Source organism: Marivirga tractuosa (assembly GCF_042140215.1).
GTDB lineage: Bacteria > Bacteroidota > Bacteroidia > Cytophagales > Cyclobacteriaceae > Marivirga > Marivirga tractuosa_A.
The window spans coordinates 4297501-4412843 of record NZ_CP159478.1; the positions used below are offsets into that span (position 1 = coordinate 4297501).

At 35.4% G+C, this 115343-nt stretch carries 98 protein-coding genes, 4 pseudogenes and 1 riboswitch (1 of these 103 running past the window's edge); of the genes and pseudogenes, 38 read left to right on the forward strand and 64 right to left on the reverse strand.

The features are described from left to right. Window positions 1-774 precede the first annotated feature (774 nt). The 6 genes from ABWH96_RS19145 to rpmH form a co-directional block, all read right to left on the reverse strand. Window positions 775-1290 carry a DUF2480 family protein gene (locus ABWH96_RS19145; RefSeq protein ID WP_375579103.1) on the reverse strand — a complete coding sequence of 172 codons (516 nt, stop codon included), beginning with the start codon at window positions 1288-1290 and terminating at the stop codon, window positions 775-777. A 30-nt stretch (window positions 1291-1320) separates the two neighbouring features. Beyond that, the gene (gene tsaB, locus ABWH96_RS19150) at window positions 1321-2034 is read right to left on the reverse strand and encodes a tRNA (adenosine(37)-N6)-threonylcarbamoyltransferase complex dimerization subunit type 1 TsaB (protein ID WP_375579104.1); all 714 of its coding nucleotides are present in this window, start codon (window positions 2032-2034) and stop codon (window positions 1321-1323) included. After that, entirely contained in the window at window positions 2031-2843 is an 813-nt protein-coding gene (locus ABWH96_RS19155) for a sulfite exporter TauE/SafE family protein (RefSeq protein ID WP_375579105.1), read from the reverse strand. Before ABWH96_RS19155 ends, tsaB begins: the two co-directional genes overlap by 4 nt. Further along, entirely contained in the window at window positions 2843-4504 is a 1662-nt protein-coding gene (locus tag ABWH96_RS19160; RefSeq protein WP_375579106.1) for a S41 family peptidase, read from the reverse strand. The genes ABWH96_RS19155 and ABWH96_RS19160 overlap by 1 nt, the downstream gene beginning before the upstream one ends. 282 nt (window positions 4505-4786) lie before the next feature. Then, window positions 4787-5188 carry a ribonuclease P protein component gene (gene rnpA / locus ABWH96_RS19165; RefSeq protein ID WP_375579107.1) on the reverse strand — a complete coding sequence of 134 codons (402 nt, stop codon included), beginning with the start codon at window positions 5186-5188 and terminating at the stop codon, window positions 4787-4789. Window positions 5189-5209: 21 nt separating this feature from the next. Continuing rightward, on the reverse strand, window positions 5210-5371 hold the full coding sequence (gene rpmH / locus ABWH96_RS19170) for a 50S ribosomal protein L34 (protein WP_013453813.1): 162 nt from the start codon (window positions 5369-5371) through the stop codon (window positions 5210-5212). A gap of 175 nt (window positions 5372-5546) precedes the next feature. Between rpmH and ABWH96_RS19175 the strand changes: the two genes are divergently transcribed. Further along, window positions 5547-7244, forward strand: a complete 1698-nt coding sequence (locus ABWH96_RS19175; RefSeq protein WP_375579108.1) for a M61 family metallopeptidase — start codon at window positions 5547-5549, stop codon at window positions 7242-7244. Window positions 7245-8070: 826 nt separating this feature from the next. On the opposite strand, the gene ABWH96_RS19180 is transcribed toward ABWH96_RS19175, so the two are convergent. The 15 genes and pseudogenes from ABWH96_RS19180 to ABWH96_RS19250 form a co-directional block, all read right to left on the reverse strand. Further along, window positions 8071-8850, reverse strand: a complete 780-nt coding sequence (locus tag ABWH96_RS19180) for a M48 family metallopeptidase (RefSeq protein ID WP_375579109.1) — start codon at window positions 8848-8850, stop codon at window positions 8071-8073. 1 nt (window position 8851) lies between these two features. Continuing rightward, window positions 8852-9346, reverse strand: coding sequence for a DUF4870 domain-containing protein (locus ABWH96_RS19185; RefSeq protein ID WP_375579110.1), 495 nt, complete (start codon window positions 9344-9346; stop codon window positions 8852-8854). Further along, window positions 9343-9939 carry a DUF4389 domain-containing protein gene (locus ABWH96_RS19190; RefSeq protein ID WP_375579111.1) on the reverse strand — a complete coding sequence of 199 codons (597 nt, stop codon included), beginning with the start codon at window positions 9937-9939 and terminating at the stop codon, window positions 9343-9345. Before ABWH96_RS19190 ends, ABWH96_RS19185 begins: the two co-directional genes overlap by 4 nt. A 171-nt stretch (window positions 9940-10110) precedes the next feature. Beyond that, complete coding sequence (locus tag ABWH96_RS19195; protein ID WP_375579112.1) at window positions 10111-11913, reverse strand: acyl-CoA dehydrogenase family protein; 1803 nt, start codon at window positions 11911-11913, stop codon at window positions 10111-10113. A gap of 84 nt (window positions 11914-11997) precedes the next feature. Further along, window positions 11998-12354: a four helix bundle protein gene (locus ABWH96_RS19200; RefSeq protein WP_375579113.1), complete on the reverse strand. Its 357-nt coding sequence runs from the start codon at window positions 12352-12354 to the stop codon at window positions 11998-12000. Window positions 12355-12456: 102 nt separating this feature from the next. Further along, window positions 12457-13623 (reverse strand): annotated as a pseudogene (locus ABWH96_RS19205) (thiolase family protein). Window positions 13624-13737: 114 nt separating this feature from the next. Next, entirely contained in the window at window positions 13738-14118 is a 381-nt protein-coding gene (locus ABWH96_RS19210; RefSeq protein WP_375579114.1) for a four helix bundle protein, read from the reverse strand. Between the two features lie 29 nt (window positions 14119-14147). Continuing rightward, window positions 14148-16550 (reverse strand): 3-hydroxyacyl-CoA dehydrogenase NAD-binding domain-containing protein, encoded by a 2403-nt coding sequence (locus tag ABWH96_RS19215; RefSeq protein WP_375579115.1) that lies wholly within the window; start codon window positions 16548-16550, stop codon window positions 14148-14150. Between the two features lie 29 nt (window positions 16551-16579). After that, window positions 16580-17035 (reverse strand): MarR family winged helix-turn-helix transcriptional regulator, encoded by a 456-nt coding sequence (locus tag ABWH96_RS19220; protein WP_375579116.1) that lies wholly within the window; start codon window positions 17033-17035, stop codon window positions 16580-16582. A 359-nt stretch (window positions 17036-17394) separates the two neighbouring features. Continuing rightward, the gene (locus ABWH96_RS19225; RefSeq protein WP_375579117.1) at window positions 17395-18036 is read right to left on the reverse strand and encodes a hypothetical protein; all 642 of its coding nucleotides are present in this window, start codon (window positions 18034-18036) and stop codon (window positions 17395-17397) included. A 293-nt stretch (window positions 18037-18329) separates the two neighbouring features. After that, complete coding sequence (locus tag ABWH96_RS19230; RefSeq protein ID WP_375579118.1) at window positions 18330-18989, reverse strand: phosphoadenylyl-sulfate reductase; 660 nt, start codon at window positions 18987-18989, stop codon at window positions 18330-18332. Between the two features lies 1 nt (window position 18990). After that, the gene (locus ABWH96_RS19235; protein ID WP_375579119.1) at window positions 18991-19593 is read right to left on the reverse strand and encodes a bifunctional precorrin-2 dehydrogenase/sirohydrochlorin ferrochelatase; all 603 of its coding nucleotides are present in this window, start codon (window positions 19591-19593) and stop codon (window positions 18991-18993) included. Next, a complete protein-coding gene (gene cobA / locus ABWH96_RS19240) occupies window positions 19577-20335 on the reverse strand; it encodes a uroporphyrinogen-III C-methyltransferase (RefSeq protein ID WP_375579120.1) in 759 nt (252 codons plus the stop codon). Before cobA ends, ABWH96_RS19235 begins: the two co-directional genes overlap by 17 nt. 25 nt (window positions 20336-20360) lie before the next feature. Continuing rightward, on the reverse strand, window positions 20361-22487 hold the full coding sequence (locus ABWH96_RS19245) for a nitrite reductase (RefSeq protein ID WP_375579121.1): 2127 nt from the start codon (window positions 22485-22487) through the stop codon (window positions 20361-20363). 148 nt (window positions 22488-22635) lie between these two features. Beyond that, window positions 22636-23810, reverse strand: a pseudogene (locus ABWH96_RS19250) (trans-sulfuration enzyme family protein). A gap of 286 nt (window positions 23811-24096) precedes the next feature. Then, window positions 24097-24200: riboswitch (SAM riboswitch) on the reverse strand. A 233-nt stretch (window positions 24201-24433) separates the two neighbouring features. On the opposite strand from ABWH96_RS19250, the pseudogene ABWH96_RS19255 reads away from it, so the two are divergent. Together ABWH96_RS19255 and ABWH96_RS19260 are read left to right on the forward strand one after the other, a co-directional pair. Next, window positions 24434-25945: pseudogene (locus ABWH96_RS19255) on the forward strand (IS1182 family transposase); the annotation flags it as partial. 297 nt (window positions 25946-26242) lie between these two features. Further along, window positions 26243-27073 carry an alpha/beta hydrolase gene (locus ABWH96_RS19260; protein ID WP_375579122.1) on the forward strand — a complete coding sequence of 277 codons (831 nt, stop codon included), beginning with the start codon at window positions 26243-26245 and terminating at the stop codon, window positions 27071-27073. A gap of 212 nt (window positions 27074-27285) precedes the next feature. On the opposite strand, the gene ABWH96_RS19265 is transcribed toward ABWH96_RS19260, so the two are convergent. From ABWH96_RS19265 to ABWH96_RS19290, 6 genes are read right to left on the reverse strand one after another with little or no spacing between them, the layout of a single operon-like run. After that, window positions 27286-28113 carry a DMT family transporter gene (locus ABWH96_RS19265; protein WP_375579123.1) on the reverse strand — a complete coding sequence of 276 codons (828 nt, stop codon included), beginning with the start codon at window positions 28111-28113 and terminating at the stop codon, window positions 27286-27288. Window positions 28114-28139: 26 nt separating this feature from the next. Continuing rightward, window positions 28140-28475, reverse strand: coding sequence for a DUF86 domain-containing protein (locus tag ABWH96_RS19270; protein WP_375579124.1), 336 nt, complete (start codon window positions 28473-28475; stop codon window positions 28140-28142). Beyond that, window positions 28453-28758: a nucleotidyltransferase family protein gene (locus tag ABWH96_RS19275; RefSeq protein ID WP_375579125.1), complete on the reverse strand. Its 306-nt coding sequence runs from the start codon at window positions 28756-28758 to the stop codon at window positions 28453-28455. Before ABWH96_RS19275 ends, ABWH96_RS19270 begins: the two co-directional genes overlap by 23 nt. An 8-nt stretch (window positions 28759-28766) precedes the next feature. Next, window positions 28767-28925, reverse strand: coding sequence for a hypothetical protein (locus ABWH96_RS19280; protein ID WP_375579126.1), 159 nt, complete (start codon window positions 28923-28925; stop codon window positions 28767-28769). Window positions 28926-28970: 45 nt separating this feature from the next. Further along, window positions 28971-30218 carry a DUF819 domain-containing protein gene (locus ABWH96_RS19285; protein ID WP_375579127.1) on the reverse strand — a complete coding sequence of 416 codons (1248 nt, stop codon included), beginning with the start codon at window positions 30216-30218 and terminating at the stop codon, window positions 28971-28973. Next, entirely contained in the window at window positions 30218-30847 is a 630-nt protein-coding gene (locus ABWH96_RS19290; RefSeq protein ID WP_375579128.1) for an NUDIX hydrolase, read from the reverse strand. Before ABWH96_RS19290 ends, ABWH96_RS19285 begins: the two co-directional genes overlap by 1 nt. 350 nt (window positions 30848-31197) lie before the next feature. Here ABWH96_RS19290 and ABWH96_RS19295 point away from each other — a divergent pair, with 350 nt between their 5' ends. Together ABWH96_RS19295 and ABWH96_RS19300 are read left to right on the forward strand one after the other, a co-directional pair. Continuing rightward, complete coding sequence (locus tag ABWH96_RS19295; protein ID WP_375579129.1) at window positions 31198-35448, forward strand: BspA family leucine-rich repeat surface protein; 4251 nt, start codon at window positions 31198-31200, stop codon at window positions 35446-35448. Between the two features lie 5 nt (window positions 35449-35453). Continuing rightward, the gene (locus ABWH96_RS19300; protein WP_375579130.1) at window positions 35454-36362 is read left to right on the forward strand and encodes a type IX secretion system membrane protein PorP/SprF; all 909 of its coding nucleotides are present in this window, start codon (window positions 35454-35456) and stop codon (window positions 36360-36362) included. A gap of 60 nt (window positions 36363-36422) precedes the next feature. Here the strand turns inward: ABWH96_RS19300 and ltrA (ABWH96_RS19305) are convergent, their stop codons facing one another. The 5 genes from ltrA (ABWH96_RS19305) to ABWH96_RS19325 all read right to left on the reverse strand — a co-directional run bounded on the left by ltrA (ABWH96_RS19305) (window position 36423) and on the right by ABWH96_RS19325 (window position 41189). Further along, window positions 36423-37703, reverse strand: a complete 1281-nt coding sequence (gene ltrA, locus ABWH96_RS19305; RefSeq protein ID WP_375578447.1) for a group II intron reverse transcriptase/maturase — start codon at window positions 37701-37703, stop codon at window positions 36423-36425. A gap of 565 nt (window positions 37704-38268) precedes the next feature. Next, a complete protein-coding gene (locus tag ABWH96_RS19310; RefSeq protein WP_375579131.1) occupies window positions 38269-38874 on the reverse strand; it encodes a superoxide dismutase in 606 nt (201 codons plus the stop codon). Between the two features lie 38 nt (window positions 38875-38912). Further along, a complete protein-coding gene (locus ABWH96_RS19315) occupies window positions 38913-39371 on the reverse strand; it encodes a nucleoside deaminase (protein WP_375579132.1) in 459 nt (152 codons plus the stop codon). A 7-nt stretch (window positions 39372-39378) separates the two neighbouring features. After that, window positions 39379-39912 carry a hypothetical protein gene (locus ABWH96_RS19320; RefSeq protein WP_375579133.1) on the reverse strand — a complete coding sequence of 178 codons (534 nt, stop codon included), beginning with the start codon at window positions 39910-39912 and terminating at the stop codon, window positions 39379-39381. 29 nt (window positions 39913-39941) lie between these two features. Continuing rightward, on the reverse strand, window positions 39942-41189 hold the full coding sequence (locus ABWH96_RS19325) for an ABC transporter permease (RefSeq protein WP_375579134.1): 1248 nt from the start codon (window positions 41187-41189) through the stop codon (window positions 39942-39944). A 101-nt stretch (window positions 41190-41290) separates the two neighbouring features. Here ABWH96_RS19325 and queA point away from each other — a divergent pair, with 101 nt between their 5' ends. The 8 genes from queA to ABWH96_RS19365 all read left to right on the forward strand — a co-directional run bounded on the left by queA (window position 41291) and on the right by ABWH96_RS19365 (window position 48512). Next, the gene (gene queA / locus ABWH96_RS19330) at window positions 41291-42337 is read left to right on the forward strand and encodes a tRNA preQ1(34) S-adenosylmethionine ribosyltransferase-isomerase QueA (protein ID WP_375579135.1); all 1047 of its coding nucleotides are present in this window, start codon (window positions 41291-41293) and stop codon (window positions 42335-42337) included. A 127-nt stretch (window positions 42338-42464) separates the two neighbouring features. Next, window positions 42465-43187, forward strand: coding sequence for a bifunctional demethylmenaquinone methyltransferase/2-methoxy-6-polyprenyl-1,4-benzoquinol methylase UbiE (ubiE, locus tag ABWH96_RS19335; RefSeq protein ID WP_375579136.1), 723 nt, complete (start codon window positions 42465-42467; stop codon window positions 43185-43187). Then, window positions 43136-43876, forward strand: a complete 741-nt coding sequence (locus ABWH96_RS19340; protein ID WP_375579137.1) for a porin family protein — start codon at window positions 43136-43138, stop codon at window positions 43874-43876. Before ubiE ends, ABWH96_RS19340 begins: the two co-directional genes overlap by 52 nt. 76 nt (window positions 43877-43952) lie before the next feature. Continuing rightward, window positions 43953-44366: a hypothetical protein gene (locus ABWH96_RS19345; RefSeq protein ID WP_375579138.1), complete on the forward strand. Its 414-nt coding sequence runs from the start codon at window positions 43953-43955 to the stop codon at window positions 44364-44366. 710 nt (window positions 44367-45076) lie between these two features. Further along, a complete protein-coding gene (locus tag ABWH96_RS19350; protein WP_375579139.1) occupies window positions 45077-46396 on the forward strand; it encodes a hypothetical protein in 1320 nt (439 codons plus the stop codon). Window positions 46397-46446: 50 nt separating this feature from the next. Then, window positions 46447-47136, forward strand: coding sequence for a hypothetical protein (locus ABWH96_RS19355; RefSeq protein WP_375579140.1), 690 nt, complete (start codon window positions 46447-46449; stop codon window positions 47134-47136). A 6-nt stretch (window positions 47137-47142) separates the two neighbouring features. Continuing rightward, window positions 47143-47817: a hypothetical protein gene (locus tag ABWH96_RS19360; protein ID WP_375579141.1), complete on the forward strand. Its 675-nt coding sequence runs from the start codon at window positions 47143-47145 to the stop codon at window positions 47815-47817. Continuing rightward, window positions 47781-48512, forward strand: a complete 732-nt coding sequence (locus ABWH96_RS19365) for a toxin-antitoxin system YwqK family antitoxin (RefSeq protein WP_375579142.1) — start codon at window positions 47781-47783, stop codon at window positions 48510-48512. The genes ABWH96_RS19360 and ABWH96_RS19365 overlap by 37 nt, the downstream gene beginning before the upstream one ends. An 11-nt stretch (window positions 48513-48523) precedes the next feature. On the opposite strand, the gene ABWH96_RS19370 is transcribed toward ABWH96_RS19365, so the two are convergent. From ABWH96_RS19370 to ABWH96_RS19395, 6 genes are all read right to left on the reverse strand, one after another. Further along, window positions 48524-49186: a helix-turn-helix domain-containing protein gene (locus ABWH96_RS19370; RefSeq protein ID WP_375579143.1), complete on the reverse strand. Its 663-nt coding sequence runs from the start codon at window positions 49184-49186 to the stop codon at window positions 48524-48526. Window positions 49187-49256: 70 nt separating this feature from the next. After that, a complete protein-coding gene (locus ABWH96_RS19375) occupies window positions 49257-49679 on the reverse strand; it encodes a VOC family protein (RefSeq protein WP_375579144.1) in 423 nt (140 codons plus the stop codon). A 90-nt stretch (window positions 49680-49769) separates the two neighbouring features. Next, entirely contained in the window at window positions 49770-50366 is a 597-nt protein-coding gene (locus tag ABWH96_RS19380) for a NifU family protein (RefSeq protein WP_308349628.1), read from the reverse strand. Window positions 50367-50389: 23 nt separating this feature from the next. Next, window positions 50390-51841, reverse strand: coding sequence for a dicarboxylate/amino acid:cation symporter (locus ABWH96_RS19385; RefSeq protein ID WP_375579145.1), 1452 nt, complete (start codon window positions 51839-51841; stop codon window positions 50390-50392). Continuing rightward, window positions 51841-52917: a chorismate synthase gene (gene aroC / locus ABWH96_RS19390; protein WP_375579146.1), complete on the reverse strand. Its 1077-nt coding sequence runs from the start codon at window positions 52915-52917 to the stop codon at window positions 51841-51843. Before aroC ends, ABWH96_RS19385 begins: the two co-directional genes overlap by 1 nt. Before the next feature lie 23 nt (window positions 52918-52940). Continuing rightward, on the reverse strand, window positions 52941-54401 hold the full coding sequence (locus ABWH96_RS19395) for a BatD family protein (protein WP_375579147.1): 1461 nt from the start codon (window positions 54399-54401) through the stop codon (window positions 52941-52943). A gap of 149 nt (window positions 54402-54550) precedes the next feature. Between ABWH96_RS19395 and ABWH96_RS19400 the strand changes: the two genes are divergently transcribed. From ABWH96_RS19400 to ABWH96_RS19415, 4 genes are all read left to right on the forward strand, one after another. Continuing rightward, window positions 54551-54736, forward strand: a complete 186-nt coding sequence (locus ABWH96_RS19400) for a hypothetical protein (protein WP_308349632.1) — start codon at window positions 54551-54553, stop codon at window positions 54734-54736. Between the two features lie 113 nt (window positions 54737-54849). Next, window positions 54850-55887, forward strand: coding sequence for an FAD:protein FMN transferase (locus tag ABWH96_RS19405; protein WP_375579148.1), 1038 nt, complete (start codon window positions 54850-54852; stop codon window positions 55885-55887). A gap of 2 nt (window positions 55888-55889) precedes the next feature. Next, window positions 55890-56630 (forward strand): class I SAM-dependent methyltransferase, encoded by a 741-nt coding sequence (locus tag ABWH96_RS19410; protein WP_375579149.1) that lies wholly within the window; start codon window positions 55890-55892, stop codon window positions 56628-56630. Continuing rightward, window positions 56627-57370, forward strand: coding sequence for a ZIP family metal transporter (locus ABWH96_RS19415; RefSeq protein ID WP_375579150.1), 744 nt, complete (start codon window positions 56627-56629; stop codon window positions 57368-57370). The genes ABWH96_RS19410 and ABWH96_RS19415 overlap by 4 nt, the downstream gene beginning before the upstream one ends. Here ABWH96_RS19415 and ABWH96_RS19420 read toward each other — a convergent pair. The 3 genes from ABWH96_RS19420 to ABWH96_RS19430 form a co-directional block, all read right to left on the reverse strand. Beyond that, a complete protein-coding gene (locus ABWH96_RS19420; RefSeq protein ID WP_375579151.1) occupies window positions 57318-58010 on the reverse strand; it encodes a DUF6962 family protein in 693 nt (230 codons plus the stop codon). The genes ABWH96_RS19415 and ABWH96_RS19420 overlap by 53 nt on opposite strands. 265 nt (window positions 58011-58275) lie before the next feature. Continuing rightward, window positions 58276-60021: an aspartate--tRNA ligase gene (aspS, locus tag ABWH96_RS19425; RefSeq protein ID WP_375579152.1), complete on the reverse strand. Its 1746-nt coding sequence runs from the start codon at window positions 60019-60021 to the stop codon at window positions 58276-58278. A gap of 281 nt (window positions 60022-60302) precedes the next feature. Next, entirely contained in the window at window positions 60303-60548 is a 246-nt protein-coding gene (locus ABWH96_RS19430) for a hypothetical protein (RefSeq protein ID WP_375579153.1), read from the reverse strand. Window positions 60549-60623: 75 nt separating this feature from the next. Between ABWH96_RS19430 and ABWH96_RS19435 the strand changes: the two genes are divergently transcribed. The 3 genes from ABWH96_RS19435 to ABWH96_RS19445 all read left to right on the forward strand — a co-directional run bounded on the left by ABWH96_RS19435 (window position 60624) and on the right by ABWH96_RS19445 (window position 64572). Then, complete coding sequence (locus ABWH96_RS19435; RefSeq protein ID WP_375579154.1) at window positions 60624-60887, forward strand: GIY-YIG nuclease family protein; 264 nt, start codon at window positions 60624-60626, stop codon at window positions 60885-60887. A gap of 199 nt (window positions 60888-61086) precedes the next feature. Continuing rightward, window positions 61087-62202, forward strand: a complete 1116-nt coding sequence (gene xerA / locus ABWH96_RS19440) for a site-specific tyrosine recombinase/integron integrase (RefSeq protein WP_375579155.1) — start codon at window positions 61087-61089, stop codon at window positions 62200-62202. 75 nt (window positions 62203-62277) lie between these two features. Then, complete coding sequence (locus ABWH96_RS19445) at window positions 62278-64572, forward strand: multicopper oxidase domain-containing protein (protein WP_251805215.1); 2295 nt, start codon at window positions 62278-62280, stop codon at window positions 64570-64572. Between the two features lie 94 nt (window positions 64573-64666). Here the strand turns inward: ABWH96_RS19445 and ltrA (ABWH96_RS19450) are convergent, their stop codons facing one another. Beyond that, window positions 64667-65947: a group II intron reverse transcriptase/maturase gene (gene ltrA / locus ABWH96_RS19450; protein WP_375579156.1), complete on the reverse strand. Its 1281-nt coding sequence runs from the start codon at window positions 65945-65947 to the stop codon at window positions 64667-64669. A 673-nt stretch (window positions 65948-66620) separates the two neighbouring features. Here ltrA (ABWH96_RS19450) and ABWH96_RS19455 point away from each other — a divergent pair. The 6 genes from ABWH96_RS19455 (at window position 66621) to ABWH96_RS19480 (ending at window position 71425) form a co-directional block, all read left to right on the forward strand. Beyond that, window positions 66621-67322: a VIT family protein gene (locus ABWH96_RS19455; protein ID WP_139067685.1), complete on the forward strand. Its 702-nt coding sequence runs from the start codon at window positions 66621-66623 to the stop codon at window positions 67320-67322. A 19-nt stretch (window positions 67323-67341) separates the two neighbouring features. Further along, window positions 67342-67833, forward strand: coding sequence for a hypothetical protein (locus tag ABWH96_RS19460; RefSeq protein ID WP_375579157.1), 492 nt, complete (start codon window positions 67342-67344; stop codon window positions 67831-67833). A 671-nt stretch (window positions 67834-68504) separates the two neighbouring features. Beyond that, window positions 68505-69086, forward strand: coding sequence for a Crp/Fnr family transcriptional regulator (locus tag ABWH96_RS19465; RefSeq protein ID WP_375579158.1), 582 nt, complete (start codon window positions 68505-68507; stop codon window positions 69084-69086). A 56-nt stretch (window positions 69087-69142) separates the two neighbouring features. Beyond that, window positions 69143-69466 (forward strand): hypothetical protein, encoded by a 324-nt coding sequence (locus ABWH96_RS19470; protein ID WP_375579159.1) that lies wholly within the window; start codon window positions 69143-69145, stop codon window positions 69464-69466. 4 nt (window positions 69467-69470) lie between these two features. Then, window positions 69471-70049, forward strand: a complete 579-nt coding sequence (locus ABWH96_RS19475; protein WP_375579160.1) for an NAD(P)H-dependent oxidoreductase — start codon at window positions 69471-69473, stop codon at window positions 70047-70049. Window positions 70050-70717: 668 nt separating this feature from the next. Next, window positions 70718-71425, forward strand: a complete 708-nt coding sequence (locus tag ABWH96_RS19480; protein WP_375579161.1) for a hypothetical protein — start codon at window positions 70718-70720, stop codon at window positions 71423-71425. Between the two features lie 181 nt (window positions 71426-71606). On the opposite strand, the gene ABWH96_RS19485 is transcribed toward ABWH96_RS19480, so the two are convergent. Beyond that, window positions 71607-71930, reverse strand: a complete 324-nt coding sequence (locus tag ABWH96_RS19485) for a hypothetical protein (protein WP_375579162.1) — start codon at window positions 71928-71930, stop codon at window positions 71607-71609. 203 nt (window positions 71931-72133) lie between these two features. Here ABWH96_RS19485 and ABWH96_RS19490 point away from each other — a divergent pair, with 203 nt between their 5' ends. Continuing rightward, entirely contained in the window at window positions 72134-73471 is a 1338-nt protein-coding gene (locus tag ABWH96_RS19490) for a transposase (RefSeq protein ID WP_375579163.1), read from the forward strand. 899 nt (window positions 73472-74370) lie between these two features. Here ABWH96_RS19490 and ABWH96_RS19495 read toward each other — a convergent pair. The 5 genes from ABWH96_RS19495 to hemA all read right to left on the reverse strand — a co-directional run bounded on the left by ABWH96_RS19495 (window position 74371) and on the right by hemA (window position 78486). Then, complete coding sequence (locus tag ABWH96_RS19495) at window positions 74371-75021, reverse strand: DsbA family protein (RefSeq protein WP_375579164.1); 651 nt, start codon at window positions 75019-75021, stop codon at window positions 74371-74373. 50 nt (window positions 75022-75071) lie between these two features. Beyond that, window positions 75072-76205: a M23 family metallopeptidase gene (locus ABWH96_RS19500; protein ID WP_375579165.1), complete on the reverse strand. Its 1134-nt coding sequence runs from the start codon at window positions 76203-76205 to the stop codon at window positions 75072-75074. 108 nt (window positions 76206-76313) lie between these two features. After that, window positions 76314-76991, reverse strand: coding sequence for a porin family protein (locus ABWH96_RS19505; RefSeq protein WP_375579166.1), 678 nt, complete (start codon window positions 76989-76991; stop codon window positions 76314-76316). A 29-nt stretch (window positions 76992-77020) separates the two neighbouring features. Beyond that, the gene (locus ABWH96_RS19510) at window positions 77021-77152 is read right to left on the reverse strand and encodes a hypothetical protein (protein WP_013455077.1); all 132 of its coding nucleotides are present in this window, start codon (window positions 77150-77152) and stop codon (window positions 77021-77023) included. A gap of 65 nt (window positions 77153-77217) precedes the next feature. Further along, window positions 77218-78486: a glutamyl-tRNA reductase gene (gene hemA / locus ABWH96_RS19515; protein WP_375579167.1), complete on the reverse strand. Its 1269-nt coding sequence runs from the start codon at window positions 78484-78486 to the stop codon at window positions 77218-77220. Window positions 78487-78677: 191 nt separating this feature from the next. Here hemA and ABWH96_RS19520 point away from each other — a divergent pair. Next, window positions 78678-79630: pseudogene (locus tag ABWH96_RS19520) on the forward strand (NAD-dependent epimerase/dehydratase family protein). Window positions 79631-79708: 78 nt separating this feature from the next. Here ABWH96_RS19520 and ABWH96_RS19525 read toward each other — a convergent pair. Next, complete coding sequence (locus ABWH96_RS19525; protein ID WP_375579168.1) at window positions 79709-82201, reverse strand: M14 family metallopeptidase; 2493 nt, start codon at window positions 82199-82201, stop codon at window positions 79709-79711. Between the two features lie 209 nt (window positions 82202-82410). On the opposite strand from ABWH96_RS19525, the gene ABWH96_RS19530 reads away from it, so the two are divergent. Continuing rightward, window positions 82411-83475, forward strand: a complete 1065-nt coding sequence (locus tag ABWH96_RS19530; protein ID WP_375579169.1) for a VOC family protein — start codon at window positions 82411-82413, stop codon at window positions 83473-83475. 188 nt (window positions 83476-83663) lie between these two features. Here ABWH96_RS19530 and ettA read toward each other — a convergent pair whose 3' ends face one another. After that, the gene (gene ettA, locus ABWH96_RS19535; protein WP_375579170.1) at window positions 83664-85349 is read right to left on the reverse strand and encodes an energy-dependent translational throttle protein EttA; all 1686 of its coding nucleotides are present in this window, start codon (window positions 85347-85349) and stop codon (window positions 83664-83666) included. A gap of 149 nt (window positions 85350-85498) precedes the next feature. Here ettA and ABWH96_RS19540 point away from each other — a divergent pair, with 149 nt between their 5' ends. Further along, window positions 85499-86749, forward strand: coding sequence for a DUF349 domain-containing protein (locus ABWH96_RS19540; RefSeq protein ID WP_375579171.1), 1251 nt, complete (start codon window positions 85499-85501; stop codon window positions 86747-86749). A 110-nt stretch (window positions 86750-86859) separates the two neighbouring features. Then, window positions 86860-87081 (forward strand): DUF2795 domain-containing protein, encoded by a 222-nt coding sequence (locus ABWH96_RS19545; RefSeq protein ID WP_013454973.1) that lies wholly within the window; start codon window positions 86860-86862, stop codon window positions 87079-87081. Between the two features lie 117 nt (window positions 87082-87198). Here ABWH96_RS19545 and ABWH96_RS19550 read toward each other — a convergent pair whose 3' ends face one another. Together ABWH96_RS19550 and ABWH96_RS19555 are read right to left on the reverse strand one after the other, a co-directional pair. Next, window positions 87199-87867 carry a 2-C-methyl-D-erythritol 4-phosphate cytidylyltransferase gene (locus tag ABWH96_RS19550; protein ID WP_375579172.1) on the reverse strand — a complete coding sequence of 223 codons (669 nt, stop codon included), beginning with the start codon at window positions 87865-87867 and terminating at the stop codon, window positions 87199-87201. A gap of 84 nt (window positions 87868-87951) precedes the next feature. Continuing rightward, entirely contained in the window at window positions 87952-90036 is a 2085-nt protein-coding gene (locus tag ABWH96_RS19555; RefSeq protein WP_375579173.1) for an OmpA family protein, read from the reverse strand. 389 nt (window positions 90037-90425) lie between these two features. Between ABWH96_RS19555 and yihA the strand changes: the two genes are divergently transcribed. Further along, entirely contained in the window at window positions 90426-91037 is a 612-nt protein-coding gene (yihA, locus tag ABWH96_RS19560) for a ribosome biogenesis GTP-binding protein YihA/YsxC (RefSeq protein ID WP_375579174.1), read from the forward strand. A 331-nt stretch (window positions 91038-91368) separates the two neighbouring features. Here yihA and fbp read toward each other — a convergent pair whose 3' ends face one another. Continuing rightward, window positions 91369-92349, reverse strand: a complete 981-nt coding sequence (gene fbp, locus ABWH96_RS19565) for a class 1 fructose-bisphosphatase (RefSeq protein ID WP_375579175.1) — start codon at window positions 92347-92349, stop codon at window positions 91369-91371. A gap of 29 nt (window positions 92350-92378) precedes the next feature. Here fbp and ABWH96_RS19570 point away from each other — a divergent pair, with 29 nt between their 5' ends. Further along, window positions 92379-93695, forward strand: coding sequence for an aspartate kinase (locus ABWH96_RS19570; RefSeq protein WP_375579176.1), 1317 nt, complete (start codon window positions 92379-92381; stop codon window positions 93693-93695). A 293-nt stretch (window positions 93696-93988) separates the two neighbouring features. Here ABWH96_RS19570 and ABWH96_RS19575 read toward each other — a convergent pair whose 3' ends face one another. The 3 genes from ABWH96_RS19575 to ABWH96_RS19585 form a co-directional block, all read right to left on the reverse strand. Further along, window positions 93989-95182, reverse strand: a complete 1194-nt coding sequence (locus tag ABWH96_RS19575) for a class I SAM-dependent rRNA methyltransferase (protein WP_375579177.1) — start codon at window positions 95180-95182, stop codon at window positions 93989-93991. A gap of 153 nt (window positions 95183-95335) precedes the next feature. Continuing rightward, on the reverse strand, window positions 95336-95536 hold the full coding sequence (locus tag ABWH96_RS19580) for a hypothetical protein (RefSeq protein ID WP_375579178.1): 201 nt from the start codon (window positions 95534-95536) through the stop codon (window positions 95336-95338). A 100-nt stretch (window positions 95537-95636) separates the two neighbouring features. Then, the gene (locus ABWH96_RS19585; RefSeq protein WP_375579179.1) at window positions 95637-96125 is read right to left on the reverse strand and encodes a VOC family protein; all 489 of its coding nucleotides are present in this window, start codon (window positions 96123-96125) and stop codon (window positions 95637-95639) included. Window positions 96126-96564: 439 nt separating this feature from the next. On the opposite strand from ABWH96_RS19585, the gene ABWH96_RS19590 reads away from it, so the two are divergent. Both ABWH96_RS19590 and ABWH96_RS19595 read left to right on the forward strand, forming a co-directional pair. Further along, window positions 96565-99750: a chemotaxis protein CheB gene (locus ABWH96_RS19590; protein ID WP_375579180.1), complete on the forward strand. Its 3186-nt coding sequence runs from the start codon at window positions 96565-96567 to the stop codon at window positions 99748-99750. A 736-nt stretch (window positions 99751-100486) separates the two neighbouring features. Beyond that, on the forward strand, window positions 100487-101557 hold the full coding sequence (locus tag ABWH96_RS19595) for an IS110 family transposase (protein ID WP_375579181.1): 1071 nt from the start codon (window positions 100487-100489) through the stop codon (window positions 101555-101557). A 113-nt stretch (window positions 101558-101670) separates the two neighbouring features. Here ABWH96_RS19595 and ABWH96_RS19600 read toward each other — a convergent pair whose 3' ends face one another. The 7 genes from ABWH96_RS19600 to ABWH96_RS19630 all read right to left on the reverse strand — a co-directional run bounded on the left by ABWH96_RS19600 (window position 101671) and on the right by ABWH96_RS19630 (window position 111421). Then, window positions 101671-102279, reverse strand: coding sequence for a nitroreductase family protein (locus ABWH96_RS19600; protein WP_375579182.1), 609 nt, complete (start codon window positions 102277-102279; stop codon window positions 101671-101673). Window positions 102280-102477: 198 nt separating this feature from the next. Continuing rightward, window positions 102478-105123: a hypothetical protein gene (locus tag ABWH96_RS19605; RefSeq protein WP_375579183.1), complete on the reverse strand. Its 2646-nt coding sequence runs from the start codon at window positions 105121-105123 to the stop codon at window positions 102478-102480. Beyond that, on the reverse strand, window positions 105117-105836 hold the full coding sequence (locus ABWH96_RS19610) for a GLPGLI family protein (protein ID WP_375579184.1): 720 nt from the start codon (window positions 105834-105836) through the stop codon (window positions 105117-105119). The genes ABWH96_RS19605 and ABWH96_RS19610 overlap by 7 nt, the downstream gene beginning before the upstream one ends. A gap of 63 nt (window positions 105837-105899) precedes the next feature. Then, entirely contained in the window at window positions 105900-106142 is a 243-nt protein-coding gene (locus tag ABWH96_RS19615; RefSeq protein WP_375579185.1) for a hypothetical protein, read from the reverse strand. A gap of 835 nt (window positions 106143-106977) precedes the next feature. Further along, the gene (locus tag ABWH96_RS19620) at window positions 106978-109458 is read right to left on the reverse strand and encodes a ribonucleoside-diphosphate reductase subunit alpha (protein ID WP_375579186.1); all 2481 of its coding nucleotides are present in this window, start codon (window positions 109456-109458) and stop codon (window positions 106978-106980) included. 88 nt (window positions 109459-109546) lie between these two features. Beyond that, window positions 109547-110542, reverse strand: coding sequence for a ribonucleoside-diphosphate reductase small subunit (locus ABWH96_RS19625; RefSeq protein WP_375579187.1), 996 nt, complete (start codon window positions 110540-110542; stop codon window positions 109547-109549). Window positions 110543-110914: 372 nt separating this feature from the next. Further along, on the reverse strand, window positions 110915-111421 hold the full coding sequence (locus ABWH96_RS19630; RefSeq protein WP_375579188.1) for a hypothetical protein: 507 nt from the start codon (window positions 111419-111421) through the stop codon (window positions 110915-110917). Between the two features lie 289 nt (window positions 111422-111710). On the opposite strand from ABWH96_RS19630, the gene rplU reads away from it, so the two are divergent. The 3 genes from rplU to ABWH96_RS19645 all read left to right on the forward strand — a co-directional run bounded on the left by rplU (window position 111711) and on the right by ABWH96_RS19645 (window position 114728). After that, on the forward strand, window positions 111711-112022 hold the full coding sequence (gene rplU / locus ABWH96_RS19635) for a 50S ribosomal protein L21 (RefSeq protein ID WP_013453948.1): 312 nt from the start codon (window positions 111711-111713) through the stop codon (window positions 112020-112022). An 8-nt stretch (window positions 112023-112030) separates the two neighbouring features. After that, window positions 112031-112288 carry a 50S ribosomal protein L27 gene (gene rpmA, locus ABWH96_RS19640; protein WP_308349671.1) on the forward strand — a complete coding sequence of 86 codons (258 nt, stop codon included), beginning with the start codon at window positions 112031-112033 and terminating at the stop codon, window positions 112286-112288. Window positions 112289-112580: 292 nt separating this feature from the next. After that, window positions 112581-114728 carry a tetratricopeptide repeat protein gene (locus tag ABWH96_RS19645; RefSeq protein WP_375579189.1) on the forward strand — a complete coding sequence of 716 codons (2148 nt, stop codon included), beginning with the start codon at window positions 112581-112583 and terminating at the stop codon, window positions 114726-114728. Window positions 114729-114734: 6 nt separating this feature from the next. Here the strand turns inward: ABWH96_RS19645 and ABWH96_RS19650 are convergent, their stop codons facing one another. Beyond that, window positions 114735-115343 carry the end of a DUF5686 and carboxypeptidase regulatory-like domain-containing protein gene (locus tag ABWH96_RS19650; RefSeq protein WP_375579190.1) on the reverse strand. The gene runs 2064 nt beyond the window's last position, so the window shows 609 of its 2673 coding nt (coding positions 2065-2673); its start codon lies off the right edge, out of view — the gene reads right to left on this strand; it ends in the stop codon at window positions 114735-114737.

Here is a 115343-nt window from a genome sequence, read left to right on the forward strand (position 1 = left end):
GCTTCTCTCAAGCTCGCAAAGCTCGCTTCTCTTTCCTAAAATCCACTCGCATCATGTCGTTATTTCCTTTTCCGTCTCGCGCTTTCCGCGATTGGGAGTGCAAAGGTAAAACAAGTTTTTAATTCCGCAAGGCCTTTTTACAAATTAATTTGAAAAAGTTTTTTGAGACTTTTAAACCCGTTAATTGCTCTCTTTCTAAATTCAGCTTCTCAACTCGCTTCCCCCTCACGCTTTCCGTATTGGGAGTGCAAAGGTAAACCCTTTTCCTTTATCCGCAATAGGTATTTGAGAAATAAATTAAAGGAATTCTGGTAGATTATACTAATCTATTTATTGTCAAAGGATTAGGGGAGAAATAAAAAATAAAATTTAATTTGTGATTACATTTCATAGAGCTTAAATAAACATTTGAAACATAAAAGGCTGCTTTTAGTAGAACTTTGGATTGTATCTCATTTAAATTCCAATCTTTCTTTTTGCTACTATTTAATTAACGTCCACAGGCGTCTTTGACGCTTAAAAGATCTCGCAATACCAGTCCCGTACTTTAGTCGTGAGCCGCAATGAAGCAAAGTTTTCGCAAAAAAAATTATTATTATTATCTCTTTCGAGATTTAGTTAAAAGACTGCAAAGACTTAATCATAAAAGAATAACACCATTGACAAACCGATTGTAAAAACCCTCTCTATTCTTCCCAAACTATATTTTGCCATCAATTATATCTTTTTAGGAGGGTTTAGCTTAAGTAATCGAATCCTATATATATAAAGGATTTATTTTTTTGGGGCTTTATAAATCGGTACTGTACTGCAAGGTTCTCCATACATAATGGAGCTCACGTAGGGCATCATCTTATTGGTGATTTGTGTAAAGGCGAATTCAGGATGTGATAATTCACTGCAGCCTTTTATTACAATTTTGGCATTTTGAAACTGACCGTAGTCTATTTCATCTAATTTTAATCTTAAAACCTCCTTTTCTAATTCACTATTATTGCCCTGAACAATCAATTTAGCTTTAGACGAGAGTTTACTAACCAATAGCATATAAGCCCAGTTCGGAATTATTGCATCTGTGCTGCAGGTTAAATTCACATAGCAATCCTCATATTGATCCCAATCATGTTCTTTGACAAACAAGCGAAAGTCCTTTTCTCTTAGCACTAGGCCTTGAAATAAATTCTCTTTCAAATCAATTGTTTTTCTTTCAGTAATTTTATCGACTATCTCTTCTAAGTCAAATGAAACTAAAGGACTTTTCTTTACTCTGTTCTCAATCTGCTCTTCCATCATTAATCTTTTAAAAATATTCTCAGCTTCTCAACGATTCAAATCTAAAAATGATTTCTTTTTTGATTTAGGAGAATAAAATTCTTTCCCATAATTAGGCTCAAAATAAGCCAGGTCTTCAAATTGCTCTTTTTCGAATTTCTCCAAAGCCATTTCACCATAAAATTGAGCTGAGGGATTTACGTTATCAATAAAGATAAAATTTTCTGATTTATGTTTTAATAAATCCCAAGCTTTTTCAGCTCCATTTCCAAAAAGGAAAACACTCTTATATTGATTAAGGTAATCACTAAATGAATCTTCCTCTATAATAAGGTTAGACATTTTCTCCACCTCTATCAGATTTGCATCGGAAACCTTATAGAAAACTTCCATTCTACGCGCATCTAACATTGGGATGTATATTGATTTATCATCTTTATGGAAATTTAAGACCTGGGTTGTCATGCTATCTAAAGAGGAAATAGAAATTAAAGGAATATCCAATGCATAGCATAATCCTTTGGCAGTGCTTAAACCAATTCGCAAACCCGTATAAGAACCAGGGCCAGATGAAACTGCTATTGCATTTAGATCCTTCATCTGGAGATCACAATGATGAAGCAATTGCTCTATGAGGGGCGTTAATGAATTTGAATGAGACTTTTCTAAATATAAGTCTGCATTTGCCATGAGCTTTCCTTCATTATGAATGGCAACCGAACAAATAGCTGTAGAAGTTTCTATGCTTACAATATAGCTCATAACAACTCAATCAATTTTTTAATAATCACCAAAATTATGAAAGCAGAAAATAAGTAACTAACGGTTGAAGCTTTCATTTTCCGACTTAACTTCACCCCCAATCTGGCAGTTAATAATGTGCCTATAATTAATGGCCCGGTTACTTGAAAAAGAATATATCCTGTATGATTGACCTCAATTGTTTTCATGGGTACTTGAAAGAGGTTGAATATCACCATAGCAAATGAAGTTATCGTAATGACTCCTAAAGAAATGGCTTTCGCTTTCTTAACTCCCATTTTAAACCCTTGATTTAAAAAGGGGATGATAATTATTCCTCCACCTAAACCTGTTAGGGAGGCTGTTAAACCAGCTGAAAGACCTGTGAAACTCAATAATCTCTTTGTTCTATTAGTTGTCTCTATAAAGTTGTCTTGTTTCTTTGCATTAAATAAGGTGGAAAATAACATAGCTCCCAATAAAATAATGACTATTACATTAAAAACCTCTTTAGAATAGAATGGAGTATTCACAATAAAGTGTAGCGATAATAACCCAGCCAATATGGAGGATATGCTAATAATTAAGATTTGCTTAAGGTAAAACTCACCATGTTTGAAATGAGTGTAAGTCGCAAAAAGTCCAGCGAAGAATGTCCCAAACAAAGAATTAGCAATGGTAAATTGAGCTATTTCCTCATATGGAATACCTATAAACTGAAATGCAATTGGAAGAATTACGATATATACTATTCCACCTCCAACACCCAACAATCCTGAAACAAGTCCACCAATTAAACCCGCTAAAAATAAAAGAAAATAAAAATCCATTATTTAGCAGCTTGAAGAAGGTTTTTATATTGAACCTCATCATTCAAAAGCTTTATTGCTTCATCCACTTCTTCATCATTTTCAAAGGAGGATTCTATCATGCCTTGTCTTTTATGAAATCTAGAAATGATTTCTTCTTTTAATGCCAGTTTAATTTCAGAACTAAAAATCTTTAAATCTTCTTTTTTATGAGACTTGATTTCAGCTTCTAGTGCTTCAATTTCCTTTTCCAGAAAACTAAAATATTTGTCAGTATCAGCAGTTTCTTTTAGCTCTTTGATGGTTTCTTCTGTAGCAGTTGTATAACTATAATCTTTTCCTGAAACCCAGTTGGTAAATTCAGAATATAGCTCATCAGAAATAGAAAACGCTATAGGATCAGGCTTCATATCTTCATTTTCATAATAATACTTTGTTGCAAAGTCAAAAATGAATCCTTTCTTAATTAATTGAATGGTAATAGGCGCATAACCTTTATTGATTACATCATGATCAGGCGAAACTCCTCCTCCATCATAAACTATTCTACCCGCTCGTGTTTTAAATTCAGTCTTCAAAGAATCAGGGATTTTACCAATACTCCCATCTTCATTTCTATGACTATAATCAATCGCTTGAATACATCTTCCACTTGGAATATAATATTTTGCGGTAGTTATTTTTAATTGACTATTATAACTTAATGGACGGGTGGCTTGAACCAGGCCTTTTCCAAAACTTCTTTGTCCAACTAACACTCCCCTGTCATAATCCTGCATGGCTCCAGCTACGATTTCTGAAGCCGAAGCACTATTATTACTAATCAATACTGCTAATGGAATATTGACATCTACTGGGTTTTTATTAGCCGTATACGTCTTATTCCATTCCTCAATCTTCCCTTTAGTACTTACCACTTCCAATCCTTTTGGAATAAATATATTGGAAACCTCGATGGATTCATTTAATAACCCACCAGGATTTCCTCTTAAATCGAGAATTACTTTTTTAGCCCCTTTTCCTTTTAGTTCAACCAAGGCCGAACGAACAGAAGACCCTGCACCACTTGAGAATTCAGTTAACCTGATGTAAGCAATATTTTCATCTATCATTCCATAAAAAGGGACACTTTCTATATTGATACTTTCTCTATCAATAGAAAACTTAAGAGGTTTTTTTACTGATTTGCGACTTATTTCAATTTCAACAGCTGTTCCAATCTGACCTTTTAAAAGCTTGTTTATTTCGTCTGTTGTATAATCCTCCACTGCATTCTTGTTAATTTTGATTAGCTCGTCTCCTATTTTAAGTCCTGCCTTTTCAGCGGGAGAATCTTCAAAAACCATCATCACAACATGTCTATTCTCAATTTCACCCATAGTGGTTCCAATTCCTGCATATTGACCAGTGGACATAATGCGGTAGTCTTCGATTTTATCCTCAGGAATAAAATTGGTGTATGGATCCAAAGATTCTAGCATAGCTTCAATGCCAGTTTCCATTATATCAGTTGGATTAACCTCATCTACATAGTAGGTATTAAGCTCTTTATATAAGGTGGTAAAAACATCTAGATTTTTGATGATTTCAAAATACCTATCGTTCTTTTTTACTTGAAATGACACTAAGCCTATTAAGCCAATGGCTAATAGTGTGATTATTATTTTATTTGAAAGCTTCATGGACAGTTATTTACTTAATTTTTCACTATAAACATAACAAACCTTTTCTGACACGCATCAAAGATGCGCTACCAAAAATATCTCGCAAAGGCGCTAAGGCGCTAAGACCTCGCAAAGGAAAATATAATATAATTCAGTGCCTTAGAAATCAATATGCATTTCTTTTTAATTACGTTGCGAGGTCTTAGCGTCTTGGCGCCTCTGCGAGAGTGACCTCAAGCCTTTGGCTTGTATAAGTTTTCGTAAAGATAATATAATGTTATCTCTTTTGAATTTCGGTTATTAAACTACGAATTCTTGATGCAAACGCTCTAATGTCTTTTTTAGTTTTTTTGTTAAAACATTAGAAGGCATTTTTTTATCAGAGGTGTAAATATAAGCAATCCTTAAATTTTTATTAAGTTTTTCAGGATCAATGAGATTTTTATGATGGCGGTAGGCTTCTCTGACTTGCCTTTTGATGAAATTTCGGTTTGGAGCTTTTTTAAATTTCCTTTTGGGAACGGAAATCAATAATTGCTGAGGTTTGATTTTAGAATCAAGAGGCTCAGCAATGTAAATGACCTTAAATGGGTATAAATAAAAAGAGGAGCCTTTTTCAAAAAGCTCCTGAATATCATTGCGGTGATGTAAGCGCTCCGTTTTCTTAAAAGAAAAATCGTTATTGTCCGAGATTACAGACATGCGCTTAATTGCATAGAAGAATTATTTTCTATGCTTACCTTTTTCGTCTGAAACAGTTAATTTGTGACGACCTTTCGCTCTTCTTCTCGCCAAAACGTTTCTTCCATTCGCAGATTCCATTCTAGTTCTGAACCCATGTTTGTTTTTTCTTTTCCTTTGAGAAGGCTGAAATGTACGTTTCATATCTTTATATTTTAAATTTTCTCTTGTTCTTTTATAAGGGCTGCAAAGATAAGCAGTTAATTTCTTTTCGCAAAATTGTTTTTCAAAATACTATAAGAATATCTCGTTTTATATCTCCTTATAAATCATCAACTTTACGACACAAATGTAAGTCGATTAATTAAATAAATTGATAATGATTCATTATAGATTATCACAAAAGTTTCCACACGATTCTTTTTTACAAGTAGAAATACTGGTTAAACCATCCAAAGCTGATTTTGAAATGAAACTTCCTGACTGGAGACCAGGTAGATATCAGTTAGGAAACTTTTCTAAATACTTGAGAAACTTCAAAGCATTCAATAAAAAAGGAGAAGCGATTGATTTTCAAAAGACGAATAAAAATACGTGGAAAATTTATTGTGAAGATGAGGATTGTATCATTCAATATGAAATCTACACCTCTACCATAGATGGAGGAAGCACTTTTGTAGATGAAGAGCATTGGTATTTGAATTTTATTAACTGCATGCTGTATCAAACTGATGAAATGCATCAAACTCATGAAGTACAGCTAGATATTCCTAAGGATTGGACTGTAGCTTGTGGATTGAAAAAAGAAGGTGATAATTTAGTAGCAGAGAGTTTTTATGAGTTAGTAGACAGCCCTGTCTTGGCAGGCAAAAAACTACAGCATTTGGAGTACAATGTAGAAGAAACAAATTTCCATTTATGGTTTAGGGGAAATGTAGATTTAAAAAATAAAGATCAGATTTTAGATGACTTCAAAAAATTCACTGTCTTACAAATGGACACTATGAGCGAATTTGAAAGTTCAGACTATCATTTCCTCTTTCAAATTCCTGATGAAAAAGCCTATCATGGAGTGGAGCATTTAAATAGCACTTGCATAGTTTTAGGCCCTGCTAAAGAATTTAATACAGAAACCTTCTATAATAATTTTTTAGGAATTAGCTCACATGAACTATTTCACTACTGGAATATCATTCGAATCAGGCCAGAAGAAATGTATCCTTACAATTTTGAAAGGGAGAATTACTTCACCACAGGATATATAGCTGAGGGTGTTACCACATATTACGGTGATCTATTCCTTATTAGGAGTGGTGTTAAAGATTTAGATTGGTATATGGAAGAAATAAATATACTTTTCAAGCGCCATTTTGAGAATTATGGGAGATTTAACACTTCTGTAGCAGAATCATCCTGGGATTTATGGTTAGATGGTTATGAAGCTGGAATTCCCCATCGCAAGGTTTCCATTTATGTTAAAGGAGCTTTGATCGCTTTAATACTGGATTTGAAAATCATTTTAGAATCGAAAGGAGAAATGAGCCTTGATGATGTTATGAGGAAATTATGGACTGATTTCTACAAAAAAGACAAAGGTTATAGCCAAGAAGATTATTTAAAAACAGCTGAAGAAGTTATTGGTCAAGAATTAACTGAATATTCCAATAAATTCATATCAGGATGTGAACCGGTTGAAAATGGGTTAAAAGATTTATTGAGCCAATTTGGATTTGAAATGGAATTGAAAATAAATGAAAATCCATTAACTCATCATTTCGGCTTAAAAATAAATGAAGGAGCAGTTGTCGGAATTGCTCCTGCTAGTCCAGCTGAAAAAGCTTTTAGAATTGGAGATAAATTAATAAGTATTGATAAGCAGAAATTCGAGGAAATGGAGGATGCAATTCAAATAGGAGGAGATACTTCTTATACTTTTCAATTTTTCAGGAACAATAATTTAATAGAGGTTACCCTTAAAACTGAAAATGGTGGATTTTACAGTCGATATATTCTAAAAGAAAATAATGATATAAAAGAAGCTGAAAAATTGATGAGGAAAAAGTGGTTGAATGTGTGATTGAAATACAAAAGGGTAGGAAAAGCGAAAGGCAGCTATTTTTCTCGGTAACATTAAAAAGTCCAATCTATTGTTTTAAAGGTACTTTTTCATTATTTGATGGTGTTCAAGAAAGCACAATTATACATTAAATTGCTTATTGTTGCATTTTAATTCTAGCTTAATCATTCTTACTTTTTCCATTGATGAAAAAGTAAGCAAAAAATCTAGGTAAAATGATGCTACTTCTCGCAAATGCCAACGCCAGCCCGCCATTTTACCCTCCAACCCGCTTTTTCGCTTTTGGCGAAAGTTGGGGGGGGGGGGGGGGTTAGCTATTAATATAATCAACAAATAAATCCGATCTTATTATTCCTCTATTAAATCAGATTTATCTTGTTTCTAGATACTTTTAAATTATTTGTACTTTGGATAGCTATGGTGTCTTCGCGAGGAAAGTAGGAAAAATATAGTGTTCAATTTTTCTGGATTAATAAATTGCTTCAAACCACAATTAAAACTGAAAAAGGTGGGTTTTACAGCCGATATGTCTTAAAAGATAAGAAAGATAGAAATAATACTGAAAAAATGATGAGAGAAAAGTGGTTGAATGTGTGATTGAAATACAAAAGGGTAGGAAAAGCGAAAGGCAGCTCCCCAGCTGCCTTTCTATTTCAACCAAAACCTTACAAAGTCATTGACTTGTATAAGATGTTGTAAATGTATAATGATTTATTTTAGCAGTCAAGCCCCCAATAGAATTTTTTTTATATTTATTAGAAAATTACTATTTTTAAACTGTATTTCTAATTAAAGTACAAAACTATTATTGTTGATACATCAAATATTACTTTAATGAATATTTAAACTCATCCCAGTTCAATTTAATGGGCACTTCCTTAATTGAATCTCCTGCATTTTCTGTTACAAACTGGATTCTTTCTTTTAAAGCAGGATGAGAAGAAATCCATTCTAATCCTTCTGGTAATTCTTTATTTTTCTGTTTCAGTTTTAAAAAAAACTGTGTTAATCTATTAGGATTAATATTAGCTTCTCGCAAATATTTAATTGCATATTCATCTGCTTCTCTCTCCATCCTTCTACTGAAACCACTACTTACAACCAATTTAGTTATTTCTTGCATCACTACTGGATCACCGCCTGAAATTATAAGTATCAAAGAATTTAATCCTATTTCCTTTACCAGATTTTTGATTACATGCCTGTTTTCAGCATGGGCTAATTCATGAGCTAAGACAGCTGCCAGTTCTTCAGCCGTTTCAGTTTGTTCAATTAAACCTGTAAAAACAAATAACTGACCATTAAAGGCAGTAAAAGCATTTACCTGATCGGATTTCAGAACATAAATATCATATTCATAACTAACAGTATCCATCCCACTTGACAACCTTTCAAATATGACATTCATAATTGAATCAGTCAATTCCACATTAACAGAGTCGAATTCTCTAAAAATTTGACGATTGAAGAATTCTGCTATTTCAGCCTCCTGTTCTAAAGAAACCAAATCCTGTTGTTCTGTAGTGGTAGAAAAATAGGTGAAGCCTGCCCAAATAATCAAGGCTACTATTAATATTATTGCTAAATCCCTGAAATTTCTGTTCATATTACATCTTTGGAGGTTGATTCACCATTGCTTTATGAGCTCCTTCTTCTTTCTTCTTAAAAACGGATTGATAGGAAACCCTACCAAAGAAAAGAAAGTAATACATCTCGCCCTTTCTTGCTTTTACTGCACCGATAATGCTGAAAATAATATAGATTAAATTCGCAATGCCCACTAACCATAAGTAGCCTTTGAACACATCTGTAAATGCGTAGTCAAAAAATATTATTCTGGCTCCCCAAAAAACAGCAACAGCATTCAAAATACTTGTTGGCAGTTGACTTAATAGGGATTGCAAAGAGTGAAAGCGAACAAACAGACTCTTTCCTTTATTGATATAATAATAAATTATAGCTGCAACTAAATTCAAAATAGGCAAAGGAAGCCCTGCCCCTAATGCTGCGAACATCATTAGATAGGCTCCCATTGCATCTTCTTTTTCCCTAATTTCTAGCTCCTCAGGTTGAGGAATTGGTTCATATTGATTTACTTTCATCGTGCTACTGGTTTTCCTGTGAACGGTGGATACTCATCCGTCATATACCACATATAAAGATTAACTCTGGTTTGCCATCTTAAGGTCCCAACAATAAATTCGTGCCAAGAGGCTGGGAATTCTCCTGTAAACAGGACAACCCAAAAAGCCAAAAACACTAATATTAAGACCCATATTATTCTAAAAAACAGAATAAATGCATGAGGAATAATAACATAAATAGGACCTAAGAAAAACCTTAACAATACTAAGCCTCTACTTATTCTTTCAGGATATTTTACATCTACATTAACATACTGATCTGTAGCATCTAACCCAAAAGAAGGATAATCATCTGCTAAATTAAAAAGTCTTGCGTTTAATCTTGTTTGCCAACGAATTAATTGTACTTGAAATTCGAAAAAGCTTTCAGGGTATCGACCAGTAAATAGAATAATGAAAAAAGAAATAAATCTTAATAAAGCGCCCCATAATCCAACAAAAAATAGTAGAAAGGCATGTGGAATCTGGATGTAAAGCCAGCCAAAAATTGCCCTCAATAATAGTTCGCCACGTGAGTAGCGATCCTGATGTTTAATATCAAAAGTTAACATAGTGATTATTGATTTAATGAAGCCCGAAATTGTAAATTATTACGATAAATTACAATTTTTAAAGTATTTAATAACTAGAGTATTATCTACACCACATCTTAAAATGCTTTAAATCAACAAAAAAGGCTCGGAAATTTTCGAGCCTTTTTAATGTTTACTGGAGTTTATTAATTAAAATTCGTAAGCTTGTTTCTCTAAAACATGGCCAGCGATTGATCTTCTTACTTCTTTTAAGTTCATAGGATCAATTTTTGTAAATCTCTTCAATCCTAATAACATCATGCGCTGTTCATCACCTTCAGCAAATGCGAAGATTGCTTCTTTACCTGCTTTATTAGCAATTTCAACTGCACTATGTAGATAAAGTTTAGTCATATTGATTTGTTGTTTGCAAGCTTCCTCTCCTTTGATGCCTACCAACTTTTCGGTTCTTAATAGAGCAGATTCTGCTGCGTAAACCTCAATCAACATATCAGCCAAATTCATTAATATCTCCTGTTCCTCAGAAAGTTTTTGCATATACTTTTGAACTGCAGCACCGGAAATCATCAAGCCTGCCTTTTTCAAATTAGCTAAAACTTTTTTCTCTTTTGCGAAAAGTGAATCATCTTCGTCCGCTCCAAAATCAGGAATTGAGGTCAATTCTTTTTGTACGTTCATAGCAGGCGTCATCAAATCAAGTTTACCTTTCATGGCACGCTTCAACAACATATCAATGGTTAACATACGGTTGATTTCGTTAGTACCTTCAAAGATTCTATTGATACGAGCATCGCGGTAAGCTCTATCCATAGGTGCATCAGCTGAGAAGCCCATACCACCATAAGTTTGAACACCTTCATCTACTACATAATCCAAAGTTTCAGAACCATGCACTTTCAAGATAGCACACTCGATTGCAAATTCTTCTACTGATTTCAATTTAGCCTCAGCTTCTGACATTCCACCTGCTACTAAATCATCATATGCATCGTCAATATTTTGACCTGCTCTGTAAGCAGCTGATTCGGAAGCATAAGTTCTAGCCGCCATTTCAGCTAACTTATGTTTGATAGCACCAAAGCTACCTATAGAAGTTCCAAACTGCTTTCTTTCATTCGCATACTGTGATGCATTTCCTATAATACCTTTGCAAGCACCGATAGTGGAAGCCGCTAATTTAATTCTACCAATATTAAGAATATTCACTGCTATTTTGAATCCATTCTCTCTTTCAGAAAGCATATTCTCAACCGGTACTTTACAATCGTTGAAGAATACTTGGCGAGTAGAAGAACCTTTAATTCCCATTTTAGCTTCCTCTTCATTCATAGTGACTCCACCAAAATCTTTTTCGATAATGAAAGCTGATAGGTTTTTATCATCATCAATTTTGGCAAAAACGATAAAAACATCAGCGAAACCACCATTCGTGATCCACATTTTTTGACCATTGATGATATAATGTTTTTTATCATCAGATAATACTGCTTTAGTTTTTGCCGCATTAGCATCCGACCCAGAATCTGGTTCAGTCAAACAATAAGAAGCCTTCCATTCACCCGTTGCTAATTTTGGTAAATATTTCTTTTTCTGCTCGTCATCGCCATAAAACAAGATAGGTAAAGTACCAATACCTGTATGAGCAGATAATGCAACTGCAAAAGAATGACCGGCTCCGATTACCTCAGCAACTAGCATTGAAGTATTGAAATCCATTCCGAATCCACCGTATTCTTCTGGAACAGAAGTTCCTAAAAGGCCTAATTCACCTGATTTATCCAACAATTGAGGCATTAATTCAGGATTTCCTTTTACATCATCGATTTCATCTAATTTGGGATAAACTTCCTGATCTAAGAAATCTTTACAAGTTTGAGCAATCATTTTTTGCTTTTCCGTCCACTCTTCTGGAGTGAAAACTGCCTGAGCTGGTGTTTCTTCAATTAAAAAAGCACCGCCCTTTGCTGTGAATTTTTTTTCTGTTGTACTCATATTATTAGTATTTAGTATCTGGTATCAAGTATCTAGATTTTCGTTTCAGATATTTGATACTAAATGGTTTTAAGATTATTCTTTTTATTTATTTTCTATACTGTTAATTAGTCCATTTAGCATTTTTTGAATTTCATTCAATTTAGAAACAGTATTTTCAAAAACGTTTTCTTCAATAAAACCTAATTCAAAAGACAATATTAATTGTGTTTCAAACTCGAAAGATGATCCTTGCGCTATGTAAAGAAAATTACAAAAATCCTTTTGGGTTTTTCTACCACAACCTTCTGCAATATTAGAAGGTATTGATATTGCTGATAGTCTAATTTGTGAAGTCAATCCAAACTTTTCCTCGCTTGGATAATTTTTGGTAATTATGTAAACTTCTTTAACCAGCTGTATGGACTTTTTCCAAACATTTAAATCTTTGAAATTATGCATAATTTGAAATTTAGGTTCATTTAATTTTAAGTGATAAAGTTTATCAAGAGCTAGCAACTTTTCAAGATACTAGCCACTTGATACTTGATACTCACTACTGACCTACATCATTTCATAGATTCCGGCAATACCTTGACCACCACCTATACAAGCGGTCACCATACCGTATTTTCCGTTGGTTCTTTTCAATTCATTTAATACCTGAACAGAAAGTTTTGCACCTGAACAACCTAATGGGTGACCCAAGGCGATTGCTCCACCATTTACATTTAATTTACTTTGATCTATATCTAGTTCACGAATTACCGCTAAAGATTGAGCCGCAAAAGCTTCGTTTAATTCGATCAGATCTATGTCATTCAGTTTCAAGCCTGCATTTTTCAAGGCTTTTGGAACTGCCTCTACAGGTCCAATACCCATGATTCTAGGTTCAACTCCAGCCACACCGAAACCTACCATTCTGGCAATCGGCTTTACGTTCAACTCTTTCACCATTCTTTCTGACATCACCATCGTAAATGATGCTCCGTCATTGGTTGGTGAAGAATTACCAGCGGTTACAGAACCTCCTTGAGCAAAAACTGGTCTTAGCCCAGCTAAAGCATCTGTACTGGTTCCGGCTCTTCAGTCATCCTTATCTACAGTGAAATCACGCGTTTTCTTTTTGCCATCTTCCACATAAGTTTCTTTCACATTGATGGGCACGATTTCATCATCGAATTTACCATCTTTCTGTGCCTGAAGGGCTTTCATGTGAGAGTTGTAAGCAAACTCATCCTGATCTTCCCTTGATATTTTCCACTGCTGAGCGATTTGCTCTGCTGTTAATCCCATTGAAGTGTAATAATCAGGAGTTTCGGTAGCGATTTTATAATTAAGGGCTGTTTTATACCCCATAATCGGTACCATAGACATTGATTCCGTACCACCCGCAATGATGATATCTGCAAAACCTGCTTGGATTTTTGAAGCTGCTATATTGATAGCTTCCAATCCAGATCCACAATATCTATTGATGACCATGCCTGGTACTTCTTTACCTAAGGCTAAAAGTGAAATCATTCTACCCATTTGCATTCCTTGCTCTGCTTCCTGCACAGCATTTCCTACAATTAGGTCATCTACCATTTTATTTTCCACACCTTCTACTTGAGAAACAAGGTGTTTGATTACATCGGAAGCTAGATCATCCGGTCGGTAAAATCTAAAGCCTCCTTTTTTGGCTCTTGTTACTGCCGTTCTATATCCTGCTACTATATATGCATCCATTAGTTCTTTGATTTAATGTTTCTAAAATTTTTAACTTTTTTACACTTAACTTACTAGTTGACAATTGACAAACCGATAAATCGGCAGTAGACAATTTGATTGCAATCCAATGTATTATGAGCTTGATTTTCTTCTGTATTTCTCGGGATGTTCAATCATATGATTTAACATTTTGCCAACTTGAATACTTTCATCCATCAATTCATTATACTTACTTTTAATCACATACTTACAACAATAGGCGAAATCTAACCAAGTTTGAGTCTCAGTATTTTCCATATCGCCATCAGAAACTTTATTTACAAAATAAGCTTCATATTGTCTTTTTCTATATGATTCAGCAACTGCCGAAGCAACAGCACGTGAACTTCTTCTTATTTGATCAGTCAAAGAGTACCTTTCTTCTTTTGGGAAACTTTTGGTCAATTCAAAAATTTCCATCGCAAGCTTGAAAGCTTTTTGATATACAGTCAATTTAAGATATCCCCTTTCCATTTTGTCAATTGTTAAATGTCAACTGTCAATTAATTTCTAAGTGGTTTACCTCCTTGCAATACTGCTTGGATTCTCTCTAATGTTTTCTTCTCTCCTAATAGAGACAAGAATGCTTCTCTTTCTAAATCCAGTAAATACTGCTCTGAAACTTCCTGGGGATAAGATAAATCTCCACCACACATCGCATAAGCTAACTTTTCAGCTATCTTTTGATCATGTGCAGAAATGTATTTACCCATCTTCATTCCAGCGATACCCGCTTTGAAAAGTGCGATTCCAGTTTTACCTTGAACTCTTATATCTTCTCTTTGAACTGGCATAGTGTAACCGGCATCTGCTAATCTGATTGCTGCTGCTTTTGCATCTGCAATTTGACGACTTCTGTTAATGCTGATTCCATCGGAAGGTCTTAAAATCCCCATCTCTTTTGCTTCATAAGCAGAAGTAGCTACTTTAGCCATAGCGATATTCATAAATGCATTTTGTAAAGCATTTAATTCTACATCACCTTCTTGGTATCTGTCCGCAACGCGAAGGGCATTTTCTTTTGTACCTCCACCGCCAGGAATTACACCAACCCCAACTTCTACTAATCCTATATAAGTTTCAGCAGATGCTTGAACGTGATCGGCATGCATGGAAAGTTCACAACCTCCACCTAATGCCATATTATGAGGTGCAACTACAACCGGAACGGCTGAGTATCTGGCTCTCATCATGGTTTGCTGGAACTGACGAATCATAAAATCCAATTCATCATAATCTTGCTCGATCGCATACATGAAAACCATTCCAAGGTTTGCTCCTAATGAGAAGTTTGAACCTTCATTAGAAATCACAACACCTCTATATTTTTCTTCGCCTAGCGAAATCCCTTTATTGATGGCTTCTACAACTCCACCACCTAAAGTATTAGACTTAGAACGGAATTCAACGTTAATTACCCCATCGCCTAAATCAATGATTCCAGCTTCGGCATTGCTCCAGATTTCTTTTCCGCTTTCTTTTAAGTTCTCCAAAATAATGAATTCCTCAGTACCTGGGATATTCACATATTTCTTGCTATCAAGATCATAATACTGCTTTTGACCTGCCTCTACTTTGTAAAAAGAGTCCGCTCCGGAATCCATCATATCATAAACCCATTGATTTGGTTTATAACCTGCTTCTTCCATTTTCTCAACCGTCTTTTTAACACCTAAAGTATCCCAAGTCTCAAAAGGACCAATTTCCCAACCAAAACCAGTGCATATAGCCTGATCAATTCTATACAATTCATCAGAAATTTCAGGAATTCTGTTCGAAGCATATTTGAATAAACCATAGAATGAATCTCGGTAGAATTCACCTGCTTTATCTTTTCCTCCCAATAATACAGGGAATCTCTCTTTTAAATTGGAGATTTGCTTAGTGGATTCAAGCGTAGAAAATTTCGGCTTAGTCTTTGGCTTATATTCCATAGAATCCAAATCCAAAGTCAAGATTTCGGTTTTTCCGTCTTTTTTGGTCTTTTTGTAAAAGCCTTGACCAGTTTTATCTCCTAACCATTTGTTTTCTTCTAACTTCCCGATTACATCAGGCAATTTGAAAGTATCTCTAGCCTCATCATTTGGAAGGTTGTCATATAATCCGTTGGCCACTTTAATTAAAGTATCCAATCCTACTACATCAGAAGTTCTGAAAGTGGCAGATTTAGGACGACCAATTACTGGACCTGTTAGTTTGTCCACCTCATCGATGTTCATACCTAACTTCTGCATAGATTCTACAACCTTTAAAATGGCGTAAATCCCAACTCTGTTAGCTATGAAGGCAGGAGTATCTTTACATAAAACTGTGGTTTTACCTAAATATAAATCACCATAGTGCATTAAGAAATCAGTGATTTCCTGATCAGTTTTAGGCGTAGGAATAATTTCCAATAGTTTTAAGTAACGAGGTGGGTTGAAAAAGTGAGTTCCAATAAAATGTTTTTGGAAATCTTCACTTCTATCTTCCAACATCATATGGATAGGGATACCCGAAGTGTTAGAAGAAATGATGGTTCCTTTAGTTCTATGTTTTTCAACATTCTCAAAAACTTGCTTTTTGATATCCAGTCGCTCAACAACGGCTTCCAATACCCAGTCGCAGTCTTTGATTTTGTGCATATCATCATCGAAGTTCCCAAGTGAAATTCTATTAGCAAAATCTTTATGATATAATGAAGCGGGCTTCCCTTTTAAGGTAGATTCAAAAGCCTCGTTCACAATGCGGTTTCTCACTTGTGGATCCTCTTTGGTTAGACCTTTTTCTTTTTCGGCATCCGTAAGTTCGAAAGGCACTATATCAAGTAAAAGCACCTCTACACCAATATTGGCAAAGTGGCAGGCGATTCTTGATCCCATAATCCCCGAACCTAAAACGGCTACTTTTTTAATGTTTCGTTTCATTTAGTCGCTGTGGTTTAAATTTTAAAAAATTAATGAATTGATTCTTTAGTATTGTAAATCTCATTTTTATCGATTATGTCATTCACTTTATGAATAACATCAAAAAAAGCTTCCAATTTTTCAGGTTCAATAGTATTGAACACCTCTTCATTGAAAGCTTTTACCGTTTCCCTTGAAATGGCTTTTTTCTCTACTCCCAAGTCTGTTAAAAAGATTCTAACAGAGCGTTTATCTTCCGGATCAGGCTTTTTATAGATAAGCCCTTTTTCCTCCATGCTTTTTAACATGCGTGTTAGGCTCCTACTTTCCAAGCCCATAAGCGGGGCAATTTTAGTAGCGGGAGTTCCTTCTTTTGTATTGATATTTAATAATACAAAACCTATGGAAGTAGTAATTCCGTATTTGACAGCTTGCTGGTTATACATGCGTGAAATGGCATGCCAGGCTGCTTTTATATTGTAGTCGATGGATTCTTCTCTTTTCATAGAATTCAAATATACAAAAATATAGTATGCATGCATACTATATTTGAAAAAAATATTTTATTTGGTAATAAAACTTATTTAAGAAGAATGAATCTTAGAAAACGTATCTGGAAGTATAAAGATGTGCAAAAGTTGATGTAATGTAATTCTAGCGCACTCTCGAGGAAATTGATGGCTCTGGGAATGAAAAAGTGAATATGCTTCGTAATGTTCACAAGACAAGTCATTTAAAATGGTGGATTATAATATCTTAGTCTACAGCATTTCAGATCAATTAAATTTCCAGACATTAATATATCTGACATTTCCGTAAATCTTGCTTTATAATATAGACAAAATAAGAATAAATTAAAGCCAATTTAATTCGGTGGCTGCTCCACTTTGTCTTTAATTGACTTATCGCTTTGATTGAATCTATGGTTGATACCCACACTAATCGGTATAGTGGTAAAAATACCCGTACTGGTATTATCATTTGGATTTGCAAAAACTGTGCGTCCCATCACATTTATAAACCAGTCTGTATTATCCGTAATTCCTCTTCCAAATTTCATTCCATAATTTAAAGAAAAGTAAGTTTCAGGCAATTCTGGAGAGTCTTCACCCGTAAGGGTACTCGCTCCCATGCCTGCAAATCCGGCCAGTCGCCATTCCGTAACCCCCTTATCCGTAAACAGGTATTCTACGCCTGCTGAGTAATTCCACAACTGACGGTTGTCGGAATATAGTTCAGCTTGATAAAACTCAGCTCCTACATCTCCTCGAATCATCAATCTTTCTCTTAACGAGTATCCAAATCTAGCTCCTATATTAGCGCCTATATCTACTGTTTCAGCAAGGTCACCAGTAGGAACTGCTGCTCCAAGTCGTAATTCAGCATTCCATGGAAAAATAGGATTCTCACCTTGTGCTTTTATTGCCGTGGTTAATGCAAATGGGAGTAAAAAGAATAAAACGATGAATTTTAAAGGCAAACAGGATTTAAAAGAGTTAGTCATCATTAAAGCATTTTATTAAAAAATGGGTCAATAAAAATTACGGGAAGTTATCACAGCTTGTTACATGACCGGCTCTATCAGCGCATTAGGACGGAAAAGTTGCTTTTCGACAATCACTGATTTCTTACATCTTGAAAAGGTTTGGATCAGGAAGTCTCTGTAATTAATTCAACCGTACAAAAACCAAACAAAAGGAAATACAACAGCATTAATATATAACTATTGCAACTGCTGAATCTCTTGCTTTTTTAACATTTCCAAAGTTCAGAACTTTGGAAATGTTGTGCTCATTCTCTTCACAAATGAATCCCACACTCAACCTTAGCATTACCAGCCCATCTTCCTTCCCTGCCATTTCCTTTTGCCGTACAATGCGTACAGCCTATGGAGCTATAGCCTTTTGCCACTAATTTGTGGCTGGGCAGTTCGTGTATGAAAAAATAGGCATGTACCTCCTCTGGGGTCATATCCAATAGCGGATAGACCTTTAAAATATCCTCCTTTTGATCGAAAAAAGTCAGGTTCTTGCGGTTCTCGTTCTGGTATTTGAACAAGCCTGACAACCATATTTTATGTGATTCGCGCAATGCTGCCAAGGGCTCCACCTTATTAATAAAGCAGCATAAATCCTGATTGTGCTGATAAGTATAATTTTCTTCCGTAAAGCGATGCTTATTTTCCGGAGCGCCTATGGTTTTCACATTTAAGCCCAGCTGTGCCTGCAGTTTATCCTTATAGGCTTTGGTTTCCTCAAAATGATAGCCTGTGTTCAAAAAATAAATCGGGTGTTGGGGGCTTATTTTATGAATCAAATGCAAAAGCAAGGCCGATGAACTCCCAAAAGAGGAAGTCATCAGAATCTCATCTTCTGCAAAATGATCGAACACCCAGCGCACCCTTTCTTCTATGGAATAGTTTTCAAAATCAACTTGCGAAAATCCCTTGATACTGTCCATATCAATTTTCCTTTTTATGATGTACAAAAGAGGCGGTGATCTCATTCAGCACCTCCATTTTCTTTTCAAAATCACCTTTTAAGCCTTTTCTGATTGCTGCCAGGTTTTGCAGAATATCATCTGTATGAGCGGGCAGCACTTCTTCCAAAATTGCCCTGAGTCTTTTGGCAAAGGTGGGCGATTTCCCATTGGTGGAAATCCCGATTTTCAGATTGCCTTTCTTGACCGTGCTGCCCAAATAAAAATCACATAGCTCGGGAGTATCGGCCACATTCACCAAAATTCCTTTTGCCTTGGCATCACGATAAATTTGCTGGTTCACCTCATAAAAATTAGTGGTGCCTATCACCAAATCAATGCCTTCCAAATCGCTTGGATCATATTCCTTTTCCACCAGCTCAATGGTGGAGCGAACCGCTGCTATCTCCCTGATCTCTTGCCTGATTTCTGGCGCCACTATTTTCACATTGGCTTTATGATCATTTTTTAATAAAGCCCCCAGTTTCTCCCAGCCTACATATCCTCCACCCACTACCAGCGTTTGGATTTTATCCAGCTTTAGAAATACTGGGAACAAATGGTTTTCTTCAGATCGCTGTGACATGCTGTTTTATATTTTTGATGGTGGTAAAATCATTTTGCTGTGCTACCGACTCCCCCACTAAGATAATTCCGGGAGAAGCCACTTTTTGCTCGCTAATGGTATGCGCTAATTGTCCTACCGTTGTCCGATAAACCTTTGCATTTGCCAGCGAGCCATTGGAGACAATGGCTGCAGGCAGATCCGCTTTATCTTGCAATGAATAAGCAGTGCTGATGGCCGCAGCTTTTCTTAAACCCATGAGAAAAACGGCTGTAGCAGTAGTTTCGGCTACTTTAGCCACATCCTGCGATAATTCTCCGCTTTTGGTGGTAGCCGTCACCACCCAAAAGCTTTCATTTATGCCTCTGGTGGTTAAAGGGAGTCCGTACATTCCGGCCAAATTGATGCTGGAAATGCCAGGCACTACCTGAGTGTTAATCCCGAAGCTCTCGGCATAATCAATTTCCTCTTTTCCTCTTGCGAAAATAAAAGGGTCTCCGCCTTTTAAGCGCACCACATGCCCATGGCTAAACACATGCTCAATAATCAACTCATTGATTTCTTCCTGTTTATAACTGTGCTTACCCGCCCGCTTTCCTACATAAATTTTTAAGGCTTTTGAGGGAGCATAATTTAATAATTCAGGATGCACCAAGGCATCATACAATACCACATCTGCTTGTGCCAATATTTTGATGCCTTTCACGCTGATCAGATCCGGATCTCCCGGGCCTGCTCCTACTAGACTTAATTTCTTTTCCATGATTATATATTTTATGGTCGCTTAGCTAAGCTTTATAAAAATGATTAATGACTTTCTTTTCTGTTGATGCTATTCCTCTCAAACTCTTGGCTTCTTCCAAAAATTGATGGGCTGATTTTAGATAGTGCTGCACAAATTCCTCAGTTGGTTTTTGTGATTTGATCTGGTAAACCAAATCAGCAAATGAGCTTCCCAGCTTCACTTTTTCGGTCTCCACAAAATGCACATCAAAATCTGCTATAATGCTTGCCTGCGTATTACACTGCACATTTTCCGCCAGCAAAAGGGCTTTAGCCGTGGTGACCAATACATTATAACTGTTGTATAAAGCATATTCCAACCGGTCTTCCTGCAATTGTTCGTAGGCATCCACCAATTTTTCCTCTGCTTCTTTGAAAATGGTACTGACCAAATCAAAACTGGCTCCGGCACATTCGCCCAAGCCAATTTCAGGGGTAAATTCCTGATCTCTGTTCCAGTCGATGTAATCCTCATCTTTGATGTCGGTCAAATCACCCAAATGCTTCACTAAATCATAGAAGTACTTTTTCTCTTTCATTCTGAAATAATCTGGATAAAAGGCACCCTTAGCATTAGCTTCATAATCATTTAGCAAAACCCTAAAAGCTTCCGGAATTCTTTTGGTTGGCAGTTTGATGACCTTTTCTGCAGCCAAGCCTGTTCCATCAGATCGCAGTCCACCACCCAAAACCACTTGCATGGCAGGCACTACTTTTCCCTTGTTTTTGATGGAACTTCCATGAAGGCCAATACCGGCAATCATGTGTTGACCACAAGCATTCATACATCCGCTGATTTTAGTATTGATCAGTTTGCTATGCGCCAGATGTGGGAATTCCTGCAATAAGAATTTTTCCAAAATATCCGCCAAAGCGGTACTATTGGTCACGCCCAGATTACAAGTATCCGTTCCGGGACAAGCCGTGATATCGGCAAAGCTTTCCGCACCGGATTGATTTAGTCCCAGCTCCCCCAATTTTTCGAATAAAACCGGCAAAGCATTTTTTCGGACAAATCGAATGACCAATCCCTGATATACACTGATGACCAAATCACCGCCTACAAATTCATCAATCACATCCGCTAGCTTTTTGGCGGTTATATGATCTATATCGCCCAAAGGCGCTTTTACCAAAACTCCAAAATAACCTTGCTGCTTTTGCTCAAAAACATTGGAATCCAACCATTGCTGATATGCCCACTGATCTTGCACATCATAGCTGGAATAGATTTTCTTTGGCTTTGCTTCAGTAATCACACTAGGATTCAAATCCAATGGCTTAGGATGCAGTACTTTTTCTTCTTCCTCTACCAATCTCCTAAATTCATCCAGTCCAATTTTCTTGATAAGGAATTTCAGCCTGGCTTTCATTCTTTTCTCTCGCTCGCCAAATCGATCAAAAACTCTTAATGCTGCTTCCAGGAAAGTGATTAATCTATTTTCAGGAAGAAATTCAAAGAACTCCTGCGCCAGAATTGTTTGAGCGCCTAATCCACCTCCAACTAAAACACGAAATCCCTTTTCTTCTTCTTTTCCATTTTTTCTCAAGATCGGGATAAATCCAAAATCGTGAATGAAAGCAAAAGCTGTATCCTTTTCACTGGAAGAAAAAGCAATTTTAATCTTTCTGCCCATCTCCTGACAAATCGGATTTCTAAGAAAAAACCGGAAGACCGCATCCAAATAAGGCGTGACATCAAAGGGTTCATGCGGATCGATTCCTGCCTTATGACTGGCCGTGATGTTCCGAACCGTATTTCCACAAGCTTCCCTTGCTGTTAAACCGGAAGCTTCTAGTGCTGTCCAAATTGCAGGTGAATCATCTAGTTTGACATAATGAAATTGGATGTTCTGCCTTGTGGTCAAATGTAAATTACCGGTTGCATATTGATCTGATAGATCCGCAACTGTTCTTAATTGATCGGTGGTGATTCTTCCCGCAGGAATTTTCAGTCGGAACATTTGTACGCCCTGTTGCCTTTGTCCGTAAATCCCACGTGTTAATCGGTAGGCTTTAAATTTCTCTTCATCGATCTGACCAGATCGAAAGAGTTCAATTTTGTTTTGAAGCTCAGCTATGTCTTTTTTTGCCAGCTTAGGTAGTACTGAATTTTCAGATAATGTTGTCATAATTTTAAATTTTTGTGTAAAAAAAATGCCTCTTGCTGAAGTTCGAATTCTGCAAGAGGCACTATAATTTGGATATAGCGATATCATGCAGCATCCGGAGGAGCCTTGCAACACATCATAAAACAGATCTTATTTGCTATCCTTATTTTCATTGTTTTGAAGCTTTTAGTGCTTGTTCAATATCTTCAATTATATCATTCACATTTTCCAAACCCACCGACAATCGGATCAGTCCATCGGCAATTCCCACTCTGTGCCTTTCCTCCTCGCTTAGTTTGCTATGCGTAGTCGTGGCAGGATGCGTCACTATCGAACGAGTATCACCAAGATTGGAAGTAACCGAAAGCATTTGCAGATTATTGACAAATTTGCTACATCGTTCACCTCCGCCTTTCACAATAAAAGTGAGAATACCGCCTCCTTTAAGCATCTGTTTTTTGGCTAAATCAAACTGAGGGTGCGATTTCAAGAAGGGGTATTTCACGCTTTCTAATTCAGTATGTCCCTCCAAATATTCCGCAATTTTCAGGGCACTTTCACAATGCCTATCCATGCGCACTGCCAGGGTTTCCAGACTTTTGGAAAGCACCCAAGCATTAAAAGGAGAAATGGCCGGCCTGTATGGCGACTAAAAAAGCGCACATCTTTAATTAATTCTTTGGAACCCAGGATCAAGCCACCCAAAACCCTTCCCTGTCCATCAATAAATTTGGTGGCACTATGGGAAACAATATGCGCCCCCCATTTAGCGGGTTGCTGCAAATAGGGAGTAGCAAAACAGTTGTCCACCACTAAAATCAATTTGTGCGCTTCCGCCAATTTCCCCAACCATTCTAAATCAATAATTTCCAATCCGGGATTGGAAGGTGTTTCCACAAAAATAATTTTGGTTTCCGGCTTAATCAGGCTTTCCCATTCATGGGTTCTGCTGATATCCGCATAAGTGTGAGAAATGCCCCATTTGGGAAAAATCTGCGTCAGCAATTGGTGGGTGGAACCAAATAATGACCTGGCCGCCAAAATATGATCGCCTTGTTGGAGCAATGCCGCCATACTTCCAAACATTGCCGCCATACCGGTTGCTGTGGCAAAACCATCTTCCAAGCCTTCTAAGCGAGTCATTTTATCAATCAGCTCTGAACTATTGGGGTTAGAAAATCGGGAATAAATATTGCCTTCTTCTTCATCATTGAAAAGTGCTCTTGCTTGTTCAGCATTATCAAAAGTAAAGGAAGAAGTCAGATAAAGCGGCACAGCATGTTCTCTGTTGCCACTTTGGGCAGCTTGCGTACGGATAGCCTGAGTTTCGAAATGTTGAGACATAAAAGTATTGGTTATAGTTTTCCCGCAGAGGGAAATTAAGTTTGACAAAAATTGAGTTGGAAAAGCTTTTAAAAGGCATTCTGAAATTGCTTAGGATTCTATCCTTTGCAAATTCTATTCAATCCCCAAAAACTTAAATTGGAAATCAACAACAGCAGTTGCTACAACAGCAAATGCTAATTTGATTATTGGATTTTGAAATAGACATGTATTCCAATGATTGATCGTGTAAATCAATTTGGAGATTGTGCGAGATGTAAGTTTTCAGTTTGTTCATTGTTTTACCGTTTTATATTTCCCTTCCTTGGGCAGGAATTGGCACCTTTCCAAATTGATTGGGGGTTGCCAGAGGGTCAACGAGCCTGTTCTCTCACCTCATCTATATAAATCGGTCGAAACCGATATGATGCTACAAATATAGAGACTTGATTTTGACTTAACCAAATTTGTTTTGAAATATTTTTACAGAAGCGCTGTTTTTATTTTTGTAAGTAATTAAATAACAGCGCTCTATCCTGCTGATGTGAGTTCAATTATAGAGGGTGTCCGAAAAGTCGAGACACCCTTTTTTGTTTGTTGATTTTCTCTAAAAATATTATTTTAGAGTCGTACAAAATACAACGATGGCTAAGATAGTTTTTAAAAATCAAACAGGCAATTGCCCAGAATTATTTCCAGTAAACATTTTTGATAAAATCCCTGAAAATCATCCTGTCCGTTTAATTGACTCGGTGGTCAATTCATTGGATATCAGCGACATTCTTAAGAAGTACAAAGGAGGTGGGACATCGGCCTATCATCCCAGGATGATGATCAAGGTTTTATTTTACAGTTATCTCTCCAATGTGTATTCCTGTAGAAAAATAGCCAAGGCACTCCATGAGAATATTCATTTTATGTTTATATCGGGAAATTCAACTCCTGATTTCAGGACGATCAATGATTTTCGTGGTAAAATTTTAAAAGACTCGATCAAGACCTTATTTGCAGAGGTAGTGAAAATGCTGGTGGAAATGGGGTATGTCAGCCTTGATGTCCAGTACATTGACGGAACAAAAATAGAGGCTAAATCGAATAAATACACCTTTGTTTGGCGGGGCTCGGTTGAAAAGTACAAAGACAAGCTGGAAACAAAAATCAATAGCGTTCTATCGGATATTGAAAGGAGTATTTTATCAGACAATCAAGAAGTCAATAAGGAGGAATTGCCCCAAAAAATTGATTCGAAGGAGTTAAAGGAAAGACTTTCGCTACTCAACAAAAAACTAAAGGAGCCATCAAAGAAAGTTGCCAAAGAACTGCAAAAGCTTCAAGAGGAGCATCTTCCAAAGTTAGAGAAGTATGAAAAGGACTTGGAAATATTGGACAAGCGAAAATCCTACAGCAAAACCGATAAGGGTGCCACATTCATGAGAATGAAAGACGACCACATGAAAAACGGCCAATTAAAGCCTGCTTATAACTCCCAAATATCAACAGAAAATCAGTTTATCACCCATGTTTCCATCCATCAAACACCTGGTGACACCACTACTTTAAAATCACATTTGACCGGTTTTGAAGAACTCTACCATAAACAGAGTAAAGAAATAGTGGCCGATGCAGGATACGGCAGCGAGGAAAATTATGAAATGCTTGAAGAAAAAGGTGTTGAAGCCTACGTGAAGTATAATTACTTCCATAAAGAGCAAAAGAAAAAGATGAAGAACAACCCGTTTCTTCCACAAAACCTCTTCTATAATGCCGAGCAAGATTTTCACGTATGCCCCATGGGGCAAAGAATGGAAAAAATTGGAGAGGGGAAACGCACTTCAACTAACGGTTATGAGTCTAAAGTCGCTTACTACCAAGCAAAAAGATGCGAGCAATGTCCATTGAGAACATCTTGCCATAAGGCTATAGGTAACAGAAGAATAGAGGTAAACCACAGATTAAACCTTCTAAAACGGCAGGCCAGAGAAAACTTAACAAGCAAAAAAGGACTTGAGCACAGAAGTAAAAGACCAATAGAGCCAGAGGCTGTGTTTGGTCAATTAAAAAGCAACAATAAATTTAACCGTTTTACATTTTCAGGATTAGAAAAAGTAGAATTAGAGTTTTTGTTGATGGCAATAGGTCACAACTTCAGGAAAATGATAGCCAATAATGTGATTTTAACATCAAAATCAGATGCCGAATTACCAAGAGTTGGTAAAAATGCCCCTTATCATAAAATGTCCACAGAAATTAAGTCGAAAATCCATGGACAGCAAAAAATAAGTGAAAATGGATGTGGGTATCTGAAAATAGCGGCATAAAAAAAACTGTCCTTTTTGGACAGCCTCTAGCCAGAGGAATCCTACTAAGTGCCTCAATTAGGAATTCAGATTTTTTTATACTTTTACAATTCCACGATTCGAACTGTGGAATTTTTCCCATTTGAAAAGTAGTTTATGAAACATCATTTTTTAAGCATTTTATTATTATTGATAGCCAATTTGTCATTTGGTCAAGCATTACCTGAGAAAATTAGCGAAACTGATTTCACAATAGGTAAGATAGTTACTATCAATTCAAAAATATTGCACGAGACCAGAACGTTAAATATTTACTTACCTCCTAATTATCAAGCCGATAGTTCAAAAACATATCCAGTGATTTATTTGCTGGATGGCTCAAAAGACGAAGACTTTATTCATATTGCAGGAATTGTTCAATTTGGCTCCTTTTCATGGATTAATATGATTCCAGAATCCATCGTGATCGGAATTGCAAATGTCGATAGAAAAAGAGATTTTACATATCCTTCTGAAAGTGAACTTGACCAAAAAGAATTTCCAACCTCTGGACAATCAGAAAAATTTATAAGCTTTTTGGAAAATGAACTTCAATCATTTATTGACTCAACCTATCGGACAAGCTCAAGTAAAACGATAATTGGACAGTCTTTAGGTGGACTATTAGCCTCTGAAATATTATTCGAAAAACCTGAACTTTTCGATCACTATATTATTGTCAGTCCGAGTTTGTGGTGGAACAATGAAGAACTTTTGACAAGACATCCTAAACCATATGAATCAACCAAATCAATTTATGTGGCAGTAGGGAAGGAAGGCGAAGTAATGGAACGTACTGCCAAAGAATTGTTTGAAAAATTAATGAAAAACAAAAATCAGAACGCACAGCTGTATTACGAGTTTTTAGAAGACAAAACACATGGTGACGCACTGCACATTGCAGTGTACAATGCGTTTGAAAAAATATTTGATTCGAATAATGATTAAAAACAGCCTACAAGCTCGTACAATACCATTTTAGCAATAGAATTCACAATTCAACTCTATCAACAGGAACCCAAAACTAGAACATTAAATACTCTATTTATTTCAAATAGAGTTAAAGTAGATGTTTGCTAGTAAATTGAATTTCAAATCTTATTATTTGCATTCTTTGCTGACTGAAGCACGAGCTGGAGCTATCGGTGAAATTTTAGTTTCTATTTTGTGCTTTTTTTATTAATCCAATTTCCAACAAATATCAAAGTTCCACCAGTTAAGTAGGCTGCATTGAAGTTTTCTTTATAAAGTAAAATACCTAAAAATATTAAGATAGGAAGTCTAAAATAATCAATTGATATAATAGAACTAATATCATCATCCATCATAGCTTTAGCCATTGTAAAGTGAGCAGTAATTGCTGATATTCCAACAATAAGTAAAAATGAAAAGTCTCTTAGATTAGGTAAATTAATGTCTGTTATAGTAAGACCAAAGGAAATAGGAATTTGAATTAGACACATAATGAAAACAATGTCTAAAGGTTTATATTTTTTAGTCAATTTTTTAGTTGAAGCATGAGCAATTGCATAACTAATAGCAGATAATAATACAATAATTGAGTTAGTATTTATTACACCAAATCCAGGTCTAATGATTATTAGTACACCGTTAAACCCTAAAATGATACTCATTACTTTATATTTTGTTAACTCTTCTTTTAGTAAGACAGAAGCAATTATCAATATCCAGATGGGTACAGAAAATTCAATAGCGGTTACTTCAGCCAATGATAAATAAATAATTCCTACTATGTAACCGTATTGCCCTATTAAATGAAATATATTTCTAAATAAATGTTCTTTTATAATGAAGAATGTTGGTCTTGATAATTTATTTTTAAAAAATATAAGAATGGTGAGCAGCCCTATTAATGATCTAAAAAATATAATTTGAAATGAATTTACATTGTCGCTCATTTCTTTAATTCCAATTGTCATAACACAAAAAGAAAATACAGAAATCAACCTCCATTTTTTAGAACTCATCTTCGTAATTGCATATAAAAATGGGTTTAGATTATTTTCATAAGTTCTTTTTTTAGGTTCGGAATATCGAAATTGACAATATCCCAAAGAACATGATTGTCCAAGGAGAAATATTCATGAACAAAAACATTTCGCATACCAATGATTTGCCTCCATTCTATGGTTGGATATTTATTTTTAAAATTATCTGACAAATGATTTGAAGCCTCACCAATGATTTCGAGTTGTTTGATACAAGCAAATCTCATCATAGAGTTATCTAAAAACTCTTGCTTTTCAACACCTTCCGTGTAGAATTGAATCTCATTTAAAGCTTGAATGATATGTTTTAGTCTACTTTTATCTTTGACTTCCTCTTTCATAAATCAAAGTTTTGTCATGCTCAATTTCTTTTTGCAAGTCTTTATCAAGCCCGTTTTTAGATAATAAATCCACCTTTCGATTTAAGATTTTTTCCAAATCAATTTTCATTTGAATAAATTGAAGTCCAATAGGTTTTGAATAATCTAAATCAAGTAAGATATCGACATCACTTTCTTCATTATCCTCGCCTCTACTAAATGAACCAAAAATTGATGCACTGTAGACAGGTTTGCTCACAAAGTAATCTTTAAGTTCCTTTATTTTATCTTTTGACAGACTCATGAGTTGAATTAAATACTCTTTTTAATTTTCTTATTCATTTCCTTTTGTGAAACAAATTGCCCACTTTCTATTTGCTCTATCGCTTCATCGATTTCCTTTTTATATTGAAATTGAGATAATGGCTTACCATTTGAAGAATAGACAACTATCTTTTCCTGTTTTCCCATAGTTAATTATAATTATTTCTGTAACACAATTCCAATAGATTTCATTCAAACAGCCGCAGCCGCCTGCAACAATAATCCGCAAATATAGGCTGCATAAGTACCCAAAGCATAACCTAATACCGCTAACAAAACTCCAACCGGAGCTAAGCTAGGGTGAAAAGCACCAGCAACTATTGGGGCGGACGCTGCACCTCCTACATTGGCTTGACTTCCCACGGCCACAAAGAAATAAGGGGCTTTTATTATTTTGGCAACACCAAGCAACACAATCACATGAACTGCCATCCAAATCAAACCTACCATAAAGAAACCGGGATTGTCAAATATGGCGGTCACATCCATTAACATACCAATGGAGGCTACCAAAACATAAATCATCACACTTCCTAAGCGGGAGGCACCTACGCCTTCGAATTTTCGTGCTTTGGTAAATGACAATCCTAAGCCAATGGTGGTGGCAATTACTACTAACCAAAAGAAGGAGGAAGTCAAACTAAATTTATCTAATTGAGGAGCCACTTCGCCTATCCATGGCGCAATAATATCTGCACCAAAATGTGCTATACCAGTTGCTCCGAAACCAATTGCCAAGACGGTCATCACTTCTGGTAGAGTTGGAATTTTCATGATGGAAGCCTGATACTTTTCGATTCCGTTTTTTACTTCCTCAATGGATGAGGCATCTGCTTTTAATCTTTTATCCAGCTTTTTAGAAATCCCTACTCCGTATAATAAAAATGCCATCCAAATATTGGCTACGATCACATCTACAGTAATCATGGTGGCAAACAAATCCTCACTGGCACCAAAGGTTTCAAACATAGCTGCCTGGTTGGCTCCTCCACCTATCCAACTTCCGGCTATTGTAGCCATTCCTCTCCAGACAGCATCAGGACCAACACCACCCACAATATCCGGAGCAAAAGAAGAAACTATTAAAATCGAAAGTGGTCCACCAATTACAATCCCAACAGTACCTGCAAAAAACATAATGATAGCTTTTTTCCCTAATCTTGCAATGGCTTTCAAATCAATGCTAAGCGTCAATAACACCAAAGCACTAGGCAATAAATAGCGAGATGACATATAATAAAGATTGGATTCATCTCCTGAAATGATGCCAAAAGTGTTAAATAAAGATGGAATGAAATAGCACAACAAAACAGAAGGAACAAATCTATAAAATTTTTGCCAGCCTGACTTTTTGCTCGAAGCAGTGATAAAAATGGCTGCCAATATTAGCATTAACAATCCTAAAACTACGGCATCATTGGTGATTAGTGGTTTTTCCATTAGGTATAATGTTCTTTCAAAATTTCTACAAATTCACTTAGTATCATGGCGGTAGCGCCCCACACTACTTTTTCTTCTATATCAAAAAACGGAGCTTTTAACCTTACTTCTTGGGCAACTGTCAGCTCTTTTTCCTGTAAAGTTTGGGGATGGATCAAATGTTGTACTTCTGCTTTAAAAATTTGTTCCACCTCACGAGGGTCCTTAATGAAATCAGGCTTTCGATGTAAAATACTGACAACAGGTTTCACTATAAAATTACTAGCCGTTACATTCAAATCGGATAAGCTTCCGATTACCTGATTATCAGAAATTTTCACTCCAATTTCCTCGAAAGTTTCCCTGATAGCAGTTTCAATTAAACTATCATCTGAATCTTCCATCTTTCCACCTGGCAGGCTTACTTGCCCACCATGAATACCTTGATAAGGTGGTCTTTGCATTAAAGGAAAATAGATTTTACCCTCATCAGGATATAGCGCAATCATTACTGCTCCTTTCTTGGGAGGCTTTTCATATTGCATTTTAAAGCGCTGACCAATAGGTTGAGCCATCATCTGTTGATGTGCCACATCGCCTGGAAGCGGTTTTTGCAGTCTTTCCTGAAGAAAGGAACCTAAATCATTCATTTTAATCATTAAAAATTATTGGGAAGTCTCCAATTTAGATTTTGCTTCAAAGTAAAGCCTATTAATATTTAAAACAAAAAAATATACAGCTCATACTATCCAAAACCTGAACCTAAAAATTAAATATTCATTGTTGTTTTAAAAAAAATTAAAATTTTAATCTATAATCTGACATCATGAAAACATATATTGTGTGATAAACAATAAGCAAAATGCAAAACAAAAACCATTTCTAATGACCTTCAGAACATAACTCAGTCATTTTTAATTATTTATAAAAATTATTGTCATAAAAACACAAAATATTCATAATATATTTATATCTTTACATAGGAATAACTTAATTAGCCATGTATAAACTTTTTTACACTTATGCGCTGCTTATTTTTTGCTTTGCCTTTTCAGGTAAATTATTAGCTCAAAATGAATTCACTACTACTTGGCAAACCACAGATGGGTCTATAACCATCCCCACTATTTCAGTCGATAGCTTAACATATGATTATGATATAGAATGGATAAACTTAACAAATCCAGGAGAAGGTAATGGTTCAGCTTCTGGAGTTACGGGAGATCAAGTAATAACTGATTTAAACAATGGTGACACCTATGAAATTAAAATTTCTGGTGCTTTTCCAGCAATTTATTTTTTAGGTTCACCTGATGATGCTCCAAAAATTCAAACCATTGAACAATGGGGAGATATTGAATGGCAAACAATGTATTTTGCATTTTACGGATGCTCTAATTTAATTTCCAATGCAAACGATGCTCCCAATTTGGAACAAGTGGCAAGTATGATTGGAATGCTTGCTTTAACCAATATTAATAGTGACTTAAATAATTGGGATGTAAGTAATGTTACAAATTTTGTAGGAGTCTTTTTTGAAGCCTCAGCATTCAATGGAAATATTAGTAATTGGAATGTAAGCAATGCAACGGACATGCAGCAAATGTTTGATGGAGCTAGCTCATTTAATAGAGAACTAAATAATTGGAATGTCTTGAATGTAACCAATATGAGTAGAATGTTTCGAAACGCCACATCTTTTAACGGCAATATAAGCAACTGGAATACTACAAGTGTAGAAAACATGAGCAATATGTTTAATGGCGCCACCTCATTTAACCAAAATTTAAATGATTGGAGTGTCAGTGATGTTTTGACCATGAGCGGGATGTTTCGAAATGCCTCAGCTTTTAATAGTGAATTAGATGATTGGTTTACAGGAAGCCTAACCAATTTAAGTAATATGTTCTCAGGGGCTAGTTCATTTAATCAACCATTAGGTGATTGGTACATAATTAATGTTAACAATATGTCAGGAATGTTAGATAATTGTGGAATGTCCAAAATAAATTACGATGCAACTTTGAGAGGATGGGAATCTTTTTTCAACACACCATCAGGAATTACCTTAGGAGCGGCCGGATTAAATTACTGTAATGGAGCTGATAGTAGAACGATACTTACTGGTACTACTTTGAGTTGGGTTATTAACGGAGATGAATTAGAATGCGATCCATTTATCACAACTTGGCAAACAAATGATACTGAAATAACAATTCCTACGCTTAATTCTGAAACATATTTTTACAACATAAGCTGGACTAATGTAACAAATCCTGGCGTAGGAGAAGGTTCTATCACTGGTCGCAATAGTAGGTTTACAATTACTGGATTAAACAATGATGACATCTATGAAGTATCTATTTCAGGGGATTTCCCTAGAATTTACTTCCCAGATTTTAACGTTGATGCAGTTAATAGAGAAAAAATCAGAAGTATAGAACAATGGGGAGATCAAGAATGGACAAGCATGAGCAGTGCATTCTCGGGATGTGTAAATTTAGTATCTAACGCCTCAGATTCTCCACTACTATTAAATGCAACCTCACTAAGCAATATGTTTGGAGGGGCAACTTCATTTACTGGTGATTTAAGTAATTGGGATGTGAGTACAATTGAAGACATGAGTAATATGTTTCAAAATGCTACATCTTTCAATGGTGATTTGAATAACTGGGATGTGAGTAATGTAAACTTTATGAGCTCTATGTTTAACGGAGCCTCAAGTTTTAATAGGAATTTAAATAATTGGGATGTAAGCAATGTCAATTATATGTCCTCGATGTTTTCTGGTGCTTCCACTTTCAATAGAAATTTAAATTCTTGGGATGTCCGTAATGTGCAATCAATGAATGGAATGTTTAGAGAGGCCACAACTTTTAATGGCGACTTAAGTGATTGGAGTGTTAATAATGTCACCAATATGAGCAGAATGTTTAAGGGTGCATCATCCTTTAATGGGGATTTAAGTGAGTGGAATGTTGGAAATGTAAACGGCATGGGTGAGATGTTTGAAGAGGCCATTGCTTTTAATAGTGATATAGGAGATTGGGACGTACGAAATGTCACTGAAATGGACCGTATGTTTCATGGAGCAACTGCTTTTAATAGGGATTTAGATGACTGGAATGTTTCAAATGTGAGAAATATGGGAGGAATGTTCTGGAATGCAACATCATTTAATCAGAATCTTAAAAATTGGGATTTAAGTTCAGTTCAGCCCTTTGAGGTAGAATCCACTCCACCATTTGGTTTAGATTCATTATTTACAAATTCAGGACTTTCTAGAATTAATTATGACTCCACCTTAATAGGATGGGCAACTTTATCTGCTGGAGAAGAACAAATTCCTTCAAACCTTAATTTAGGAGCACAAAACTTGAATTATTGTCTTTCTGATATTCAAAGATCAAGATTAATTGATGATTTTGATTGGAATATTTATGATAATGGGCCAGAATGCGAAGAACCTTCAACCCAAGCATCTAATATTTCATTTTCAAATATATCCTTGACCCAAATGGACGTTAGTTGGACTAATGGAGACGGTGCTAGTAGGTTAGTTATTGCAAAGGAAAGTAGTGAAGTTAATGCGAATCCAGATGATTTAACAAGTTATGCTGCTAATGCTGTATTAGGAAATGGAGATGAATTAGGAAGTGGAAATTTCGTAGTTTATAGAGGAGAAGGCAATAGTTTTACGCTTAGTGGGCTAAGCGATGGCACTACCTACCATCTTCAAATATTTGAATTTAATGGAGCAAATAACCTGGAAAATTACAACATTAATACCGCTACAGGAAACCCAGCCTTTCAAGCTACATTGTCAATACCAGAAATTACAGACTTCACCCCAAAATCAGCAGGCCCAGGAATAACCGTAACTATATCAGGGAGTGGTTTTAATAATACAAGCCTTGTTAGCTTTGGTGGTACTGAAGCGAATTCTTTTACAACAGAATCAGACACAGTAATAACTGCTATAGTGGGTGAAGGAGCTTCTGGAGAGGTATTAGTTACTACTCCTGGTGGCACAGCAACTAAAGAAGGTTTTGAATTTGTTGCGCCTCCAGTAATCACATCTTTTAATCCAACTTCTTCAACTACAGGAGATATAGTCACAATAGAAGGCTTAAATTTTACAGATGCAAATTTGGTAAGCTTTGGCGGTGCAGCAGCCAGTTCTTTTACTTTAGATTCTGATACTGTCATTACTGCAGTGGTTGGGGAAGGTACTTCTGGAGAAGTAGCTGTAAGAACACCTGGAGGAACAGCAACACTTGATGGTTTTACTTTCACATTTTCACAAATTGCCTTATTCTGGCTAGAGGATAACCCAATTTTTAATAATCAAACTGATACCGTTGATTTTGGAACTATTGTTAGTGAGGAAACCTTTGAGCGACAAATCACTATTGAGAATGATGGAGATGCTGACCTAATTATTTCAAATATTTCATCCTCAGAAAATGTTTTTGAAGTTATAAATGTCCCTGATACAGTTAAATCAGGAACATCTGATCAGTTTATACTGCAGTTAAATCCCGCTGAATTTGGAGCCTATACTAGTGAAATAAGCATTGTTAATAACAGTATAGATAATCCAGAATTTAATTTCACTGTGAATGTGGAATATTCTGACCTCAATGTCATTGACAATGAAACGGATTCAATCGTCATCTCAAATGAAGATGTAAATCTTGGAACAACCTTTATTAATCAGAATTTAGATAAAACCTTTATCATTGAAAACCGCAGTTCGAAGTCTAGTATAGATATTTTAAGAATTGAAGTGGACAATCCTGTTTTCCAAATCATAAATGCGCCTTTAAATGTGCCTCCATTATCTTCAGATGAATTTGAAGTACGATTAAATGCCACAACTGTAGGCGAGTATACTGGATTTGTAACAATCATGACTAGTACAAATAACTTTTCTTTTAGAGTTTTGGGAACAGTATTAGAGGCATCTACTGAAATAAAAGTCTTTAATGTTGTCACCCCAAATGGAGATGGTAGACATGATTTCCTTCAAATAGATAATATTGCTGAATACCCCAATAACATCGTGAGCATTTTCAATCGATGGGGAAACAAGATTTTTGAAGTCAATAACTACAATAATAATGACAATATTTTTGAAGGCATCTCAGATAATGGAAAAGAACTTCTTACTGGTAATTACTACTATGTGATTGATAAGGGAAATGGAGACAAAAGAATAAGTGGGTTTTTACTTCTAAAAAGATAAACGGCATGAAAAAACTTTACAAACTAATACCTTTTATTATTCTAATGTTCCCACTTGGCTTGAGTGCCCAGCTTGACCCACTCTACAATCAGTACTTTTTTAATCAAGCCATCATCAACCCTGCCTATACAGGCGTGAATAATATTTTTAATGCAACTGCTATGAGCAGATTGCAGTGGGCTGGGGTTGATGGAGCACCCACTACCAACACTCTAAATGTGACCAGTTCTGCCTTCAAAAACAAGGTAGGATTGGGAGCCACGCTTATTTACGATACTTACGGCATTAACAGCAATACCGAATTCAATATGGCTTATTCCTATAAAATCTCTACCGCAACAGGTGATGTTTTTTCAATGGGAATACAAGCAGGATTAGTCAATATAAATTACAATTATGATAGATTAACACTTCAGTATGTGGACGATATGGTGCTTAACAATGCGCAACAAAGCGTGACTGAAGAAAATATTGGGGTAGGCTTTTGGTACATGAGCAAAGACTACTATGTGGGACTCTCCGTACCCAGGATGCTGGACATCAACGTAAATGATGGTGGAATTGAAAGCACAAGATACCGAAGGCACTACTATCTAAGTGCGGGCTATGTTTTCAATCAGCTTTTTGCACTGAAGTTTAAACCCTCCATTCTTTTGATGTATATGGACAATAATAATTACGCATTGGACTTAAATGCTTCTTTTCTTCTGAATGAGGCCATATGGCTTGGTGCGTCATTTAGAAATTTTGGTACTATTGGCGTGAATACCCAAATGAAAGTAGGGGAAACCCTTAAACTAGGCTATGCATTTGAATTGCCGGTAAACAATACAGCCCTAACAGGTTTTGGCACTCACTCACTTATGGTTTCTTTAGATTTAGAATTGTTTAGTAGATCGAGTAGACGGCCGTGAGCCATAAGCCCACGGTGCGCCTCTCACACCACTGTACGTACGGGTCTCGTATACAGCGGTTCATTGAATGACTACTTGCGTCCTTAAGTAATAGGAAAGCATTGATTCATACCCTTTTCTCCTAAGTCTTGACAAAGTGATAGTGGTGATCAAGATTGGACTTTGGGCTACTGCCCAGCCTCCTTTTCTCGTCCTGCTCCATGCGTATGCCTGGCCTTTATCAATCCCTAAGCGAATTAAGTTTTTACGTTTTCTCTCTGGCTTTTTCCAGTCGTGCCAAATACAATATCGAAGTCGGTTCCTTAGCCACTCATCGAGGGCTTTGAGCTTGACTTGTATGCTCGCTAGGCGGTAATTGTTTACCCACCCCCTGCATATTTCTGCCAATTTCTTGAGACGTTCTTCAAATTTGTAGGGTCTGGTTTTCTTGGTAATCCCTTTGAGTTTACGCTTGAGCGAACCCCAACTGCTTTTCTTTGCTACCAATTGGTACTTGCCTTTATCACCTTTCTTGTAAGTAGGTACAAACCCGTGACCAAGCAACTCAAAGTTGCTCGGTCTTCTGATTCCGCTTTTCTCCCTATTGATAGGTAGTTTTAGCTTACTTTGTAAAAACAAATAAACCTCATTCCCTATCCTCTTGGCTTCTGCTTTTGATTTCGTGTATATACTGAAATCATCTGCATAGCGGACGTATCTGTATCCTTTTCTTACAAATTCCTTGTCCAGCACATCCAACATAATATTGGATAGTAATGGACTAAGGGGTGAACCTTGCGGCATTCCTTTCCTACGCTTCATTAGCTTCCCGTTAATTAATATCGGGGCTCTAAGCCATTTGCGGATTAACCTCAAGGTAGTACGGCATTTGACCTTTTGGTAGAGGAGTTCCAGTAGGACAGCATGGTCTACTTCATCGAAAAATCCCTTAAGGTCTATGTCCACTATGTCCTGATATCCATCATTGATGTACTTCAAGGCTTGTGTCACTGCCTTATGGATATTCTTCTCTGGTCTAAACCCGTAGCTGTGGTCTGCAAAGTCAAGTTCATACTTGCTCATCAACACTTGGCTAACGGATTGTTGCAGCCACCTGTCTGTTACTGTGGGAACTCCCAACAGTCTTACTTTACCATTGCTTTTGGGAATCTCAACACCTCTGATAGCTTGCGGTACATAGCGATGGTTCAGGATGTCGGTCAATATCCTGTCCCGATTAGCCTCAATATGTGAGGTTAATTCCTGGACTGGCATGCCATCTACTCCTGATGCTCCTTTATTGCGCACCACTTGGCGGTACGCTTTGAGCAGATTCTTACGCTTAAGTACTTGTTCTATCATATGCGTTAATCTGTTACAAGCTGTTTGCTTAAGGATAGGCTACCCACAATTAGCGGACTCCTATCCGAATTAAAACAGCATTCAATGTTCGGTCCTTCATTGACTTGTGAGGCTTCCCTGCTTTGCAAGGCTCGTTGCTGTCAATTACTATGACCTCTGCTGACTTCTCTTTGATGTTCCAGACATCTAGAGACCTCCCTAGGTAAGGCACTTATCTTTCTCCCTATTTCTGCTACATCTACTCAATACCACTGACAGCACGGCCTTTGCAATGATGTGCTTGCTCGACCACGGTTGTTGAGCCTCCGTATGTAGTTTCTGTTCGTCAGAACAGGGATTTGCCGTTTGGCTTCCTTCAGTCAATGAATCGCTTCAACCGACCTTGCCACTTGCTAGTATGCTTCGCTGCTCGCATACAAGGGACTTGCACCCTCAAGATAATCTGAGTATCTTTCAACTCGTGCCATGCTAGGCACACACATGGATTGGGAAGAAGATTTTTCTAAAAAAAATAGGCTGTAATTTTATAAACTACAGCCTATTTAAAATATTTTTTATTCAGGAATTATTTTCCTGCCTCATATCTTTTAGAAACCTCATCCCAATTGATAACATTAAAAAATGCACCAATATAATCAGGTCTTCTATTTTGATAATTTAGGTAATACGCATGTTCCCAAACATCAAGACCTAAAATCGGAGTTCCACCACAGCCTACATTCGGCATAATTGGGTTATCCTGATTTGGAGATGAACAAACTTCTACTTTACCTCCAGAGTGAACACATAACCATGCCCAACCAGAACCGAAACGAGTAGCTGCAGCATTTGAAAATTCTTCTTTAAACTTATCAAAAGAACCATAAGCTGCATTGATTGCATCTGCTAAAGCTCCTGAAGGCTGTCCTCCTCCATCTGGGCTCATTACAGTCCAGAATAATGAGTGATTATAATGACCACCACCGTTATTTCTAACAGCATTGTTATCACTATTATTTTTAAGCAATTCTTCTAAAGACTTGCCTTCCATATCTGTTCCTTCAACAGCTCCATTTAATTTAGTAACATATCCGTTATGATGCTTTCCATGGTGGATTTCCATCGTTTTAGCATCTATATGTGGTTCTAAAGCGTCTTTTGCATATGGTAATGCTGGTAATTCAAAAGCCATAATATTTATAAATTATAGGTTAAACATTAATTAAAAATTTAATTCTTCTTATTTCTCATTTTAGCAAAGAAATCATCAATTAACTTCTTGCTTTCTGTTGCCATCAGTCCACTTTTAACTTTCGTTTTTGGATGAACCATATTAGGATTTATTTTAGTAAATCCTCTTTTATCATCCGCTAAAGCATAAACAATTTGATCTATTTGTGACCAATTCAGTGCGCCTGCACACATTCCGCAAGGCTCTAAGCTAACATACAGCGTACAATCCGTTAAGTATTTTCCGCCTAAATGATTGGCAGCAGATGTAATCGCCAGCATTTCTGCATGTGCAGTTACATCATTCAATCTTTCTGTTTGATTATAAGCCTTAGCAATTATTTTTTTCTGACAAACAACTACAGCACCTACAGGGATTTCTCCTTCTTCATAGGCTATTTCGGCCTGACGAAGAGCTTCCCCCATAAAGTGCTCGTCAGAATTAACGGTGAGTTCCATTTTATGTTTACCGAAATTTAGTGGTTTCAAACATTTTTTGAGCGATTGGCTGCCATTTGGATTTCAAATAAGGCGGGCAAGAAAAACTGATGGTCACCAAACCATTTTTATGGATAGTATAAAGTAAATAGGTATAGCGTTGTTCTGCAGATCGATTGCCCTCCACATCTGGTTTACCATCAAATTGATAGGCTGCAAATTCCTTTCCATTTAATTCAACCAATTCTTTTTGAGAAAAATCTATCTCTTGAAACAAAGGAGGAATACTTGAATCATAAAACTCCTTAAGAAGAGCTACATCCCCATCTTGCCAAAAAGTAGGTGAAGCTGTAATTGTAAATTCAACAGCTGATTGTTCATCAGTCATGGCTATATCTGGAATTCTGGCACCTAAAAACTTGGCCGAAAGTTCTTGCTGAGTCATCTTTCTTAGCTCGGTAGAAACTTCCATGCTGAGATAATCAGTAAGCTTTTGTTTTTTCAAAACAGGTTCTTGTACTAGAAAAACCATCAAAAATATTAAACCGATAGATTTAATCATTAATTATTTTATTTATATCAATTAAAAAATTAAGCACGAATAGCAATTACAGGATCTAATTTAGCCGCCATGCCAGCTGGAACAATTCCTGACAAAGTTCCCACTATTGCTGAAACGACAATACCTATTATAACATTGCCAAATGAAAGCGTAAGATCTAAGCTTCCTAACGAAATAAAACTTAAAAGATACACCAGAAAAATACCAAACAAGCCTCCTAAAAGAGATAGAAATACAGCTTCGAATAAAAACTGAAAAAGAATAAAGAAATTCTTGGCCCCTAATGATTTTTGAATACCAATTATATTAGTTCTTTCTTTAACAGAAACAAACATAATATTGGCAATTCCAAAGCCTCCTACTAAAATAGAAAAGCTTCCAATTACCCAACCAGCTGTTGAAATTACACTAAATATTGAATCTAGGAAATCTGCAAATGCTTCAGGGCGATTAATTGCGAAATTAGTATCCTCTCGAGGACGTAACCCTCTTTTCTGTCGTAATAAACCAGTTACTTCCCCTTCTAAATTTTTCAAACCTTCATCTTCAGGATAGCCTTTAAAGGCCATTGTAGATTCTACTCCCCAGTTTCCTTGTCCAGAATACATTTTAAAGAAAGTACTGTATGGGACGTAGCAAAAATCATCGGCACTAGGAGCATTGGTAATACTTGCTCCCTGTTTTTCCATAACACCAATCACCCGATATTTCAAGCCTTTTAATTTAATTTCTTTCCCTATTGGATCATTTGTTGGAAATAAGGTTTTGGCTACTTCAGCTCCGATAATAGTTACATTAGCCCCTTTTTCTATTTCCTGTAGTCCGAAATAGCGTCCTGTTTCAACTGGAATCTCAAATACATCTTTATGCTGATAGGCTACACCCGAAACTCTCGCCCCACTCAAACTATTGCTTCCATATTTTACAGTCACTCCGTATCTTTCAGCAAAAATGGTCATTGCAGATGCTTCTTTTGAATTATTTTTAAGGAATTGATATTCGCTGTAATCTGCTTTAGGGCGGTTGACATATTTCCACCAAGGATAATCCTGGCCCAGAATCCAGGGCCACTTTTCAATTCTAATTACGTCATCCCCCAAGAAATTTAAACTATCTTTGATATTCTTCTCTAAGGAATCTACTAAAGTAAATACCGTGATGATAGAAAAAATCCCAACCGTTACACCCAGAAGTGAAAGTATGGTTCTTAATAAATTGGCTCGCAGGGCACTTATAGCGAAGCGAAAACTCTCCAGAAGCAGATGAAAGTAAATCATATGTAAATATAAAAATATAAAGCTACAAGATTACAAAAACAATTATTAACTTTGCCCTCTTAAAATTTTAAGTCTAACCACTTAATACCGTAATATTAAGTATGAAATTATCAGAATTCAAATTCGAATTACCACTTAAATTAGTGGCACAGCATCCGGCAGAAGACAGAGACTTAGCAAAGCTAATGGTTTTGCACAAAGATACCGGAGAAATTGAACACAAAACTTTTAAAGACATTGTAGATTACTTTGATGAAGGTGACATTTTAGTGACCAATAATACCAAAGTATTCCCTGCTCGTCTTTATGGGAACAAAGAAAAAACAGGTGCTCAAATTGAGGTCTTTCTTTTGAGAGAGCTTAACAAAGAAATGCATTTGTGGGATGTGTTGGTTGACCCGGCTCGAAAAATTCGTGTTGGAAACAAATTGTATTTTGGAGATGGTGAACTAGTAGCGGAAGTTATTGATAACACTACTTCAAGAGGTAGAACCATCAAATTTTTATATGATGGTGACGATCAGGATTTCTACAAATTAGTAGATTCTTTAGGTGAAACCCCTCTTCCAAAATATATTAAAAGACCAGTAGAAGAAGCTGACAGAGAGCGATTCCAAACTATTTATGCTGAGGAGGTAGGTGCTGTAGCAGCTCCCACTGCAGGAATGCACTTCACACGCCAAGTCTTAAAAAGAATGGAGTTGAAAGGCATTAAAACCAGCCCGATTACTTTACACATTGGTTTGGGGACATTTCGCCCAGTTGATGTGGAAGATTTAACGAAGCACAAAATGGATTCGGAAAACTTTAAAGTTCCGAAGAAAACCGCTGAATTGGTGAATGAATCATTGGACAGCAAGAAAAGAGTTTGTGCTGTAGGTACAACTGCTATGCGATCTATGGAATCTTCCGTTACTGCCAATAATCATTTGAAAGAAAATGAAGGCTGGACAGACCGTTTCATTTTCCCTCCTTACGAATTTAAAATTTGTAATGCATTATTAACTAATTTCCATATGCCTGAATCTACTTTACTGATGATGGCTGCGGCATTTGGAGGATATGACAACGTAATGAAGGCTTATCAAGAAGCAATAAAAAATAAATATAGATTCCTTTCTTATGGGGATGCTATGTTGATTATTTAATTTTTTGAATTACCGAAATAAGACTGCTGTGTTTAAAAATAAAAACATAGCAGTTTTATTTTCTTCGAAACAAACATTTCTTCAATACACGCTGTTAGACCTACATAAATAGCAAATCCAATTTCAGATGACAGTATTACCCTACAAAGACAAGGAAACAGGCAAAAAACAACAAGTGGCTGATATGTTCGATAACATTAGCCATAAATATGATTTCCTTAATCATTTTCTAAGCCTAGGTATTGATATTCGATGGAGAAAAAAGGCCATTAAATTATTGAAAGAAATTCAACCTAAGCAAATTTTGGACATTGCAACTGGTACAGGTGATTTTGCTATTGAGGCATTAAAACTAAATCCAGATCATGTTACAGGAGTTGATATTTCTGAGGGCATGTTGAATGTAGGAAGAGAGAAACTGAAGAAAAGAAAATTGGACGATAAAATCACTTTAACATCGGGTGATTCGGAAAACCTTCCATTTGAAGATAATAAGTTTGATGCTATCATCGTTGCTTTTGGGGTAAGAAACTTCGAAAACCTTGAAAAAGGTTTGGCAGAAATGTTCAGAGTGTTAAGACCAGGAGGTAAAGTAGTGGTTTTGGAATTTTCCAAACCTAAAAGCTTCCCATTTAAACAGCTCTTTAATTTCTATTTTAAAAATATCTTACCAACTTTAGGCAAAACAATTTCAAAAGACAATGCAGCCTACAACTATCTTCCAGAATCAGTTAGATCATTTCCTGATGGAAAAGATTTTACTGCAATTTTAGATAAATTAGGCTTCAAAAACACTGTATGCAAACCGCTAACTTTAGGTATAAGCTCCATCTACACTGGAATAAAATAATTCTATTCACCTTAGGAGTAGTTTTCAGTTTTCATGTTTCAGCTCAGCAATATGAAAAAGAAAACTTACCTAATTATGATGACCAGTTAATTCATTACGGCTTTTACTTAGGCGGGCACACTGCCAACTTAAAGGTAAGATACAATGAAGCTTTTGTATCAAATCAATTTGACTCCTTACATTCCATAATTCCAGAAAGTTCTCCTGGGTTTACTGTTGGTTTCATAGTTAATTTAAGAATTGCGCAATATTTAGACCTTAGGACACTCCCTGGGGTAGGGCTATATCAATATACTTTAAATTACAATACCTACGATCAAGCGGAGGAAGTCACTTTCCAGGGAAAAAAAGAAGCTTTCTATGCTGAATTACCTCTTTTGTTAAAATATAAATCTCAAAGAAGAAATAATTTCAGAGCCTATATGATAGGAGGCGCTAAACCATCCTTCGAAGTGAGTGGTAAAAGACCTTCAGAAATAAATGAGGATATATTATTAATCAATACTTTCAACCTTGCTTTAGAAATAGGATTCGGTATTGACATTTATTATGAATTATTTAAATTTTCACCTGAAATCCGCTTTTCCCGAGGATTAACAAACGCATTGTTTGACAGACAAAATAGCTACAGCAGTCCGATAAATCAATTGGTTACGAATAGTGTTTCTATTTACTTTCAATTCCAATAATCTCAAAATATAATATTAAAGCAATACAAAAAATATTTTTTGAGTTAATTTTGTAATTTAACTAAATTCTAATTTGATGAAAAAATTTATCCTACTTTTCAGTCTTGTTTCACTATTTGCAGTTTCAGAGTCAAAAGCTCAATGGCGTTTGGCTGCGGGTATAGATGTATTAAGTACTCCTTTCTTTGAAAATATTCCTAAGTACCGTTTTGGTGCTGAAGCTCAATATTTCATGGCTAATCGATTCGCTTTAACAGGTGGATTAGAATTTATTGAAAAAGATTTAGGAGGTTCAGCAGGTTTCAGATTCTACCCTATCAATCCTGTTTTTCTAAGAATGAGAGGCATATTGAAAGACAACTCTGATCTAGCATTAGGGATGGGGTATGCAATTGGTCTGAATAGTAATTGGAGATTGGAAACAATGGCAGACTATTTTGCGGTTAGCAGTGGTTTTGCTATGAGAGTGGGGTTGGCTGTAAAATTATAATTCTGTGTATCTAACCAAAGCTTAAAGGAAGTAACCTTTTCCTTGCTTACTAAAATATCCTTGCTTCTACATAAACACTAAGGCCTAAAAGTTTTAATCGGATATAGTTCCCGTGATTGGGATCTGCCCTAAAGGATGGAAGAAAATAGTGATAAGAAAAATATGATTAAATTTCGCATACCTCTTTTGATTTTTCAAAGTTGCGGTATTTCTTCCCTATTTTAAATTAAATCTAACTCAAACCTAATTGGGATGGAAGAGGTGTAGGATTTGAAGGATGGAGTGGTTTAGGATAAAACCCCCGTGAACAAGCAAATATTTTCATGTAATATTTATCAATATTATTAATAATTAAAAACCTCATACAATCACTTAAAAGCACACTATAGGTTTTTTTAGTAAATTGATAAATAATTGATATGAATTCTATCTGATAAAAAAAATAAATTTATATCAAAAATTATGTATTTTTTTTTTGGAAATAAATTAATTGAATGATACTTTCGAATTTCAACCAGGGTAAACGTATGAAAATATGTAAAACCTATTAAAGGATTAATGGTACCTAATATTCTTTAATGAACCTTACGAAGTGATTACAATTGATTTGTTCCACTACGATAAAGTTACTAATCAATAAATTTCCCTTCAATTTTTATACCCGCCCTGTTGTTTTAAATAATTTTAACAATCAAACTATCATTTTAATTATGAAAAATTTGAATTTGAAAATTACTGCACTATTGTGCATAGTTGCTATGTATGCTTGTAATCCAACATTAGAAGATGAGGAGTTAACTATCTCAGAAGATGAAATGCAAAATGAGGATTTGATTAAATTGGGAGATGCAAATATTGAAGCACAAAATATTTTAATAAATATGCTTCAAAATGAGCCTGAAGTAAGGAAAGAATTGCTGAAAATTGGGATAGAAAAAGAAGGTGTAATGCTAAAAACACTTTTTGACCCTACAACTGAAAGTTTTCAAAGATTAAGTCCTGCATTACTTAACTTTAAAAGCAAATTCACTAATTACTTTAACGGAACAGAAAGTAGTTCTCAAAGAACAAGTCAGGAAAACAGTGAGGAACTAGAAAAGTTAATCCAAACGCTCACGGATGGGAACATGGAACTTTATATGCCCTATATTGAGGAAGAGATGTTGGAATCAGATAACTTAACTATAGTAGCAGCCACCTTAGAAAACCGAGGAGACATAGCAGAGGGCTATAGAATTAATTTATCAAATTCGAAAGAAAGAAGTAGTTTACCTTATGACCCTCCAAGATTAGTTGACGTAGATGATGACTATGCAGCTGGAAATTCTACCATGATTATAATGCCTATTGACGATGGTGGAGGTTATGGTGGTGGAGGCTATGGAGGAGGCTCCTCTGGCGGAGGTTCTTCAGGTGGAGGTTCCACTGGAGGTGGTTCCGGAACTAATGAAATCTATGACAGTTTATACAGAATGCATGTGCAAGTGGCAGAGATGAAATGTACAAATCAGTATGACCCACTAATTGGTTTTAATACCAATGGCGGGGAATCAGAATTTAAATTCTTTAGAGCAAAGCCTGAATACAATTTTTCAGAAGATAAAGTCGAACCTGCTACCCATCAAGTTCAGGCAGAGATGTCAAGAAAGCAAATACGTAAGAAATGGTGGGTAGAACAATACGTTCCTTGGGATTATCAGTGGGAAGAAGGAGAGGAAATTCAAGGATTTGCCATATATGAGTGGGATAATACGGACAATGAAGTGTCTATCAATGGTAATGTGAAATTGAATTTAGATAAAAAAACCTCTGGTGATGCAAATATTGGTGGAGAAGTAACAGCAGGATTTTCAGCTACATTTACATCAAAGCACAGTGTTTTAGCAGATCAAGATATAAATAGAGAATATTTCTATGATGACATAAAAAACAAAGTGAATTTTGGTCATGGATTTCGTAATGGACTGGCTATTAGGAAGGCAGGCTCTTTGTATTATACATTAAAGTCGCTCAACTATTATAATGATTAATATAAAAAGAGAGCCACTAATCATAGTGGCTCTCTATTGCTTATAACAATATGAAATATCTTATCATAATACTAGCTTGGATTTGCTCACCAATTATACTGTCAGCACAAAATCATAAAGAGTATTCCAAATTTGAATTTTCCATAGAAAGTGGTTTGCATATGGATGTAATTGAACTAATTGAACCTTCTTACGGCTCTCATAATCCAAGACCTTCATTTATTCCGGAAGACTTTCAACCTGAAAAAGTGCTAAAGGGGTGGAGCAATAGAGTAAAAATTAAATATAATTTTAATAAAAAGTGGTCTGTTTCTGGAAGATTAGGTTATACAACATTTAAAAGAACTTATTCAAAATCAAATTCAGATATCTATGGTATTTTTGGGGATAAAAAGTATATCGAAAGATATTTCCCAATGGACTTTTTACTCGAAAGAAAAGTAAATTTCAAAAACAGTACTAGTTATTTGAATATTGCAGCAGGACCTATCATTCGTTTTTTTGATGACTCTTCAATGGATTATGGAATAGCCCAAAATCGAGATGGGGAATATTATGTACCCGGTTTTTATGCATCTTCAAGAAATTTTGGCGACATCGGTTTTTCTTTTAACCTAGCCTATGCAAAAGAAATAAACAATGCATTAGACATTGGCATCAACTTGAATGCCTATACACTTTTTGGCGGATATGGTTTAGAAAGCATAATTCTCGCTCCTTTTGGAACCCTTAAATTCTAACCTATTATGAAAAAAATAACTTTTTTTTCAATATTGATTTTGTCTTGTTCGATAACATGTGCTCAAGAAGTATTGTCTGAAAATGAATTTGGTTTTGGATTGGGCTTTGCCAGAGACTACAACAACTCCTTATTTCCAAGATTTCCGGATAATTTAATGCCGGAAGAGTACGTGGATAATTGGGCTGATGACCCCGTAATAGAAGGTCGCATGATTTCCTTTTCTTGGTACTTTAGGCTTGATGAAAAGATCCCTTTAAAAATCGAATACTTCAGAGGAGAATTTAGGGAACAATACAGTGATCCTTTAATGCTTTGGTCAACCGATAAATTTGATAAATTATATAATTCAATTGTATTAGGAAGTTATTGGAATATTATAAAAAAAGAGAGTCGTCATCAAATCCGATTAGATTACGGATTAAACTTTTACCGTATTTTCAATTCTATAGCTCGTTATGAGATTGATATTGATGAAAACGGAGACTTTATTAGTGTTAATCCTTATGTCGAAAATTCTTATGAAAACAACATTACTTTAAATGCAGGATTCCAATATAAATTCTATTCTAAAAATGAAAAAGTATCTATTGGCTTAAAAGTTTCAGGTTTTTATCAAATTGACTATCATCAAAACTTTACAGGATGGACTTTCTTACCCACAATTTCATATACGCTTTAATATTTCTATTTTCTATAAATTCTTGCATCACTGTTGATGAAAATTATGATAAAGACAATTATACAGGATTTATCGAATTAAAAAATGAGGACAATGTAATCAGAAAAAAGGCTTATTATAAAAATGGAATTAAATACTCTTATGAATTCCATTATTACTCTAATGGAAAAGCTCACAAAGTTCTTTATAATTTAAAAGGCAAGCTAAATGGACCATATCATGAGTATTTTAAGAATGGAAACATAAAAGAAACTGGCTTTTTCGAAAATAACTTAAGAACTGGTGAATGGATCACCTTTTATGAAAACGGCCAACTACAATCTCAAGTAGAATATAAATCAGGTGAAAAAGTAGGAAAATGGGTAGAGTACTATAAAAGTGGAGAGCTTCTCGCTAAAGGATTATACAAAAAGAACTTAAAAAATGGTGAGTGGAATCTTTTTCACAAAAACGGAAACATTGAGCATGAATCTTTTTATAAAAATGGAAAAGAAGAAGGGAAGTGGGTGAGTTACCATGAAAATGGAGTAATGGCTGGCATAATCAATTTTAAGAATGGCAAAAAACATGGTGACTGGAAAAAATTTGATGAAAATGGTGATATTTATTCAGCAGGTTCCTACGAAAACAATAAACCTAACGGAAAATGGATGAAAATTTCCACTAATGGAAAAAAGCTCTACGCAAAATTTTAGTTAGTAATAACCTATAAATTAACAATAGGCGCCATGCTAAACGTATCCTCTTTATCCGATGGATTGATTTTGAGGATGTTGGAAACTACCAAATTCACTAATACTCTTGAGGCTTTGTAGCGATTTAACTTAGATATTTCCTGAAATTTAGCCAAAGTAATGGATTCATGCTCGCCTAAATACTCCAGCAAGACTTTCTCTTTTTCCTGAATTTGGAGAATTCTGCTATTTTTCCTCTGGGAGAACTTAATGATATTTCGAACTTCCTTGCTAGCCTGTATGCTCTTATCGGCTAATCGAACATAAGCTTTTCCCCAATCAGTATTTTCATCAGGCAATGCATAGTGAGGTTTTTTCTTGCTCTCGGGCACTTCGTAATGCACCACTGCCCTACTCTCATCTTCATCTAATGGAATGATGTTGTATTCGTATTTAAGTCTGGGCTTGCAAAGCTTAGCCAAGGCCTTATTCAAAACATAAATTTCTTCTTCTGCATATTTAACCCCAGGAATATTCCCATTATCATCTACACCAATTAAAACATTACCACCTTTTGTATTAGCAAAAGCCACAAACTCTTTTACAATTTTTTCCGGATGAGCTGCCTTTCTTTTAAATTCAAGGGTATCGCCCTCCCCTCTTCTGACTAATCGATATAGGTCTTTTAGCTCCATTGCTAGAAAGTAATGTTATAGGTAACCAAAAGCTAAAGCAATCGGTTTAATGAATTCTTAAAAAAAGAAATTATGACGCGAAGATATCTTCGTCTCTTTTGAAAGATTTAAACTCCAGAGCATTTCCGCTTGGGTCTAGGAAAAACATGGTGGCTTGTTCTCCTGGCTCTCCTTTAAAACGAATATAGGGTTCGATTACAAAATCTGTTTTAGCTTCCTTCAATCTATCGGCTAAATCATGCCATTGTTGCCATTCCAGAATCACTCCGAAATGCTTTATTGGGACAGATTTTCCATCCACTGGATTAGCAGCTGGCTCTTGAATAGCATCATCAGTTAAATGTGCAGTAATTTGATGTCCATACAAATCAAAATCAATCCATCTTTCGGAAGTACGACCAATTTTGCAATTCAATACTTCTTCAAAAAACTGACGAGTTGCTTTTAAATCTGTAACAGGAAAAGCCACATGAAAAGGTCTGATATTATTCATCTCTATAAAAGTAAATATGAAGGATTTGACAATAAAAAGCAGTCAGTGAAATGATAATCAACTGACTGCATAATAGTTTGGAATGTAATTTTATACGCCCTCTGCCTGTACTTCTTTTACATCATTAGGCAACATCCTTTTTAAAAGATTTTCAATTCCTGCCTTTAATGTAATAGTAGAAGAAGGGCATCCGCTGCAAGCACCTTGCAATAGAAGATTTACTCTTTGGGTATCCTTTTCATATGAATGGAAAGAAATTGCCCCACCATCTTGCTCAACAGCAGGTTTGATATATTCATCTAAAATATTCTTGATTTGCTCTTCCAATTCAGCATTTTCGCTTGTATTGGTCTCTTCAAATAAGTCTTTTGCTTGCAATTCGATAACTCGCTTGCCAGACTCCAAAAATTCTTTGATGGTATCCTTTACATCATTTTGGATTTCTACCCATTCGTACTCAGGCTTTTTGGTAACCGTAACAAAATTGCTCATATAAAATACCCTGTCCACATATTCCTTTTTGAAAAGGATTTCTGCTAATGGGGCTTGAGCTGTATCTTCTATAGATGGAAAATCAAAAGAATCACCTTCAGGTACCAACATTTGGTTAGTAGCGAATTTCAAAGAATTCGGATTCGGATTGGCTTCCATGTAAATGGTAACAGGTTGTTGTGTCTGCGTACTCATCTTTTTAAGTTAAATTTTTTAAATTATTTATTTGCTGGAACGTCATCAGGAACATTAAGTTCTCCTTCAGACTTAGCAATTAATGTAGAAACAGTAGCATCGCCTGTAACGTTCACCACAGTCCTAAACATATCCAAAATTCTATCTACTGGAAAAATAATGGCTACCCAAGCTGGGTTTAAGCCTACTGAATTCAGTACGATAATCATCATCACCAAACCAGCACTTGGCACGGCTGCAGATCCAATGGAGGCTAAGGTAGCGGTTAAAACAATGGTCAACTGCTGACCCAATGTTAAATCGACCATATGCAATTGCGCTAAGAAAACCACTGCTATTGCTTGATACATACTGGTTCCGTCCATATTAACTGTGGCGCCTATTGGAAGCACAAAACTGCTGATTTTCTTAGAAGCTCCCATATTCTCTTCTACGCACTCCATAGTGACAGGTAAAGTAGCAGCACTACTGGAAGTAGAAAAAGCCAAAAACTGAGCAGGGCTTATTCTTTTTAAGAATTCTTTATAGGTTAATTTTTTAATGAAAAGTGAGACTATTAATGGATACAATACAAATATCATAAACAATAACCCTACTAATAATGTGATAGAGTAGCTTCCTAATCCCTTGAAAATTTGCCATACTTGAGCAGGCGTATCGGCCATTTTGGCTATCACTCCAGCTAATAAAGCAAAAACAAAAACTGGTGCTGCTTTCATGATGATATCCACCATTTTAAGAATGACTTCATTGGCACCATTTACAAAACTTATCACACCACCAACTTTATCATTAGGCAACATAGCCAAACATATCCCAAAGAATAAAGCAAAGAAAATGACTTGCAGCATATTAGCATTACTGCTAAAAGCTCCGAATACATTTTCTGGTACCATATCTACGAAAAACTTGAGAGGTCCTTGCTTTGTAGTTTCTTCGGCAGATTGAGACAATTGATCAACTTTATCATTAGAAGCTTCTGCAACAGTTCTCAATGAATCCATGGCCCCCTCATTCATGGTAGAATTCACCAAGTCCTGGTATTTCTGTTCTTGTAAAAAAGAGCGACCGTCTTTCGGTTGAGGAACATCTGGGTTTTCACTTACCCAAAGTTCATATTTAATTCTGTTCTTTACTCTTTGATCTTCATTGACAAACTTACCAGGCTGAACTAAATTGACTAATGTTAAACCAATACCTACTGCTAGTACTGTTGACATTAAATAGAATACAAGTGTTTTTAAGCCTAGCTTTCCCAGTTTGTTAATATCAGTTAAACTAGAAACACCACTAATAATCGATAGCAAAACTAATGGTACAGCAATTGCTTTTAATACTCTGATAAATATGGTACCAAAAGGGTCGATCCAATCAATAGTGAATTGGTTCCAGCCTAAATAACTTGAAATAAAAGCCCAGACAATCCCTAAAACTAGACCAATAATAATTTTAATATGTAATGGTAATTTTTTCATCAAATTTTATTCGTTTTAGCCCTCAACAAAAAATCAGCAATAGTTAAAGCAGCCATTGCTTCCACAATAGGTACTGCACGAGGCACCACACATGGGTCATGCCTTCCCTTGCCCTTTACTGTTACTTTATTTCCATCTTTATCAATACTCTCCTGATCATTCATAATGGTGGCAATAGGCTTGAAAGCTACATTAAAGTAGATATCCTGTCCATTTGAGATACCGCCTTGTATACCGCCCGAATGATTTGTAGTGGTTTTCACTTTACCATCTTCAGTTTCAAAAGGATCATTATGTTCCGAACCATACATTTCCACCCCTTCAAAACCACTTCCGTATTCAAAGCCTTTAACGGCATTAATGCTCAGCATAGCTTGCCCTAAAACTGCATGTAATTTATCGAATACAGGCTCTCCTAAACCTACGGGAGTTCCTTTCACAACACAACTGACTATTCCACCAATTGTATCTCTATTTTTTCTAGTTTCATCTATATGCTGAATCATTTTTTCAGCCATTTCAGGATCAGGGCAGCGGACTATATTTTCTTCCGCCTCGGCCAAATCCATCTCTTGATACGATTTTTCAAGTTTTAAGCTTCCAACTTGCGAAACATAGGCTTGAACACTAATTCCCGCTTGGTCTAAAAACATTTTTGCAATGGCTCCAGCTGCAACTCTGGCAGCAGTTTCTCTTGCAGAACTTCTTCCTCCACCTCTATAATCTCTTACTCCATATTTTTCTTGATAGGTGTAGTCTGCATGAGAAGGTCTATAACTATCTTTAATATGTGAGTAATCTTTACTTTTCTGATTAGTATTTCGGATTCCTAAAGCGATTGGGGTTCCAATGGTTATTCCTTCAAATATTCCCGATAGAATTTCTACCTCGTCCTCTTCCTTTCTCTGTGTTGTAATTTTAGATTGACCTGGTTTTCTGCGTTGCATTTCAGCTTGCAAAAATGCTTCATCTACCTTTACACCAGCAGGACAACCATCTATTATGACACCTATACCTACCCCATGGGACTCACCATAAGTAGTGATTTTGAAGATTTTTCCGAAACTATTGCTCATTTATACTAAAATTGATGCGCAATTTAGGACTTTTTCAGTAAGATGAACAAGGAAAGTGAAAAAGCCACTATAAGAAATATGTTAAACACCCATTTCCATATCTCAGTGGTTTCATGAGATTCTAATTCATTTGATGTTTCATTTATTCTATCATAGAATAATCCATCAGAAGAGGCTTGCTCAATATTAACATTTGCCATACTTTCCCCACTTACCTTTATTTTATAATCAGATTTTAAAGTATCATATTCCTTTGTAGCTGTATTGAAAAATATAAATTGGAAATACTCCGACAAATCATACTCTCCAGGTTCTTTTGGTATCATATAGTATCGAAATGCTTTTGAACCTTTCACTGAAACTCTACTTCTGGTAATGTTTTCACTAACATTAGGAGAGTAAATTTCCAATTCCTTCTGTTTATTCACTTTGGGTTCATTAATACCTGAAATATTCCCAGTTCCTCTAACATCAAATTCATATTGAAAACTTTCTCCTGTATTTAAATCAGTAGAATTTATATCTTCAGATAATTTATAATTCCCGACAGAAACTTGATCTTTCAAAGGATGATCCGGTAATGGCTTTACTTTTACAGTTTTCGGTTTGGAATAAAAAGTTTTGAACGTCTCTTTCCTATTTTGACCAAAAAAACTTCTGCTTTTCGCCACTTGATATTTAATCATTTCTAAACCTACTTTTGGAAATTCTATATCTTGCTCACCAAGAGGAAAAAAGGTGGCTTGAAAAATTTTATAAACACTGTAACGCTTGCCTCCAATATTAACAGGTTCTGCCGTAATATTTTCAATATTGAAATTTTCTTCCCAAACATTATTAGGTCTGACTTTACGTAAAATATCAGAAAGTTGATTAGTTAAATCATGAAACTGGAGAGGAGCCCTATTTTCATTTGAAACATAAAATGCTAAAGTAGTATTAACACCTTCGCCTACATAGATTTCATCTTTATCTGTTGTCAAAGCAAAAAATGCATCTTCCTTTAAATTAACAAATTCTTCAGGTTCATCTCTCCTACCAAAAAAATCTTCAAATGGATCACTTCCAAATGGATCATACCTTCTATTTCTATTTTGTTGTTTGGCGGGGCCGACTTCTAATCTTTTTCCTGCAGAACTAATCTCTTTTCCATTCACTGTTATATTAAAAGCAGGGATGGTGATTACACCTTCTTTTTCAGGAACATAAGTTTGAGTGATACTTTGACTTCTTGTTACTTGTCCATTAAAAATATTAGTTGAAGAACTACTTGAAGTCCCTCTTTTCACTAAACCTGAAATCTCCGGAAACTTATCATAGGATTTCAAAGTCTCCCCTTCAACCTTTACTGTAATGGTAAACGCCTCATTTAAAGCAATTTTATCTGGGCCTAATTCAATAGAAATATCCTGAGCGTTAAGCCCAAAACCAAACCAAATGAGTAATGAAAATATAATTGAAATTTTTACTAACCTTCTTGTCATCTTCCCCGTATTTTTATTCAAATACTTTAAGCAATCGAACGTTAAAATTAGTGTTTAATTTTCGATTTTAATAAATTTTTACTATTTTCAACATACTTTAAAAAGTAAGTTCTTTAAAAGTAATAACTACAACTCAAACCATAATAGCTATGTTAGATTATGCAAAATCAATTCTTTCTAAAGTAAGTTTCGACAGACGATTATTTGAAAAAGAGTTGACAAAAGCTATTGCTCTGTTAGTTGAACATGAGCTGAATTTGTTGAAGGAATGGTGCTACAGAAATTTTAGTTCTAAGTACCGTGATGTGTTAAACAAACATTTCCAAACTATTTAATATTTGAAGCCACCCACAAGGTGGCTTTTTTTATGTCTATAATTTTCAAAAATCCGCCCTCCTATTCGCAATTCAATTGCATTTAATGTAATTTCGCATCAAATTACTTTAACATGAACAACAGGACGAAAAACTCCATCTATTCATTAATTTTAATAGCCATAGTGGCTACCGTTTGGTTTTACCGAGACAGCCAAAAACCAAAAACGGAAAAACTTCCTTACATATTTATCTCTGGTGAAGCACAAGGCACTACCTTTAACATTACTTATTCTGATTCAGAAAACCGAAATTTTAAAAATCAGGTAGATTCTATTTTAAAAACATTTGACTTAAGCTTATCCACCTATTTGAAAAATTCTGAAATAGTGAAATTTAATCAATCTGATAGTTTCACATTCAATTCACCCTACTTTTATCCTGTTCTAGAAAAATCACAAGAAATATATGAAGCTTCAGAAGGAGCTTTTGATCCTACTGTCTTTCCACTAATTGAAGCCTGGGGCTTTGGACCTGAAAAAGTGGACTTTCCTGATAGCAGTCGAATTGAGGAGATAAAAGAATATGTAGGTTTTGATAAAATTAATTTCAACAACCAAAGAGTTGTAAAAGAAAAAGAAAATGTGTCTCTTGATTTCAATGCAATTGCACAAGGCTATTCTATTGATGTCGTTTTCGATTATATGAAAGCTCAAGGTATAGAAAATATGATGGTGGAATTAGGAGGAGAATTGAGAGTTAAAGGTAAAAATGAAAAGGGAGATTTATGGTCTATTGGAATTGATGATCCAAAAGCACAAGCTGGACAACAATCTAGTAGAGTTGCCATAATTAAATTAGATGATGAAGCCATTTCTACCTCTGGTAATTACAGAAAATTTTTTCTGTATGAAGGTAAAAAATACGGGCATAGTATAAATCCTAAAACCGGTTATCCAATTCAAAGAGATATCATAAGCGCTACCATTGTGGCTCCCACTTGCATGGAAGCGGATGCTTGGTTCACTGCTTTTATGGTTACAGGACTGGAAAAGGCAAAGGAAATTCTAGCCACCCAAAGCCATCTGAAAGCATTTTTTATTTATGAAGATGAGAAAGGTGAATTGCAACAATTTAACACTGAAAACCTTAGCGAAAACATCATTCTGTGATCATGTCTGAGGCTAAGAAAGAATGGTTTAATGAATGGTTTGGCTCCCCTTTTTATCATATCCTTTACAAAAACAGGGATGAAAAGGAAGCGCAGTACTTTTTATCGAATTTGCTTACTTATTTAGAAATTCCAAAAGCTGCTAAACTTCTGGATGTGGCATGCGGTAGCGGGAGGCATGCCATCTTTTTAAATAAGCAAGGTTTTGAAGTCGATGGAATAGACATTTCCAAAAGAAATATTGAATTGGCGAAGAAGCATGAAAATGAAGAACTCCATTTTCATGTTCACGACATGCGAAATCCATTAAAAGAAAATTACTTCGATTACGCATTCAATCTTTTCACCAGCTTTGGCTTTTTCAAAAGTGAAGCGGAAAACCAAAAATGTATTAGTGCCATTTCTGATTCACTTAAATCTGGCGGGGTGTTTACATTAGATTTTCTAAATCCTTATAGAGTTATCCACAACTTAGTGAAAGAAGAAATTAAAACCATTGACGGAATTGAATTTCATTTAACTAGGCATTTTGATGGCGAAAGTATTATCAAAAAAATAAAATTTCAGACAGAAGGAAAAAATTATGAATTTGAAGAAAGGGTAAAAGCTATTAGAAGGTTATCTTTTCTTGAGTATTTCCGTAATGCTAACTTCATGCTTTTGCAAACCTTTGGCGATTATGAGTTGAATGAATACCAACCCGAGACTTCCGAACGCATGATATTTATTGTAAAGAAATTATGATCAGCAGCTCTATTATATTGTTTTTACTCACTTTTGGTGCAGGTTACTTAGTATTTTTCCTACCAAAAGTAAATAACCAATTTTTCAAATTCGCTTTGGTTTTTGCTGGGGCTTATCTCTTTTCAGTTACCGTCATCCATATTTTACCCGAAATTTTTTCGCAAGGAGAAAGTGTAGCTTATATTAGTTTGTACGTATTAGCTGGATTTTTCATTCAAGTCATCTTGGAGTATTTTTCGGAGGGAGTAGAGCATGGACATTTACATAATAATCATGAACATCATCAACATGGACAAAACAAATGGTTGGGTTTGTTAATTGCCTTATCGATCCATGCTTTTTTAGAAGGAACCCTTTTAGCGCATCCAGATACTATTCATTCTCACGGAAATAATAATTCCATTTTTCTCGGAATATTGATGCATAAAATGCCGGCTGCATTTGCGCTCATGTCAGTAATGATTTGCCATCTAAATTCAAAATGGAAGGTCGTTCTTATTTTAGTGATATTCAGTTTAGCGAGTCCTGCTGGATTGGGCTTAAGCCATATTTTACATGATGCTGAAATATTTTCAGATAAAGTATTCCTGATACTTTTTGCATTGGTATCTGGTAATTTCCTGCATATTTCCACTACTATCTTTTTTGAGAGTAGCCCAGATCACAGCTTTAATTTCAAGAAATTATTTATTTCTCTTTTAGGGGCACTGGTTGCAGTGCTTGCTGAGTTTTCTTTTTAAGGGTGGCTACTTTCTTAATGGCGTTATATAATAAATAGTAACAAGGTAATAAGAGTAGATGGCTGATTACATTTTGATCGATCCATTTATTAAAATTAAGACCAAAACTATGAATTAAAGCACGTGCAAATAATATGATGGTCAATGGTATTCTTAAATAAGATTTGTCTTTCGATTCAAAATATTTATAAATATGAATGCAGGACACAAACCCAATCAAGCCTACTATAGAATTGACTTTTACCACATCAAAATGCTGAACTGAAAAGATTTGGGCAATAAATATCCCGAAAAATGAAAATATTAAAGCCCTTAAAAAGAATTTAACTTTTGCTGATGGCAATAACCTTAAACTTGCCAGTTGAAAAAATAGGATAGAAACACCCTGCAAAGTCCAAGCAATTAAGTGCGGTGTTTTCCCTAGGTATAAATCCAAGAGATGGGAAGTACCCCCAAGAAAGGCTGAAACTCCTAAAAACAAGAAAAAATAAGCGGATAACTTTGCGTATTTTGATTTCAAATCATGGAAAAGCCTATGTCCAAAAAAGGCGCAAAAAACAGCCATCAAAATATCTGAGATGAAGGTTAAGGGATCGGCTAGTTCCAATCCCATCAACTCTATATAAGTATGTTCAATCAATAGTTCAACCCGAAATTTAGTTAATAAATAGAATAATTTTGCAAACAAAAAAGTTTAAATACTGATAGGTTCCACTTCAAAAGAGCTATTGAGACCTAGATTGATCTTCCTTTTCTTTTGTCATAAAATATAACAAAACTTGTCCGCAGGCGTCTAAAGACGCTAAAAAGTCTCGCAGAGCCGCGAAAGCGCAGAGTTTTCGCAAAGTAAACTTTTTGTCATCTGTCTTGGTATCAAATTTAAACTGAATAACAATATATTAATTTTATTTTATACTTAAGTGCAATTCTTTCAATTGTTCTGATGAAATGGTAGAAGGTGAATCAATCATCACGTCCCTACCTGCATTATTTTTCGGAAATGCGATATAATCTCGAATAGAATCTGAACCTCCAAACATCGCACACAATCTATCGAAACCAAAAGCAATTCCTCCATGCGGTGGAGCTCCGTATTCAAAAGCTTCCATCAAGAATCCAAATTGCTTTTGAGCCTCTTCTTCCGTAAAACCTAAGGCCTTGAACATTTTCTGTTGCAATGCTTTATCATGAATCCTGATACTTCCTCCCCCAATTTCTACTCCATTAATCACCATATCATAAGCATTCGCTCTGATTCTGCCTGGATCAGATTCTATGAATTCCATATCCTCTGGCTTTGGACTGGTGAATGGATGGTGCATCGCATGGAATCTTTTCGTTTCTTCATCCCATTCCAAAAGTGGAAAATCCAACACCCAAAGTGGTTTAAATACATTTCGATCTCTTAAGCCTAATTCAGCCCCCATTTTTAGGCGCAATTCGTTCATGGCTTTTCTTGTGTGGTCGATATCACCACTTAAGACTAAGAGTAAGTCACCAGCTTTTGCTTCAGCAGCTTCTGCCCAGGCCTTCAGATCCTCTTGACCGTAGAATTTATCCACTGATGATTTGAAGCTACCATCCTCATTGCATTTCACATAAACCAATCCTTTGGCTCCAATCTGCGGACGCTTTACATATTCCGTCAAAGCATCTAATTGTTTGCGGGTATATTCGGCTGCTCCAGGAACATTAATTCCCACTACCAATTCAGCCTGATCAAATACATTAAATCCTTTACCTTGCGCATATTGATTTAGTTCCACGAAAGGCATTCCGAATCTGATATCCGGCTTATCGGAACCATACAATTTCATAGCCTGATCATAAGTCATTCTTTCAAAATCCCCAATCTCAACTCCCTTCACTTCTTTGAAAAGGTATTTCACCATTTCCTCGAAAGTATTTAAAATATCTTCTTGCTCTACAAATGACATTTCGCAGTCAATTTGAGTAAATTCAGGCTGACGATCGGCACGTAGATCTTCATCACGGAAACATTTCACTATCTGGAAATATTTGTCAAAACCTGACACCATCAATAATTGCTTGAAAGTTTGTGGTGATTGCGGCAAGGCATAAAATTCCCCTTCGTGGACTCTGGATGGCACCACGAAATCACGGGCTCCTTCTGGAGTAGATTTAATCAAAACCGGAGTTTCCACTTCCAGAAAACCTGAACTGTCCATAAATCTACGAGTGGCTTGCATCAATTGATGACGGAGTTTTAGTTTTTCCCGAACAGCAGGTCTTCTTAAATCCAAGTAGCGGTATTGCATTCTTAATTCTTCCCCACCATCGGTATCATCTTCAATAGTGAAAGGAGGAGTTTTAGCTGCATTAAGGATATTTAATTCTTCTATGAAAATCTCTACATCCCCAGTAGCCATTTTATCATTTTTGGAGAAACGCTCCACTACCTCTCCCTTGGCTTGCAATACGAATTCACGGCCTACTTTTCTGGCAACTTTTAAAATATCTTCACTTGTTCTACCCTCTTCGCATAAAAGTTGGGTGATTCCATATCGATCTCTTAAATCAATCCAAAGCAAACCGCCTTTATTACGTACTCTTTGTACCCAACCGCTTAATATTACTTTTTCACCTTTATTTTCAATTCTTAATTCTCCGCAGTGATGTGTCCTATGCATGATAAAATCTTAATTCAAATTTTGGGCAAAGGTAAGCAATTCCAATAATTGATGAGGTAGTTTTTAGGATTGAATTTACTGATAGATGAAATTCTTTAGGGGCATTCCATCCTAGCTTTCAGTATCGGACAGCTAGTAGCTTCAAAAAACACATTATTTTCAGACTTCATTTAAATTAGGGGTCTTTATTTTCCCATGTGATCTTGCCATTTTATCAAGGTGAATTTTCCATTTCCAATAATTTGGTTTTAAGCAAAAATAGAAAACGTTACATTTCTTTTTTAATTCATATAAGGTTGCCATTGAACCAAAATAAATCGGTATAATTTCTTCCTACTATCAAATTTCCTCAAAAAACCATATTCATAACAAAACAGATACACATCACCTTTTTCATTTTTCCAATAGTTGGTAAAATATTTGGGATTAAAGCCTTCATTCAAAAGTGATTCTTCCCTCACTGTAGTAATTCCAATTTTGTTATGTTGCTTTAATATTTTTCTGTTGAGCTTTAATTGTTTGTCCACCTTCTCAAACAATGATTTAGGTTTTTCTTTCTTTTAGCCCGTTGGATTTGTTACTCAGAATTTTTAAGATTGGGTATGTATTATTATGTATATGTATTATTGAGTAAAAAGGATGGCCTGTTTTACACAGGATTCACAGGAAATTTAAAAAAAAGACTACAGAAACATGATGATGGCTTGGTAAAATCGACAAAGTACAGAAGACCATTATCTCTTATCTATTTTGAAGGCTGTATAAACCAACAGGATGCAACTAGACGAGAAAAATATCTCAAATCTGGAAACGGTAAAATATATCTTCGAAACAGATTGCGAAATTATCTAAATCCTACGGGCTGAATATTGATAAGCACTTTTACAATAAGGGTCACAAAATATTTTATCTGCACGACCAGTTAAAGGTTCATTACAATATTTACATTGTTTAGTGTGGGTCATAAAGGAATAATATACGAATATTATACGTATAAATATACTGATATTTTTGATAAAACACCTAATTAAATCCATTTTGACATTTAATAAAACGTTAAAAATTATGGATTTACAGAAGCAAATAACGCTCAAGCATTTATTAATTGACAACCAAAAGAAAATCGGTATACAATTCTATCCTGACAAGGTGGTACAAGCACTGATTAAAACATTGCCTGATGTAAAGTGGAGTGAAAAATTTCAAATGGTGTACCTGCCTAATACACAAAAGAACTTCTATACCATATTGAAGACATTTAAAGGAGTTGCATGGGTAAACATGAAGTATTTTGCACGGAATAAACCTGTGAACACTTACGGAGAGGATTTAAAAGTTGACGATTTAAGAAAGAAATACCCAAAAATTCCTGAAGCTTATTTTCAGAAATTGGAATTGAGGCGATATTCAATTGAAACAGCTAAAAACTATTCGGCTTGTTTTAACCGATTTCTTTTACATTTTCCTAACAAAGCTCCAATTGATATAAATGAGTTCGATATAAAAAGATATTTGAATGGATGGGTTCAAAAAGGTTTATCAGATTCCTTTATTAATCAAAGCATTAATAGTATTAAATTTTATTATGAAGTAGTGTTGGGAATGCCTAATCGTTTTTATGATTTGGAAAGACCTAGAAAAGAAAGCAAACTACCTGAGGTGATTGGCAAAGAAGAGGTGCAAGAAATGATTAACCGCACCTATAATTTAAAGCATCAATGCATCATAAGTTTACTTTATTCAGCAGGACTTAGGAGAGGAGAGCTATTAAGATTGAAAATAAAAGATATTGATAGCTCTAGAATGACGGTAAGAGTTGAACAAGCAAAAGGTAAAAAAGACCGTTACAGTATTTTGAGTGAAAAATTATTATTGAAATTAAGGGCTTATTTTAAAGAATACAGACCTAAAACCTATCTTTTTGAAGGAAAGCCAGGACATCCATACAGTACTAGTAGTGTAGTGAAAATTGTTAAAAAAGCTGCTCAAGATGCACATATTAATAAAAATGTTAGACCACATACATTGAGACATTCATTCGCTACTCATTTGCTGGAAGCTGGAACAGATTTACGTTACATACAAATACTACTGGGTCATAATTCTACTAAAACAACAGAAATTTATACCCATGTGGCTACCAATACTTTTAAAACAATTAAAAATCCCTTAGATTGCTAAAAAGATATAGTAAATACGTGTACCTAGAGGTGCACGTATTCAAATGTTGTGTGTAACCACAAAAAATAAATAAATATGAAATATGTAATAATATTTGCTATTCTATCTTTCTCTTCTGCTTCTTTTGCCCAAGTTGGTACAAATGGAGATGATAGAAAAGAAGAAGGGCGTCCCGTTAAAGAGTATAACCTTACTCTAGAACAAAAGGAGATGACCCTTGGAGGGGTAACAACCAAAGGTATGACCATAAATGGCAGTATTCCTGGTCCTACATTAGAATTTAATGAAGGTGACCTTGCCATAATCAATGTAACCAATAAAATGGATGTAGAAACGTCTGTACATTGGCACGGTTTAATACTTCCAAATTTCTATGATGGTGTTCCTTATTTAACAACACCACCAATTGAGCCGGGTGAGACGTTTCAGTATAGAATTCCTATCAACCAATCGGGCACCTATTGGTACCATTCACACACTTTATTGCAGGAGCAAAAGGGAGTTTATGGTTCCATTATCATTCAACCTAAAGAAAAGACATTGGATTATGACAAAGATTTGGTTGTGGTGCTTTCTGATTGGACCAATGAAAAACCAATGAATGTATTACGCAACCTTAAACGAAATAACGAATGGTATCAGGTTAAAAAGGGCACATCAGTGCCATTAAGCAGAGTCATTAAAGAAGGTGCATTGGGATCGCAATTTAAGTTTTGGCGTGATAGAATGGGAGGTGCCGATATTACAGATATTTACTACCCTGCTTTTTTAACTAACGGAAAAAAACTCGCAGAATACCCAGAGTTTAAACCTGGTGAGAAAGTAAGGCTTCGTTTTATAAATGCATCGGCATCCACTTATTATTGGATGGATTTTGGTGGTGGTAATCCAATGATAGTTTCAAGTGACGGTATAGATGTAGAACCGGTACATAAAAGCCGATTTCTTTATGCAGTTGCGGAAACCTATGATGTTATTGTTACTATTCCGGAAGGGACTTTAGAAATTACTGCCACGGCACAGGATGGTTCTGGCAATACCTCAATCCGCTTGGGAAGCGGAAAACTTTTCCCAGCAATGGTAATAGACAGACCAGACAAGGTGGCGATGATGAAGCAAATGGCAACAATGGATATGAAGATGGGAGCACCAGCAATGGTGGGCAACAAAAAGAAAAAAACACCAGAGTTTTTGATGCAGAAATATGGAATGAATAAGATGGATATGAAAGACGGCAAGATGAATGATAAAATGAAGATGAAGACGGACGATACGATTGAAATGAAAAAGGACTCAATGCCAATGAAGCATAATATGTCTATGATGCAAAAAGACAGTACCACTTTTGATTACAGTACTCGTAAAACCTATTTCAACTATGATTTTTTAAAAGCAAAGGAAGAAACCACTTATAAGAAAGACATACCGGTTAATGACATTCTGCTCAATCTAACTGGAAATATGCAGCGCTATGTTTGGAGTATGAATGGCGTACCATTGTCTGAAACAGATAAGATTAAAATTAAAGGTGGCGAGGTTACAAGAATCACACTAAATAATATAACAATGATGCATCACCCAATGCATTTGCACGGGCATTTCTTTAGGGTAATCAATGAAAACGGGGAGCGTTCGCCATTAAAACACACCGTCAATGTACCACCAATGCAAAAAGTGGTCATCGAATTCTATAACGAAGAGTACGGCGATTGGTTCTTTCACTGTCACATATTGTACCATTTAATGGGTGGTATGAATCGTGTATTTAGTTATGATACACCAAGAGATGAACGGATGGCGGAATTTCCGGTTGAAAAACTTATACATGAAACTGACCTCTATTATTCGTGGGGATTGGCTCGTGCTGGTTCAAACTTTAATGAACTCTTTTTAACGTCAAGCAATATCAGAAATGAATTTAGTTTACGAGCCGAATTTGATTATAGCCAAAATGCCGAGATAGAAGTGAACTACAATCGATACCTCAATGATTGGGTACGGGTGTATGCAGGAGTAAACACCGAAACTTCAACACCAGATTCTTATGATACGTTTAATACAGTAGGATTAGTTGGTGTTAAATATTTCACACCATATAGATTTAATGTAGATGTGAGTATGGACCATCAATTGCGTCCAAGAATCCGTTTGGATAGAGAGCTTTTACTTTTTCCAAGACTTTTTATAGAAGGCGAATATGAATACAGAGCCGACTTTGGTTGGGTCAATGATTTAGAAAATAATAAATCGTATCAAGGAGAGACCCAATGGCTGGTTGGTGTTTCTTATATCCTTTCTATAAATTTTTCCATCCAAGGAAATTATAATAATAGATATGGCTGGGGGGGAGGATTATTAGTAAGATTCTAAAAAAGGCTACACACAATCGAGTAGACGGCCGTGAGCCATGAGCCCACGGTGCGCCTCTCACACCACTGTACGTACGGGTCTCGTATACAGCGGTTCATTGAATGACTACTTGCGTCCTTAAGTAATAGGAAAGCATTGATTCATACCCTTTTCTCCTAAGTCTTGACAAAGTGATAGTGGTTATCAAGATTGGACTTTGGGCTACTGCCCAGCCTCCTTTTCTTGTCCTGCTCCATGCGTAGGCATGGTCTTTATCTACCCCTAGTCGAATCAGGTTTTTACGTTTCCTCTCTGGCTTTTTCCAGTCATGCCATATACAATATCGAAGTCGGTTCCGTAGCCACTCATCGAGGGCTTTGAGCTTGGCTTGTATGCTGGCGAGTCGGTAATTATTGACCCACCCCCTGCATATTTCTGCCAGTTTCTTGAGCCGTTCTTCAAATTTGTACGGTCTGGTTTTCTTGGTAATCCCTTTGAGTTTACGCTTGAGCGAACCCCAACTGCTTTTCTTTGCCACCAACTGGTATTTACCCTTTTCACCTTTCTTGTAAGTGGGTACAAATCCGTGACCCAGCAACTCAAAGTTGCTCGGTCTTCTGATCCCGCTTTTCTCCTTGTTGATAGGCAGTTTCAACTTATCTTGTAAAAACAGATAAACCTCGTTCCCTATCCTCTTGGCTTCTGCTTTTGATTTCGTGTATATACTGAAATCATCTGCATAGCGGACGTATCTGTATCCTTTTCTTACAAATTCCTTGTCCAGCACATCCAACATAATATTGGACAGTAATGGGCTAAGGGGCGAACCTTGCGGCATTCCTTTCCTGCGCCTAATTAGCTTCCCTTTAATTAATATCGGGGCTCTAAGCCATTTGCGGATTAGCCTCAAGGTAGTACGGCATTTGACCTTTTGGTAGAGGAGTTCCAGTAATACTGCATGGTCTACTTCATCGAAAAATCCCTTTAGGTCTATGTCTACTATGTCCTGATAGCCATCATTGATGTACTTCAAGGCTTGTGTCACTGCCTTATGGATATTCTTCTCCGGTCTAAACCCGTAGCTGTGGTCTTCAAAGTCAAGTTCATACTTGCTCATCAAAACTTGGCTAACGGATTGTTGCAACCACCTGTCTGTTACCGTGGGAACTCCCAACAGTCTTACTTTCCCATTGCTTTTGGGAATCTCAACGCCTCTGATAGCTTGGGGTACATAGCGGTGGTTCAGGATGTCGGTCAATATCCTGTCCCGATTAGCCTCAATATGTGAGGTCAATTCCTGGACTGACATGCCGTCTACTCCTGATGCCCCTTTATTGCGAACCACTTGGCGGTGCGCTTTGAGCAGGTTCTTCCGCTTTAGTACTTGTTCTATCATAGGCGTTAAACTGTTACAAGCTGTTTGCTTAAGGATAGGCTACCCACAATTAGCGAACTCCTATTCGAATTAAAACAGCATCCAATGTTCAGTCCTTCATTGACTTGTGAGACCATCAGGGTTATGGATTTAGCATTCCCTGCTCGTTACTGTCAACTAATATGACCTCTGCTGACTTCTCTTCGATGTTCCAGACATCTAGAGACCTCCCTAGGTAAGGCACTTATCTTTCTCCCTATTTCTGCTACATCTACCCAACACCACTGACAGCACGGCCTTTGCAATGATGTGCTTGCTCGACCACGGTTGTTGAGCCTCCGTATGTAGTTTCTGTTCGTCAGAACAGGGATTTGCCGTTTGGCTTCCTTCAGTCAATGAATCACTTCATCCGACCCCCGACTAAAGTACGGGGCAGGCTTTGCCACTTGCTAGTATGCTTCGCTGCTCGCATACAAGGGACTTGCACCCTCAAGATAATCTGAGTATCTTTCAACTCGTGCCATGCTAGGCACACACATTGTGTATGAGCAATAGCGGGTTTAGTGCTATTTTGAAACGTAAATCTATAAATCAAAGGTCGGTGCTATCTGACAGTTTAGTGGCTTAAAATCCGCTACTGCTCATACACGAGACCGTTGGCAGTAATTTCAAAAGACAGACTAACAACAACAAAATGATAACAATTGACAATTATTTAGACAGTCATTATATACACCGTAGTAATTGGTTAAGAGCAGCAGTGCTTGGAGCAAATGACGGAATTATATCAATATCAAGTCTTGCAATCGGAGTTGCAACTGCAAGCACGACAAGAGACCCTATTCTTTTAGCGACTGTTGCAGGACTTGTGGCAGGAGCACTTTCTATGGCAGCAGGCGAATATGTTTCTGTTAGCTCTCAAACAGACATTGAAAAAGCAGATATTGAAAGAGAAAAAGACGAACTGAAAAAAATGCCCGAAGCGGAATTGAAAATACTTGGAGAGATTTATGAAAAACGTGGACTGAAAAAGGAAACTGCTTTACAAGTAGCAAAAGAGTTAACAGAATCAGATGCTTTGGGGACACACATTCGGGATGAATTAGGAATTAACGAAATTAGTCAAGCAAACCCAATTCAAGCCGCTTTTGCTTCGGGTGCAGCTTTTACGATTGGTGGACTTCTGCCCCTATTGGTTACACTCTTTGCCCCTGTCGAAACAATGGAGTATTTTCTTTACGGGTTTACAATTTTATCTCTAATTATACTTGGTGCAGTTTCGGCAAAGACAGGTGGTTCAAGCATAGGCAAAGCAGTGATAAGAATTGTAATTTGGGGAACAATTGCAATGGGTTTATCCGCTTTAGTTGGATACATTTTTGGCGTTAATGTATAATCTTAAAAAAATAAAAAATATGAACGAAGCACATTTTCATTTAGTGGTAAATCATTTACCCATCATTTTCCCAATTGTAGCAGTAATCATTATGATTACAGGTTTGATATACAAATCAGATGCAGTAAAGCGAACGGCATTTCTGATTTTTATAATTGGTTCTTTGACTTCAATTGCAGCTATGACAAGCGGAGAAGGAGCAGAAGAAATTGTTGAGAACATTAGCGGTGTGACAGAAAACTTCATTGAAAGACACGAAAAGTCGGCAGAACTTTTCTCAATTCTAACTTACATTTTAGGTGGACTTTCATTACTCGGACTTTGGGCAAGCATTAAACAAAAATCATTTTCAAACTTCTTAAATATTGGAATTTTGATTTTTGCCCTTGTAGTTATCTATTTCGGCAAAGAGACCGGAACAACAGGTGGTGAAATACAACACACGGAAATAAGATCGGATTATCAATATCCAGCGCCAATCAAAAAGAATGATACCGAAGATGACTATTAAAAAAACTACTACCAACAACTAAGCATTCGTGTGGTCGGTACGACCCAACATGAATGCAATGTTGAGCGAATCAGAGGCTAGCAAGAACTACAGGCCCCTATGGGAAAATCGAAGTATGGATGGTGAATATCAAGGCTCAAAAGCGGGTGCTTCTAAGCATGAGGAATGATCAAATCAGGTTTTTCATTATTGTCGATTTGATCTTTTTGATTTTTTAAGGTTGAAAAAGGCTATTTTTCGGGTGATTTGGTGCTTTTTGGGCATAGTTTTCCCATTACGCCCACAGCCGTTTCATTTTTTAATGTGCCTGTAATTTTTTGAGCCAGTGATTTGGCGGCCCTCTTTGGTCGAATACGGCCACGGTCTGTAGCCTTCCTTTTTTACAAGTAGGGCAGATGCCTAGGCATGTACCGCTAAATTCGAGGATTACAATTTCTAGTTTACCAATTTGTGCATCTATGATGGTCTTGCATTCTTTTTTATTAGCCCGAAATCATTATACTTGAATTATTGGTTATTGGTAAAAGTTAATTTAATAAACCAATCCTGCGGATTACCTCGGTAGTTAACGCAAATTTTTATACTTTTAATCAGCCAAGAATTTATACAGTGGCGTTGGCAAACATTAAAACGAACCTCTGTACTAAATCGAAAAATTGCAATCAATAAAAATGAACATTGAAAAAATCTTAAATAAAATTGGAGAAATTTATTCGCCAATATCCAATGAATGCCAGCAGGAATTTATTGCCAATTCAAAAATTAGCATGTTTAAAAAAGGGGAAATTGTGGTTCGTGAAGGACAATTTTCTAAAAAAGGATATCTCATTATGCAAGGCAGCTCTAGAGCCTATTACCTGAAAGACGGAAAGGACATTTCTGACTGGTTTGCTTTTGAAAATCAGATTATGGCTTCTATAGTAAGTTTTTTCAGTAAAGAGCCGAGTCCTCATTATGTTGAGTTTATTGAAGATTCAACAGTTATTGAGTTTACAAAAGACACTGTAGATATGCTCACTAATAAATATCACGATTTCGAACGCTTTATAACCAAAGTGGTGACCGAAACTATGTTAGGATTGTGCGAAAGATTGTATACTATTCAATTCAATAGAGCGGAGGAACGGTACAAGCACCTTTTAACCATTTATCCTGACATAACAAACAGAATTCCGCTCACGCATATTGCTTCTTATTTGGGAATTACACTTGAAACTTTGAGTAGAATAAGAAGCCCTAAAAACCGAATTTGATCTATATCAAATGATACCGCTTCCATTCGTTTGACCTTTGTAATAAATAATTACAAATGGAAGAACAAAATTTACAGCTAAGATCAATTTGGGGAAAATGGTGGGAACCTATAAGAAAATGGTTTTATCCTGCTTGGCTTATCTACGAAACCACCGTTCGCTTTTATGACTATTCAGAAGCCACCTATCTTTTTTTTCTCGCACAAAATTACTTGGGAGAACTTGGATCGCAAATCTTAGCTGTGCTTTGTAGCATTGCCACTTTTGCAATTTGTAGCTTCTTTTTGACCGTTCCTACCACTTTCATACTCTATAAATTCTTCAAAATAGAAACTTTAACAGGAACACAATTTGAATCAAAAATCAAAAAATATTTCTAAGCAGATGAAGAAAATACTCATTATAAACGGACATCCTGACAAGGAAAGCTTCAGTTTTGGACTTTCAGAAGCCTATAAAATAGGTGCTGAAAAATCAAATGCTGAGATAAAAGAAATTAATATCCGAAAACTGAACTTCAACCCTAACCTAGAATTTGGATATAGAAAACGAACTGAACTAGAACCAGATTTACTAGATGCACAGGATAAATTAAAATGGGCAGACCATATAGTTTGGGTATATCCTGTTTGGTGGAGTTCTGTCCCTGCAATGATGAAAGGCTTTTTAGATCGGATTTTACTTCCTGGATTTGCTTTTAAAAAAAGAGAAAACTCATTGTTTTCGGATAAGTGCCTGACAGGTAAATCTGCCAGAATAATTTGCACAATGGATCAGCCAACTTGGTTTTACAAATTTGTTTATAAAAGCCCTAGCCACTATGCAATGAAAAAAGGAACATTGCATTATATTGGTGTGAAAAAAGTGCGAATTACAGCCATTGGTCCTATACGCCTTTCTACAGAAGAGTTTAGAGCTAAATGGTTGAATAAAGTTGAAAAATTGGGGCAGATGAATAAGTAATAGCGGAAACAATAAATACAAATAGTTGAAAAAAAAATACGTTTATCAACAACTAAGCATTCGTGTGGTCGGTACGACCCAACATGAATGCAATGTTGAGCGAATCAGAGGCTAGCAAGAACTACAGGCCCCTATGGGAAAATCGAAGTATGGATGGTGAATATCAAGGCTCAAAAGCGGGTGCTTCTAAGCATGAGGAATAATCAAATCAGGTTTTTCATTATTGTCGATTTGATCTTTTTGATTTTTTAAGGTTGAAAAAGGCTGTTTTTCGGGTGATTTGGTGCTTTTTGGGCATAGTTTTCCCATTACGCCCACAGCCGTTTCATTTTTTAATGTGCCTGTAATTATTTGAGCCAGTGCTTTGGCGGCCTCTTTGGTCGAATACGGCCACGGTCTGTAGCCTTCCTTTTTTACAAGTAGGGCAGATGCCTAGGCATGTACCGCTAAATTCGAGGATTACAATTTCTAGTTTACCAATTTGTGCATCTATTAGGACCTGCATTCCTTTTTATTAGCCCGAAATCATTATACTTGAATTATTGGTTATTGGTAAAAGTTAATTTAATAAACCAATCCTGCGGATTACCTCGGTAGTTAACGCAAATTTTTATACTTTTAATCAGCCAAGAATTTATAGAGTGGAGTCAGAATTAAATAAAGCACTTATGAAAACCAAACTAATATATTTTATTGTAATCAGCTTTTTCACTTACAATAGGGCTCATTCCCAAACATTGAAAATTATTAACGAAACTAAAAGAGAATTTAAATCAGTTTTAGTATTTAAGGAGAGAGATAAGAATAGAAATACTAACTCCTTCAGCATGAGTACCAGGTTTAGTAATATTAAACCTGAAGATCCAGAAATAGTAATCGATACACTCGAATATATGCAAAAGCTCAAATTAAAAACTCATGGTACTTATACATTTAAATTTGTGAATTCTAATGACTCAATATTTTCAGTATATGGGATTGATACAAAAAAACATACTGAACTAGTATTAAATGACCAAAATTTAATACTTGATATAAATGAAGAGGTATTCATGGTTCCAGATGATTATCCATATCTAAATTTTTCTTTCATCAATAGAACTGAAGCTACTATTTATGCAATATACTTTAAGTTAAATAATGAAAGCAATTTCAAACATTCGATTTTGAACAATCACCCTGACAATAAATTATTGCCTGGGGAGAAAAGAAGGCTATTAGTAGATTATACATTAGCAGAATCTGCTTATGATGGAAAGACATTAGATTTTCAAATAGTTTCAGTTGACAATGAAGGGCATACAATGCGATACATAATTAGAGGAATTGACCCAGAAGGAACTGAAGTAGAAATAACAAATTCTAACAAGAAATAAGCGCCATTAAATAAGCTTTTATATAGCTATGAAATTATTGCAGAAGGGTCGATGAATGAAATTACAGTCAACAATGTTTTGCAATGGAAGAAGTTAAAAGAAAAATATTATCGGAACTAAAGAGCAATTAAAAGAAGAACGCGATAAAATTGTAAAAGGACTTGAAGAGACTTATAGAAAGCTAGTTCTGTTCAAAAAAGAAAAGAATAGTCCGATGATTGTATTGCGAGAAGGTAAAATTACTGAGGTCTTCAAAGTCAAGTTCATACTTGCTCATCAAAACTTGGCTAACGGATTGTTGCAACCACCTGTCTGTTACCGTGGGAACTCCCAACAGTCTTACTTTCCCATTGCTTTTGGGAATCTCAACGCCTCTGATAGCTTGGGGTACATAGCGGTGGTTCAGGATGTCGGTCAATATCCTGTCCCGATTAGCCTCAATATGTGAGGTCAATTCCTGGACTGACATGCCGTCTACTCCTGATGCCCCTTTATTGCGAACCACTTGGCGGTGCGCTTTGAGCAGGTTCTTCCGCTTTAGTACTTGTTCTATCATAGGCTCCCCTTGGATAGATATAAATAATTGTTTTTCAATGAATTAAAACCAGGGAAAATTAATTTAAAACCCCGAATTTCGCCATATATGGCAATTTTCGGGGTTTTGTGTTATATTGTAGTTGAGAAAAAAACAAATAACAACTGCAATATATGGCACAGCTGAATTTATTCCCACTCAAATCAATAGTTTCTCCAAAATGGTATATTTTCAAGACACTCGAAATCGGAAAAGTACACGAAAGGCTTCCTTTAAAAGAACTGGGAGAATGTCTCCCTCCGCAGGATGAAAACAGTAAAGGTGCTCCCAGATGGTTGAGCAATGAGGGCATGTTTGCCCTGATGTTTTTAAAGCATTACCTGAACTTGAGCGACCACCAGTTGATAGAGCGTTTCAATACCGATTGGTCTTTGCAAATATTTTGCAACAGGCCACTGGCTGATGGTAAACTCATTAAAGATTCTAACCTGCCTTCAAGGGTAAGGACCCATATTGCAAAGCATGCGGATTTAAACCAGTTGCAAACAGTTTTGCTCAATCATTGGAAGGATGACATAGAGAACACCCATGTGCTGTCCATGGATGCCACCTGCTATGAGAGCTGCATCCGTTTTCCCACAGATGTAAAGTTATTATGGGAGTCCAATCAATGGGTATATGAAAAACTGCTTTTCAAACTTTGCAAGGTTACCGGTGAAAGAAGACCGAGGAACAAGTTTATTGATCAAAAGCGCAAACAGCTCACCTATGATAGGCTGCGCAAGAAGAGCATAAAAAAAGGGAAGGCCCGTAAGAAGAGCTTGATCTACCTGTTGGGCAAAGGGCTGGGGCAATTGCAGGATTTTCTCAACCTTCATCCGGAAGTAATACTTACTTCCCACCAGTACGGCTACATCCGCACCATTAAAAAAGTACTGCAACAACAAGAATACCTGTTCAATAATCCTGGCGAAAAGGTAAAAGACCGCATTGTTTCACTCTATAAGCCCTATGTTCGCCCAATAGTAAGGGGAAAGGAGAACAAGCCCGTGGAATTTGGGATGAAAGTCCACATGCTACAAACAGGAGGTATTCAGTATTTTGACCTGATGGACTTTAATGCCTATAACGAATGTAAAAGACTTAAGATAAGCTGTTTAAAGCATAGGATGCTTTTTGGGCAACTGCACCAACTGTCTGCCGACAAGATATACCCTACAAATGAAAACAGGCGCTACATTACCTCTAAACATATCTTCACCAACTTTGCCAAAAAAGGCCTCGTCAAATTAAGCAAGCCCGAAAAAGCCTTACAGGCAGAACTTAACAAGGACAGGTCAACGGTGTTGGAAGGAAGTTTTGGGAACCATAAAAACCACTATGGGTTAAGGAAAATAAAAGCAAGGGGCGCTCAAAACGAAAGGGTATGGGTGTTCTTTGGTGTTATGGCATCAAACGCCAAGAAACTGGCCTTGAACAAAATTTCTCCCCCAGTCCGACTGGCAGCCTGACAAGAAAAAAATGAACATCACATTATTTTACAGGACAGGTACGTCCAATCGCTAAAAAACGGAAAAAATCAAGCTGCTTGAGAGCTGAAATTGTACTAATCCAAGAGGTTAAAATCAGATTTAGGATGTAAAAATGCATGAGGTAAAGAAATTAAATTATTATACCCCCTAAACGTTCGCTGCTTCAAGCATTTTTCAAGAGGAGCCTATCATAGGCGTTAAACTGTTACAAGCTGTTTGCTTAAGGATAGGCTACCCACAATTAGCGGACTCCTATTCGAACCTGCCTGCGCAGACGGTTAAAACAGCATCCAATGTTCAGTCCTTCATTGACTTGTGAGACCATCAGGGTTATGGATTTAGCATTCCCTGCTCGTTACTGTCAACTAATATGACCTCTGCTGACTTCTCTTCGATGTTCCAGACATCTAGAGACCTCCCTAGGTAAGGCACTTATCTTTCTCCCTATTTCTGCTACATCTACCCAACACCACTGACAGCACGGCCTTTGCAATGATGTGCTTGCTCGACCACGGTTGTTGAGCCTCCGTATGTAGTTTCTGTTCGTCAGAACAGGGATTTGCCGTTTGGCTTCCTTCAGTCAATGAATCACTTCATCCGACCCCCGACTAAAGTACGGGGCAGGCTTTGCCACTTGCTAGTATGCTTCGCTGCTCGCATACAAGGGACTTGCACCCTCAAGATAATCTGAGTATCTTTCAACTCGTGCCATGCTAGGCACACACAATGTATAAAAATAATAGCCGAGATAGTAGTAAATTCAAGAGTTGTAGCCCGCTTCAACTTTCATGTGACTTGACAGGAAAGTGCCACGCAGTCGGCTACTATTCTTATACTAACGGTTGGGGGTAACCAAAACTATGCGAAATATAATATCTTTATTTTGAGTTGGCTATTTCTTTATTTAAAACCTCTTCAATCACCTTTTTCATTTCATTTTCAGGTCTATAACCTCTAGCAATTAAATATCCTTGATTCCCAATACTTAGAACAACAGATGGAAATCCGCCAATTCCCATTTGCTGACCAATTTGAAATTCTTGGTAAGTTTTTTCTTTGTAAGCTGGGTCTTGCATTTTACTTTTAAATACTTCCCAAGGTAAATCAAAGCTTTCGACTAATTCCTGATAATTGTCTATTTCATTAAGGTTTATTCCTTTTTCATATAAAGTTGACTGCAAAGCAGAGGCAAACTCAATATTGGATTGATTTGTCATGGATTTATAAACCGTCATGGCAATACATGGTAATTCAGAATTAAGCATTAAGCTTCCCTCTTCTAAAATATCCAAGTAAGGCTGTCCAAATTTCACACCTGTCATTTCTTCTAAACGAGGCATTGCTTCCTTAAGATAGTCCTTCATTTCACTAAGAGGCTTCACTCTCTCTCCGAGAACCATTCCACCACTTATGGCTTCAAAATCTATTTGTCCTTGAAATTCTTTCTCCAGTTTTTTTATTACTGGACTAAATCCAAAACACCATCCGCACAAGGGATCATAAAAATATAATAATTTTGCTTTTTCCATGTTGCTACATACGTTGATTGAATGTTTGGGTTGAAGTCAAATTCAATAATCTAATTAAATTCTCCTGAGAGTTGGTACCCAAAGGATGAAGCACTATCATCTGGACTTAAAGCTAACAGATACATTTTGGTTTTAGCCGGAACAGTAAATTTATAAGGCAATTTTTTAGTACTGACAAGGTTTTTCAATTGCAATTTTAAGACTCCACTCATTTCACTCTTCATTCCGTTATTGACATAAATCAATACATATTCACCATACTCTTCAGTATCAAACTCAATTGCATTGTTTAAATCGGAAGGCTCCATCTTTGATTCGAATTCTGATTCTTGGAAACTATCCTGCGCTTCAAATTCTGGCTTTCCAGGATGATATGCATAATAGCTTTTTGATTCTAAGGGGATAAAAAGCTCTTCTTTATGATTTAAAAATTTAATGGGAAGGGTGAAGTTTTGAAAATTCTTATTTTGAGCCACCATGAAATGCAGATGTGGCCCTGAACTCCAGCCTGTATTTCCACTAATCCCTATAAGTTGGCCTTTTTCAATTTTGTCACCTTTTGCGACCAAGCTTCCATCTTGGACTAAATGTACGTAACTACCCAGAGTTCCATCTTCATGATAAACCTTAACGAAATTACCATATGGCTCATATTTTGGGTCATTCCCTCCTGTATTAGAGTCTTCCTTTACCTCTATTACCAATCCACTACGTGCAGCAAAAACACTATCCCCTATTTCTAAATTGAAGTCTATGGCATTTATACCTCTATGGGTTCCTGCTCCATTATTACCTTGGCCAACTCGAACTCTTTTACCATGTTGATAAGGCAATAAATAAGGATAATCTTCATCAACTTTAAGTGAGGGGTCACCGATTGTATAGAGGAAATTAAAATCAAAAGATGTTCCTTTGTCCATTTTAATTTTCTTCAACTCTAAAACCTTTTGTTTTGAAGTATTTGGTGGAATAGTTCTCACAAAACTTTTCTCGCTTGTTTTACTTGAAAGGTTCTTCAGATTTTTAAAATCAATTTTAACAGTATAAGGAACCTGTTCTATATTTTTCCCGAAAAACATGAAACCTTCATCTGTTTTCTCATAAAAGATTTCGATTGGCTTTTGCTGAGCAAATATTAAACAAGAGTAAAATATAGATAAGAATAAAAAAAAGTATTTTTTCATGTTCAAGTCATTTAATTCCAATATACATTACACTGAAACAATAGTAGTTTTGTTTAATAATAATAACAAAAAAAATAGGGAAGTTTAAGTTTACAATCTCCTATTGTTTCAATCTTTCGAAATTGGGAATAACAAACTTAGCTGAACAGAAGGGACTTGATTAGTAGAAACATTAGGATTCTCTTTTATAAAATGATTTACAGGTAGGATATTCGCAAAACCTGATTTAAAACTTCCGTCAAGTTGAAGAATGAAAATAGAAAAGTCATAGGAAACTCCAGCACCTCCATAAATCCCGAAATCACCTCGGTTGTCGTTTTCTACCGTATAAGTAACTTGATTTTCAAATAAATCAAGATCATTTGCAATGACCTGCTCTGCACTTAATGCCCAAGCAACATAAACTCCTGCATCTAGAAAAAATTTGAATCTCTCAGTGCCAAATAATTGCCAATGAAAATAGAATGGTAATTCCAGATAGTTAATTTTTGTAATAAAGGTATTGGTTTCCATAAAGGTAAGTTGACCCCAACCTTTGGTAGAATAATTCAAATCGGCTTGAACCCCAATTTTATCAGATTGCATATTCCGATAGGAAATACCAAAACTAGGGGAAACAAAATACTCAGTCTTAAAACCAATAATGACAGGTCCGCTAACAAAATTTGAAAAATTGACGGAAGGTATATTCACGCCACCACGAACCCCTATGTATGATTGACTTTTAAGGTCAAAATTTATAGAAAGGCATAAAAAAAGTATGAAAATTATGGAAATCTTTTTCATACTATTATAACTCATCAAAACCGGAAAAATTACGATTCTGATTCCTCTTTATCTGTGTTTCTCTTATCGATAAATGCAATTGCATTTACTAGCCCCACTAAAGTGACTAAAATCCAAAAAAATGTATTGGCTCCTTCTGTTACAGGTATATCGTAAAACATATCTTTCTCTTTATAATTTTTAGCAAAAATAGAGGATAAGCTTTTATCCTACAAGGAATATTGATTTACTTTTTTACAGTATCTTTTTCAAGATTAAATAAATCATTTAAAACACCTATTAAGGTCTCTTCCTCTCCTCTTTTACATGCGGCTTTCAATTGTAGTACAGGTAATTTTAAAATCTTTTGCATCATGCTTTTTGTTACCTTATCAACAATTTTGCAATCCTCACTTTCGATCTCTTTCAAATACCGTGCTAATTCCTCTTGTCTGATCTGCTCCAGTGCATTTTTCAGATTATTAATAGTAGGAGAAACAGCCATTTCTTTTGACCAATCATTGAATTCCTCCATAGATTCTTCAATGATTTTTTCAACTTGAGGAATTGCTGAAATTCTTTTCTCTAATGCTTCATCCGCTTTGCTTTTTACACTGTCGACATTAAAAACCAATGCAGCTGGATTTTCTTCCACTTCGTTGCTTACGGAGCGTGGAACTGATAAATCAATAAAATATTTAAAGCTTAATATTTTTAAAGCATCTACTTTATCCTTAGTGAAAATCGGTTCAGATGCACTAACAGATGAAATTATGACGTCTGCATCTTGTACTCCATCCCACAACTCGGTATATGGATGTACTCCAAAGTCACATTCAGCAGCTAATTGCTTTGCTTTATCTTCTGTTCTATTAGTTATTTTAACAGAAAGCCTATTGTCACCCACAAGATTTCTACAAACATCTTCTCCTATCTCACCTACACCCAATACTAAAACTCTTGGGTTTTTAATATCCGCAGTTAAAGTTTTTACTAACTCAGTTGCAGCATAGGATACCGAAGCTGCTCCATCTCTAAATGGAGTTTCTTGTACCACTCTTTTATTCGTGAAGAAAATAGTATGCATCAAACGATGCAAGAAAGGGCCAGCTAATTGTAAATCTGCAGAAAGCTGATAAGCTCTTTTTACTTGATTTGAAATTTGAATATCACCTACTACCTGAGCTTCAAGTCCCATAGAAACCCTGAATAATCTTTCAACTGCATGATTATGCTCATTGATCACTTCAAAATAAGGTCTAAAGGATTCAAAATCACTAATCCCCTTTTCTATCCCTATTAATTTGATGATATCTTCAGATAGTTCTTTTTCATTGAAATAATATACCTCCGTTCGATTGCAAGTTGACAATACCAAAACATCGGAAACAGTAGTGAATTCTTTGAAATAATTCAATAATCTACCAATAGCCTCGTCATTAAGAGAGACTTGCTCTCTAATTTCAATTGGGGCATTCTTGAATGATAAACTTATTGCTTTGAAATTTTCTTTCATAATTCTAAACGAATACGCAAAAATAACTTTTAAGTCACAGGAAATAAAATAGATGTAAGTAGTTCTGCTTATTTATTTTTTTTCTAAATAAGCACAAACCTAATACAGCCTTTCAACACATAAAAATGTCAATTCATTCCATTTATTTTTTTAGCAAAATAAAATAACGAAATTCGTGCAAAATTTTACCAATGGAAACGAATACAATATTAGTAATAGGAGCAAATGGTCAGCTTGGCACAGAATTAACAGCTGAATTAAGGGCTATTTATGGAAGTACAAATATTATTGCTTCCGATATTCAAGCCCCAAGAAAGGAGCCTCTTCCCAATGAGCCTTTCGAGCAATTAGATGTTATGAATGCTGAAAAACTGGCTAAAATTGTTGATCAATATCAGATCACTGAAATATACATGCTCGCAGCTATTTTATCTGCAAAAGGAGAACAAAACCCAATATTTGCATGGGACCTTAATATGCAAAGTCTTTTAAACGTATTGGAAGTGGCAAGAAAGAAAAAGCTTTCAAAGGTTTATTGGCCTAGCTCAATTGCTGTTTTGGGCCTAATTCTCCCGTAGATAACACTCCTCAAGATTGCGTAATGGATCCAAACACTGTATATGGCATCAGCAAATTAGCAGGAGAAAGATGGTGCGCTTATTACCATGAAAAATATGGATTGGATGTAAGAAGTTTAAGATACCCAGGATTGATCGGGTATAAATCATTGCCAGGCGGAGGTACTACTGATTATGCCGTTGATATTTTTCATAAAGCCTTGAATGGAGAAGATTTTGAATGCTACTTAAGGGAAGATTCTTACTTACCGATGATGTATATGCCTGATGCCATTAAAGCTACCATTGATTTAATGCAAGCACCTGCAGAAAACATTAGTGTAAGATCAAGTTATAATTTAGGAGCCCTTAGTTTCACTCCAAAAGATATTTATGAAGTAATCAAAAAGCAGCATCCTAATTTTAAGATTACTTATAATGTAGATTACAGACAAAAGATTGCAGACACTTGGCCAAACAGCATTGATGATAGTCAAGCACAAAAGGATTGGAATTGGACACCAAAGTTCACTTTAGAAGATATGGCAGAGGATATTTTGGAGAAATTACCAGAGTATGAATTCTAGATGATTTACAATTAAAAATAAAAAAGGCTGTTTTTGAATTTAAATCTTAAAAACAGCCTTTTTTATACTCTCAATTTTTTAATCATTCCCAACCATAAACAAGGCGTTGGCAAACAACATTTTCCCTTGATGCCAAAATGCTCTGAAAAGTGGATCGTCTTGTAAATAAACAATTTCACCTCGCCCTCTAGCTTCAACTCCAAAAACCATACTACTAATCTGCTTTTCTTTTGCTTTATACCCGGCAAAGCCTGCAATATGACTATTATTTGTTTTAATGACCCCTACATTCCATCCATTAGGCAAATAATCGTATGCCTTCCCGGAAGTTTTCAAGCTGAAATATTGATTTCCTAAGCCAAATGCAAGCGGATGACTATTATCCATTTGAACATCATAAATAGCTCCGAAAATACTGCTAGACAATCTTTTTCTTTCCGCATTTTCATATAAAGCCAAGGCCTCCTCAGATGAATCTGCTTTTTTTGATTTTAATTTTCCATCTTCCAGATCAGCAAATAATGAAATAGCTGAACCCATTGCTATAATTTTACCTCCAGAATTGGCAAACTCATTTAATTTAGTTTTTCCTTCATCTGATAAATTGAAATAACTACCAGATGGTAAAATTATCTGATCATACTCTGAAATATCGATTCTATTAAAACTATTCATACGGATACTGTGAATAGGGTAATCCAAAGACTGTTCAAAGAAATGCCATATTTCACCATAAGCTAAAGAGGAAACTCCCTCATCCATTAAAACGGCAATTTTTGGTGCTTTTACAAATTGGATTTCTGATGATCCTATATCATAAATTTGATCTGCAAACCCAGTTGATATTGGATAAACTTCTAATTCATACTTATTTGAAAGCTTTAATAATTCTTCATTCAGGTTTTTATATCGTTCATTATTTGTGCGAGTAATAATTAAGCTCCCTTTATTAAACTGCTCATTGTTGAATTTCAAGGTTTTATAGGCAATTCTAACTTTAATATCCTTTTGAAGCGCTTCTGCTAAAAATTGAGCTGAATTAAATGAATTCCATTTCACCGCATAAGCATAAGCTGACTTCAAATTATCTTTATTAAATTTTACTGTTTCAATCGGTTCAGAATTTATTCTATTTTTTAAGCCATAGGTTTCCAATCCATAAGCATAAGGAATAGACCAGGCCGTAATATCATAAGTTAATGAATCACTATACTTAGGCTTAGGATCGAAAAGTGCCTGAATTAAGGTGGATTTAGGTTGATAAGCGCTGATAACCAAATCTTTTTCATTTGATTGAAAACTCCTTTCTTCCCTTTGAAAATAGCTATAGCCACTTAATTTTTGTTCTTTACCTATCTCTCCAACCTCTATTTTCTGATCTTCCAAAAAGTCTAACAATGATTCAATATCCTGTTTTTTGTCCTCCGTCCATTTAATAATATATGTTTTAAATTGATCTTCAGGATTGTTAATGTTTCTCGAAAAGTATTTTCTGAATTCATTATTTAGCTTTTCAGCATTTTGAGAAGCAATCTCAACAGTACTCATTCCTGTCGTGAAATGATGCTCCAGCCTATCTTTTAAAGTTAATGTGTCTCCCATATTTGTCAAGGCTCCTAAACCAGCTCTTCCATTACCTGCTTGCTCATAAGTCATCCCAATAGCACCATTGAAAGTGGGGTAAGTATCTCCATAACTTGGATAGAATAAATCAAATCTTTCTCTGGTGAAATAAAGCCAATTATTTTTATCAAAATACTTAGCATGATTCTGACCTATTTGTGTCTGAAAATCTTTTTGCCAATCCGTTATCACTTCATGCAAAGGTTCTGCTGCAGGAGCAAAATAATAAGGACTATTAATCGATTGCTCATGGAAATCTACATGAATATGCGGCATCCATTCATGGTAAACTTTCATTCTTGCTTTGGATTCCGCTTGCGTTTGCCATGCCCAATCTCTATTTAAATCAAATAAATAATGATTTGGTCGACCACCTGGCCAGGGCTCATCATGTTCCACTGCATCCAAATTGGGGTTATAATCCTTAGCACCATATCTTCTATAAAAATTAGCATATCGATCCCTTCCATCAGGATTAACGCATGGATCCATAATGACTACCGTGTTTTTTAACCATTCCTCACTATCCATTCCACCTGAAAGCAATTCATAGGCAGTTTTCATAGAAGCTTCTGTGGATGAGGCTTCATTTCCGTGAATATTATAGCTCAACCAGACCACTGCTTTTTCAGCGACACCATTCAGTTCACCCTTAAGTCCCGTCTGTCCAAGATTTCGATTCTGTATTTCATCAAGATTTGAGATGTTCTCACTAGATGAAATCACTGCATAATAGAGTGGTCTTCCTTCATAAGTTTCGCCATATTTTTCAAGGATAATCTGATCAGAATTTTCAGCTAAATAGGTGAAATAATCAACAACTTGATGATGAAACGTGAATTTATCTCCCAATGCATATCCTAGTTTTTGGTCAGGACTCTGCAAGCTTTGTGCACTTAATGATTGTGTAACTAAGCATAAAATGATTATTGTAAATATTTTCTTCATACTAAGATGATTAACATGCATTAATTATTTAAAGGGTCTAATTTACACGGATTTTTGTTAAAAACAGATTTTCAATTAACAGGATTTCTGTTTGTACATGATGTATTTACTTCAAAAAATAAAGCCTACAAAAACAATTTTTTATTATGATTTTCAGTCTGTCTCAGCGATTTCCATTATTTTAGCCAAAATTAGAAAATAGCATAATCATGAGCGGGAAAATTATTAGCGGAATTCAGCAAATTGGAATAGGAGTGTCGGATGTTCAGGCTGCCTTTAAGTGGTACAGACAAAATTTTGGGATGAGTGTTCCCGTTTTCGAAGAAGCCGCTGAAGCTGCTTTGATGTTGCCCTACACTGGTGGTGAACCCAGAAGCCGACATGCCATCTTAGCCATCAATATGCAAGGTGGGGGTGGTTTTGAAATATGGCAATATACTTCCCGTAAACCTGAAGGCCCAAAGTTCGAACCTCAGCTTGGTGATTTGGGAATTAATATCGCTAAAATGAAAAGTAAAAATGTGGAAGCCACGTATGAACTTTTCAACAGAAGAGGACTTAATGTTTTAGGCGAATTACAAAAAGATCCTTACGGAAAACCTACCTTTTTCGTGAAAGACCCATGGGACAACATTTTCCAGATTGTGACTTCTAATTCATGGTTTCAACAAAGAAAAACCGATTTACCTGGCGGTCCTAATGGCGCCATTATTGGTGTGACAGATATTGAAACCGCCCGCACACTTTATTCTGACATACTAGGCTATGATACCGTCATTTATGAGGAAGAAGGAGTTTTTGATGATTTAAAGGCTGTTCCTGGTGGTGACAAAAAACTAAAAAGAATTTTATTGCGCCACAGTAAACCTATGGAAGGAGCATTTAGTCCACTTTTAGGTGCCTCTGAGATTGAATTAGTAGTAGCCGTAAACCGTCAACCGAAAAAGATTTTCGAAAATAGATTCTGGGGGGATTTAGGCTATATCCACCTTTGTTATGACATCAATGGTATGCAAGCGCTAAAAGAAGAATGCGAAGCAAAAGGTTTTCCATTCACTGTTGATTCAGCCAATAGTTTTGATATGGGAGAGGCGGCTGGTCATTTCACCTACATTGAAGATCCTGATGGTGCTCTAATCGAATTTGTGGAAACCCATAAGGTGCCAATTATGAAAAAAATAGGCTGGTACTTAAATCTTCAGAAAAGAGATCCTAAAAAGCCATTGCCTAGGTTTATGCTGAAGGCTATGGGGATGAGTGAGGTTAAAGATTAGCCCCCTAGCCCCCAAAGCGGGAAATTGGTACAGCAGGTCGGAACGTGAATAGTGTAATTAGGTCAGTACCGCATGTCAGACCGGAAATAGAAGTAAATGGAAATAGAGTTGAAATAAATTGATATAAAAAACCCGCATGAAGAAAATACATTCCTCATGTGGGTTTTTCAATTTATAGCTTTATAAAATTACCTTGTAAGCTTTTTATACTTAATCCTTTTAGGGATTGCATCGTCTCCAAGTCTTTTCTTACGGTTTTCCTCATAATCAGAGAAGTTGCCTTCAAACCAATACACTTGAGAATCACCTTCGAAAGCCAGAATATGGGTACAAATTCTATCTAAGAACCATCTATCGTGACTGATGATTACTGCACAGCCTGCAAAATTTTCCAAGCCTTCTTCCAAAGCCCGAAGCGTATTTACATCCAAATCGTTGGTTGGCTCATCGAGCAATAATAAGTTAGCCTCTTGTTTGATAGACATGGCTAAATGTACTCTGTTTCTTTCCCCGCCTGACAATACACCAACCTTTTTTTCCTGATCGCCTCCAGCAAAGTTAAACTTGCTCACATAGGCTCTAGAGTTAATTTTATTATTGCCTAACTGAATCCATTCATTGCCTTCTGAAATATTTTCCCAAACGGATTTATTTGGATCTAAATTATCATGCGCTTGATCAACATAAGAAATTTTAACGGTTTCGCCTACCTCAAAATTACCAGCATCAGGTACTTCCTGTCCAGTTATCAGTTTAAATAAAGTGGTTTTACCAGCACCATTTGGTCCAATAATCCCAACAATTCCACCTTGAGGTAAGGAGAAATTTAAATCTTCATATAGCAGTTTATCACCATAAGCTTTAGATACTCCATTGGCTTCAATCACTTTACTTCCCAAACGTGGGCCTGGTGGAATGAAGAGCTCCAATTTTTGTTCCTTATCCTTACCCTCCTCATCGAGCATCTTTTCATATGAACTCAAACGAGCTTTTGATTTAGCCTGACGGGCTTTAGGGGCCATTCTTACCCATTCTAACTCTCGTTGTAAGGTTTTCTGACGCTTAGATTCAGATTTCTCTTCCTGAGCCAATCTTTTTTGTTTCTGATCCAACCAGCTGGAGTAGTTACCTTTCCAAGGAATTCCTTCGCCTCTATCCAATTCTAATATCCAACCCGCTACATTATCAAGGAAGTAACGATCGTGGGTAACGGCTATCACGGTTCCTTTATATTGTTGCAAGTGATGCTCTAACCAATGCACAGACTCAGCATCCAAATGGTTGGTAGGCTCATCTAAAAGCAATACATCAGGCTCTTGCAAGAGCAATCTACATAAAGCGACCCTACGCTTTTCACCACCAGAAAGGTTCTTCACAGGCGAATCAGCAGGCGGTGTGCGTAAAGCATCCATTGCTTGCTCTAATCTACTATCTAGCTCCCAGGCATTAGCATGATCCAATTTTTCCTGAACTTTCCCTTGTTGTTCAATCAAATCATTCATTTTATCAGGATTGTCCAACACTTCAGGGTCGGCAAATTTCTCATTAATCTCCTCAAATTCTTTTAATAGATTAACCGTTTCAGCCACGCCTTCTTCCACAACTTGCTTCACTGTCTTATCTGGATCCAATTCAGGCTCCTGCTCTAACATCCCCACAGAATATTCCTTAGAAGCCACTACCTCTCCTTGATAATCCTTATCGATTCCAGCAATAATCCTTAACAATGAAGATTTACCTGAACCATTTAGACCTAAAACTCCAATTTTAGCACCATAATAAAAGGATAGATAAATATCTTTTAGAACAGTTTTCTTGGGAGGATATATCTTGGAGACCCCCGCCATTGAAAAAATTATTTTTTCGTCACTCATATCAGTTTTTAACTTATTTTATTTCTCTTTATATTGAATAGAATATCAAATTACGTGATATCATTAGTAATAACACAACTACCTTATGGCTATATTGCAAATTAAATTTAATTTTGCACCAAATTTTACAAAAACCAAATTATAATATTTTGACTGATTTACAGCAAGAATTAGCTTTCATTGAAGGCGGAAAAGTAATTTTAAGGGAACAAGATGGTTTTCCGCAGAGAGAGATAGGAGAAGTAAAGGATGATGAGGCGACTGCATTGCAGTTTTTTCAGCATCGCTTTGATTCTCTCAAAGAAAAAGTTGACAAAGTTCAACATCAGATTGAAACGGAAGATAATAAAGGCTCTTTCTTGATGAAAGTTCTGAATTTAAAGGAATCTCTTTCCACTTTTGACGGGATAGGTGATTTTGTTGCGCTTAAAGATCGATTAGAGATGTTGGAAAAGATGTTGGAAGATTACATCAGCCAAAATAGAAGGAGAAACCTAGAGGTAAAATCCACTTTAATTGAGGAAGCAAAAAGTTATGCTGCAAATCCTGATTGGAGAGAAGCTACTGAAAAACTTAAAGAGCTTCGTCAAAGGTGGATCAGAGTAGGTGCAGTGGAAGAGGACAAAAAAGAGGAAGTAGAAAACACCTTTCAGGCTATTTATGATGAGTTTTATGAAAAGAAAAAGGCCTTTCATGAAGCTAAGAAAGAAATGATGGCTGCTAGGGAAAAACAATATGAAGCCCTTATTGAAAAAGCCAAAAATCTTCAAAATGACAAATCAACTGATGAGGAATTGGCTGAGAAAAGTAACGTATTAGTGGAAGAATGGAAATCCTTGGAGAATATACCCAAAGAAAAATATGCCTCCCTATTGAAAGAATTCAAGAAATACACTCAAGTTGGAAGGAAAAAGGGAAATTCTAAAGGTCATAAATCACAAGGAAAGGAAGGAAATGACAAAGAAAAACTGGCATTGATTGAAGAATTAAAGGAAGCCAAAAATATGCCCCCTACTGAGTCCGTTGAGACAGCAAAAGCTATTCAACAAAAATGGAAGAACTCAGGCAAGACATTTAATAAGTCATTAAATGAGGAATATTTCACTTTAAATGATTATATTTTTGAAAAGAGCTTTTTAGAAAATCTTTTTGAAAGAAAAGCTAAGAAAGGCATAGAGGAAAAAGATGCTATAAAATTTAAAATGAATATTTTGAGAGATTTGATTTCTAGAGATCAAAGAGAGCTTAATGTATTTGAAGAAAATTTAGAAAAATTTAACTTAGGAACTGAAAAGTTAGATAAAATGGTAGGCTTTAAACATGAAAAACAAAAAAGAAAGCTTGCCGTAAAGCAACAAATCATGGAAGAACTTCGTGATTTGAACAAAAATTTAAAATAATTTGAACTTTGCGCATATTATTTTAGTATGCATGTAAAGTCAAATGTAATTAAAGCTTTGATTTATAATTTTTTATCATACTTTTGCGCATCAAAAAAATACGGTAGAATATGTATTGGACATTAGAATTAGCTTCATACTTAGAAGATGCTCCGTGGCCAGCCACTAAAGACGAATTAATTGATTTTGGAATTCGTTCTGGAGCACCATTAGAGGTAGTAGAAAACTTACAAGAATTAGAGGATGATGGACAGCCCTATGAAAACATAGAGGAAATATGGCCTGATTATCCTTCAAAAGAAGACTTCTTTTTTAACGAAGATGAATATTAGCAAGGTAAGCTAAATGTCGTTTAGTTAAGACATACCTCCTTCTCCGATTGGAGAAGGATCAAGGATGAGGCTTAAAAGAAAACTTAACTAAACGACATTTAAAGTAAGCTTCTAAGCTTACCTTGCTTCTAATAAAGCTTCTGCAATAATTAAATCTTCGGGTGTGGTGATTTTTATATTTTGATAGTCACCATCAATTAAGGTGATTTTATGCCCATAGGCTTCTACCACTGAAGCATCATCTGTAAATGAGGGTTTAAAATCGGTACTATAAGCAGATTTTAATAGTTTCGCTTCAAAAGTTTGAGGGGTTTGAATCATTCTCAAAGAACTCCTATCAATATTTTTACTTTTCCCTTCATTATCTATCTGCCTCACTGAATCCTTCATTAATACGGCTGTTACCACTGCTTTTTTGTCTTCTGCGTGTTCGAAAGATTGATTGATTATGCTAGCAGAAACAAAAGGTCGTACCCCATCATGCACTGCAACTAAGCCTTCATCTACAAGCTCTAATGCGTTTTTCACAGAATGAAAGCGGGTTTCACCTCCTGCTACTACTTTATGTTCCACATAATTTTGATGCCAAATATTCAACTCATCCCAAAATTGGATTTCTTCTTGCGGAAGTGTTAAAATCAATTCTATTTCCGGGTCAGCTGTATAGAAAGCCTGTAAAGTATGTATTAATATTGGAGTACCCCCAAGCTTAAGAAATTGCTTTGGAAGGCTTTCTCCCATTCTTTTTCCTGTTCCTCCAGCCACTATAATTGCATACTTTTTCATCTCGCCATCTCAAATTATAAAAATCACAAACAAAAAAGGGATGATGAACATCCCCTTTAATTATTCAAAATAATGTTTTAAAATTTACTCTTTCACTATAAACTCTACCCTTCGGTTAATCTCCCTACCCATCACCTCATCATCATTACTTACTATCGGTCTTTCTTCACCATAACCAACTGCATTTAATCTTCTTCTATCAATCCCCTTATTGGTTAGGTAATCTACAACTTTATTAGCTCTTAATTGGGAAAGCTTTTTATTTACAGCTGCAGAACCAATATTGTCAGTATGCCCTGCAATTTCAACATTTACCTGTGAATTAGCTTCCATAAAGCTTACCATTTTATTTAACTCTTCGTATGATTCTGTAGTAAAAGTAGCCTTGCCAAATTCAAAGAATATGTTTCTTAATGTTTTGGAAGTCCCTACTTCAGGCTTGCTTAAACTTAAGGTTTGCCTAATTGTTTGTATCTCCCCTTTTGATGCAGGGATTGTAATTCTTTTATTTGCAAATATGTAACCTGATTTCTCAGCTGATAGCATGAAATTTGTAGGATCATCTCTCACTATCATATAAGTATAAATCCCATCATCCTCACTTTCAGCTGGTACAGTAATATTATCTGCCTGACCCTTTAATTTAACTCTAGCATCAATTTGTTGATTACTGCTGGCATCTACTACCCTCACCATTAATTTAACTGGTGCACCTGTAGTAACTTCCTCTTCTTCTTGAGTTTCCTCAACTTCCACGCTTTCCACTTTTCTTTCGGATTCCTGTTCCTCTTCATCTACATTGGCTTTTTTACTCGCCACTTTCTTATCTGAAGTATCTTCACTACCCCCAATTTTCACCTTGTAAATGTCATTATAGCCCATTCCTTCTTCACGAACCGTTGCATAATAACCAGTCTTTCCATCTTTAGTCATTACAAAATAGATATCATCATCAGGAGTATTTAGAGGATAACCTAAATTTTCAGGATTACTCCATTGGTTGCTAGCACTATCATATTCTGATTTAAAAATATCATAGCCTCCCATACCATCATGTCCAGTAGAACTAAAATAAAGGGTTTTCCCATCAAACTGTATAAAAGGCCCATCTTCATCTCCATCTGTATTAATAACTCTTCCTAAATTCTTGGAAGCTCCCCATTCTCCTTTTTTGTTTTTTGTAGAATAATAAATATCAAATCCACCATTTCCGCCTGGTCGATTACTTGCAAAAAACAAAGTGTTACCATCTGCTGATTGAGATACAGATTTTTCATTATAGCCACTTGAATTGATATTATCACTTAATGCTACAGGCTCTGACCAAGTATCTTCTGATAAATTATTAGTATAATAAATATCTCCATTTCCCTCATCGCTGTAGATATAAAGCGTTTTACCGTCTGGAGAAAACCCTAGGTTGGAATCATGAAATTTAGTATTGACCACAGGGCCAATATTTTCTGCAGGTTGCCATTCTCCACCTGATTTTTTAGAGATAAATATATCTTCATAAAAGAAATTATCGTCAAATACGTTTTCATTTAAGTTCCCTTGATCTGGTCCTCTTCTTGAAGTAAAAATCATTACCGTTTCATCGGCATTAACCACAGGGGCATAATCCCATAATTCTGAATTAATGGCAGTGCCAACATTTGTAATAGAGTAATTAACAGGGTCTTCCATCAGTTTTTTTCCAGTATTACTTTCCTCAATCCGTCTTTCAACTTCTGACATTGGAGTTCTATCTTCCCCTTTATATCCTGTATTACTTTCTAACTTTTGCTTATACTTTTTATAATATTCAATAGCATTATCAAACTCATAGCCATATTGATAAGCCTGCCCTATTTTGTAGAGCATGTCAAATTTATAATCAGAATCTAATTGATAGGCACGTAATAAAAACTGAGTTGCTTTCGCCTTTTCTGTTATTTGCAAATATGTATCCCCAGTTTTATAATTAGCTTCTACATTATTGGGATCAGTATCTGCAGCTAATTTATACATCTCAACCGCTTGATTTAAAGCTCTTGTTTCCTTTAAAATCTCCTCAGCAGTTATAAGAAATTCTTTAGCTAATTCAGGGTTTGGTTCTTGCGCTCTTACTTGGAAGACAAAACAAACACTAAACAACAAAACAAAAAAGAATCTAAATTTATATATCATCGTATTCTTTAATTCGGTAAAATATAGCGAGTTAGGTCGCTTCACTAAAATAATCACTTAAATTAAACTACTTTTTATCTTATATCAAAAAAAGTAAGCAAAACTTAGTGTTTTTTATTCAAAATTTTGCGAGATGGAGCAATAAATATAAAAATGTTATGCCACTTTCATCTTATTTCATCTGTTTAAAATTATTTTAATAAAGTTAAATACCTATCTGATATTCAGCAGAACAACCCATTTAAATATCTATTTTAAACCAAAAAAGCTCATTTTTAATAAATTATCCATTTTGCATAAAGCTTACATTGACACAAAATTATCTTAAATCTAATAATTCTTTGCTAAACTTAAGCTCCTAAGACATTTAAAGCCATTATATTTGCAAAATGAAGCGAATAAAAAATGCAGAATTTATCATAAGCAATACGGATTATAAAAAAAGTCCTGAAACTGATCTCCCAGAATATGCATTTATCGGCCGTTCCAATGTGGGCAAATCATCTTTGATTAATATGCTGACAGATAGAAAAAATTTGGCCAAAACTTCCTCAAAACCCGGCAAAACACAGCTTATTAACCATTTTTTAATGGATGAAAAGTGGTATTTGGTGGATTTGCCTGGTTATGGTTATGCAAAAGTGAGCAAAAAAACCAATGAAGGTTGGGGGAAGATGATTAGTGATTACTTAAAAAACAGAGAAAATCTGGTCTGCATCTTTGTATTAATCGATTCTCGCCTACCTCCCCAAAAAGCTGATGTGGAATTCTTGGACTTTATTGGCAAAAATGGATTGCCGCTTTCATTGATCTTCACTAAAGCCGATAAACAGTCTAAAAATAAAACACAGCAAAATATAGCAGTCTTCAAAAAGAAAATGCTGAGCAGCTGGGAAGATTTTCCTCCTTATTTTATTAGTTCTGCCGAAAAACAGACTGGAAAAGAGGAGATTTTAGGTATTATCGACCAGATGAATACTGCTTGGGAAGAGCAGAAGTAAATTATAATTTTCTTTAAAAATGTGGTTTCCCATTCTCTTTCTAGTAGTAAATTTCACTTACTATTTTTCTGCTATAGAAAAAAAACTTGACCGCAGGCGTCTTTGACGCAAAAAATGTCTCGCAAAGTCGCGGAGGCGCAAAGTTTTCGCAAAGATAAAATTGACCATTAAAATGCAATTTTAATGGTCTTATTTCCGTCTCTTTCTCTTTTTTAACATTGCGAGGTCGTTGCGACTTTGCGCCTTTGCGCCTTTGCGAGAATCACCTTAAGCCTTTGGCTTGTTTAAGTTTTAGACTTTGCTAAAATGAGTTTACAGATAGCAACCTGAATTATTTCATTGCCTCTTCCACCATTTTCTTACAGCCAGTATAAAAAGGGACTCTTTGGTGCAGTGATTCTGGCTGAATATCTAAAATCCTCATTTTGCCATCAGTCGCTAATCCACCTGCTTGTTCACAAATCATAGCCAAAGCATTGCATTCGTAATTTAAGCGCAATTTCCCATTTATAGCTTTCTCCGTTGAAGGGTAAATATAAATTCCTCCTTTCAATAAGTTTCTATGAAAATCGGCCACTAATGATCCTATATAGCGAGCAGTATATTTTTTATCCTTACAACTCTCAATATACTCTTGCACTTTAGGATTAAAACTTCTATAACTGCCTTCATTTATTGAATAAATCTTACCATCCTCTGGAATTCTCATTTCAGCATGTGATAAGAAAAACTCGCCTAAGGAAGGATCATAAGTAAATCCATTCACACCCCTACCTGTGGTGTAAACTAACATGGTTGAAGATCCATATAATAAATATCCAGCTGCCACTTGCTCAGATCCTTTTTGCAATACATCTTCCTCTGTCACTTTACTTCCTACAGGAGAAACCCTTCTGAAAATAGAGAAAATAGTTCCTATGGAAACATTTACATCAATATTAGAAGAACCATCTAGTGGGTCCATCGCTACAATGTACCTTCCATCCTGATTATTCAAATCTAAAATTTCATCGTCTTCCTCAGAAACGATTGCGCAAACCTCACCGCCATTTTTCAAGGCTCTTATGAAGCGGATATTTGCAATTACATCTAGTTTTTGCTGTTCTTCACCCTGCACATTTTCTGTACCATAGGCTCCACCTATATTCAATAATCCAGCACGATTCACTTCTCTATGAATAATTTTTCCTGCCAAGGCGATATCTCTCAACAATTGGGAAAGCTCACCTGAAGCAAAGGCAAAATCGTTTTGTTTCTTCTTGATAAATCGGTCTAAGGTGATGCCAACAGAAGTGGCTAATTTAGTTTGCATGGAATATTTATTTGTATTGCCGCTAAATTATGAAAAAATTGCAGCTTATTTTGCCAATCTTAATAGAAAAGGGACATATGCAGGTATTTAAATTTGGTGGGGCATCAATAAAGGACGCAGAGGCAGTTCAGAATATGATGGAAATTTTAAAAAGATTTCCTGATGAAAAAATAATTATAGTGGTTTCTGCTATGGGCAAAACTACCAATGCATTGGAGGAAATATTACACTTACAATTAGATGGCTTATCAATCGAGACTGCTATTCAGAATCTTTTTCAATACCATGCTTCCATAATCTCAAAATTATTTCATGAAAATGAAGATACTGCCCTCCATGTATTAGACAATAAATTTAAAGCCCTTAAAATTGCCTTAAATAAAGTAAAGAAATCACGATATGATGAATCTTATGACAGCATTATCTCCTTTGGGGAAATGATTTCTTCTTCCATTTTATTGGATTTCTTAAAACAACAAGGTTTTTCCATTTCACAGATTGATGCAAAAAATTGTATTAGGACAGATGAGAGTTTTAGAGATGCATTAGTCAATTGGGAGAAAACAAAGAAATCAATAAGAAGAGCTGTTCATCATGAATTTTCTCAACATCAATTAGTCATCACCCAAGGTTTTTTGGGCGGAACTGTAGACGGCAAAACCACTACCTTAGGCAGAGAAGGGTCTGATTTTACTGCCGCTATTTTTGCTTATTGCACCAGCGCCAAAGCAGTCACCATTTGGAAGGATGTTCTAGGAATATTAAATGGAGATCCAAAAAAAATAAAAGATGCGGTCTTATATCAAGAATTATCCTATCAGGAAGCAGCAGAAATGACTTATTATGGAGCATCAGTAATCCATCCTAAAACTATTAAACCTTTGGCCAATGCAGGAATCCCAATGCACGTTCGCTCCTTCAGCTCACCAGAAAAAGGAGGAACTATCATTCATGATTGTAAAATTGTTCATCACATCCCATGTATTATCATTAAAGAAAAACAGAGTTTGATTACTTTCAAATTGACTGATTTTACTTTCATTACAGAAGCTATGATTGGAAAAATATTTGAAGCCTTGAACCTGCACCATATCAAAATAAATATGATGCAGAATACAGCTATTTCGTTTTCCATTTGTGTAAATGATGATTTACACCGTCTGGATCAATTAATGAAAGAACTGAAAAATGATTTTTCAATTTTTTATAATAAAGGCTTAGAACTAGTTACCATTAAGAATTTTGATGAAAGCCTAATCAGCAGGATGACTGAAAACAAAGAAATCTATTTGGAGCAAAGAACCAGGAAAAATTATCAGGTGGTTTTGAGAGAGTCTAGCGTCTAAAATCAAGATGTTTGCATATTCTTATTCAGAATGACATTTCAAGATTTCACGGTAAGTAATTAAGGCTCTACTGTTGTTTTTATAGATAAAGAAGCAACCTTATCGCCTGCGTCTGGCGATGGCTATTTGTGCCTCTGGTACGGATTAGCTGTTTGCTTTATAGCATAATTCAGCATTTCATAGCCAAAAACGCCCGAGGCGGTATTAGTTTCCACCAGCCGGAGGCAGACGGAAGGTGGAAATATGAGGATTTAAATATGAAATATTTCCAATTGAACCTTTCTTAATAAATTCTAAACCACCCTCAGAACCAATCCCTTCAAATACTCACCTTCCGGATGGAAAATATTGATTGGATGATCGGCTGGTTGGTGAAGCTGATGCAATATTTGAACTTGTCTGCCCGCTCTTGCAGCAGCTGAAAAAATAACCGTTCTGAATTGCTCTTGGTTTACAACTTGAGAACAACTAAACGTGAAAAGCACACCACCAGACTTCATATTCTTCATGGCTTTTTCATTGATGGTTCTGTATCCTTGTAAGCCATTTTTCAATACCTTTCTATGTTTGGCAAAGGCTGGCGGATCCAAAACGATTACATCATATTGCTCAGGCATTTCATTTAAAAAATTAAAAACATCTGCTGTAAAGGATTGATGATTTTGAGCATTTGGGAAATTCAACTTTACATTTTGATCAGTCAATTCAATGGCACCTTGAGAACTGTCTATACTGTGAACCAAATCAGCACCTACTTGCAAGGCAGAAATGGAGAACCCACCAGAATAGCAAAAAGTATTGCAAACCTTATTGCCTTTACTGTATTGCTCCAATAATTTCCTATTCTCTCTTTGGTCGATGAAGAAGCCTGTTTTTTGACCGCTTACCACATTGATGTTAAAAGTGTTTCCATATTCCTTTACCAACCACTCTTCTTTTTCTTCTCCGAAAATAAAGGCATCAGTAGTTTCTAATTCAGCTTTGAATGGAAGAGTATGAGCACTTTTATCATACACTGCTTTTAGTCTATCGCCCAATAGCTCTTTCAAGACTTCTAAGAACACTTCTTTAATTTGGTACATACCGACAGTATGCGCTTGGAAAACCACACAACCATCATAATAATCAACTATCAATCCAGGAAAGCCATCTCCTTCACCATGCACTAATCTGAAAACATTGGTTTCAGGATTATCCCAAAGATTCGCGGTCTTTCTTAATTCAATTGAAGATTGTAATTTCCTTTTCCAAAAATCCTGATTGATTTCCTCTTTTTGGAAAGTCAACATTCGAACTACAATAGAACCCACTTGAAAATATCCAATCCCAATAAATCTTTTGTCTTGGGTATGAATTTCCACAAAATCACCCTCTTTTACCTCCTTAGGCACAGGGTGAATGGCTCCAGAAAAAATCCAAGGATGGAATCGCTCCAATGATTTTTCTTTTCCTTTTTTGAGGTTGATGATCGGTAATGAATTTTGCATACTATTCGGATTCTAAAATATTATGCAAATATGGGGAAATTTGGGGAAGAGGGATTATTAATTAAGTAAACTAATAAAATAAAAAAGCTTCATATCATTGATATAAAGCTTCTCATTTAAAAAATCCAGATTGAATTTTAAAATATATTATTTCTATTTCTTGCCTTTTGAATACATAAAAGCACCTACTAAAAGGACAATAACACTCACTATTAGAGGAGTCCAATCAGCTGAACTAACGCCAATGTCTAATCCTAAAAAGCTAAAGCTTTCAGAATCTTGTATCGCCTGAATTCCAAATATTACCGTACCAATAATTCCAAGAATCAAGATAACTGTACCTGCAATTTTCATAATTGATGTTGATTTAAGGTTAAAAAAAATAATCAAATCATTTGTAAATAATACAAACGACTCAAATATTAATTTGTTATGATAGGTATTTTAGAAGAATTCAACCCAGCTCCTCCAACAAGCCTTCCAAATCCAGAGGACGTGTATACATAGCTATTTCTCCTTCTGCATTTTTTGGCCATTCCTCTTTAGGTCTATCCCAATAAAGTTCTACCCCGTTTCCATCAGGATCATCTAAATACAATGCTTCCGAAACACCATGATCAGCTGCTCCAGTAAATTTATATTTAGCTTCTCGTAATCGGACAAATATTTCAGCTAAGGATTTTCGAGTAGGATATACAATTGCAGTATGAAATAAACCAGGTGCAGAATCTGCTGCGGGTTCTGCACCTTTACTTTGCCAGGTATTTAAGCCGATATGATGATGGTAACCTCCAGCCGAAATAAAAGCTGCTTGATCACCTAACTTTTGAATAATTTCAAAACCCAGCAAGCCATGATAAAAATCCAAGGCTTTATCTAGATCAGAAACTTTTAAATGAATATGACCTATGCGCGTTTGTGGAGGGATTTTATAATTTTTCATTGTAATTACTTTTCAATAATTACGCTTAAATAAATTATATGTTGCTACATTAAATATTAACTTTAAATAACTAAAATAAAATAAATCCTTCTTTCTCTTCTGTAAAAATAATTCTTAGACTTATTATTTATTCCATCTAGCTTTATTGATATTACAACACTTTAACATATTAAAGTCTAAAAACACGGCTTTAAGATTTACAACCTACAATTAGCTAAGTTTATCAAACATAATTAAGCATTTATCCTAAATTAAGTACCGAATCTGTGGATTATGTAACATAGTATGTATTTTATTTTCTAACTTACTTGTTATTGTTTATTGTTCATTATTTAGAGTGAATGAACATTCGAATCAAAGAAAACCTTGATTCCAATTAATGAAGCTTATTCAAATCCGAAAAGTACTTCAGTAAGATCACTTTTTTAACCAATAAAATATGACTGAATCTGATACAAATAAAAGCTGTTATATAATAGCTATTGGAGCCTCTTCAGGAGGTATGGAAGCCATTCATTCGCTATTTGATAATACTCCAAACGATGGCGTGTCATACGTAATCATACAACATCTCTCCCCGGATCACAAAAGCTTTATGGCGGAGCTATTGGAAAAACACAGTAAATTAAAGATTTGTGTAGTTGATAATGAAATGTATGTTGAGCCTAATCAGGTGTATTTGATGCCTAAGGGGAAAAACATGACTATAAAAGATAAAGTTTTATACCTAACAGATAAGAAAGTTAAACAAGTCAATACTTCTATCGATATCTTTTTTAGTTCTCTGGCTGAAGACCAGGCCGATAAAAGTATAGCGATAATACTATCTGGTATGGGCAATGATGGGACCAAAGGTGCATCTGCTATAAAGAAAAATGGTGGAATGGTGATAGTTCAGGAGCCATCTAGTGCCAAGTTTAAAGATATGCCACTTAGCGTAATCGAATCAGGCAATGCCGATGCTATTCTTCCACCCCATTTAATCCCAGAAAGGATAATATCTTATTTAAAACAAGAAGAGCTTAAATCTAAATTATCGGAGGAAGTTACCCAAAACAATGAAGAGCAGCTTACTGAAATCCTTAATTTAGTAAAGCAATATACTCCTTTAGATTTCACCAATTATAAACGCCCAACTATTATCAGGCGAATAGTTACCAGAATGACTCACAATAACGTTAATACGTTAAATGGATACATCAATTATATTCATGGAAATACGGACGAGTTGGAGATATTGGCTAATGAATTCCTTATTAGCGTAACAAAGTTTTTCAGGGACAAAGAAGCCTATGATATTTTAAAAGAAAAGGTGATTCCTGAAATCATTAAAAACAAATTAATGGTGGATGGGCTTAAAATCTGGGTGGTTGGATGTGCCACTGGTGAGGAAGCTTATTCTATAGCTATTTTGGTGATGGAACATCTAACAGAATTGAAAAAAAATCTTGAAGTTAAGATTTTTGCCAGCGATATAGACAAAGGAGCATTAGCTGTTGCCTCAAAAGGTATTTACAATGCTAATATAAAAAATGATGTTCCTGAAGAATTACTTAAAAAATACTTCATAGAAGAAGAAAAGCAATTTAGGGTAAGGGACAATATTAGAAAAATGATCATTTTTGCTGATCATGACATTGTTAAACAACCCCCTTACGGGAAAATAGACCTCATTAGCTGCCGAAATCTTTTAATTTATATCAACCCTTTTTTACAGAAAAAAATACTGTCTTCATTACATTTTTGCCTTAATTCAGAAGGATATTTAATTCTTGGACCGAGTGAAAGTCTGGGAGAATTGAAAAAATCCTTTGCCACTATAGATAAAAAATGGAAGATTTATAAAAGCATAGAGGTTCCAAAACTTCTAAGGGACACTACTTATAGTACACCAGGGTTATCATTACCCAATATATCATTCCAAAAGCATTCTACTTCTGAAAAAAATAAAAGTATAGATAAAAAGTTAAGTGAATCTCATGATCATGCCATCTTGGAAGAATTGGGCTATGAGGCAGGTATTTATGTAGACTCTGATTTTTCAATTTTAGAAACCTTTGGTAATTACGATAAATATCTTTCTCCAAAATTCTTCAATTTCAATTTACTCGAAATGCTACCTGAAGAGTTATCTATTGCCACTTCCGTATGCCTTAGAAAAGCCATCAGAAGTCAGGGGAAAAATAGCATGTCGGAAGTGAAATTTTTGAAAAATAAGAAAAAACAGTTCATTGATATAGTCGTAATTCCTTTAAATAAAAAGGAATATCAAAATTCAGATGTTTGCTTAATCTTATACAGTGATCATCAAGGCATTGAAGATAAAAAGAATAGTGATGATTCTTTTGATTTAGAATCGCATTCAACTCAACACATCAACGATTTAAAGCATGAACTAGATATAACTAAAGAAAAGCTTAAAAAAAGTTATGAAGATTTAGATGAGTCCAATGACAATATCACTTCTTATAATGAAGAGTTAATATCAAGCAATGAAGAATTGCAAAGTACAAATGAAGAATTGCAATCTGTAAACGAAGAGTTGCAGACCGTAAACAATGAATATCAATTAAAAATAAAGGAACTAGCCGAGTTAAATGATGACCTAACCAACTTTTTTAAGGGCACCATCAACGGACAGCTTTATATTGATAAGGATTTAATACTGCGCAAATTTACCCCACCAACAACTAATCAAATAAACCTTCAAAATTCTGATATAGGCAGACCTTTGAGTGATATATCCACGAAGATTAAATTGCCAACTTTAATGGAAAATATAAAACATGTGATTCAATCTTCTGAAAAAATTGACAAAGAAATTCAAACCAATGATGGAAATTGGTATCAGATGGTGATTACTCCATATTTTAAGGAACAAGGAAATTTCCATGATGGTGTTATTGTTACTTTTAATGAAATCACAGAATTAAAAAAGACAGAAAATAAGTTATCTCGCATAAATGAGGATCATAATACTTTTATTTACTCCGTTTCTCATGATTTGAGAGGGCCACTATCTAGCCTAAAAGGACTAATTTCCTTTTTAACAGATGCTCAGGAAGCCGGCAGTATTGGTACTGAAAAAATCATGGATATGATTCAAGTTTCCATTAATAATCTATTGCAATCTGTTGATGAATTATCGGATATCGCCAAAATAGAAAATGAAATAGAAAATTGTGAAGCTGTTAAGGTAGAAGAAGTATGCAAGGAAGTTAAGATTAGTCTTCAAGAGCTAATATACCAGACTAAAGCGAAGATTATTTGTGATTTTAAAGAACCGCTCATATCATTTAGCAAAAAAAATCTAAGAAGCATATTATTAAATTTGATAAGTAATGGGGTTAAATACAGATCTCCAGAAAGAGATCCTGAAATCACTATTAGCACAAAGAAAGAAAATGATTATATAGTATTATCGGTTCAGGATAATGGGTTAGGAATGGAAAATGATAAAATTGAAGAGATTTTTGATGCCTTCAAACGAAAACATACTCATGTTGAGGGATCAGGTGTAGGATTGTATTTGGTGAAAAAAATTGTTACTAATGCGGATGGGGAGATTTCTGTAGAAAGTGAACTGGGTAAAGGATCTACTTTTACAATACATTTTAAAAGCTGAAACTCAGAGTAATTTCACCTAAAAATTTGACATGAAAAACTGCCTTATTGTTTTTTTGTGACCTTAGTGAAAACTTCTATCTAACTCGTATGTTTATTACAGTCCTAAAAACAAATATACCGTGCTTATGTCCGACATTTGAAATGTCGGACATTTATCAGTTGAATTATCGCAAAATATCTTGAATTTTCTAACTATGCCGATAAAATGTCAGACATAGATTAAATTTATCAGTAAATCTTATTGGATATGACTAGAGAAATAAGATTGCTAAAAATGGCTAGTTAATTGAATGTCTGAAATAGGCTAACCTTCTTTGTGATCTTAGTGAAAGCCTCAGTGAAACTTAGTGGTTAAAGTAAAAGTAGCCTTCCCGAATACGGGACAGGTAGGCTACCTCTTGTTCTCTCTTATATTTGAGTCCTGACCAATACAATTCAACAATGAATTCATTCCTTTGTGAACCTTAGTGAAAGCCTCTGTGCAACTCGTATGTTCAAGAATTATTAAAAATATAAGTACTTTTAATAAAGCAATTAGGCAAAGTGAGAGCAGTATTTGTGAACAAACAAGCTAAGAGCTATGTTCTCGCAAAGATATTCCTCACTTTGTTTTTACTCTTTTTAAATTCCGAACCAGAATCAAAAGAATTTCATCAATTGAAATATCTTGTATTAACACGAGACAGGAGCCAGAAGAGTATCTTATTGCTATTGTGGAACTAAACTTTAAAGCCATGAAAGTACTTAGACAATGCTGTGGAATCGATGTTTCAATGGATGCTCTGGATGTTGTTTTGATTACCCTCCAAGAGGATTTTGAATTAAAAATTGTATCAAGTGGTCAGTTTGCCAATACCAAAAGGGATATTAAGAAATTGATGAATTGGGTTAAAAGACATCAACTTAATGATCTTCCTCTTCAAGTAGTCATGGAAGCAACAGGTGTTTATCATGAGCAATTGGCTTACGCGCTTTACGATAATGGTTTTGAACTTGCCGTTGTTCTGCCCAACAAAGTAGCTAATTATTGCCGTAGCACTGATGTGAGGCGCATAGACGATAAAATCAGTGCAAGGCACATCGCTGAATTTGGTTTATTAAAAAAGATAGACAACTGGACAAAACCAGATGCCTCTTTATTGAAATTAAAAGGTCTGAGCAGAGAACGAGAGCAATTACTCAATGAAAGAACCAGGGCCAAGAACCAACAACATGCCAAAGAACACATGGCAGAAGTCGATAAGTTTACATTAAAAAGAGCCAAGCAACACATTAAGTTCTTGGATAAGCTGATTGACCAAATAGAAACTCAAATGAAAGACATAGTCGATCAAACCCCATGGTTAAAAAAGAAAATTAATTACATATGCTCCCTAAAAGGAGTTGGCTTTATTACAGCAACCATTGTAATAGCAGAAACAAATGGCTTTAACCTTATCAGAAACAGCCGTCAATTGGTATGTTATGCCGGTTATGACATCAACAACAAACAATCTGGAACATCGGTTAACACCAAAGCTAGAATTTCCCACAAAGGAAATAAACATATTAGAAAAGCACTCTACTTCCCAGCATTAACGGCAGTCCAACATGATGAGCCATTAAGTAATTTTTATAACCGTCTGTTCGACAGACAAAAGATTAAAATGAAAAGCTATGTGGCCGTGCAAAGAAAATTGCTGATACTGATCTATACACTTTGGAAAAAAGAAGAAAGATATAATCCAGAATATTGCAAGGATAAATTTTTATTAGAGCAGCCCCGAGAGGCCGCCCTAACCGAGCTGGATCAAGTCCGCTCTTGATTTGTTTTCCTAATTGTAAATTTAATGAAAAATCATTTGGTTTTCAACACAGAATCTTTGTGGTTAAAGTACTTGTAGCCTTTGGCTACCTCTTCTTTTGTGGTTAATTTTTTTCAAAAACTGCTTTCGCCCCAGTCTTGATCAAAAATAAACTCATTGAAAGGTTTTCGAGTACGTTCCTTTGTTTCTCTAGGCTTCAATTCCTCTGGCACATCTTCAATGTCGAGTTTATAGCCCAAAGCAATGCCCGAAACAATATCATAATCTTCAGGTATGTCAAAATCATTTAAAATATTTTCTCGTACAATACCTGCCATCTGATGTAAATGTAAGCCCATGGCAGTTGCCTGAGCAGACATATTGCCCACGGCCAGGCCTACGTCATGCCAGCTGTGCATATTGGATTTTCCATTCATATCAAATGTCTTCTTAGCGAAGGTGAGCATCAAAATCGGTGCATTTTGTGCCCAATTTTGATTATGGGGATTAATGCCATTCAAGACTTTTTTATAATGATCTCCTTGATCTTTAATAGCCACCACAAATCGCCAAGGCTGCTCATTAAAACAAGATGCCGCCCACCGTGCTGCTTCAAAAATTTGCTCCAATTGATCTTTAGTAACTTCTTGCTCCGAAAAAGCGACTGGACTTTTCCTTTTTTTAAGTAAGTCTAATTGAAGTTGCCCTAAGTCTTGTGATGTATCTATAGTATGATTTTCCATAATTGTCTTTTTTAAACAATACGGAAATTCAAATTACATGTTGCTACATTGAATATAGATTTAGTAATGACTTTGGCAGAATGGAAGAAAGGAACATTACATTAATATACATGACAGATAATAAAAATAATTTAACAATACTGCTATTAGCATTAAAATTGTTGCATCAACAGGTCATACTAACATTATCAGTAGCTATCATTTCCATTGAAAATCAAGCCCAATACTAATATAGCCATTCAATCTGTGGTGGATTGTGGTAGCCAAAATGTTTTGTGTATTCTGTACTTTAAGAAGAGTAGAATTACTGAGATTTAAAATATCTTTACCCTTCAAAAACAAACTCCAACTATCTGAAAATGAATATTCAATATTAAAATCCCATTGCCATAAATAGCGATTAAAATCAGATTGTTGAAATTTTCTATAAAGCAATTGCGATCTATAGTTTAACTGGTTATTCCAAGAACCTTTCAAACTTATATAGGGATCAATAGTTCTTATTTCATTTCGTTCCCCTTCCTTTCCGAACTGATATTGGTTATTTTCATACTTTATACCAGTCTCATAATTAATAATTTTGTTTTTAAACTGGCTCCAAATTGAAAATGAAGCTTTTTGTTGTACTGAATTGGTAAATGTTTTATCATTATTGAGTTGCACCGGGTTTTCAAACTGTGACCAACTCAGCTGACTTTTCACTTTATGTTGGGCATGCGGTATCCTCCACTCTATATGAGCCAGATTAACCCACTCTTGGCTTTGAGCTCCTAAAGCATAACCTAATTCATTATAAGTTAATTGATTTCTAATATCTTTGACAAATGTTTCCGCATTGTACTTATAGGTTGTATTAATAAAGAAAAGCAGATTGTTAAACAGGTCAAAATTAAAATAATTCAACCCCCATTGCGACTGTTTAATCATTTCACTGTAACGGATAGATGATCCTACCTGCAAATTTCTGTAGTCATTAATGGCAACTCCTCTGTTTAGTTGATCTATGGAAGGCGCTTTAATAGAATTATCATAATTGACGCTTACGTAATGCGTAGAATTAAAAGCATATTTAAGCTTAATCTTTGGAAACCAAAAATCACTGTTCTGTTTTTCAGTCCTATCCTCAAAAAGTATATGCTGCCATTGAAGGGCCAATTGATATTGCCAATCCCCAGATGTTTTCAACCATTCTGCTGCTTGTGAGAAACGATACGTCCGATAGTTCAATTCATAATCAGAAACAGAATCAATTGAAAATAAATTTTCAAGTCGGTTATTGTCATATTTTCCATCAGTAGTCAACAGGAATCGGCTATTATCAAAATAGTGAGCATAATAAAGTGCCTGTTCTAGCCCGCTCTTTCTACTATAAAGCGGGTTAGTTATATTATTAGTATCGGTACTAAAAAGTAATTGGTTACTTTCTAAATTAGTATATTGTTGGTTGTTTTGTGTTTTATGATGAGTGGTTAAACCAATAAAATTTTGGTCATCCAATCTTATTAGCTGATTCAGTTGCTGTTGCAAATTATACTGTTCTTTTGCAAAATCATTTTTAATGAGTTGTCGCTCAGATGCAATTGCTTCGGCAGAAATACTTTCCCCTAATTGAACATTGGAAGGATTAAAATTAAGCTGATAATCAAGCTGATAATTTTTATTCACCTGATAATGGAGATTAATACTGTTTCGGGCAAATAAGTAATCTGTATTTCTTTCTGTAGTATCTGAAAATGAAAATGTCTCGTTTGCACCAATAAGCCTCTTTTGTGTTATTTCTTTAAATCCTTCCCTCCCATGATTTAACAAACTATAACCTTGTATCTTCAACTTTTCATTAACTTCATACAGATAATTCACCGCTGAAAATTGACTTTGCTTTTGATTAGGGACACTACTACTTTGCAAAAATTCGGGGATCTCATTAAGGGAAGAAAAAGCAGAAAGATTTGAACTAAAAAGTTCCTTTTGACCATTTAAATTCATCTTTACATATTCTTGCAAGCTGAATTGTCTTTCTCCTGTATTATTAGCATTATTAAATAAGCTAAAGCTAAATGACTTTCCGAAATAATAAGTATTAAAATCTGCTGAATACCGTTTTTGATAAGCACCTAATAAACTCAGATCTCCTATCCATTTTCCACTATAGTCATCTTTTAAATCAATATTAAGTGCTTTTCCCTGACTTCCGGATTGATCAGAAAGCATGTTATTTGATTTATAATTATTGATAAGGGTAAGTCCATTTACCATCTCGGGATTAAGGTTTTCTGTCGCCATCCTGTGGTTATCTCCAAAAAAATCCTTACCATCAACCATAAGTCGATCTATCTTCTTCCCATTGGCCAATACATTTCCCTCATCATCAACATCAAGCCCCGGCATTTTATTGATTAGTTCGCCCAGATTTTTTTCTGCTCCGGTTTTTTGCAACTCAAGATCATAGTGAATACTATCACCCGACTTCCTTGCTTCCTGTTTTGTCCCTGACACCAATACTTCCTGTAACTTATTTTCTTTAGTAGTTAAAACATACTTCCTAAAATATTTATTAGAGGATTTATCTAAACAAATCGTATCATTTCTTCCATCATAATTAAGGTGATTTATGATCAGATAAGCACAACCATAGTAATTAAATTGAAGTTGGAATACTCCTTCTTCATCACTTAGGGAATAAGCTAAATTTTGATCAAGGCTATCTTGTAATTGAACTGTTGCGTATGGAATAGGATTAGAAAGTTCATTAAGCAATTTACCTGATACTTCCACCTGTCCATAAACTTTAGATGTAACAGCGAAAAACAGTACTAAAAAGACCTTGAAAAAGCTCTTTACCATTGCCCTGACTGCAATTGTTTTTGTTTTTGTGTTTTTATTTCATTGTATTCAGTAAAACTCACTTCTTTACCTTCCTCAGGTTTTGCAAAAACTGCATTTGGAATTTCAACATTCATACTGATGGATTCTATTTCCCACTCTTTAGTAGGAGATGCGCATCTGAGTATTAGTCCCGGAAGTCCTCCGTACTCTGCTGGACCTGCTGAAATAGGAATTTCGGCCGCAAACCAGGCAATGATTTCTTTTCCGGTCGTATTTGTTGCTATTGCTTTTTTACAAAGAAATTTACCTATGGAAGTAGTATCATTAGTAATTTTCCAGTTAAATTGAGGAATAGTATCTTTTATTAAGAAAGGTTTCCCTATTAGATTTGTCTTTTCCAAATAAGTATCATTCACAAAATCTTTATAAACCTTGGGGTCATCCGTTTCAAATTTCATCACCTTTACTTGTGATTGGCTCATAGGATTATCCGCACCTTCTATTTCTTCTAAAACTTTAGGAAGATAAACTGAAAACGGTTGTTTGATATGCAAAACAAAATATTCTGGTTTTGTTAGGTCATTTTTTAATTTCTGCCTTAGTGCAGGGTCAGGTATTTTTTTTAATTGCTCATCTACATTTTTTACTTCTGAATATGTTACACACACAGTTTGAGAGGAAGCTACATTAGTCAAAAATAAACTTAAAAGGGTCAATACTATAATTTTCATATTTACTAAATTTTTCAAAATTGCTAGTCAGCCCTAAAGCCAACCAGCAATTCTTATTACTATTTATTCTATAACTATTACTACAACTGTACCATCTTCAAATACAATTACTATTACATCTGTCGCTCTTGAAGCATCCTCGTTTAGATCACCCTCAACTATATTAACTTCAGAAATCATCTCATTTGTTGTAGGGTTAATTTCCGTTGTTTCAATAGTTGTGTTCTCTACTTTTTCAGAAGCATCTGAAGCTTTCAAATTGCTAAAAGTGAAAGTTGCAATAAGGGTAATTACTAATGTAAGCATTAATTTTTTCATAGCTTTACAATTTTAAATGAAAGAGCCACTGGTTCGAGGTATTGCTCTATTCTCGGATTCTATTTGGCCAAATGCAAATCAATTCAAATGTATATTGCCAAACGGACATCCACATTCCGTCACTCATTTATCAAAAAATATTTTCTGCTTTTTTTACAATATTGAATTTCATAGCCCATATCTCGTAAGGTATTTATCATCCTTCTGATTGTTTTTTTCCGAACATTCAAATTTTCCGGTGAGGTCTTCTGGTGATTCAAGTTGGCCTTTTGATATAATATCTCTTAAATAAAATAGACGAGTGATTCTTCTAGCTATCTCCATGACTTTAAGGTTGGTTGAGTAATTAAATTATAAACAAAAGTATTAAATGATCTAAACTTCGCCAAACCAATATTGCACTTATTTCCTAAAATATTGTATGATTCCTCTTTAATTGAAGATGCTCAGATAGTAAAAAAAGTTTTACTCTTTTTGAGATTATTGTTGTTAGTGACAAAATTGCTTAAACTTCAAAAAGGTTCTGGAATTGCTTTTGAATGGCTTCCTTTTCTGAAAAAGCCACAATGATTTTCTTATTTTTGTAAATCAAATTAAGACTGAAATAAATTTTATGATGTTTCCATCCTGTAATTTTCCATAATTGCTTTTTATAAACACATATGTAGAAATTACATATTGCTACTTAGATTACGGATTCTAAATTTATTCTAGATAAACTAAAAAACCACCCAGTTTCCCAGGTGGTTTTCGGTTATGAATAAACAGTTAGTGTTTATTTTCTTTAATCTTAGAGCTTAAAAACCTAAGATATTAATCTCATTTAAGATCCACACATCTCACAATCATCAGGGTTATCCAATGAACAGGCAACTTGAGCTGCTTTAAGCGCTGCCAAGTCGTCCTCTGCATTCGCTTGAGGGCCATGGCCTTGAGTACCGCCATTATTGGCTGGTCTCTTTACCTTGGTGTCCGTATTTTGGCTAATGTCCTGAGGTTTGCTCTCTGGCTGTGGCTCGTTCAACTGACTTTTATCAACTGTAAACTGAATGGCGCTAGTCGCTGCTTTAGAGCGTAGGTAATACATACCTGTTTTCAAGCCTTTCTTCCAGGCATAGAAATGCATAGAAGTCATTTTACCGAAATTAGGATCTTGCATGAACAAGTTCATACTCTGTGACTGACAAATGAAAGCTCCTCTATCGGCTGCCATGTCAATAATTGATTTTTGAGATATTTCCCAAACGGTTTTATATAGCTCTTTGATATCCTGAGGAATATCCGCAATATCCTGAACAGAACCATTGGCCGCAATCAGTTTATTCTTCATATTGTCATTCCACATACCTCTTTCGATCAAGTCACGCATCAAGTGTTTATTCACTACCACAAACTCGCCAGACAATGTTCTTCTGGTGTAGATATTAGAAGTATAAGGTTCAAAGCATTCGTTATTTCCTAAAATCTGAGAAGTTGAGGCCGTTGGCATAGGCGCAACTAATAAAGAGTTGCGAACTCCATTTTTCTTCACTTCTTGCTTCAAGGTAGTCCAATCCCATCTCTCTGATGGTGTCACGTTCCACATATCGAATTGGAAAATACCTTTAGAAACCGGTGAACCTTTATAAGTTTCATAAGCGCCTTCTTTGATGGCCAAATCCTTAGAAGCCGTCATTGCTGCAAAGTAAATAGTTTCAAAGATTTCCTTATTCAATTTTCTTGATTCAGCAGAATCAAATGGATAACGCAATAACATGAAAGCATCTGCTAATCCTTGAACACCCAAACCAATTGGTCTGTGTCTCATATTGGAAGTTCTAGCTTCTTCTACCGGATAATAATTCACATCAATCACACGGTTCAAGTTTACAGTAGCCGTATAAGTAATATCATATAATTTATCGTGATCGAAGAATTTTTGTCCGTCTCCGTCCTCTGTAACAAACATTGGCAAGGCGATAGAAGCCAAGTTACAAACCGCTACTTCATCTTTAGATGTGTATTCTAAAATCTCAGTACATAAGTTTGAAGACTTGATAGTACCCAGATTTTTCTGATTTGACTTTTTGTTAGCCGCATCTTTATACAACATATAAGGCGTACCCGTCTCAATTTGAGATTCTAAAATCTCGAACCAAAGCTCCTGCGCTTTTACGGTTTTTCTGCCTTTTCCTTCTCGCTCGTATTTTTCGTAAAGCTTCTCGAAATCATCACCATAAGCTTCATCCAAGCCCGGTGCTTCATTCGGATCGAATAAAGTCCATTCTGCATTAGATTCCACTCTCTTCATGAATAAATCTGACATCCACATAGCATAGAATAAATCACGCGCACGCATTTCTTCTTTTCCGTGGTTCTTTTTTAAATCCAAGAAATCGAAAATGTCAGCATGCCAAGGCTCTAGGTAAATAGCGAAACTTCCTTTTCTTTTTCCACCACCTTGATCCACATATCTTGCGGTCATGTCAAAGTTTCTCAACATTGGTACAATACCATTGGAAACCCCACCAGTTCCTTTGATGTATGAACCTGTTGCTCTTACGTTGTGGATGCTTAGTCCGATTCCTCCGGCTGACTGAGAGATTTTAGCCGTTTGTTTTAAGGTATCATAAATACCATCTATACTGTCTTCTTGAATAGTCAACAAGAAACAAGATGACAACTGTGGTTTAGGAGTTCCTGCATTGAAAAGAGTTGGTGTAGCATGTGTAAACCACTTTTCAGACATCAAATTATAAGTTTTGATAGCTGATTCAATATCTTCCCCATGAATACCAATCGCCACTCTCATCAACATATGCTGCGGACGCTCTACAATTTTACCGTCCACTTTCATTAAATATGAACGCTCTAAGGTTTTGAAACCAAAGAAATCATAACCAAAATCACGGTCATAGATAATAGCAGAATCTAATTGAGCCGCGTGTTTTTTGATGATGCCATACGTTTCTGTAGAAAGCAAAGGCGCATTTTGCCCAGTTTTTGCATCCACATAAGTGTAAAGTCTTTTCATCGTATTGCTGAAAGACTTGCTAGTGGTTTTATGCAAATTGGAAATAGCAATTCTGGCGGAAAGCTTGGAATAATCCGGGTGTTTCACCGTCATAGAAGCAGCCGTTTCAGCCGCTAAATTATCCAACTCCTGAGTAGTTACGCCATCGTAAATACCGTTGATTACTTTTCTAGCCACATCAATTGGCTGGATGTAATTAAGATCTAGGCCGTAGCATAGTTTTTCTATGCGGGCAGTAATTTTATCGAATTTAACGGTTTCTCTCCTACCGTCTCTTTTTACAACTAACATGCTATTATTTTAATTTTATGGGGTTATAGTTATAGGTATTTATTTTAATGAGATTCCCGCCTCCGCGGGAATGACGCCTAGAAAAATCTTAGAAGTCTTCGTCCAATGAGAATTTAGCTTTATCACTATCCTCATCTTTTTTCATTACACCTGCTTTTTGGTAATCCCCAACTCTTTTCTCGAAGAAGTTAGTTTTACCTTGCAATGAAATCATTTCCATAAAGTCGAATGGATTGCTTGATCCATACACTTTATCGCATTTTAACTCTTGTAATAATCTATCGGCCACAAACTCGATGTACTGACACATTAAATCTGCATTCATTCCGATTAATTTCACAGGCAATGAATCGGTCACAAATTCTTTTTCAATTTCTACCGCATCAGTAATAATTGAAGTCACTTTCTCTTTAGATAATTTATTTACCAAATGTTCATTATAAAGCAAGCAAGCAAAATCACAATGTAATCCTTCATCTCTTGAGATTAATTCATTAGAGAAAGTCAATCCCGGCATTAAACCTCTTTTCTTCAACCAGAAAATGGAACAGAAACTACCTGAGAAGAAAATACCTTCCACAGCAGCGAAGGCAATTAATCTTTCAGCATAATTCCCTTCATCAATCCAACGCAACGCCCAATCTGCTTTTTTCTTCACACAATCCATGGTATCGATCGCATTGAAAAGACTGCTTTTTTCTTTATTATCTTTTACGTAAGTGTCAATTAATAAAGAATAGGTTTCTGAGTGTACGTTCTCCATTGCAATTTGGAAGCCATAAAAGAACTTAGCTTCAGTATACTGCACCTCAGCTACGAAATTCTCCGCTAGGTTTTCATTTACAATTCCGTCACTAGCTGCAAAGAAAGCAAGTACATGCTTTATAAAGTGTGTCTCTCCATCCGTAAGATTTTCCCAGTCTTTTTGATCCTGGCTTAAATCGATTTCTTCGGCAGTCCAAAAACTAGCTTCCGCCATCTTATAGAATTCCCATATATCTTTATGTTGTATTGGGAATAAAACAAAGCGGTCTTTGTTCTCTTTCAAAATCGGTTCGTCTTGGAATGTGGTTACTTCACTCATCTTTGAAATATTTTTTTTAGTTTCTTAATAAATTCTTCAAAGAAAACAGGGTGGTTCAGGCTAATGAATTCTTACTAAAGCAGATAGAAAAAATTACGCAGTCAAAAATCTTTTTTCTCTTCCCTATTTTCTTGGCTGTGCTTACAAATATTAGGAACTAAACTGAAAAATCAAAGGAGAAAAAGTTACTGACAGAGAGCTGTGGATAAGTTTATAACTATCTGTTTACTAGTACTTTAAACGCTTTTATCTCAGCTTCACTTAGGGGATTTTTCGCTTTATTCGAGCATTAAAAAAACTTGCGAAAGTTTTCCACAAGCACAAGCATAAGAGCGCCATAAAAAATGGGTCTATCTACACTTTATTACATGCTTAATTATTATATAACAACCTCTCTTTCAGATCTTCTGGCATAAATTCGATCTGTGGTTCGTGTTGGTTTAAGAAATATGCCACTGGTCCGTAATATGTGTTACCCGTTACCGGATCTTCAAACTTACGATACACCCCTTTCTTCATTTTATTGGATAAAGCCGCTGAAACTGAGCTTCTTACTTTAGATTTATTTAGGTCTGGCTCCTTTTCCATAATGAAATCTACCACTTCATTAGTTTTGACCAATTTCCGCTTAAAATCAATAAAATAGGCTATTTTCTTTGTCCAAGCCCATTGGTCATGGTAGGCATTTGTCTTTTGATGTAATAGATTTTGAGCTTCATTTTCCTGAAAAAGAGGTAGATTAACCAAATTAGAAAGGTGACTATCTATCTCTTCAATCTCTGCTTTAAATTGGTTGATTTTCATTTGCAGAGCTTTCTTTTTATCACCTAAAGCTTTTATATATAGGTCAGTATATTTCTCAGGAATGTTAACCTTCATCTTTTATAATAATTTCCATGTTTGATAGTTTCAAAATAAAGCAATACGAGCGAACAAAGCAAGCATCTAAAGCATTTTGTATAGCTTATAAAAGCATTAAAGGAATTTTATTGCTTTTATCGCTCGCATTTCAAGGTAATTAAAGCAATATTGCAATCGCTTATCAAATGTGCAGAACAGAAATGCACAAGATTTAGATGTGTAATACAACAGCTTTTGTAACTATAAATAAAATCACTATATTTGCATTCCTTTTGGGAAATAGTATACTTATTAAACAATTATTTAAATGTACGCAATTGTAAACATAGCCGGAAAGCAGTTCAAAGTAACGCAAGACCAGTTCGTATACGCTCCAAAGATGGAGGGTGAGGATGGCGCTTCCGTAGAGTTCGACAAAGTATTGTTAGTAGACAATGATGGAAAAGTCGAAGTAGGTGCACCTTTAGTAAAGGGCGCTAAGGTATCAGGGAAAATCCTTGGTCATGTAAAAGGCGATAAAGTAGTCGTTTTCAAGAAGAAAAGAAGAAAAGGCTACAAGAAAAGAAATGGACATCGTCAAGATTTCACAAAAGTATTAATCGAAAAAATTACAAAATAATATAGACCATGGCACACAAAAAAGGAGCTGGTAGTTCCAAAAACGGAAGAGAATCGGAAAGTAAACGATTAGGTGTGAAAATTTATGGTGGCCAAGCTGCGATTGCAGGAAATATCTTGGTTCGTCAGCGTGGTACTTCTCATCACCCAGGCGATAATGTTGGGATGGGAAAAGATCACACATTATTTGCACTTACTGATGGAGTGGTTCAATTTAAAAGAGGCAAAAAAGATAGATCTTACGTTTCTGTTGAGCCTGTAAATTAAGAAGATAAGATTAAATTATTCAGAAGCCTTTCAATATGATTGAAAGGCTTTTTTTATTATCTATTTTCCCTGTCCTGTAAATACATTATTTCAAAAGTTACAATCAATAATCATCCTAAATTTATTGATTTACTCCGATATTATTATTTTGAATAGGTAATTCTGCTTAAGAATTTCTGCTTGGCATATTACATTTAAATCCTGGCACTTCTACCTACAGCTGTATTTATAGCTGTTATCTAATCAATTTATTTACTATCTTATATAGACTTCTATAAATAAGAATATTCATTTGAAGGTAAAACTATTATATATAACCATAGGGTTGATTCTGAGTTTCCAATCATTTTCAGAAGACAAAACTGATAGTATTAGAAATCTTTTGCAAGATACAGATGGGCAAGAGACCATTGACTTACTCCATCAGTTAGTTTTTGAAAATTGGTTAAATAGACCAGATTCAGCCCAGAAATATGCGGAACAAGCTTTATTCTTATCAAAAAAACTCAATGACCAGATTAGTGTTTCTAAATCTTTAAGGCTTTTGGGAGGAACCTACACCTACAAAGGGGAATTTGAAGATGCATTGGAGTACAATTTACAAGCACTGGAAATTGCCAATCAGCTTAATGATTCAATTTTAATGCATAACGCATTGAACAACATTGGCTTTGTATATATCAGTTTAGGAAATTATCAAAATGCCCTGGAATACTTAATGCGATCTTACGAATTAAAAAAGAAATTAGGAGTAAAATATGGTTTGGAACATACATTAAATAACATAGGTTTAGTTTATACTGAAGCCCGAATGTTTGACAGTGCTCATCACTATCTTCAAAAAGGTCTAAATGTAGCAGAGGAAAATGAAGAATATGATCTTATCATATATTCTCAAAATAATGTTGGTAATGCCCACCTCGTCCAATTAGAATTCCAGAAAGCAAAAATCTATTTCCAAAAATCATTAGAAATTGCCAATGCTTATAAAAATAATAACTGGGAAGCGGTAGCACTTCAAGGTATGGGGCAAGTCATGTTGGAATACCAAGATTTTGATTCGGCACAATATTTTTTCAATAAATCATTTACAATAAGAGAATCTATAAAAGACCAGAAGGGGATGGCCGAAATTTATCTTTGGCGAGCTAGATTATTATTGTCTCAAAATCAAGAAAGAGAATCATTAACTTTTCTGGATAAAAGTGATTCCATTGCTGAAAAAATAAAAGCAAATGATTTAACCATTAAAATATGTGAGGTTAGAGCTAAGGTTTATCAAAATTTAGGCGATCTGAATAAAGCAAATGAACTGCTTGAAATGAACCTGAAAATGAAAGATTCTTTGTATGTGAACGTACTTGGCAGAAACTTGAGTTTAATCCCCTTAAAATTAGAAGAAAATAAAAACAGAATGCTTTTGGAAGTAAGTGAAATTGCTTTGAAAGAGAAAAGTTTTCAGAATTTGGTATATATCTCAATTCTAATTTTAATCATTCCATTTTCAATTCTATTGATTTTAATCTATCAAAGAAATAAGAAAATAAATAAAACACTTAAAAAGCAAAATGATAAAGTTGAATCGCAGAAAGAAGAAATTGAAACACAAAAGGAATATTTAGAGCTCAACTTGAAAGAGTTAAATCGTGCTAAAAATGTTATTAGCCAACAAAAAGATGAATTGGAAATACTTAATGAACAATTAGCGGGCACTGTTGATAAGCGAAATATTGAACTAAAATCGGTAAATGAAAGGTTAAGAAACACCAGTTTGGAGCTTGATAATTTCATTTACAAATCTTCTCATGACATAAAAGGCCCAATTGTACGCCTAATGGGAATTTGCGATTTAGCTTTGCAAGATGTAGAAGATGCAAAAGCATTGAATTACTTTAGCATGTTGGACAAAGCAGCTTTAAGGCTAAATGTAATAATTGAGGAGTTGAAATTGATCAGTGAATTACACGAAAAACCTTTGGAAAACAGTCAAATTGACTTTAGAACTATTGTACAAGAATCTTTCAATGAGGTGGCATATATTGAAAATATTAAGAATTTTGACCTCATTATTAATTTAGATCGCAATTTTATCTTCTATTCAGATGAATCTTTGATTAGACTGATCACCTTCAATATTCTTCAAAATTCTCTCCAATTTATGAAAAGTGAAAATCTTAAAGCTTATAAAATTGAGTTTTCACTTAGTCCTCAAACACAAAGCATCAGTTTGATTTTTAAATTACATAATCTTCAACTCATTGATGAAGAAAGCAATAAACTTATGAATGGTTTTTCTAAAGCTCAAAAAGAATTTGAAAATATTAGCATTGGTTTATATACTGTAAAACAATGCATTCAGAAATTAAATGGGGATTTCAATATCCATTCAGAAGCTCAAAAACATACTATTTTTGAAATTAAACTACCAAAAAGTATCTAAAGTCAATTATTCATCATCCTGAACATTAACAGACATATTTCCTCCAATTGTGGTGGATATCCCTACCCTTATTCCCCAGCCTTTATATTGCATATTCTCATATTGAGTAGCTACCTCTATCCTGAAAAACTTCAAAATACCTTCTATCGAATAGCCAAGCTCTGAATAATTGTTACTATCTGGTGTATATAAATAATTTATAAAGGCGCCTTCTTTTAGCCCCATAAAACGTGTAGCTGGAATTTGGGTGATGAGAAATTTCCTAAACCTGTGAAAAATAAAATTCTGTGCATAAAATTGGTCGGTGCTAAATCTATAGTAATCTAATAACCTAAATGACTCCACAGGATCATTTTGGGTAATAAAAGCTCTATTTCCAGGAAAATGTGCATAGTCCATGAATCCCAAACTATTATTATTCAGAAAAACACCCATTCTAGTATTAAAATACGTTTTACCCTTTGCACCGAAATCAAATTCATCTTTATATCCAATTACTACCCTATCAAAATTAACTTCACTTCCTGCAAGATCTTTGATCCCTTTGTAGTATTCCAAAGCAAAACGAGTAGGACGCTGCCTTACAGGTCTTCTGATTCCGTTACGAATGACATA

Bases quoted from the DNA above. Each gene is read 5' to 3' on its own strand.
- ABWH96_RS19225 (WP_375579117.1), bottom strand. From the start codon at position 18,036: ATGATGACTAACTCTTTTAAATCCTGTTTGCCTTTAAAATTCATCGTT.
- ABWH96_RS19195 (WP_375579112.1), bottom strand. From the start codon at position 11,913: ATGAGTACAACAGAAAAAAAATTCACAGCAAAGGGCGGTGCTTTTTTA.
- ABWH96_RS19345 (WP_375579138.1), top strand. From the start codon at position 43,953: ATGAAAAAATTTATCCTACTTTTCAGTCTTGTTTCACTATTTGCAGTT.
- ABWH96_RS19350 (WP_375579139.1), top strand. From the start codon at position 45,077: ATGAAAAATTTGAATTTGAAAATTACTGCACTATTGTGCATAGTTGCT.
- rpmH (WP_013453813.1), bottom strand. From the start codon at position 5,371: ATGAAACGTACATTTCAGCCTTCTCAAAGGAAAAGAAAAAACAAACAT.
- ABWH96_RS19355 (WP_375579140.1), top strand. From the start codon at position 46,447: ATGAAATATCTTATCATAATACTAGCTTGGATTTGCTCACCAATTATA.
- queA (WP_375579135.1), top strand. From the start codon at position 41,291: ATGAAATTATCAGAATTCAAATTCGAATTACCACTTAAATTAGTGGCA.
- ABWH96_RS19575 (WP_375579177.1), bottom strand. From the start codon at position 95,182: ATGCAAAATTCATTACCGATCATCAACCTCAAAAAAGGAAAAGAAAAA.
- yihA (WP_375579174.1), top strand. From the start codon at position 90,426: ATGAAGCGAATAAAAAATGCAGAATTTATCATAAGCAATACGGATTAT.
- hemA (WP_375579167.1), bottom strand. From the start codon at position 78,486: ATGAAAGAAAATTTCAAAGCAATAAGTTTATCATTCAAGAATGCCCCA.
- ABWH96_RS19180 (WP_375579109.1), bottom strand. From the start codon at position 8,850: ATGAACAGAAATTTCAGGGATTTAGCAATAATATTAATAGTAGCCTTG.
- rpmA (WP_308349671.1), top strand. From the start codon at position 112,031: ATGGCACACAAAAAAGGAGCTGGTAGTTCCAAAAACGGAAGAGAATCG.
- ABWH96_RS19410 (WP_375579149.1), top strand. From the start codon at position 55,890: ATGTCTGAGGCTAAGAAAGAATGGTTTAATGAATGGTTTGGCTCCCCT.
- ABWH96_RS19280 (WP_375579126.1), bottom strand. From the start codon at position 28,925: ATGGGAAAACAGGAAAAGATAGTTGTCTATTCTTCAAATGGTAAGCCA.
- ABWH96_RS19555 (WP_375579173.1), bottom strand. From the start codon at position 90,036: ATGATATATAAATTTAGATTCTTTTTTGTTTTGTTGTTTAGTGTTTGT.
- cobA (WP_375579120.1), bottom strand. From the start codon at position 20,335: ATGGAAAAGAAATTAAGTCTAGTAGGAGCAGGCCCGGGAGATCCGGAT.
- ABWH96_RS19630 (WP_375579188.1), bottom strand. From the start codon at position 111,421: ATGAAGGTTAACATTCCTGAGAAATATACTGACCTATATATAAAAGCT.
- xerA (WP_375579155.1), top strand. From the start codon at position 61,087: ATGGATTTACAGAAGCAAATAACGCTCAAGCATTTATTAATTGACAAC.
- tsaB (WP_375579104.1), bottom strand. From the start codon at position 2,034: ATGAGCTATATTGTAAGCATAGAAACTTCTACAGCTATTTGTTCGGTT.
- ABWH96_RS19260 (WP_375579122.1), top strand. From the start codon at position 26,243: ATGAAACATCATTTTTTAAGCATTTTATTATTATTGATAGCCAATTTG.
- ABWH96_RS19610 (WP_375579184.1), bottom strand. From the start codon at position 105,836: ATGAAAATTATAGTATTGACCCTTTTAAGTTTATTTTTGACTAATGTA.
- ABWH96_RS19395 (WP_375579147.1), bottom strand. From the start codon at position 54,401: ATGACAAGAAGGTTAGTAAAAATTTCAATTATATTTTCATTACTCATT.
- ABWH96_RS19595 (WP_375579181.1), top strand. From the start codon at position 100,487: ATGAAAGTACTTAGACAATGCTGTGGAATCGATGTTTCAATGGATGCT.
- ABWH96_RS19445 (WP_251805215.1), top strand. From the start codon at position 62,278: ATGAAATATGTAATAATATTTGCTATTCTATCTTTCTCTTCTGCTTCT.
- ABWH96_RS19210 (WP_375579114.1), bottom strand. From the start codon at position 14,118: ATGGAAAGGGGATATCTTAAATTGACTGTATATCAAAAAGCTTTCAAG.
- ABWH96_RS19285 (WP_375579127.1), bottom strand. From the start codon at position 30,218: ATGGAAAAACCACTAATCACCAATGATGCCGTAGTTTTAGGATTGTTA.
- rnpA (WP_375579107.1), bottom strand. From the start codon at position 5,188: ATGTCTGTAATCTCGGACAATAACGATTTTTCTTTTAAGAAAACGGAG.
- ABWH96_RS19200 (WP_375579113.1), bottom strand. From the start codon at position 12,354: ATGCATAATTTCAAAGATTTAAATGTTTGGAAAAAGTCCATACAGCTG.
- fbp (WP_375579175.1), bottom strand. From the start codon at position 92,349: ATGCAAACTAAATTAGCCACTTCTGTTGGCATCACCTTAGACCGATTT.
- ABWH96_RS19525 (WP_375579168.1), bottom strand. From the start codon at position 82,201: ATGAAGAAAATATTTACAATAATCATTTTATGCTTAGTTACACAATCA.
- ABWH96_RS19290 (WP_375579128.1), bottom strand. From the start codon at position 30,847: ATGAATGATTTAGGTTCCTTTCTTCAGGAAAGACTGCAAAAACCGCTT.
- ABWH96_RS19400 (WP_308349632.1), top strand. From the start codon at position 54,551: ATGTTAGATTATGCAAAATCAATTCTTTCTAAAGTAAGTTTCGACAGA.
- ABWH96_RS19495 (WP_375579164.1), bottom strand. From the start codon at position 75,021: ATGGAAAAAGCAAAATTATTATATTTTTATGATCCCTTGTGCGGATGG.
- ABWH96_RS19310 (WP_375579131.1), bottom strand. From the start codon at position 38,874: ATGGCTTTTGAATTACCAGCATTACCATATGCAAAAGACGCTTTAGAA.
- ABWH96_RS19370 (WP_375579143.1), bottom strand. From the start codon at position 49,186: ATGGAGCTAAAAGACCTATATCGATTAGTCAGAAGAGGGGAGGGCGAT.
- ABWH96_RS19175 (WP_375579108.1), top strand. From the start codon at position 5,547: ATGATTCATTATAGATTATCACAAAAGTTTCCACACGATTCTTTTTTA.
- ettA (WP_375579170.1), bottom strand. From the start codon at position 85,349: ATGAGTGACGAAAAAATAATTTTTTCAATGGCGGGGGTCTCCAAGATA.
- ABWH96_RS19215 (WP_375579115.1), bottom strand. From the start codon at position 16,550: ATGAAACGAAACATTAAAAAAGTAGCCGTTTTAGGTTCGGGGATTATG.
- ABWH96_RS19320 (WP_375579133.1), bottom strand. From the start codon at position 39,912: ATGATTAAATCTATCGGTTTAATATTTTTGATGGTTTTTCTAGTACAA.
- ABWH96_RS19185 (WP_375579110.1), bottom strand. From the start codon at position 9,346: ATGAAAGTAAATCAATATGAACCAATTCCTCAACCTGAGGAGCTAGAA.
- ABWH96_RS19530 (WP_375579169.1), top strand. From the start codon at position 82,411: ATGAGCGGGAAAATTATTAGCGGAATTCAGCAAATTGGAATAGGAGTG.
- ABWH96_RS19360 (WP_375579141.1), top strand. From the start codon at position 47,143: ATGAAAAAAATAACTTTTTTTTCAATATTGATTTTGTCTTGTTCGATA.
- ABWH96_RS19550 (WP_375579172.1), bottom strand. From the start codon at position 87,867: ATGAAAAAGTATGCAATTATAGTGGCTGGAGGAACAGGAAAAAGAATG.
- ABWH96_RS19415 (WP_375579150.1), top strand. From the start codon at position 56,627: ATGATCAGCAGCTCTATTATATTGTTTTTACTCACTTTTGGTGCAGGT.
- ABWH96_RS19505 (WP_375579166.1), bottom strand. From the start codon at position 76,991: ATGAAAAAGATTTCCATAATTTTCATACTTTTTTTATGCCTTTCTATA.
- ABWH96_RS19385 (WP_375579145.1), bottom strand. From the start codon at position 51,841: ATGAAAAAATTACCATTACATATTAAAATTATTATTGGTCTAGTTTTA.
- ABWH96_RS19605 (WP_375579183.1), bottom strand. From the start codon at position 105,123: ATGGTAAAGAGCTTTTTCAAGGTCTTTTTAGTACTGTTTTTCGCTGTT.
- rplU (WP_013453948.1), top strand. From the start codon at position 111,711: ATGTACGCAATTGTAAACATAGCCGGAAAGCAGTTCAAAGTAACGCAA.
- ABWH96_RS19500 (WP_375579165.1), bottom strand. From the start codon at position 76,205: ATGAAAAAATACTTTTTTTTATTCTTATCTATATTTTACTCTTGTTTA.
- ABWH96_RS19405 (WP_375579148.1), top strand. From the start codon at position 54,850: ATGAACAACAGGACGAAAAACTCCATCTATTCATTAATTTTAATAGCC.
- ABWH96_RS19155 (WP_375579105.1), bottom strand. From the start codon at position 2,843: ATGGATTTTTATTTTCTTTTATTTTTAGCGGGTTTAATTGGTGGACTT.
- ABWH96_RS19315 (WP_375579132.1), bottom strand. From the start codon at position 39,371: ATGGAACTCACCGTTAATTCTGACGAGCACTTTATGGGGGAAGCTCTT.
- ABWH96_RS19300 (WP_375579130.1), top strand. From the start codon at position 35,454: ATGAAAAAACTTTACAAACTAATACCTTTTATTATTCTAATGTTCCCA.
- ABWH96_RS19265 (WP_375579123.1), bottom strand. From the start codon at position 28,113: ATGAGTTCTAAAAAATGGAGGTTGATTTCTGTATTTTCTTTTTGTGTT.
- ABWH96_RS19545 (WP_013454973.1), top strand. From the start codon at position 86,860: ATGTATTGGACATTAGAATTAGCTTCATACTTAGAAGATGCTCCGTGG.
- ABWH96_RS19435 (WP_375579154.1), top strand. From the start codon at position 60,624: ATGTATTATTATGTATATGTATTATTGAGTAAAAAGGATGGCCTGTTT.
- ABWH96_RS19470 (WP_375579159.1), top strand. From the start codon at position 69,143: ATGGAAGAACAAAATTTACAGCTAAGATCAATTTGGGGAAAATGGTGG.
- ABWH96_RS19600 (WP_375579182.1), bottom strand. From the start codon at position 102,279: ATGGAAAATCATACTATAGATACATCACAAGACTTAGGGCAACTTCAA.
- ABWH96_RS19245 (WP_375579121.1), bottom strand. From the start codon at position 22,487: ATGACAACATTATCTGAAAATTCAGTACTACCTAAGCTGGCAAAAAAA.
- ABWH96_RS19455 (WP_139067685.1), top strand. From the start codon at position 66,621: ATGATAACAATTGACAATTATTTAGACAGTCATTATATACACCGTAGT.
- ABWH96_RS19585 (WP_375579179.1), bottom strand. From the start codon at position 96,125: ATGAAAAATTATAAAATCCCTCCACAAACGCGCATAGGTCATATTCAT.
- ABWH96_RS19510 (WP_013455077.1), bottom strand. From the start codon at position 77,152: ATGTTTTACGATATACCTGTAACAGAAGGAGCCAATACATTTTTTTGG.
- ABWH96_RS19460 (WP_375579157.1), top strand. From the start codon at position 67,342: ATGAACGAAGCACATTTTCATTTAGTGGTAAATCATTTACCCATCATT.
- ABWH96_RS19615 (WP_375579185.1), bottom strand. From the start codon at position 106,142: ATGCTTACATTAGTAATTACCCTTATTGCAACTTTCACTTTTAGCAAT.
- ABWH96_RS19490 (WP_375579163.1), top strand. From the start codon at position 72,134: ATGGCACAGCTGAATTTATTCCCACTCAAATCAATAGTTTCTCCAAAA.
- ABWH96_RS19325 (WP_375579134.1), bottom strand. From the start codon at position 41,189: ATGATTTACTTTCATCTGCTTCTGGAGAGTTTTCGCTTCGCTATAAGT.
- ABWH96_RS19465 (WP_375579158.1), top strand. From the start codon at position 68,505: ATGAACATTGAAAAAATCTTAAATAAAATTGGAGAAATTTATTCGCCA.
- ABWH96_RS19620 (WP_375579186.1), bottom strand. From the start codon at position 109,458: ATGTTAGTTGTAAAAAGAGACGGTAGGAGAGAAACCGTTAAATTCGAT.
- ltrA (WP_375578447.1), bottom strand. From the start codon at position 37,703: ATGATAGAACAAGTACTTAAGCGTAAGAATCTGCTCAAAGCGTACCGC.
- ABWH96_RS19160 (WP_375579106.1), bottom strand. From the start codon at position 4,504: ATGAAGCTTTCAAATAAAATAATAATCACACTATTAGCCATTGGCTTA.
- aroC (WP_375579146.1), bottom strand. From the start codon at position 52,917: ATGAGCAATAGTTTCGGAAAAATCTTCAAAATCACTACTTATGGTGAG.
- ABWH96_RS19480 (WP_375579161.1), top strand. From the start codon at position 70,718: ATGAAAACCAAACTAATATATTTTATTGTAATCAGCTTTTTCACTTAC.
- ABWH96_RS19590 (WP_375579180.1), top strand. From the start codon at position 96,565: ATGACTGAATCTGATACAAATAAAAGCTGTTATATAATAGCTATTGGA.
- ABWH96_RS19145 (WP_375579103.1), bottom strand. From the start codon at position 1,290: ATGGAAGAGCAGATTGAGAACAGAGTAAAGAAAAGTCCTTTAGTTTCA.
- ABWH96_RS19230 (WP_375579118.1), bottom strand. From the start codon at position 18,989: ATGGACAGTATCAAGGGATTTTCGCAAGTTGATTTTGAAAACTATTCC.
- ABWH96_RS19365 (WP_375579142.1), top strand. From the start codon at position 47,781: ATGGACTTTCTTACCCACAATTTCATATACGCTTTAATATTTCTATTT.
- ABWH96_RS19235 (WP_375579119.1), bottom strand. From the start codon at position 19,593: ATGTCACAGCGATCTGAAGAAAACCATTTGTTCCCAGTATTTCTAAAG.
- ABWH96_RS19380 (WP_308349628.1), bottom strand. From the start codon at position 50,366: ATGAGTACGCAGACACAACAACCTGTTACCATTTACATGGAAGCCAAT.
- ABWH96_RS19375 (WP_375579144.1), bottom strand. From the start codon at position 49,679: ATGAATAATATCAGACCTTTTCATGTGGCTTTTCCTGTTACAGATTTA.
- ltrA (WP_375579156.1), bottom strand. From the start codon at position 65,947: ATGATAGAACAAGTACTAAAGCGGAAGAACCTGCTCAAAGCGCACCGC.
- ABWH96_RS19295 (WP_375579129.1), top strand. From the start codon at position 31,198: ATGTATAAACTTTTTTACACTTATGCGCTGCTTATTTTTTGCTTTGCC.
- ABWH96_RS19275 (WP_375579125.1), bottom strand. From the start codon at position 28,758: ATGAGTCTGTCAAAAGATAAAATAAAGGAACTTAAAGATTACTTTGTG.
- ABWH96_RS19570 (WP_375579176.1), top strand. From the start codon at position 92,379: ATGAAAAAATTGCAGCTTATTTTGCCAATCTTAATAGAAAAGGGACAT.
- ABWH96_RS19475 (WP_375579160.1), top strand. From the start codon at position 69,471: ATGAAGAAAATACTCATTATAAACGGACATCCTGACAAGGAAAGCTTC.
- ABWH96_RS19340 (WP_375579137.1), top strand. From the start codon at position 43,136: ATGCAAACCGCTAACTTTAGGTATAAGCTCCATCTACACTGGAATAAA.
- ABWH96_RS19625 (WP_375579187.1), bottom strand. From the start codon at position 110,542: ATGAGTGAAGTAACCACATTCCAAGACGAACCGATTTTGAAAGAGAAC.
- ABWH96_RS19580 (WP_375579178.1), bottom strand. From the start codon at position 95,536: ATGAAAATTGCAGGTACAGTTATCTTGATTCTTGGAATTATTGGTACG.
- ABWH96_RS19190 (WP_375579111.1), bottom strand. From the start codon at position 9,939: ATGTTAACTTTTGATATTAAACATCAGGATCGCTACTCACGTGGCGAA.
- ABWH96_RS19220 (WP_375579116.1), bottom strand. From the start codon at position 17,035: ATGAAAAGAGAAGAATCCATCGACTACAATATAAAAGCAGCCTGGCAT.
- aspS (WP_375579152.1), bottom strand. From the start codon at position 60,021: ATGCATAGGACACATCACTGCGGAGAATTAAGAATTGAAAATAAAGGT.
- ubiE (WP_375579136.1), top strand. From the start codon at position 42,465: ATGACAGTATTACCCTACAAAGACAAGGAAACAGGCAAAAAACAACAA.
- ABWH96_RS19270 (WP_375579124.1), bottom strand. From the start codon at position 28,475: ATGAAAGAGGAAGTCAAAGATAAAAGTAGACTAAAACATATCATTCAA.